This is a genomic window from Aurantiacibacter sp. KMU-128, from assembly GCF_056933515.1.
The window spans coordinates 1,523,716-1,637,746 of sequence record NZ_JBXORT010000001.1; the positions used below are offsets into that span (position 1 = coordinate 1,523,716).

The following is a 114,031-nucleotide window of genomic DNA, read 5'->3' on the forward strand; positions in this document are numbered from 1 at the left end:
AGCGAGTCGATACGGCGGCGCACCACTTCGGTGGCGCTTTCCATCGCATTGTCGATCGCTTCGTTCAGCCCTTGCTCGGTCTGGGTCAGGATGACGCGATTGCCGTCTTCAACCTCCAACCGCCATTCCGCCACCACGCCGGTGCCGTTGATGATCGTCGCCAGTTCTTCCCGCACCCGGTCGATATCGCCGGGGTTTTCCACCATGAACGACAGTTCCCCGTTCAGCGTCGACACATCGCTGAAGCGGATATCGGGCTCGGCATCGGTGAGGAGCTGGATGACCGATTCCTCGGTCGAGACCAGCCGCTGCTCCGCCACTTGCGCGGGATCGGCTTCGAGCAGGATGTGGCTGCCACCGGCAAGGTCGAGGCCGAGATTGATCTCGGGCAGATCGAACTGCTCGTGCCACTTGTCGCCCGAAAGGCCCATGATGGAGGGGATCGCCAGCGCGGCGAGCACCAGCGTTATCCCCCAGAGAAATACACGTCGCCAAAGCGGAAAATCGAGCATGGCCGCGGCCCTAGCCTTCTGTCAGTCTGTCAATCAGTCGTTCGCGGGCGTGCCGCCGGGCGGGATGATGTCGCCGATGGTGGCCTTCACCACTTTGACGCGGGTGCCCTGCGCGATTTCGATTTCGGCATAGTCATCGTCCACCTTGGTCACCTTGCCGACGATGCCGCCGGCGGTCACCACCTTGTCATTCTTCTTCACGCTGGCGATTTTCGCCTGGTGTTCCTTGTGCCGCTTCATCTGCGGGCGGAACAGCAGGAACCAGAAAATCAGGATCATGCCGACAATGGGCAGCAACTGCACCCAGCCCGGAGGCGCTTCGGCACCGGCTGCGGCGGAAAGAATATCAAGCATTGGGTCGGTCCATCCCGATCGAGTTCAAGATACAAAATGCTGGGAACCGGTCGGGGCGAAACGATCTCGCCACGTCCCCTCCCGAGGTGTGGTTGCCGCGCCTAGCAGCATTGCCGACAGGTGGCAATTGGAGTGCGTGCGATCAAGAGCTGTGCCGCATAATCGCAGCGCTTGCCATTGCGCAGCACCCTTTCTATAGGCGCGGTTCCACTGGTATCGGGACGTGGCGCAGTCTGGTAGCGCACTATACTGGGGGTGTAGGGGTCGCAGGTTCGAATCCTGTCGTCCCGACCAGTGGTTTTCTCCCCAAATCGGCAATCTTCACCGCATGATGGTGGCGGATGCATAGCTGCACCCGCCGCATTCATCGAATGCTGTCACCCGATCAGATACGGATCGAGCCACGGCGGCAGCAGTGCGTTGACGTCCTCATAGTCGGGCAGCACCTCGTATTCACGCGGTCCGCGCGGATCGTCCCACATGGTCAGCCCATGCCGCTCCACTTCGGCCATGAACGCCGCAAGATCGGCCTCGGCTGACAGCAGCGCCGGGTCTGCTTCCTGCAGTACGCTCTCGCCGGTGGCGGTCGGCTGCACCAGCGCAGCAGCGAGCGCCTCCAGCGGCAGATCCTGCGTCCACACCGCATTATCGGCTGCCACCCGCTCCAGCGGCAAGTCCTGCGTACCCAGCACCACATCGGCGAACACGGCCTGGAGTGGCAAGTCCTGCGATTCAAGCACACCGGCGCTGCGCCAATGCGCGGGCGCAAGCTCTTGCATTTCCAGCACCTCGCCTGCCCGCATCCGCACGAACGGCAGATCCTGCGTGCCCCCGCCAAAGGCCTGTCCCGTTGGCGCGAGCGCAAAGCCCGCCACTTCGTTGTAGAATTCCGCGCCGGTCTGCGCCGCCGCCGCGCTGGCGAACAAAGCGGTAGACGACGGCTGGATAACAGCGCTGGAAGGCGGCACGATCAGAGTGGCGATATCGACAGTCGTGCCATCGCCAAAGACGATGAATTCCATATTGAACAACAGATCGGTGCCTTCGTCGCCGGCGTGCTCCGGATCGAGATCGCGCACCTCGATAATGCCGTTAGCAAGCACGGTGATCCGGAAATCGGCGTAGCGGCCGTAATAATGCACGGCATCCGAGCCCCAACTTCCGTCTATCCGGTCGTCACCCGCACCGCCCCAGAACAGGTCGTCCCCGCCGCGACCGCGCAGCCTGTCCGCACCAAGGCCGCCAGCAATCATGTCTGCCCGTTCGCTGCCGGTAACGACATCATCTCCATCCGCTCCGAAGAGGGCATTTTCAGTGCCGGGATCGCCAACCAAGGTGTCACCCTGCGCGGTGCCCTGGACATAATCGGCAAAGTCCGATCCGACCGTCACCTGTGCCCATGCCACATCGATATAGGTGCCGTCCGAAACGGTGTAGTCGAAGATCAACGTTCCGCTCCATTCTCCGAGATAATTGATCACGATATTGCCGTCAGCATCCAGCGCGATTTCCCCGTTACTGGTGGACCCCACGGCCGTGATCGTCAGCACATCATTGTTCACGTCGGTATCGTTGGCCAGCAGATCGGCAGCGAGGATCACGAAGCGCGAACCGCGTGCAGTCAATTCGTCATTGACAGCATCGGGCGCGTCGACCGACTGTACGGTCACCCGCACCCTCGCGGTATCGGTCAGAACGCCGTCGGTGATGGTGTAATCGAACGTCATCTCGCCAGCGAACGTGCCGAGATCGTCCACCCGCACATTGCCATCGGCATCGATTGACACCGTGCCCACACTGGCATTGCCAACCGAAAGCAGCGCCACCGCGTCTCCGTCCATATCGCTGTCGTTGAACAGGATATCGGCGGCTTGGACAACAAAGCCCGACGCTTGCCCGAACAAGGCGTCATCGGCGGCTGTCGGCGCGTCATTGGTCGGCAAGACATTGAAGGTCACGATCGTGCTCACCTCTGCCTTGCCATCGCTCGCAAGCACGCGGACATCGATATTGCCGTTGAAATCGGGCGCGAATGTGCCGGTGAAGGTTCTGCCATCGAAGCTCAAGGTTGCAGGCAATGGCGAGCCATCAGCCATTTCGGCACGCAAGGTGAGCTGATCGCGGTCATAATCGCGGAAAGTCGCCGCAGGCACGGCGAAGGTGAGCGGCACATCCTCGTATACCTCAACCGGCGCAATCGGCACCGCGACAATCGGCGCGTCCTCTTCCGATTGCCAGTCGATCGTGAAGACCTCGGCCACCTCCAGCTCGCCATCGCTGGCGATGACATACAGCTCCACCGCGCCATCGTAATTGGGTGCCGGAGCTGCAGTGATCGTGGTGCCATTGAACGACATGAAGCTGGGCAGCGGACGGCCGCCTGCGCGCTCGACACGAATGACCAGATCATCGCCATCGGGATCGCTGAACATTCCCGCGGGCAGTGTGATCGAGATGTGCTGGCCTTCGAGCGGGGCGAGATCGGGCAGCGGCAATTCGACCTGCGGCGGATCGTTGAGCACGATGAAGGTGGTGACGATATCGAACGTGTCACTCGCCGTCAGCGCGCCATCGCTGGCGGTGACGGTGACCGACAGCACATCATCCGCATTGGGAACCGTGCCGGTAAAGCGCGTACCGTCAAAGCTCAGCCAATCGGGCAGCGCGTCGCCATTGGCGAGCGTTGCGGAGAGCGCCAACGCATCGCCGTCAACATCGCTGAACATGGCATCGGGCAGCGCGATATCGAGCTCGCTAAAGCCGTCCGCCGCTGCATCGGCAATCGCATTGTCGAGCACCGGCGCATCGTTCACCGCAGCAAAGCCGAGCGTGACCTGCTTGACGCTCTCGACTTCGCCATCGAAACCCGCGAATTCGAGCACAACATCACCGTTGAAGTTCAGCGGCGGCGTGCCGGTGATCCTTCCGGTAAGCGCATCATAGCTGATCCAGTCGGGTAGCGGCTGGCCATCGGGGCTGCGCAGTTCCACCACCAGCGCATCGCCATCGGCATCGCTCGCAAGGCTGCGCGGCAGGATGAAGGTGAACGGCGTATCCTCCGTCCCCGCAAATACCGGGATAACCCCGATTGCGGGCGCATCATTCACCGCAGCAATGGTGAGATTGACGCGTGCCGTGTCGGTGCGACCCGTGCTGTCGACCAGCTCGTAATCGAACCACGCATTACCGTTGAAATTGGCATTGGGGGTAATGACCAACTGGCCAATCCCGTTATCCTCCACGCTAACGCCCTGGCTGCCCAGCAGACGGCTGATGACCACCGCCTGACGATCTACGTCAAAGTCGTTCGCCAGCACCTGCGTCACAAAAATCGTCAGCGGCTGGTCTTCGGTCAGGGTGAAGGTATCGTCGTTCGCCACCGGATTGTCCGGCGCGGGCAGCACCTCGATGGTGACCGTGGTCGGCACCGCGAAGCCACTTTCATTGGTGATCGCATAGGTCAGCGTCAGCGTGCCGAAGAAGTTCGCCTGCGGGGTGACGCGGTAGAGTCCGTTATCGAGCAATTCGACACCGGGGCCCACGAGGCCAAGGAAGGTCGGGATCGTGTCTTCGGGAATGAAATCATTCGCCATCAGGAATTCGGGATCGATATCGATGAACGTATCTTCGAGCATCTCGAAGCCGGCATCCGAAACCGCAATCGGCAGCTCGAATTGTGGCAGAACGATCAGCTCGACCACGCCCACGCTGGTGGCGCCCAATTCGTCGGTGACGCGGTAATGGAACTGCGCGTCGCCGAAATAGCCCTCGCGGCCGATGAACACGGCGGTGTCGCCCTCGCGGCGCACGGTGCCGTTATCGCCGTCGAAGACTTCGACGATGGAGAAGGAATGGCCTTCCACATCGCGGTCATTGGCGATCAGATCGGCGAAATTGATGACAATTTCGGTGTCCTGATCGACGAAGAAAGTGCCATCGGTATTGGCAATCGGCCCGTCATTGACCGGCGCGACATCGAATTCGATCACCCCATTGCGGGTCGCCCGGCCATCGCTGATCGTGTAGCGGAAGGTCTGCACGCCGAAGACGTTTTCTTCCGGCACGAACTGGTAGCGGCCATCGGGCAGCTCCTGAATCCGGCCTTGTGCCCCATCCTTGTTCAGCGAGACGAACCGGAAAGTGTCACCATCGGGATCGAAATCATTCCCCAGCAGATCGGCGATGGTGAATTCGAACGGCGTATCCTCCACCGTGTCGAAATGGTCGAGCACCGCCACCGGCGCCTGGTTGGTGCTGGCGACATTGACCCGCACCAGCCCCACGCTGTCACCATGGGTGTTGTCGGTGATGAGATATTCGAAGGTGGCGATGCCATTGGTGTTCGGTGTTGGCGTGAACAGGATGTTCGTGCCGTCGAACGACACCGTACCGCCGGTGGCGTTGCGCACACCGAGGAAGGTGATCGGATCGCCATCATAATCGAAATCATTCGCCAGCAGTGTCGCCGGATCGATCAGCAGCGGCGTATCTTCGACACCGGCGATATTGTCCGTGACCGCGACCGGCGGATCGAACAGCGGCTGGACGTTGAGCGTAATCACCGCATTCGCCGTGCCCTCGCTATCGTCGGTGATGGTGTAGATCAGGCTATCGATGCCGGAGAACTCGCTGTCCGGCGTGTAGGTAACAGTGGCTTCATTGCCGTCGAACAGCCGCGACACATCGCCCTGTGCGCTCTCGCTGCCATTGCTGGCGGTGAAGCGGATGTCCAAACTTGCCAGCACATTGAGCGGCACCAAAGCGGTGAGCGTGCCGGTGGCGGCATCAAGGCTCATCCACGCGGGCAAGGCCGAGCCATCGGCGAGCGTCGCGCTCCATGTCGCGCCCGCAGGTACCAGCGCCACCGCATCGCTGCCTTCGAGCGTCACTTCCGCAAGGTTGAGCACAATCGCACCATTTCCCGGCGTGCCGATCGCGATCACGCGCATGGAATCGCCATCATCGTCACGGTCATTGGCGAGCAGATCGGTGATGGCGAAAGTGACTTCGCCTTCCTCGAACAGGTCAAAGCCATCGCCGCGTGGATCGGGTGCTTCGGCGGCGGGGCGGACGTTGAAGATGATGAAGGCATCGTCGGTGGACACGCCGCCCTTCTCGTCTTCCGCACCGTAGCGGATGACGAGCGGACCGTTGTAATCCTCCGGCAGTGTCAGATCGATACGCTCGCCATCATCGCGGATGCGCAGCGCGTCATTCTCGACGATGTCAAAGGTCGGATCAACCACCACTTCGGTGATGATCGACATCGTCGGTAGCGTGCTGCCATTGCCGTCAAAATCGATCCGGATCGGCACTGCGCCGACATATTCGCTGGCCGGAATGCCGGTGTAGCTCAGATCCTCCGCATCGAAGCTGAGCCAGCTGTTGAGCGGCGCACGGCTCTCGCGCGTCGATTCCACATTGCTCGCATTGCCCATATCGATGGCGAACAGGCCTTGGGCAGCGAAGAAATCGATATTGGCGAGCAGCGCGTTGATCGCAGGATCAATGCCGACCGCGGGATCGATCACGAATTCGAGCGTGAAACCACGATTGGTCGAAAGCCAGGTGTCCTCGTCCACCTGCTGGTCGATATCGGGCACCCAAGTCACATGGACACGCGCGACCGGCGCGTCGGCATCCGGCTCGAAGCCCGAAAGCTCGAAGCTGAACGTGTCGAAATTGAAAGTCAGCCAGTCGGGCAGCGGACGGCTGCTGGCGCGCGAGACCGTCCACGCGCCCTCGCCCATTTCGAACAGCGCGATATCGCTATTGTAAGCGATTCCCGCCTCGACCGTCACCGGATCGATGGTGAGCGTCTCTTCGAGCGTTACCGGCACGCCTTCATTGTCGACGCTGAAGGTGATCGTCACGTCAAAGGCATCGGTCACTTCAACCGGCGGCGTGCCGGTAAAGGTCAGCGTTGCGGCATCGAAAGTGAGCCACGCAGGCAAATCCGAACCATCGGCCAAAGTGGCGGTAGCGGTAACCGCCCCGTCCATCGTCTCGGCAGAGAATTCAAAGCTCTTCGCAAACGGTTCGCGCAGAGTGAACTCGCCCATCACATCGGCTTCGACCGAGATGCCGGCTGCCAGATCGGCGATACTCGTCGCATCCTCGACATCGAAGCTGAAGCGGAAGGGATAGGTGCCGCCATTGGCCGGATCGCGCACGAACACGACCACATCAGCCCTGCCCGTCAAACCGTCCGGCACATCGCCGATGAAGGTCAGCGTCGCTTCGTCGAATGTCAGCCAATCGGGCAGCGCAGTGTTGTTGTCGCTCCGCGCCTCGACCGTGAAGTCCGGTGACAGGAAGCGCGTGCCCAGATCGCCGAGAATCTCGGTGAAGCTGTAGAAGATGACATCGCCATCCTGATCGAGATCATTGCCAAAGGTCTCGCCCGGAATGACATACAGCGTCAGATCCTCGATCCCCGCCACCACATCATCGCGGATGATCGGCCCGGAATTGTCGGGCAGGATGGTGATGTGCACGGTCGCCGTATCGGTGACACCGAAGGCGTCGGAAATCGTATATTCGAAGGTTGCCGAACCATTGAAATTGTCGCGCGGGACAAATTCGATCATGCCGTCTTCATTGACGCGGATTTTGCCGTTCTCGGCAAATCGGTAAACGCCTTCGAAGGTCAGTTCGTCGCCATTCTCGTCGGTATCGTTGAGCAGCAACTCGGCCGGATCGATCAGCAGCACTGTGTCTTCCAGCGTGCGGTAGCCGTAATCGTCCTTCGCCTTGGGCGGATCGTTCAGCGGACGCACCTGGATGTTGTATTGCAGCACCGAGGACAGGCCGCGCGCGTCGATCACTTCGAACTCGATGAACGAAGCGCCCAGCCGCGCCGGAGTGTAATCGATCAGTCCGGTGTCAGGATCGAAAGTCAGCGTGCCGTTGCTGGTCGGGTTTTCGTCCGCACCACCGACCAGGCCAACGAAGGTAACATCATCGCCTTCTACGTCATACACATGGCGCATCAGATCGGTGATCGAGATCTCGGTCGTCTGCTCCAGCCGCACCCGCTTCAAGTGCCGCCCGATGCGCGGCGCATCGTTGACCGGCGCGAAGTAGATTTCGACATCAGCCGTCGATTGCGCGCCCGAGCTGTCCTCCAGCACGTAACGGAATCCGGCAAACCCGAAATAGTCGGGACGCGGCTTGAACTCGATATACTGGCCGGTGATCTTCGCCGACACGTGGGTGCTGGTGAAATCGTAATCGCGGTCCTTGTACGGGTCGATCGGGTCGCCGTTAAGGTTGGTCAGCGGCAGTATCTCGACAATCCGCAGACCTTCCTGCTCTGCATCGCCATCGACATCGTAATCATTGGCCAGCAAGTTCTCGATGCGGATACGCAGCGGAATGTCCTCGACGCCGTATTGCAGCGGATCGTCCACCGCCACCGGCGCATCATTGACCGGCGAGATATTGACCTCGACCCGGGCAGAGGACTGGCGGCCGAACGCGTCTTCCACCGTGTAGTTGAAGAAGGCATCGCCATTGTGATCCTGCGATCCCTGGAAAACGATCATGCCGTTTTCATCGACGAAGACCGTGCCGTCGACCGGCGAGCTGACGCCGACAAAGAAAATGCCGGTCAGATCGTCCGCATCGTTTTCGATCAGATCCGCCGGATTGATGACAATCGGCTCGTCCTCCACCGCAAAGCGCACGATATCATTCTGCGCGTTGAAACGGCCCGGGCGCAGGTTCGCCGCGATGAAGTCCACATCCCAAACCGTGCCATCGGCAAAGACGATTTCTTCGATCCCGTTGGCTGTACCGAGGAAGTGGTTGGTGACCGTGACGCTGTCGATCAGGAAGCCGTCATCGCGCTCCAGCTCGATAAACAGATCATCGCCAAAGCGGATGAGCGAAACGTGGCGCGTTTCGACATCGGCATCCAGCACGATGCGATCGATATCGCCCGCACCGCCCAGTTCGGTGATCGTGTCTTCGCTGCTGTCGTAACCGAAAAGATAGGTGTCGCCGCCAAGACCGCCCATCAGCAAATCGTCGCCGAAATTCCCTTCGAAGGTATCGGCATTGTCGCTGCCGACAAAGGTATCGATCCAGTCCGAACCGATCAGCATTTCGATGCCGAACAAAGTATCGCCCAGCGCTTCACCCGCAGAGCCTGTGCCGGTGCTCAGATCAACGACAACGCCATTGTCCGCGCCCGAATAATCGGCGGCGTCAAAGCCTTCGCGTCCGTCGATGATGTCCGCGCCCAGATTGCCGCGAATGATATTGTCATTCGCGTCGCCACGGATTTCGTCATCATGGTTGGAGCCGATGACGATTTCGATGCTGTCGAAAGTATCGCCTTCGGCATCGCCGCTGCTGGCGGTGCCATCGACCATGTCGATGATGATGCCGGTGGCGCTGATCGAATAGTCGGCAGTGTCTATGCCCGCGCCGCCGATGAGCTGGTCAGCGCCGCGCTCGCCGATCAGGATGTCATCACCGTCATGGCCGATGAGGATATCATCGCCGCGCCCGCCATTGAGGACGTTGTTACCGTTATCGCCGGTTAGCTGGTCGGCAAAGATGCTGCCGATCAGGTTCTCGATGCTGGTCAGCACATCGCCCTCGGCCCAGCCACCGCTGGCTGTGCCGTCGATCAGCGAGATGATGACCGCACCGTCGGAGAAGAAATAGGTGGCGGTGTCGGCACCCTCGCCGCCTTGCAGGTCGTCACCGCCCGTGCCGCCGTCGAGCGTATCGTCGCCCAGCCCGCCGATCAGCAGGTCAACCCCGCCGCGCCCTTCGAGCAAATCATCGCCACCAAGCCCGCTCAGCGTGTTGGCGTTGCCGTCGCCGCCGAGAATATCGGCAAAGCGCGTGCCCGAAAGCGCTTCCACGCGGGTATAAACGTCGCCCTGCGCAAAGCCGCCCTGGCCCACGCGCGATTCCAGATCGGCGCGCACACCGATGTTCGAACCTTCGAAGGACACGGTGTCAAAGCCCGCGCCGCCGTCAATCTCGTCGCCGCCATCGCCGCCGTCGATCCAGTCGTCACCTTCGCCTGCATCGATGTCGTCATCGCCATCGGCGGCGTAGATGATGTCGTTGCCACCCTTGCCCAGGATCAGATCGTCGCGGCGATAGCCCCAGATCGTCTCGTCAAGATCATTGCCTTCGAGATAGTCGATAAACGGCGTGCCAGTCAGCTCGCCGGTATAGACTTCGGCGACGTGCGCGCTGGCGAAGCCGACATCGAGCAGGCCCTCGACGTCGCGGATGATGTATTCGATCACCACTTCGCCGGTGAAGCCCGGATCGAAGCGCGCGACGAGGAATTGCTCGCCGCGGAAGCTGACAATTTCGAACGTGCCGACCTGCACCCGCTGGCCCTGTGCCAGCGCCACCGGATCGAGAATGGCGTTGACCGCAACGAATTCCGGACGCGGACGGTCAGGATCGTCGAGATCGACATCGATCTTGCCGTCGCCGTCAGTATCCGCCTGCTCGATATCGAAATCGTTGAACAGCAGATCGGCGACATTGATCGCCAGCGGAATGTCGAACGGCGTGACAAAGCCGGTGTCTTCGACAACGGTCGGATCATCATTCGACGGGATGATGATGATATCGACAAAGCCTTCCGAAGACCCTTCGATATTGTCGGTTACTCCATAGACAAAGCCCGAGCTGAAGGTTGCATCCTGATCGGGCGTGAACAGCAGATCGCCGTTCACATCATATTCGAGCTTGCCGTTGAGCGGCCCCGCTGCCTTACCGCCAAACTTGAACGCATCGCCAATTCCGTTGAGCGGACGCCAGCCGAGGAAAACCAGCGGATCGCGGTCCACATCCACATCATTGCCCAGCAAAGCGTCGATTGGAATCGTGGTGGGAATGTCTTCAAAGACATAGACCTCGTCCGACACCGCTTCGGGCGGCGCGTCGCTGACATTGTCGAAATACAGCGTCACCACCCCGCCGGCGACAAGGCCTTCGGGATCGGTGATGGTGTAGGCAAAGCTCGCCTCGCCCCAGAAATTCTCGTCGGGCGTGAAAATGATCGAAGTGGCCGTGACGACGATATCGCCTTCCACCGCTTGCCCGGCATTTTCGAACGTGACCGCGAAGCCTTCGATATCGAAATCATTCTTGAGCAGTTCGATGATCGGAATTTCGATCGGCACGTCTTCCGGCCCGCGCAGCAGGAACGCGAAGTCATCATCACGGTAGGAGTCGTTGCGCGCCACCGGATTGTCGTTCACCGCCTGATAGACAACGGTGGCCTTGGCCCAGGTGAAGCCGCCCTGCCCGTCGCTGGCGAGATATTCAAAGCTGGCATCGCCGTTGAAATTCGCCCGCGGCGTGAACAACACCGTCTGGTTGTCGAGCAGGCGCGCAGTGCCGCCCACCGAATTGCGCACACCCGCAATTGTCAGCGCATCCCCATCGATATCGCTGTCATTGGCGAACAGCCGGTCGGCATTGATGACAATCGGATTGTCTTCACGGATCGGATCGCCCGCCTGCGTCGTATCGAAACGGTCATCCTGCGTGTCGGGCGCCTGGTTGACAGGCTCGACATAGACATTGGCGCGCGCGGTCGATTGCTCGCCGCTGGGGTCCTGAATCGTATAGTCGAAGAAGGCATTGCCCCAGAAATACGGGTCAACCGGGCGCACCAGCACATTGCCATTGGCACCGATGCTGACCTGCAAATTGGCCGAAGACGCAACCGAAACGAGCGCCAGGCGGTCACCATCGATATCGGTATCGTTGGCCAGCAGGGACGCAGGCGCGATCTCGAAAGACTGGCCTTCCAGCGTGCGGTATCCGCTATCAGTGCGGGCGACCGGCGCGTCATTGGCGGGGGTGACGGTGATGAACACCGTCGCCTCTGCCCGTCCGCCTTCGGGCGTGTTGGCGACGTAGTTGAACTGCGCGGGGCCGTTGTAATTGGCGTTTGGCGTGAAGCTGATCGTGCCATCGCTGGCGAGCGAGACTGTGCCGCCAACAGCACCCAGCACCTGGCCGATAATCATCCGGTCACCGTCGATATCGTTCGACAGCAAGCGGTTGGCGGCGATGGTGAGGAACTGGTCTTCCACCACGCTGAAGCCGGTATCATCCAGCGCCTGCGCTATGGGCCGGACATTGATGTTCACCTCGGCCTCGGCAAAGGCATTGTTGCCATCGCCGATGCGGTAGGTGATCGTGGTCGGGCCGGTGAAGCCATCGGCGGGGGTGAAGAGCACATTGCCGAGCCCGTCGAGGCTGGCCGTGCCACTCGCGCCGCCATCCACGCTCACCAACGTCAGCGGGTCTTCATCGGCATCAAAGTCATTGCTGAGCAGTGCGGCGATGGAAATCGTCAGCACATCGCCGGTGATGACTGTGTAATAGCCGTCCTCGGTCGCCACCGGCGTGTTGTTGGCAAGCAGCGTGCGGATGATCTCGCGATCCCACACCACGCCATCGGCAAAGACGTAGCTTTCGATCCCGCGCCCGTCATCAGCCAGCGCATCGATGAAGGTAAGGCTGTTGTCCTCGTCCCCGACAAAGCTCATCCGCACGCTGTCGCTGCCACGGAACAGCCGCGCCAGCGCGACATCGGTCGAATTGATATCGAGCAGATAGAGCGTGTCGGTTTCGCTGGTGGACGTGCCCGAATCTTCGATCGTATCGTGGCCGTCGCCTGTCTCGTAGCGATAGGTATCCGAACCCGTCTTGCCGAAGACGAAGTCGTCGCCTGCCTGCAGTTCGAAGAGGTCGTTGCCGTCGAAGCCTTCAATATTCTCGTCGAGCGCGGTGTCGATATCCTGCAGCGCGCGGGCGCGCATTTCGGTGCGCGTCCAGATCGTGCCATCCGCAAAGCGGATCGTCACCGTATTGCCGCCGCTGTTGAGCGGCCCCAGCGCATCGGTAAGCACGATGCGGTCGCCATCGTTCAGGAAAGTGATGACAAAATCATTATTGCCCGGCCCGCCGCGAATGGCGAAATCGATATCGTCCGGATTGTAATCCGCGAGTTCGAGCACTTTGTTGCCCGTCCCGAAGGCATCGATCCGGTCATCCCCGTCGCCTTCGCGGTAGATGAAGCGGTCATTGCCGCCGAGTCCGTCGATCAGGTCATCACCCTTGCTGGCTTCGATAATCTCGCTGCCATTGGTGCCGACAATGATCTCGCTGCGATCGGACGACTGGATTTCGAGGATTTTCTGCGTGATTGCAGCGAGATTGAAAGTCGTCCCGTCATCCAGCACGATTGTCTCGATACCGCGATTGGCCGGATCGAGCAGGTCGACAATGATGATCTCGTCATCGGTGCTCGTGAAGCGGATCGCGACGTTCTCGCTGGCGCTGCCCAGCCGCACAAATCGCAACTCGTCCGCCGTGTAGCCATTGATCTCCAGCCGGTCGCCGGTCGATTGCGCCTGATCGTTGATAAGGTCGCGCCCGTCGCCGCGGGTGAAGATGTAGGTATCGTCACCATCGCCGCCGAAGGCGCGGTCATCGCCCAGCCCGGCTTCGATCACATTGGCATTGGCGTCGCCGAAGATGCGATCATCGAGCACGGTCGGCAGCATCGCCAGCATATCGGCGACGCTCCATTCGGTGCCGTCGTCGAAACGCACAGTCTCGATCCGGCCAGTGGTGAGCGCATTGTCGATCCGCACGCGGTCATCGGTGCCGTCCACCTTCAGGATCAGCGCGCTGCCATCGCCCGATTGCTCGACGGTGATATCGGCAGGCGCAATGCCCGCACCGAAGACGAGCGTATCAGCCGTGCCGCCTTCGTCCGAAATCCGGTCATGCCCGTCGCCAAGGTTGAAGCGATAGGTATCGTCGCCCAGCCCGCCTTCAAGCAGGTCGGCACCCGTGCCACCCGCCAGATCATCATCGCCGCCGCGCGTGATGATGCGGTCGTCTCCGGCAAGGCCGTCGATAGTCTCTGCCTGATCGTCGGTACCCCAGATCAGATCATCGCCTGCGGTGGCGGTGCGCGCCATGCTTTCCAGCATCGCGCCATCCCATATGGTGCCGTCATTAAAGACGATGCGGAATGCCGAGGTCGCATCCGCGCCGACCACCAGATCAACGCGGCTGGCGAAATCATCGAACAACAGCGAAAGCGTATCCTCGCCGCGAATAATGCGGACATTGGCCGGGTCTTGACCAGCACCGACAAGAATGTCGTTAAGGCCTTCGCTATCCTCGATCCGGTCTTGGCCCGAGCCTGCGCCAGCGATCACGTAAACATCTTCACCCCCGCCGCCGCGCAGCAGATCATCGCCCGCGCCGCCGGTCAGCGTGTCATTGGTGAAGCTGCCGGTAAGGGTATCATTGCCCGCACCGCCGGTCAGATCGAAATCGGTTCCGGCTGGCTGTGGGAGGATCGCCTGCAACCGCACATCGTCAAGCGAGGGGCCATCGCTGCCTGTCCGGACAACACCGGTCGAGACAAAGCGGACGGTGTTGTCGCCATCCTGCGCGGTAACGATTAGCTCGATGTCGCGCATCACCGTCGTCCGCTCGTCCGAGGTGAAGATCAGCGCGCCATTCCAGTAGACTTCGATCGGCCCGTCGCCATCCTGATTGGCACGGTTGGCGAGCGCGAAGCTTAGCTTGAACTGGTCGCCAGCGGTCAGGCCCGAAACGGTCTGCGAGATATCCGCATTGCCCGCCGTGCCTTCCATGTCGAGCCAGCGGACGCCCTCATCGGCAACCACGCCCTCGACTCCGGTGTCGGCCAGCTGCAGTTCCCGCCCCGAGGCCTCGATCCAGCCCGGAATCGTGTCGGCATAGACCGAGGAATCGGCGAAGCGCTGTCCTGCCGCATCCCATTCCTCAAAGCTGCCATTGACGATCAGATTCTCGCCGAGCAGCGTCTGCGCCATCACCACGCGAAGATCGTCGTCACCATCCGTCGCGCCTTGCGAGGCGAGCAGCAGCGTTGCGAAATCCCAAGTGGTGCCATCGTCGAAGCTGATCGTCTCGATCATACCGCGCGGATCGGCCACAAGCGCATTCACCAGCGTGATGCGGGTGGTGCCGCCGATAACGCGCAATTCCAGATCGCGCCCGCTTTGCAGCACTTCGATATCCGCCGGATCGACGCTGGCCTCGAAAATGATCGTATCGAGCCCGTCAGGGTCGATCAGCGTATCGCGGTCATCATTGGCGCCGAAATGATAGGTGTCATTCTGGATGCCGCCGCGCAGGCGGTCATCACCCGTGCCGCCCTTGAACACGTCATTGCCCGACAGCGTGATGCCGTCGCCGCCGCCCAGCAGATCATCGTCACCGCTGCCGCCGCCCAGTACATCATCGCCGAGGCCGCCGATCAGCGTATCATTGCCCTGCCCGCCGGAAATCTGGTCGCTACCCGCGCCGCCGTCGATGGTGTCGCCGCCACTGCCACCGGCCAGCCGGTCATTCCCGCCAAGGCCGCTGATCGTGTCCGCCCCGCCATTGCCGAGGATGCTGTCATCGAGCGAGCTGCCCGACAGCGCATTGCCATCATCGGTGTCGGAAATGTTGATCGCATTGTCGAGGCCGAAGGGCTGGCCGCCGAAGTTGAACGGCGTCAGCAGGCTGGCGTCGACATTCTGCAAGCGCAGGATCGCGCGGTCGAAGCCGCTCGGATCTGAGAGCAGCACAATCGCATCATCGCCCGCCTGCACCACTTTGAGCGCTGCCGCGTCGAACGGGTTCGGATTGTTGCTGGCAAGACGGATGATATCGCCGCCATCGCCGGCGGTGAAATCGGTGATGATGTCGGTCGCAATCGCTGCTGCCGTTGGGGCTGCGGGGAGATAGCGGAACGTGTCCTGCCCGGCGCCGCCGGTATAGGTGTCCACCGCATCATCATTCGACACATCGCCGAAAATGTCGTCACCCAGCCCGCCGTCGAGCGTGTCGATACCGCCGCCACCGAAGAGGAAGTCGTCTTCGTCACTGCCGGTGAGTGTGTTGTCGGTATCGTCGCCGACAAGGAAATCGCCCGTCAGCGGTGCATCCTGCACCAGAGCGGCAAGCACATCGGCGTGGGTGAGCGTTACGCCGTCATCGACAATCACGACCTGCTCGATCGCGCCCGTGCCGGCAGCGTCAAAGCCGCCACGCAGGACGATCACGTCTTCACTATTGGCAAAGCGGATGGTGATATCCGCGCCGCCCACACCGGTGCGGCTGAAGCGCACTTCGCTTGCCGCATAGCCGGAGATACGCAGCGTATCGGGCGGTGCAGCGCCAGCATCGCCCTTGTCGTCGATCACATCACGACCATCGCCCTTGGCGTAGTGATAGATATCACCGCCGGTGCCGCCGCTCAGATAGTCCGCATCGACGCCGCCGGTCAGCTCGTCGGTGCCGCCGCCTGCGGTGATCGAATCCTTGCCCGCCTTGCCGCCGAAGACTTCGTCCGCCGCCGTGCCGGTGAAGACATCATCGCCCGGCGTGCCCGAACGGCTGATATCGATCAGATCGTCGCGGGTAAGAACCGTCCCGTCATCGAAGACGATTTCCTCGATCCAATAGGTGGAGGACGTGCCCGCGCCGCGTTCAATCCGGATACCGTCCTGCCCGTCACCGAACAGGATAACAAAATCCTGGCCAGCATTGGCATAAGTGACGGATGCAATGTCCGCTACGGTCAAACCGGGTCCGATCAGGATGCGGTCTACACCTGCGGTGTCATAAACCGTGTCGCGGCCATCGCCCGGATTGAAGCGATAGGTGTCATCACCACGGAAGCCTTCGAGCCGGTCGTTGCCGGTCCCGCCCGAGAGATCGTCATTGCCGTCCTCACCATCGACGAAGTCGTCTCCGGCACCACCATGGAGAATGTCGTCGCCATTGTCGCCGTCAATGCGGTCATTGCCGTCACCGCCTTGGAGGTTGTCGCTGACAGTGGAATCGATGGAACCCCAAAGGTAGTCATCGCCCGGTGTGCCCGTGGTCGCCATCGCCAGCAGGTCGGCATCGGTCCACACTGTGCCATCTTCAAAACGGATTTCGGCAATCGGGCCGGGCAAGCCGTTGAACCACGAGGTGACGGTAACGCGCTGCTCGGCGGTTCCTCCGCCGATACGGATGACCAGATCGTTGTTCGCATCGGTGTAGACAGTCAGATTGGCGGGATCGATGCCTGCGCCGAATTCGATGATGTTCGCGCCGCTGCTGTCAGCAATCCGGTCATCGCCGTCGCCCATTGCAATGCGATAAATATCAGCACCGCCATAGCCATTGAGGAGATCATTGCCCTTGTCGCCGCTGATGGTGTCGGCGCCGTTGCCGCCGTAGATTTCGTCATCACCGTCGCCGCCGAACATGACGTTCGCGGCAGCGCTGAATGTGCGATCCTCGATAATGTCGTTTCCGGCCCCGCCGTAAACCGTGTCTTCGCCGCCGCGCACGTCGATGCGGTCATTCCCGGCGAGCCCGTCAATCGTTTCTGCCGCGTCGGTGCCGAAGATCACATCATCGCCGCTGGTGGGCGTTTGCGGCACGAGCGCGAACAGGTCGGCCATCGTCCACACGGTGCCGTCATCGAAGCGGATTTCGTCGATAATGCCCTGGTCGCGAAGGAAGGTATCGCTGCGGATTGCGCCCTGTATCGTCAGCCGGTCGCCCACGACGCCGGTGGTGATGATGATATCGGTTCCGCTCCGCCGCACACCGATATCGCCCGTTGCGATGCCTGCGCCAAATTGCAGGATATTGTTGGTGAAGGTGCTTTCGACGATGATGTCCTGCCCGTCGCCGGGATTGAAGACATAGGTGTCGATCCCGGCACCGCCTTCAAGTTGGTCGGCCCCCGTGCCGCCACGCAGCGTGTCCGCCCCCTCGCCGCCGCGCAGCGTGTCGCTGCCGCTGCCGCCACTGATGTCATCATCGCCCCGGCCACCGTCGACCAGATCATCGCCGCTGCCTGCGTCGATGACGTCTCCGCCTGCCGTGCCGATCAACGTCTCGCTCTTCGCGGTGCCCGCCAGCGCCGCAATGACCAGATCGCCCGCACTCCATACCGTGCCGTCATCGAAGCGCACTTCTTCGATCGCGTAGGTGCTTTGCGCGAAGGCATTGGTGATGGTGATCCGGTCGCCATTGCTGCCGATGCGCAGGATGATGCTGAGCCCGTCCGCGCTCTGGCGGACCGTCACATCGCCGGGCAGAATTCCCGCAGCAAACACGATGGCATCGGTGCCGTCGCTATCGGTAATGGTCAGGCGGCCATCGCCGGCGGCAAACAGATAGGTTTCGTTCCCGCGCAGATCGATTGCGGTATCGGTGCCCGGGCCGGCATTGATGATGTCATTGCCACTGCCGCCATCAAGCGTGTCATCACCGGCGAGGCCGATCAGCTCGTCATCGCCCTGCTCGCCGTTCAATGTGTCATCATTGGCGGTGCCGGTCAGCAAATCGTCACTGGCAGGGCCGGTGACGGTTTCGGAATAGGGGAGCACCGACCGCGCGATGATCTCCGCCTGCGTCCATTCGGTGCCGTCGGCGAAGCGGATGAAGCCCAAGGCCTCGAAATCCGCACCGTTCAGATAGGTGATCCGGTCTCCGGTACCGATTACGCGGATAACGATATCGCTGGAAACCGCCGGATCATATTCGATCCGCACATCGTCAGGCAGAATCGTCGCATCGAATTCGATGACATTGCCCGCAATCGCCCAGCCGGAATCGTCGATGACGTCCTGACCAAAGCCGATGCTGAAGCGGTAGACATCGTCATTATCATCGCCGACCAGCAGATCGTCACCCGTTCCGCCGGTGATCGTGTCGGCATCCCAGCCGCCGGTGATAATGTCATTACCGGCATTGCCCAGCAGCGTGTTGTTCCCGCCCGCCGAAACGGTGATCACATCATCACCCGCGCCGCCTTCATAGGTGTATTCGGGATAGATATCGACGTAATCGTAGAAGGTTGCCGCGTTGAGAATTTGCTCTGCGGTCCACACCGTGCCGTCGCTGAAGCGCACTTCGTCGACGCCGTCGGTGGTGCTGAATTCGTCCGCCATGTTCCAGATGACAATCGTGTCGCCGGTGCTGGTGACGGTCAGCGTGACGTAGTCGTAGCCATCCTTTTCCACGAGCACATCGGCAGGGGTAATCGTCGCATCGAAGACAATCGCATTGATCGCCGTGCCGCCGCGCGAGGAATAGAGCCAGTCGGTGCCGAAACCGGCAGAGAAGCGGAATTCCGCGCCGCCTTCGTAATCCTCCAGCTCGTCCGAACCGGCACCGCCGATAATGATATCGAAGCCGTTGCCGCCAATCAGATAATCGATCCCCGCCCCGCCGATCAGCGTGTTGTCGCCGGTGATGGCGGTAATCCGGTCGTCGCCATCGGTGCCGGTGAGTGTTTCGCCGGAAGTGACGTCTGCGCCGGTGACCTCGGTGCTGAAAGTCTGCGTAATCGCCGCAAGCGCATCGGCCCATTCGATGGGCGCATGGCCGTCTTCGAAAGTGATGCGGGTGAACGATGGCACACCGTCAGGGATGATCTCTCCGGTGACCAGATCGACCGTGGCAAAGAAGCGCGTGTAAAGCGCATCATTGTCACCGACCTTGATGATCAGATTGTTGCTGTAGCCGCCATCCTGCTTCCACTCGAACACGATATCGCCCGGCGCGATGCCGGTACCCATGTGGATGACATATTCCGATCCGCCGCTTTCGACGTCGCCATAGGCTTCATCGAAATAGTCCAGCCCGTCGCCAAGATTGAAGATGATCGTATCGACGCCGCCCCAACCATACAGATAGTCAAAGCCCGGCCCGCCGCTGAGGATATCATTGCCCTCGTTGCCGTAGAGGTAGTCCTCACCCCGCAGGCCATAGAGTTCATTATCGAATTCATCTCCGTTCAGCCCATCCGGCCCCGGTGTGCCGGTGAGCACGAAATCCGTATTGGTGGGCTGCGTAATGGTGAGGCCATCGGCATTGAACGGTGTCGCCTGTGCGATAAGCGCAGCCTTGTCGATGATGGTTCCGTCGCTGAAATGCAGCGCCACCGGAACGCCCAGCTCTTCGCCGGTCTCCGCCCCGTTGACAATCCGCAAGCGGTCACCCGATCCGGCGAATTCGATGATGAAATCGGTTCCGTCGGTTTCGACCTGCAAATCCGCAGCCAGAATGCTGGCGTCAAACTCGATCGTAATGGCGCCCACATCGTCGGTAATGGTGTCCTGGCCGAAGCCGGCGGCAAAGCGATAGATATCGTTGCCCGCGCCGCCTTGCAGATCGTCATTGCCGGTGCCGCCCGTCAGGATATCGTCACCGTCCTGCCCGATCAGCGTGTCATTGCCGGCAAGCCCGTTGATTTCGGAGGCAGTGGCAAGGCCGGTGATCGTATCATCTCCGTCCGAGCCGGAAAGGACATTGGAAGCGCCCGCCCCGCCCGACAGCGTCACTCCGGTGGGTTCGGGAATAGCCAGAGCCAGCAAATTGGCGGGCGTCAGGATCAGGCCGGATTCGTTGAAGACGACCTGCTCGATTTGCCAGTTGGCGCTTGTGCGCCAGTTGAGCACGCGGATCTCGTCATCCGTGCCCGCGATGCTCAGGATCAGATCGGTGCCATTCGCTGCGAGATAGACGACCAGATCGGTCGAACGGAACGCGGCATCGAATTCGATCCGGTCGGCATTGCTCGAATGCGACCAGCCATTATCGCTGATGATATCCTGCCCGAATCCCGGCGCGAACCGGTAGATATCGATATCGCTGCCGCCTTCGAGGAAGTCGTTCCCCGCGCCGCCGGTGATGATATTGCCATCGCTGCCGATCGAGTCGATTCTGTCGTCGCCCGGTCCGCCATTCAGGATATCGGCCTGGAAGCCGCCGATCAGGATATCATCGCCGCTATTGTCGATCAGCGAGAGATAGCCCGCGCGGTTGAGGGTCGAACCATCGGAGAAACGGATGTTTTCGATAATGTAGCTGCTGCTGTCCTGATTGCGCAGCAGAATGCGGTCTTCGGTGCCGTTGATGCGGATGACAAGCGCATCGTCCGGCAGACGCTCGATAATCAGATCGGCCTGCGTGATGCCCGCGCCGAATTCGATAGTGTCACCCAGCGTGTTGGTGCCAGATGCATCGAAAATCTCGTCCTGACCAAAACCGGGGGCGAAGAAATAGGTGTCGTCGCCAGCGTCGCCCTGCAGGTAATCGTTACCGGCGCCACCGGTAATAATGTCGTTGCCTTCGCGGCCAAAAATCCGGTCATTGCCAGCAAGCCCGTCCAGCGTATCGCCTGCCATGGTGCCATACAGCAGATCATCAGCAGCGGTCGCGGAAATGAGTGTCGTCACGAGCGCTGCCAGATCGATGGTTGTGCCGTCAAAAAGCCGGACGGTTTCGATCTGGTAGCTCGCATTGACGCGCTGGTCGCGAATGGTGATCGTATCCTCGCTGCCCGCAAGGCGGATGATCAGATCATCGGTGCCTGACAGTTCGAACAGCAGATCCCCCGCAGCGATCCCTTCACCGAATTCGATAACATCGGTGCCGCTGCCGACATCCCAGATCAGGTCGCTGCCAAAGCCGGTTTCGAAGACATAGACATCATTGCCTTCGCCGCCCCGCAATTCGTCATTGCCGGTGCCGCCCATCAGCGTGTCATCGCCGGCAAAGGCCTGCAGGAAGTCATTGCCGCCCGCGCCCGCGAGCGTCTCGGCGTCGAAACCGCCCTGAAGGGAATCGTCGCCATCAGTCGGCAACTGCCCCAGCGCCATGATATCGGCGTGGGTGAGAATTGTTCCGTCGGCGAATTCGTAGAACTCGATGCGGTTGTAATCGGCGGTGATCGTGTCCTCGATCGTCAACCGGTCGCTGGAACCGGCGAAGGAGAGGATGATGTCCGATCCCTCGATCCGCACCCGCAAATCCGCGCGGTTCAGTGTCGCATCGAAATAGACCGTGTCGGCGGTGCCGCTCCAACCCTGATCGGCCAGCAAATCGACGCCAAAGCCCGCGCTGAATTCGTACCGGTCGCCACCATTGCCGCCGGACAGGGAATCATCACCTACGCCGCCGATAACCACATCGTCGCCATTATTGGCGTCAATATCGTCATTACCGAAGCCACCGTCGATGGTTTCGCCAGCGCTCGTGCCGTCAAAATCATCGTCGCCAAAATTGTTGGCGAACAGATTGGCAAGCGCCATCTGTTGCATCTGCGCACTGGTCCACACGGTGCCATCGGAGAAGCGCACTTCCTCGATAAGGTCGGCCGAACCGTTCAGCGTGTTACGCAGTGTAAGGGTATCGCCCGTCTCGACAATGGTCAGAACCAGCGTGAAAGAACCGCTCAGGGTAACGCGGACATCGCCGGGCGCGACATCCGGCTGCATCTGCACAATGTCCACGGCCTCGCCGCGCCAACCGGCATTGTCCTCGATAATGTCCTGCCCGAAACCGCGCCCGAAGATGTAGGTATCGGCGTTGCTTTGGCCCTGCAGGAAGTCATTGCCGGGGCCGCCGTTGAGAATATCGTTGCCGTTATTGCCGCTGATCGTTTCGTTGTCCCAGTCGCCCGTCAGCGTATCCGCGCCCGTCGTACCGTTTATCGTCACGGCACCCGGCACAGTGAAGGGATCGCCGTTCAGGTTGAGCGCCGTCAGCGCGGAAGGCGCAACGCCTTGCAACTTCACGATAGGCCGCGCACCGGGCAGCCCGACCGGATCGTCCGCTGCGAAATAGATTATCGTGTCCGAACCGCTTGCCAGCGCGACCAGTTGGCCGGAAAGCCCGGTGCCGATGCGGATATCGAGCACGTCACCCAGATCGCCCGCTTCGAAATCGGTGATGAGCGGCACGCCCGCCGCATCGTCGATAACGGGAACAAACAGGCGATAGATATCACTGCTGCCAGCGGTGCCCGTCACCGTCTCCGCGCCGAGATCGGCGGGGCCCGAAGGCGTGGGCGAAGGCGTTGGCGTCGGGGTACCGCCGCCGGTGAAGATCGGGTCGGCAAAGGGATTGGCCTCGCTGCCTGACGGATCAAGCAATGCCTGCGCAGCCTCTTCGCTCACCACTTGCGTGGCGAGGAAGGCCGCGCTCCAGCTTGTGCCGCCAAAGAACAGCACGGAATCGACGCGCGGGCTGCCGCTCGCCAGCTGGTCCACGATGCGCAGCTGCGCGTCGCTGCCGATCAGGCGGAGGATCATGTCGTTGCCCTGGCGCGTCACCACCAGATCGGTCGGAGTTATCCCTGCGGCAATTTCCAGCCGGTCAACCGAGCCCGACCAATTGCCTTCGATAATCGTATCGCGTCCGCTGTCAGTGCCGAAAGTGTAGACCGTGTCGCCACGGCCGCCCGCCAGCACATCATCGCCCGCAGTAGACGCAAAGGTGGCGCCGACATCAACCGAAGTGCCGAAGTCGATGGCATCATCGCCCGCCGTGCCCGCCGCGATGGCGGCGAGAATGGCAGCCATGTCCCATGTGGTGCCGTTGGCAAAGACGAATTGCTCCACCCCGCGATCAAGCGAGCCGGTGACGAAGAAATCGACAATCCGCACACGATCATGCGTGCCTGCAATGCCGACAACCAGATCGGCGGGGCCCGTTTCGAGGAAGACCAGATCGGCTGGCGCAATCCCCGCCTCAAAACGTAGCGTATCGATATCCGCGCCGCTATCGGTGTCGATGTCGATGATCGTGTCCTGACCATCGCCGCGCGCGAAGAAATAGGTGTCCGCACCGTCAAAGCCGAACTGGGTATCATTGCCCGTGCCGCCATCGAACACATCATCGCCGCGACCGCCCTCGAGCCGGTCATCCCCGCCTGCGCCAAACAGGTTCTGGCCCGAACCGCCGCTGGCATTGAGCTGCGGCGTGGGTACCTTGATCGTGTCGTCACTATCGGTTGGCAGAATCCCGGCCGCCAGCACATCGAGTGCCAGCGTCGTGCCATCAGCAAAGGCCAGCGTGCCGACGGGAGATTCGGGATCGATCGCGGAATCGAGCAGGATCGCGATCCGGTCACCATTGGCGCCCACCAGCAGCACGATGTTGCCATCGACATCCCGCTTTGCTGTCACATCGCCCGGGACAATGCCGACGTCAAAAGTGATCGTGCCCAGCCCGTCCGCGCCGGCACGCATGGCGATCCGGTCATGCCCGTCGCCCAGCGCAAAGAAATAACTGTCCGCGCCCTCGCCATCGAGGATCAGGTCATCCCCCGGTCCGCCATCGATTACCGAGGCGCCCGCATCGCCGATCACCAGATCGTCAGCATCGGTGGTGACGCGCGTCGCACGGGCCAGCAGTTCGGCCTTCGTGATGACACTGCCATCACCAAATTCAATGGTTTCGACCGCATTGTTCAGAATGATAATGCTGTCATCGGCATCTGCGAAAGTGATGCGCAGATCGGTACTGCCTGCGGCCAGCAATTCCACCAGCAGATCGGGCGCGCGGTAACCGGTAATGACGAGGCGATCAGTGCCGCTCGTATCCTCGATCACGTCATTGCCGTCACCAGCGGTGAAGAAATAGGAATCATTGCCGCCCGCGCCGCGCAGCAGGTCATCACCGCGCCCGCCTGCGATATCGTCCGCAAGGTCGCTGCCGCGCACATTGTCGTCGACCGCGCTGACCTGGCTCGCGATCGAAGCCTGCACCAGATCGGCCTGATCCCACACCGCGCCATCGCCGAACTGGAATGTCGGCAGCTTGCCGGTTCCCGCTGCTCCGCGGATGAGCAACTGGTCACCATTGGCGAAGAACATGATCAGGTCGTTGGTGTCGATGGCGGACTGGCGCACCCGCACGCCCGAAGAGAAGACATCGGCGAACATGACCAGCGCCTGCGTAACTCCGCTGCCCATTTCAACGATGTCGAGCCCGTCTCCGGCGCGCAGCAGGATGATGCGATCCTGCCCCATGATGACGCGGTCGTACCCCGTGCCCGGTTCCAGCGCGATGCCTTCCTCGAAATCGCGCGTGTCGAGCAGATCCTGCCCGGCATTGGATAGCTCCGACCGGATGATCGTGCGCACCTGCTCGATGTCGAGCACGGTGCCGTCGGCAAACTGGAAATTCTCCACCGGCGTCGTGCGGTATCCGCCTTTGACGACCAGCCGGTCTTCCGTCCCGTTGATCCGGATAAGCAGATCACCGGCAATATTCAGGAACGTCACATTCTCAGGGGTTACGGCCGTCCCGAAGACGATGGTATCCACCCCTCCCCGGTCATCGATCAGATCGTCGCCATCGCCAATGCCGAAATGGTAGGTATCATTGCCCAGCCCGCCGATCATCGCATCCGAACCTGCCGAAGACAGGAAGGTGTCGTTGCGAATGTCCAACCCGACGAGATTGTCGTCGCCATCGGTGCCCGCGAGCATAAGGTCGATAATGTCGTCGAAGGTCAGCACGGTGCCGTCGGCGAAGTTGAACTCCTCCACGCTGGTGCCGCTAAAAGCGCCCAGAATGGTCAGCACATCGCTGCCATTGCCAAGATCAATCAGCAGGTCATTCCCGTTACGGGTGATTATCAGTGTGTCGCGGGTAACCGAGGCACCGAATATGATCCGGTCGATCACCCCAGCCTGGTCGGGCCGTTCCTGCACCGTGTCGAAATCATAATCCGCGGTGAAAGCGTAATCATCCGCGCGATTGCCGCCGATCAGCAGATCATTGCCCTGCCGCCCGTCGAGCGTGTTTTCGGCATCGATCACACCGGTGATGATGTTATCGCCACGGTTACCACCGGCAATCTGCAGCAATTCCTCGACATCGGCGATGGTCAGGAAATCCCCGCCGACAAATTCGAAGCGTTCGATCCCGTTATCGATATTGAGGAACTGGTTGCGGATGCGCAGCGTATCCGACCGCCCTTGCACCGAGATCAGCAGATCGTTGCCATCCTTCGTGAAGACGACATTGTCGAGGGTGATGTCATCGCCGAATTTGACGATATCGTCCTTCGGCACAATAACGCCGCGGCGATCAAGCCAGTGCGCGCGCTCGCGCACATCGGTGATGGTGTCGTTGCCGTAACCGACATCGAACAGATAGATGTCGCCGCCATCGCCGCCGATCATCGTGTCATTACCGGCGCGGCTGTCGAACGTTTCGGCGAAGTTGGAGCCGGTTATCGTCTCGTCACCATTGGTGCCGACCAGATCGATATCTTCCGGATTGAAATCGCGGAAATCCAGCGCCCGGTCGCTAAACACAAAGGTTTCGATGGCGTATTGTTGCACCCCGGCGCGGACATACTGGTTTTCCAGAATGATCCGCTCGCCCGTCGCAGTAACGGTGATAATCAGATCGAGCGCCGTGCGGCTGAATTCGACATCGGTGGAGGCGAAAGCGAGGAATTCAATGCGGTCATCACCGCCCTCGTCGAACGCCGTGTCGGTGCCGTAATTGGCGCCCAGCACATAGACGTCATTGCCGGAGAGACCTTCCAGCCGGTCATTGCCCAGCCCGCCATCCATGCGGTCGGACACCCGCTCGAACCCGTAGATCAGGTCATCGCCATCGGTCTTCGCAATCGCGACATAATGTTCGAGCAGATCGAGCCACGTCCACTGCGTGCCGTCGCCATAGGTGATGAATTCGATGAGGTTGGTGTAGCCGATCAGGAAAACGTATTCGAGATAATCGGTCAGGATCACCTGATCGGTCGTGCCCTTGACCTGCAAGCGCAACGTGTCCTCGCGTCCGGCGCGCAGGAAATCGAAATCGGTCCAACGCAGATCGTCCTGGAAGACGAGGAAATCGTCCTTCGGCGGCGCGAAAATGGCGGCGGAAAAATCGTTATCCCAGATAACGTCCTGCCCGTAATTGCGGCCGTAGATATAGGTGTCGTAACCCTCTTTCCCGGTCAGGAAGTCGTCGCCCGCACCGCCATCCAGCGAATTGTCGTTCAGCAGCCCGTAGATCGCATCGTCGAATTCGGTCTTGGCATTGTCGATCACGCGCTGCGCTATCGTTGCGAAATCGAGTGTCGCGCCCTTTTCGAAAACGATCTTCTCGATCAGGTTCGGAGCGATGTAATCGAGCCCGTCATCGCCGCCCAGCAATTCGCTGAACAGGCCGAGATTGAGCCGCACACCGCCAAACTGGCCGACCAGCGTCACGCTGTCTTCGGTTTCGTTGCCGTTTTCGTCGAGGATCTTGATGATAAGATCTTCGCTCTCGCCATCGCGGATCAGCTTCAGCCGGTCTTCGGTAATGTCCCCGCGGAACATCAGGAAGTCGAGCCCGGCCTTCACCGGCCCGAAGGAGAAATTGCCAAGATCGTCAATGACATCATGGCCATCGCCGATGCGGTAGATATAGGTATCCCCGCCCGCGCCGCCGCTCATGTAATCATTGCCGAGCCCGCCGAACAGGATATCGCCCGAACCCGAACCGATTAGCGGATCGGCTTCGTCGAGAGCGGCGCGTTCAAAATCGACCACGGCAAAGGACATCCGGTAGCGGTCCCACACCGTACCGTCAGCGAAGATGATGGCATCGACGCCCGACTGCAATTGCTGCCCGTTGCCAAGCACCGGATTGCGCTCGCCAAGGAACTGGTCTTCCAGCCGGATCCAGTTCGCACCATTATTGTAGAAGAGGATCATGTCCTCCCCGTCGCGCACCGCCTTGATATCGTCGGGTGTCAGATGCGCAAAACGGAGCTGGTCTTCATCGCCCAAATCGGAATCGTAGATGATATCATTGCCGGGATTTGCGCCGACGAAGTAGAAATCCGATTGCTGCTCGCCCGGATTATATGCATCGGCATCACGCTCGTAGCTGCCGACGATGCGCTGGTTGCCTTCGCCGAGGATAAAGAAATTGACGCCCGCCTGTCCTTGCGTCTCCGTCGACAATGCAGCCTGTTCGATAATGCGTGTTTCATCGACAGCCAGCGCGTTGGCCGCCGCGTAGATATCAAGGTCGATCTCGACGTTCTGGTATGCTGCCAGCAGCATCTGGAACACGAAGGCCTGATCGAGCGCAATGCCCGGATCGAAGAAGTACTGCTTGTCCGCCGGCTCGTAATCCGGATACATCTGGCTGAGGACGTCCTGCCAGTTGATCAGATAATCGTAGACCGCGTCATTTTCGTTCGAAGCCGGCGCACCCGCCAGGATCGCCTCGAACATAGGCGCCAGTTCGCGGTCTGTTGTCGGGCGGTATTTGTCGTCTTCGATACTGTATTCGACACCGTCGAAGAAGTCCGCAAGGCCGCCCTGCATGGCGATGCGCACGCTCATGCGCATGGAGGTCAACACATATTGCGCAACCGATGCGCTGACCAATTCGATCATCGGGTAGATGACGGAATCATATTCGGTTTCGGACAGGGTATAACTGCCGCCCTCGGCCACCTTGTAATCGATAATGCCGGTGGAATTATCCAGTGTCGCTGTCAGCATTTCCTGCTGGAAATTGTAACCGGCAAGCGCGGTCGCGAACTGGAACTGGCCCGGCGTGAGCAGTTCGACGCGATAGGTGCTGCCCTCGCGCGAATTGACTTCGTCCAGCGTGGCGAAGTCGACTTCGAAATTGCGCAGGTTGAATTCGCGTGAATCGCCGGTCTTGAATTGCAGCTCCAGCGCGCGGTCGAGATTGCGCGCCCAGACGTAGAAATCGCCATCCTGATCGGTGACACGAACGGTGTAATCGACAACGATCCCGTCGGTAAAACGCACGCCGATATGTTCGACATCGACATTGGCAATGGGATTGAAACCGATCGTTTCGACGCGCCATTCCTGCGCCGGTTCCTTGGCCTGAAGCAGCAAGTCTTCGCGCGTGGGCGCGGCGATTATGGCGCCGAATTCGTCGACAATCGGGTTGCCGCTGGCGAGCCGCCAGCTGCCATCGGGGTTCTGGATGCCATAGTCGGCCACGACAAAGCGGCCATTGATCACTTCGCCGAGATAGGGTGCTTCCTCGCGGAACTGCACTTCCTCGCCGCGTGTCGCAGGCGACCAAGACTGCTCGACCTGCCACGACTGCCCGGGGCCGGTAGCCATGGCGGTGATATCTTCCAGCGTGGGCCGGTCGATCACCGCGCCGCCTGAATCGGTTACCGGATTGCCGCTTGCCAGAATCCAGTATCCGCCGCTCGCGTCCTCTTGATAAATGCCGCGATCCAGCAGCGTGAAGCCGCCTGCGCCATCCTCCTGCAACAGAACGGGTATCAGCTCCTTGGTAAGGTTCTGCGTCTGCCCCCAATAGCTGAGAATGTCGCCGACCTGCTCGCGCAGCAGCAGCAAATCGGGCGTGGTCATTGCCGCAGCGGTGTCGTTGACGATCTGCAGCAGGTTGATGTCATTCGAAGCGGCAACGCCGAGTGTGGTCAACGAGCCAATGGCACGGCTGTCAATTTCGTTTCCGGTTTGCCACGGCGCCAGCCCGTCTTCGCCCGCGTAGACCGTGCGCATATCGAAATATTCGAAGATCGCCTCGAACATCTTGCCGACCGAGCCGTCAGCATATTCAATGTCTCCGAAGGCCAGCAGTTCGGTATTTTGCGGCGTGGTGATATCGATCGGAGTGAAGTCGAGATCGAAAGCGACAATGCCAAGCGCGTCAAGCGACAGCAGCTCGCCAGCATCAGTAATGGTATCGCTATCGCGGTCCCGCCAGACTTTCAGTTCGGCCCAGATGGCGTCATTCGCGGTGATCCTGCCATCACCGTCACCGCCATTTTCGATGAGATCGTAGATCGCCAGATCGGCAAAACCGCTCGTCTCGGTGCTCCCGAACATCTCGCTGATGTCTTCGATCCGGCCATTGTTGTTCCGGTCGAACACCAGAAAACCATCGTCGCGGCCCAGCCAAGCGGTGGATTCCGCGAACTGGTCTCCATCCCAGTCGAAATAGCGGTTGTCGGCAAAAGCGGAAATGGACTCGAGACCATCGCCGTCCAGGTCGATCACCAAGGGATCGCCGCCCGCTGCCCAGGTGAGGTTCTTCGCTTGGCGTACCGCCGCGCTAGCCAACCAGTAGGCTTGATCGGCCAGACTGTAGGCTTCAAGAGCCCGCATCCAGATACCCAGTGCGGGTGTAGCCTCGACAATCTTGGTGGCGAAAGCGCCAATCCCGCCTAGGATCAGCGCGAGCAGATTGGGAAAATTGAACAGCGTTCCAAAATCGCCGGTGTCGTTGGCAAGCGAGGCAACAAAAGAATCCGCGCCGGCGTTGAAACCGAACAACTGGTTGAGGAGGCCGCTGCCGAAGAGGTTGTTTCCGGCGAACTTGACCTCCATCCCGACAATGCCTTGATAGCCGGTAAAATCGGCGTCTCCGTCGCCGATTTGCAGGACATCGTTGACGATAACACCGGTCGCGATCTGGAACAGGACATCGGTGAGGTTGACCAGAATGACGTTTGCAGCTTCGTCCTGATCGGAAATGGCGAAGTTCGATTTGGACGGGGCGTGCCAAGCGAGGAACGGCAAATAGGTTTCAAAGAAAGTTCGACCGAAGCCGATTTCGTTTGTTGTCCACGCCGTGAAGGCAAAAGCATTCCCGACCGCACCGAGCACATCCAGGCTTCCGGTATAGGCACCCACTGCCCATGCAACCGAAGTGGCACCAGCATCACCACCGCTCAGCGGCAGCCCGTAGAAGCTGATGATATCGTCCTTCTGCGGATCGTGGATCGTCGTATTGGGAGAGAACCAGAAATGGTCGGCATTGTCGGGGTCGCTGCCGGGGTTTTGCACCGAGCCGACACCACCGTCGCCGGTCTGCTGCTGGTTGGTCTGGCTATCACCGTATAGATGACCGCCAACGGTCAGATTAATGATCAGGTCACGACCCGGGCCGCCAACCGTCGTAATCGGATTGAGGCCCGCCACCACGATGATGTCGTCACCTTCGCCGCCATCAATCGTCAGGTCGTCCTCTGTCACCCCATTGAGCGGCGTGATGTAGAACACATCGTCTCCGCCAAGGCCCTTGATTTCCCCACTGCCGGAGAACGCGCTGCCGCCAAGATTGTTGAAAATATCGATGACAAAGCGGTCATCCAGATCGGTCAGCGTGACATTGTCGATACCTTTGAAACGGACATTGTCGCTCGGCCAGGTCAGATCTTCGGCCAGCAGCAGCCCGTACAGGACGGCAGGCTGCGCGACGAAAAGGAAGTTCGTCGCGTGATAGACTTCGGCCGCGAAAGTCGCTTGCTGCGCATAGCCGTTGCGGAAATAGACCCCCGCTTCGCTGAAAATCCCGTCGCGCGTTTCGAAGGTCAGCAAATCGCCGTCGCTGCCCGACCCGCTCGGATCGCCCAGATCGATCACCAGCTCTTCGCGGAAGAAATCGAACACCTGATCGGCGCTGACGGTCACCTCGTCGCGCTTGTCGGTAAGGATCAGGTCTTCGATGCCGAACAGGATATCGTCAACCGCCTCGCCCGCACCATCGGTGCCGGTGATCTTGAGCTGGACTTTCAGCTTGTCGACGCCTTCGATACCCGGCTCGTTTTCGGGCGCTATCACCAGCTGGAATTTGACGCCCGCATCGCCCTCGGTGTCCGAATACTTGACGGTATCGTCACCTTCGCCGCCGACGAGCCGGTTCTTGCCGCCGCCGCCGTCCAGCTCGTCATCATCGTCGCCGCCGAACAGCAGATCGTCGCCGTCTCCGCCGCGGATGATATCATTCCCTGCCGCACCGATAATCAGATCGTCGCCGTCAGTGCCGGTGATGGTCTCGTTCCCGCTCCCGCCAAGGAAGACGTCCACCTCATTGGGGCGCGTGCCATAGCCCCGCGTATCGAGGACAAAGGTCGCATCGTCCGTGGTTGTCGCCATGTGGAAGCGGTTGAAGATTTCCTGATCGGGATTGGCCCAGCCGACATTGGCGACGTCATTGGCATCGGTAATCCCGAGGAAACGCGCCAGCTTCTGCAACAAGCCGTCATCGCCTTCGCCGAACACCGCGTCGCGGAAATTCTGCAGGTCGATCGGATCGACATTGTTGCCACCCAGCTGGTCTACCCACAGCTCGTCCGAAGCATCGAAAATCAGCGTCTTGCCGTCATTGCTGATCGCGAGCACGCCGTTGCGGGCGTCGGTGTTCACAATCTTGTAGCCCGCCAATGCCGCCGCATATTGCGTGGCAATGCGCGTTAGCGTGGTCTTCACATCCTGCTGAAAACCCTGCAGCGGCGCAAGCAGGTCCCACTGAACGAACTTGCTGAAGAACGGATTGGCGTTGGAGGCGCTGACCACTGCGCCAAGGTCCGACCAGTCATCGAACAGGGCCCGGATGCCGGAATCGCCAAACGGCGTGTTGCCGCCTTCGAGCAGCGAATAGGCAATCGCGCTGCTCATCCGCTCGTTCAGGGCGGTGCCGATCTCGCTGTTGACGGTATCATCGATGTTCGCCGCCCCGGCGATGTCATCATTCACCAGCGCCCAAAGCCCCGCATTGGCGATGCCGCCGCTCTTCCATGACGCGATATCTGGGTTGAGCGTTTCTTCTCGCTCTGCCCAAAGCAGCATCGTGAGAATGGCCATCGAATGCCGGGTTATCGGATTGACATTCGTCCAGCCCTGCGCCGATTTGACTTCCTGATCGATTTGGTTCTCTGCCGCGATCTGTTCGCCGCCGATCACCGCACCAACGGTGCCGATCAATGCGCCCAGCGGCCCGCCGATGACGGCATTGGCCAAGGCGCCCAGAGCGATCGCATAACCGCCATTGCGCAGTCCCGCATTGACTTCGAGCGCCAGCGAAACGCCGCGGAAATCATCGAAACTGGGCTGGTGCATTTCCAGACGAAGAAGCAGATCCTCGGTAATCTCGACATCTTCGGGAATCTGGTTCTCGGCGTTTTCCGGTCGCGCATTGTATTCGAGGATTTCCTGCCGCACCGCGCCAAGGAAGACAGCGAGCGCTGCGGAACCGAAGGGCATATGGTCGAAACCGACACCCGTCCCGCCGGAGAGATAGGAGGCAAAGCCGGCAAGGCCGCCGCCAAGGCTGTGTCCGGTGGTGATGACCTTGTCACCGCCGAGATCATAGTAGTTCTCGTTGCCCGAAATCTGCTGGAGAAACAGCGCAGCCGCTTCGGCCTGGCTCGCTCCGGCAATCAGGCCCGCCAGCTTTTCGGCATAACCGCCCGCGCCGACAAACCAGCCGGTCAGGATATCGATCGCACCATCGGTGCCGCGATAGGAAATGACCTTTTTCCCGTCGAGCAGATAACTTTGCGCGAAAAAGCCGATATCCTGATTGAGCGCGCTGCCGAGGCTCAGGCTATCCTCTTCGACGGTGATGGTATCGCCCAGCGCATTGCCGTCGACCTGGATCTTCGCGTCGTAACCGCGATTGTAGGCATCGAGCGCAAGCAGCGCGAGAAGCACCTCGTCGAGCGAGCCCTTCTCGATTTCCGGTGCAGGCGGGTCGGGTTCGGGCAGCGGTTCGACATTGATCGTCTCTTCCAGATCGTCGTCCGCCGTTTCGGGATCGTTCTGGTCAATGGTCGGCTGGGGCAGATCATAGGTGATCTCTTGCCCGTCATAGCCTTCCTCGACCTGCGCCGTGATTTCCAGCGTAATGGTCTGTCCGGGATCGATCTGGTCTATCGTCCATTGCTCGGCAAATTCGTTGAACGATCCGTCGCTGGTGCTGAAAGACAAAAGCTCGAGGCCAAAGGGCAGCGTGGTGTTGAGCGTGAAGTTTTCTACCCTCGCGGTCTTCCTGCCGGGCACTTCCCCGCCATTGCCATCCGAAGTCGGGCCGAAATCCTGATTGGTGACCTCGATCTTGAACGTAACGGTATCGAGGATTTTGGGCGTAGAGGTATCGCTTATCAGCGTCAGCTTGGTGACCAGATTGGCATCATTGCTGATGGCGACTTCTTCTTCCAGATCATCGCCCGAAGAATCCGGATCCTCCTGATCTGCGGTTGGCGGATCAATGGTCAGGGCAATCGTCTCACCGGCATAACCGGGCTCTACCTCGGCGGTGATCTGAAGGGTGACAAAACCTTCCGAAGGAATTTCCTCGACCGCCCATTCGCCCGTCGCCTCATCATACACCCCGCTGCTGGCATTGGCCGACACAAACAGGAGACCTTCGGGAAGCAAATGCAAAAGCGACACCGCGCTCGCCAATGCGGGGCCGATATTCTCGATCCGGATTTCGAATGTTACCTGATCGCCTTCGGAGGGCACGGGATTGTGCTGACTGACCAGAGATAAAGTGGTGACAAGATCGGTTTCGTTCTCGACGGTCACCGAATCCGACAGCGTGTCATTATCGATTGCGTCCGACTGGTTGGCGGTTGCGGCGGACGTTGCGAAAACCAGCGTGTCGGCCGATGTCCCCTCCCCCACCTTCGCCGTGATTTCCAGCGTTACGCCGCGTCCGGCAGCGAGCGAGCCAATCGACCAAATCTCTGCCCCCGAATTGTACACTCCGCCCGCAACGCTGGCAGAAACAAGCTCCAGTCCTTCGGGCAAGAAAGTATCAAGACTGACGCCGGTCGCATCAACATTGCCGGTGTTGAGTACGGTGACACGGAAGGTCACCTCGTCCCCTTCGGCAGGGGTGTCGTTGCCGCTAACGAGCGTCACATAGGTGTCGAGATTGAAGACAGAGGGTGTCGTACCCCCGCCACCGCTGCCGCCCGAACCACCGCCGCCGCCGCCGCCGCCCAGACCGCCACCGATCCCAACCTGCACATCGACCGATTCGGTTAGGTCGTCGCCGCTGGCATCGGGATCGGTCAGGTCGGAAGTAGCGACACTGGTCTCCAGCGTCAGCGTTTGCCCGGCATAGCCTGCCTCGACAAACGCGGTAATCACGAGGGTGGTCGACGCCCCGCTCGCCAACGCGGCAATCTGCCACAGGCCGGAGATGACGTTATACGTACCCGTCGCCGCGTCATAGGCGATCAGCATGAGGCCTTCGGGGAGCAGGCCGGTCAGGCGGATATTGGTGGCGGTATCGGGGCCGTCATTGGTGATGCGGATCGTGAAGGTGACGATTTCACCCACGAACGGCTCGGGGTTGCCGCTCGACAGGCTGACATCGGTTACGAGATCGGCTTCTTCATCCATCAGATCGCGCTCCTTTCACAGGATTGCGCGCCAGCCAGACGCTCTTCACGCTGCAAGGCGAGACAAAGGTGATGCAGTTTTTTGGCAGTCTTCACGAGACCGATCCCCCATTTGTCGATCAAGCGGGTATCGAAGCCTTCGTGGCGTCCGGGTGCAGGCCCGGATGGTGGAGGATGTCATTACGGATATCAGGCCGAGTGCATTTGGGGCCTGAAACCACTTCCCCCGTCGATCTCCCCCGCAGGATCACGTAGGAAAATAGAAACCAGTTTTTTGGCGAGTTCAAGACTCCCGCGGTATAAAAGCAGCAAGCCATGCAGATTCCTGACAGATTCTTTGCGAATCTTGTCGCGTTGCGTATGAAACGTCTAACAAGCCTCGCCAGGCACGGTCGCTAATATGCGGAAATGTGTCGCTTTTATACAAATTGGGGGATTTCATGGCGGACAAGAAAGACGACAAGAAACCGATTCGCAAAGTGGCCGCGAAAGGCGAAAAGGCTGCGGCCAAGCCGTCCGCAAAAGCCGCTGGAACGGGTGCCGAAGGCGATCTGAAAATCCCGCCCGAATTTGTCGAGCAGGTCGAGAAACTGCGTGCCAGCGTCCGCGAGAATTTCGGCAAGGCAGCGATGGCGATGATGATGCTACCGCGCTATCGCAACCAGACTATCGGCGATCTCCAGCACTTGGTGCTCGAACCGCTGATGCGTGACCGGCTGGCGATGGCCTATCCGCGCAACAAGGACGATAACGAACAGAAACTGCCGCGCGAAATGATTGGCTTCGCGCTGTGGGCGAATGTCTCCGAAGACGTCGATGCGCGCATTACCGAGCAGATCAAGACGGGAACCTTCCCTGTCCGACTGAAGGCCGACGAATGGACATCGGGCGACATAAAATGGTTGTTCGATATCGTTGCGCCGACGCAGGAATCGACCGTCGCCGTGCTCGCCAATTTCCGCCAGGTAGCAGGTGAGGGCCAACTCAAGATGCATCCGCTGATCGGACGTCTGCTTCCGCAAGAGACGCTGGAAAAACTCGGCGCTTCGAGACTGGGAGACGCCAAGCCGGCAAGCGACGCGACGATCAATTAGGCGGTGACGGACGCGGCAGCGTCTACGATTGCGCAATGCTGCGCGATATAGTCCTGATGCAGCGGCAGGCCCTCTGCCTCCGCCGCCGCATCGCGGGCGTTTGATGCAATGTAGCGGGCAAGGCTATCCTTTGGCACGCAATCGGCCATGGGATGATGCGCTGCGGGATAGAGCCCCTGCCCCAGCATGACCTGTAGCCAGCTTGGCACATCGAACAGTTCGGTGTTGAAGCGGTTGATCGCGCCGGTTTGCGCAAACAGCGCCATTTTCTGTTGCAGACTGTCGGGCAATGCCATGTCGCGCAAGTAAGCCCAGAATGGCCCTTCGCGCCGATTGAGCCGGTAATGCAGCACCAGAAAATCGCGGATGCTCTCATACTCGAAATCGGTTTGCGCGTTGTATTCGGCAATGGTCGCGGGCGAAAAATCGCTGCGCGGGAAGCAGTCGATCAACCGTGACACCGCGGACTGCACCATGTGGATCGAGGTGGATTCGAGCGGTTCCATAAACCCGCCCGCCAGTCCCATGGCCACGCAATTCCCCACCCAGCCGCGTTGCCGCTTACCGGTGGTGAAGCGCAGCAGCTTTGGCTCGGCCAAGGGCTCCCCGCCAAGATTGGCGAGGAGGGCCGCGCGGGCATCCTCCTCGGCCCAGTATTCGGCGCAAAACACCAGTCCGTTGCCGCTGCGGTGTTGCAAGGGGATATGCCATTGCCACCCGGCCTCGCGCGCGGTGGAGCGGGTCAGTGGTTCTGGCGGGGTGTCACGCCGTGTCGGCACCGCCCAGGCACGGTTGCACGGGAGGTAACGCGACCAGTCCTCGTATCGGCATTGCATCGCCTCACCGATCAGCAGACCGCGAAAGCCGGTGCAGTCGATAAACAGCTCGCCCGCCAGCCTTCGTCCGCCGTCTAGATGCAGCTCGCGGATATGCCCGCTGGCGCTGTCCTGTTTTACCGCAAGGATCTTGCCCTCGATCCGCCGCACCCCGCGCGCCTCGCAAAAGCGGCGCAGGAATGTCGCGTAGAGCGAGGCGTCAAAGTGGAAAGCGTGCGGCAGGCTGCGGCGGATAGCGGGCTGCCCGCGCTTCGTGCCGCCCAGCGCGACCTTGCCGAAGCGCCCTTCGCGCGCGGCGATCGCATTGCCGCTGAAATCGTCGAGCGGACGCGTCCCGCCCTCGGCGCGGTAGCGCAGCCAATACTGGTGGAACGGCAGCTTGCCGATCTTCTGCCCGACCGTGCCAAAGCCGTGGAAATAGGCGTTTCCCGGCTCATCCCAGTCGACAAATTCGATACCCAGTTTGAAGGTCGCCGCAGTCGCGCGGACGAATTCATTCTCGTCGAGGCCGAGCATCCGGTTGAACAGATGGATTTGCGGGATGGTCGCTTCGCCCACGCCGACCGTGCCGATCTCTTCGCTTTCGACAAGCGTGATGCGCAGCTGAGCCTCGAAATAGGACGATAGAGCCGCAGCCGCCATCCATCCCGCCGTGCCGCCCCCGGCGATCACCACTTCGCGTATCGGTTGTGCCCCGCTCATGCCCGCGAACCTAACACACGGCGCTGGACCGGCAAGCCCGCTTGCGCCAAGCTTACACACATGGAACGCTTCGCCCTCGCCGATGCGGTGACGCCGCAAATCGTGCCCATCGGGCGCAGTGCGGAGCCGGTAATCGTGATCGACGGAGTGATGGCGGACTGGACGCAATTGCGCGGTTTTGCCGCTACGCAGGATTACCGCGATGTCGGCAAGAATGGCGGCTTTCCGGGCCTGCGCGCGCCTTTGCCCGGCGACTATGTGCGCGGCCTGCTGCGCCGGCTCGATCCGCTTATCCGTTCGACCTTCTTTGCTAACCGGGCGCTGAAACTGGGCAGTTTCGACTGCAACCTATCGCTCGTCACTTACGCGCCCGCGGCGCTGCATCCGGCACAGAAACTTCCCCATGTCGATTTCGCCGCCGAAAACCGCGTTGCCGTATTGCATTACCTGTGTGCGGAGCATTTCGGTGGCACCGCCTTCTACCGCCATCTTGCTCTTGATGCCGAACAGATCGGGCCCGAATTGCGTGAAAGCTGGCTGGCAGCGCGGCAGGCGGAGAAGACGGCGCTCCCGCCGGACGCAGGCTATCCCGATGAAAACACGCTCGGCTATCACCGCATTGCCGCCTTCGATGCCCGGCCTGACCGCCTGCTGGTCTATCGCAGCAACACGCTGCACAGCGGGATGATCGAGCGGCCCGAACTGTTGAGCTTCGACCCGCAAACGGGACGGCTGACGGCGAATTTCTTTCTCGATTACGTGCCGGAATAGGGCGCAGCTTCGGGGCTTTCCTACAGGTGCAATTGCGGTTCACCGGCGTTCTCCCTTCCAACCGAACGGAGAACACCCATGGCCATACTCGAATCCCTGATCGGCCCCATTGCCTCGCTCATCGACAAGATCATTCCCGACCCCGAAGCGCGCGAACGCGCCAAGATCGAACTGATCCGGCTCGAAGGATCGCAGGAAATGGAAGCAATCACCGCACGCCTTTCCGCCATTGTTGCTGAAGCGAACAGCCACGATCCCTGGACAAGCCGCGCGCGGCCCAGCTTCCTCTATGTGATGTATACGATGATCCTGTTCGCCGTGCCGATGGGCGTACTTGCCGCCTTCAGCCCGGGGATGGCGCAGGATATCGGCGCGGGCATGAACGCCTATCTCGCCGGGTTGCCCGAACCGCTCTACGCGCTCTTCGGCACCGGCTATCTCGGCTACACCGCCGCCCGCCAATGGGGCAAGGTGAAGGGCGTGGAACGCTAGGGCGACATTAACCACGTCGTGCTAAGCCCCCTCTTGCGCACAAGAGGGGGCCATCATGTCCATCAGTTCCGCTTTCAGCAGCCTGTTTGGCCTCGCGATGCTGGTGGGCTGTTTCTGGTTCATTATCACCTTGCAGCAAAAGCGCTGGCACTGGTTTTCCGACCGGTTTGGCAAACCCAGCCTGCCCGCCGCAATCGCCACCAGGCCAGTCGGCCCCGTCGTGTTCAGCAGCGCGCCCCATCGCGAACTGATGGCGAGCGATTACACGACCTATCATGCGCTGACGCTCGGCGTGCACCGCGAAGGCCTGTCTTTCGCCTGGCGCGGCGCTAATCTCTATCGCAACCCGCCCTTCCTGATCCCGTATGACCGGATTTCCGCCGCCCCTTCGCGCTGGCCCGATCTGCTCTTTGACACTGTCGCAGTGAGGCACGAGCGGTTGCCCGGCTGCTATCTCATCATGGCCAAGAGCGATATCGAATGGGCAATCCGGCAATGTGCTCCGATGAAAATCGGCAAATACGTCTGACCAAGCGCGCGGTGGTTGCGCTGGTTGCTTCCGGTCTTCTATGACGCACGCATGACCGATACAGTGATGATCCTCAACGGCCCGAACCTTAACCTGCTCGGCGTGCGCGAACCTGAAATCTACGGCTCCGAAACGCTCGACGACTTGGCGGAGCGTGTGGAAGCGAAGGCCAGCGCACTGGACCTCAAAGTCGATATGCGGCAATCGAACCACGAAGGCCACCTCACCGACTGGCTGCACGAAGCGCAGGCCGATGGCGTGAAGGCGGTGATCCTCAATGCCGGCGCGCTCACCCATACCAGCCTCGCGCTGTATGATGCGATCAAGTCGATCCGCACGCCGGTGATCGAAGTGCATATCTCCAATCCTGCCGCGCGCGAGGCCTATCGCCACAAGAGCTATGTCGGGATGGCGGCGCTTGGCTCCATCGCGGGCTTCGGCACCTATGGTTACGAGATGGCGCTGGAAGCGGCTGCGCGGCTGTAAGCTGGCAGTAAAGCGCGCCATCACCCTTGCTAAGCAGCGATTGCGGGTCTAGCCCGCTCGCATTCTTTTGACATCCTGATGGGGAACCCATGCCCGAGAAGAAGGCTTCCGCCGCCAGCACAGGCGGCATGACGGTCGATCCGAAACTGGTTCGCGAGCTGGCAGATATGCTGAGCGAGACCGGCCTCACCGAAATCGAAGTGGAAGAAGGCGACAAGCGCATTCGCGTGGCGCGCAGCCTGACTGCCGCTCCGGCGCAGTTTGCCGCGATGGCCGCGCCTGTGGCGGCGGCTCCGGCAGCCCCTGCTGCAGCGGCCCCTGCCGAAGCTCCGGCGGATGCGGCAGCCGCCCATGAAGGCGCGATCAAATCACCGATGGTCGGCACCGCCTATCTCACGCCCGAACCCGGCGCGGCCAACTTCGTGTCGGTGGGCGACAGCGTGAAGAAGGGCGACACCCTGCTGATCGTGGAAGCGATGAAAGTGATGAACCCGATTGCCGCCGACAAGGATGGCACGGTGAAAGCAGTGTTGATCGGCAATGGCGAGCCGGTGGAATTTGGCCAGCCGCTCGTCGTGCTCGGCTAAGGGGCGGATATGGGCATTTCGCGTATCCTGATCGCCAATCGCGGCGAAATCGCGCTGCGTATCCACCGCGCCGCGCATGAAATGGGGATCGAGACGGTAGCGGTGCACTCCACCGCCGATGCCGATGCGATGCACGTGCGGCTGGCCGATCACGCCGTTTGCATCGGCCCGCCTGCGGCCAAGGACAGCTATCTCAACATCGCCGCGATTATCTCGGCGGCAGAGATTACCCGGGCCGACGCCATTCACCCCGGCTACGGCTTCCTGTCCGAAAACGCGCAATTTGCCGATATTGTCGAAGCGCACGGGATCAAGTGGATCGGCCCCAAGCCCGAACATATCCGCACCATGGGCGACAAGGTGCAGGCAAAGCAGACCGCGGGCGCGCTTGGCTTGCCGCTGGTACCGGGTTCCGACGGAGCGATTTCCGATTTCGACGAAATGCGCCGCATCGCCGACGCAATCGGCTATCCGGTGATCGCCAAGGCCGCAGCCGGCGGCGGCGGTCGTGGGATGCAGGTGATTCCCGATGCCGAATCGATGGAGCCGCTGGTCAAGCGCGCGATGAGCGAGGCCAAGGCCGCGTTCGGTGATGACACCATGTATCTTGAGAAATATCTCGGCAATCCGCGGCATATCGAATTCCAGATTTTCGGCGATGGCGAAGGCAACGCTATCCATCTGGGCGAGCGCGACTGCTCGCTTCAGCGCCGCCACCAGAAGGTGCTCGAAGAAGCCCCCTCCCCCGTCATCACGCCCGAAGAGCGTGACCGGATGGGCGGCATTGTTGCCAAGGCGATGGCCGATATGGGCTATCGCGGCGCGGGCACGATCGAATTCCTGTGGGAAGACGGCGAATTCTACTTCATCGAAATGAACACCCGCCTGCAGGTGGAACATCCCGTCACCGAGGCGATCACCGGTGTCGATCTGGTGCGCGAACAGATCCGCATCGCCGACGGCAAGAAGCTGTCGGTGGCGCAGGAAGACCTCCGCTTCACCGGCCACGCCATCGAATGCCGGATCAACGCCGAAGACCCCTTCACCTTCGCCCCCTCACCCGGCAAGATCAGCTATTACCACCCCGCTGGCGGAATGCACGTGCGCGTCGATAGCGGGCTCTATGCCGGCTATTCGATTCCGCCCTATTACGACAGCATGATCGCAAAGCTGATCGTCTACGGCCGTAACCGCGAAGGCTGCCTGATGCGCCTACGCCGCGCGCTGGAGGAAATGGTCGTTGAAGGCGTGAAGACCAACATCCCGCTGCACCAGGAACTGATCCGGCAGGATGACGTGATAAGCGGCGATTATACGATCAAATGGCTGGAAGACTGGCTGGCGGAGCGCGAGGGGTAAGGCCGGGCGCCCGCCGCAATCCGCTACTCTCCGCCCAACTCAAGCAAAGCGATGGAACGCGGGGTAGCGAACTGCACGCCGCCGCCAACAACGCTGACCTCTTCACCTGAATACGCCTCGCGCAGTCGCGTGCCGTCGGCGAACACGCCGTGTACATCAAGCGCACCAAACGGCTGATCGGCGAGGCCGACAACAATCCTGTCCTCACCAAGCGTGCGCGAGAACACGTATGGAGACCACGAATGCTCGATATGCGCACCGGCGCCAACCGCCACGTGTCGCTGCCGGAAGCGGGCGAGCCGCTGCCAGTGCTGCAGGATTGACCGCCCCGCTTCGGTTTCCAATGCGTCCCAATTCATGAACGAACGCAAAGTCGCATCGCCAACCGCACCTTCAACCACCAGGCTACGGCTCAATTCGTCGCCATAATAGATTTGTGCAGAGCCCGGAGCGAGCATTAGCTTGATCGCGTTTTCATACGGGTTCTCGCGACGCGGATCGAGCGGCGACTGGTCATCATGCGAAGAGATATAGTTCACCAAGCCTACCCCACGCAGTGGCCCGCTGGTCTCGTCGGCGTAAAGCTGGAACAAGTCGGGTATGGGAAGGCGCGCATGGGTGGCAAAGCCCATATTGATCAGGCCGTCAAAACCGAAGTCGAAGAAATCGACGTGCATGTCGCCGTAATCATAGTCACGCGTTCCAGCGACCGCGTGCTGGAAACCGGCGGCACCGAAATTGAACACCTCGCCGAACATATAGAAGTCGCGGTCGTCCAGAACGCTTTCCGGATTGTTCGCCTTCCACTCGGCAAAGGCCAGTTCAGCCTCTGCTTTCAGCGCAGCCCACACCTCCGGATCGACGTGCTTTGCGGTATCGATCCGGAATGCATCAACGCCGTATTCGCGCACCCAGTCTGTGTTCCATTTGATCAGATAATAAGCGGGCGTGCGAGGATAGCCCGTGCGTTCGAAAAAGGCGTCGAGCTCTGCAAGCTCCTGCTCCAGCCGGCCTTCCTCGCGCCATTTGGCAATCAGGTGTTCCGGCACCGCGACAGGGGTATCGGATTCGGTGCGAATATCCTGCAGCGCCGGCACGATCTGGCAGGTCGCGACCCCGGCAAACGACCGCCAATCGCAATCAGGCCCGCTGCGCACCCAGTCCGAAGGCCACGCGGGATCGCCCGTTTCGAAAGGTGGCCCGGCATGGTTCACCACTACGTCTACGACCACGCGGATACCCTGCTCATGCGCCAGTTCCACCATGCGGGCAAATTCTGCTTCAGTGCCATAGGCTTCGTCCACCTTGGTCCAATCGCGTGCCCAATAGCCGTGAAAGGCGTAGGATCGTCCGAACTCCGAGAATGGCTGGCGCACCTGCTCGATCACCGGCGTCGTCCAGATGGCGGTCACGCCCAGATCGCGAAAGTACCCCTCCTCCAGCTTTTGGATGATTCCTGCAATGTCGCCGCCCATAAAAGAGCGCAATGTATCGCCATCGGGTTGGCGGCCATAGGCGCGATCATTCGACGGATCGCCGTTGGCGAAGCGGTCGGTCATAAGGAAATAGATCGTCGCGTTGCGCCAGAACGCATCGGTTTCGACCTCCTCGGCAGCAACCTCCTCGGTCTGCGCGAAGGCTCCCACCGGAACGGTCAGCAATGCGGCACAGGCCAGCAACAGGCGGTGACGAAGGTTCAGCATTTCAGCAATCTCCCGGCGACCAGGGGTTAGTGGCCATCGCCCAAAGCGAAGTCCCCTGTGTTCACAAGTGATTGGTAATGCAGCAAATGCGAAACGAACAGTCTCACGCATTCGTATACTATGCCGAAATACTGCGCTCCAGAGATTTAGAACGCATTCGCTATATGCGGTTGACCGATCAGATCGGCACGCCCGGTTCGTGCTTCGCGGTGCGGATGGTCAGCGAGGTCTTGACGCTCACCACATTGGGGGCGGGCGTTAGTTTGCTGGTCAGGAATTCCTGGAAGCTTTGCAGGTCGCGGCTCACCACTTTCAGGATGAAGTCGATTTCGCCATTGAGCATATGGCATTCGCGCACTTCGGGCAGCGCCTTGATATGGTCTTCGAAGGCCTTGAGGTCTTCCTCGGCCTGGCTGCGCAGGCTCACCATGGCGAACACGGTGATCGCAAAGCCCAGTTTCGACGGATCAAGATCGGCGTGATAGCCGCGGATTACGCCTTCTTCCTCCAGCGCGCGCACCCGGCGCAGGCATGGCGGCGCGGTCAGGCCGACACGGCTGGCGAGGTCGACATTGGTCACCCGGCCTTCTGCCTGCAATTCCGCCAGCAGTTTGCGATCAATCGAATCGAGAGTAGCCATTTGCCCCTCTGCTCCCATTGCATTTTCCCCGGCACAACCCTTGTGACAGGAAATATCCGGCACGCTTTATGACAATTGACGGACCGATTGTTGTTTATGCACGCAACTGTCCCCTTTTGCAACGCGGCTGGCAAGACGAATGTTTGCGCGCGGCAAGCGGTCTATGCGGATAGTGGACGCCCTTCGCCCCCTATCCGCCGGAGCCCTGATGCAATTCGACGATCGCCTTGCCACTGTGCTGCGAATGCGCGCAGATAGCGAAGGTGGATTGCGCACGCAATTCAGGCAGTTGCTGGACTTGCTGGGCACATCGCCCGAAGGTGCGGACGCGGATTTGCTCGACCGCGCCTATGCCCGCTTGGGCGAGCTGAGCGACGCGATTCCGCAAGAGGAGCAATCGCGCATCCTGCGCGAAGGCAGTTTGCGGCTGCGCGATGTGCGGCTGGTCAATTTTCTCGCTACGCAGGATGCCAAGCCCTCCGCTTCCGCCATGGCGACCGCGCGGCTGACCGAGGACGAATGGCTCGCCATCATTCCCGGTCTGCCGGTCAATTCGCGCGGATTCCTGCGGCACCGGCGCGATCTGTCACCCAAGGTGCGCGATCTGCTCGCGCGGCTGGGCGTGCGCGATCTGGTCTTGCCCGATCCCTCGGGCGGAACCCGCATTCCGGCCGAGGAGAATGCGCCGCGTGAAACTCCGCCGCTCGAATTGGCACAGGAGGTCGAAGCGGAGACCGCCCCTGCAACCGGCGCGCAGGAAGAAATTGGTGCGCTGCTGCGTCGGATTGCCGCGTTCCGCGAAACGCGCGGCGCGCGCCCGGTCGCTCCGCGACTGCCACTCGACGACGAAGAGCCGCAAGCGCCCGTCACTAACGTGGAATTCCGCACCGATGCCACCGGCGAAGTGGTGTGGGCCGAAGATCCGCTCGCGCCCCTGCTCGTCGGCCTCCGCCTTACCGGAGCGCGCGAAGCCGCCACCGCGCGCACGTCGCCGCAAACGCGCAAGGCCTTTGCCGAACGCCAACCGGTGTGGACAGCACCTGTCACGCTACAACTGCTGACCGACATCGGGGGCGATTGGCGGATCGATGCCGCCCCGCTGTTCGATGAGCAAACCCGCGCCTTCGCCGGCTATCGCGGATGCCTGCGCCGCCCGGTTATTGCCGAGCCTGCGCAAACAGACAGCCATGGCGACCGGATGCGGCAGGTGCTGCACGAATTGCGCACGCCGGTGAATGCCATCCAGGGCTTTGCCGAGATCATCCAGCAGCAATTGTTCGGCCCCGCCCCGCACGAGTACCGCGCCCACGCCGCCGCGATTGCGGTCGATGCCGCCAAGCTGCTCGCCGGTTTTGACGAAGTTGACCGGCTGGTGAAACTGGAAAGCGGCGCGCTGGATCTTGCCCCGGGCGAGGCCGATATGCGGCTGTGCGTCGCCGAAACGGTCCAACGCCTGCAAGGGGTGCTGCGCCCGCGCAATGCCGGGTTCTCGCTCAATGTCAGCGGCGACGCTTTCATAGTCGGGATCGAGCGCGGCGAAGTGATGGCGCTGTGCTGGCGCTTGCTGGCGAGTGCGGCGGCAGCGCTGGCTCCGGGCGAGGATGCCGATCTTGTGCTCACCAGCAGCGGCACAACGATCACGCTGGAAATGGACGCGCCGCAATCGTTGCGCGATGCAACCGCTACGGAACCGCCTGACACGGGCAGGCCGCGCGCCGTCAGCGCGGGCGCGTTTGGCCCGGCCTTCGCTTTCAAGCTGGCGCAGGCGGAAGCGGAAAATGCGGGCGGCACACTAATTTGTAAAACAAATCGGATTACACTCTCGCTCCCCGCCTTGACCGCCGCCACCGGCGATTCTAGCGCGGTTTCGGGACGTGCGAGCGGGTAACAGCCCGCCGTAATTGATGGAGTGCCGCAAAGGCGATGCGCAGGCTTATTGACAGGCCCCAGGCGGAACACCGTGCCCGGTTCAGAGATCGCATCCCGCGTTTTCTGCTGACCGTCGATACCGAAGAGGAATTCGACTGGGACAAACCGCTCTCGCGCGAAAGCCAGGGCACGCAGCACGTCGGCAGATTGCAGAAGTTCCAGGAATTTTGCGAACGCAGCCGGGTGGTGCCGATCTATCTGGTCGACTGGCCCATCGCCAATTCGCCGCTGGCAGCGGAGATCCTGCGCACGCCGCTGGCCGAAGGTCGTGCGGAGATCGGGGTGCAGCTACACCCGTGGGTCAACCCTCCGCACGAGGAGGAGGTGACGCAGGCCAATTCCTTCGCGGGCAATCTGCCGCGCGATCTGGAAGCCGCCAAACTGCGCCAGTTGCGCGACCGGATCGAACAGAATTTCGGCACCGTGCCGCTGATTTACCGTGCAGGCCGTTATGGCCTCGGGCCGAACACTGCCGAATTGCTCGCCGAAAACGGGATTGCCATCGATAGCTCGGTGCGCCCGAAATTCGACTATTCGGAAGCGGGCGGGCCCGATTACCGCGAATTTCCGATCCATCCCTACTGGCTCGACGATGCGAAGACGCTGCTCGAACTGCCGCTTACGACGTCGTTCTGGGGATTGCTGCGGCGGCAGGGGGAGGCGATTTATCCGCGCCTTTGGCGCGCACCCGCGATGCGCGGACTGCTTTCCCGCACGGGCCTTCTGGAGCGGGTTCCGCTAACGCCGGAGGGCACGAGCGCGGAAGAGGCCATTCGCGGGATCGACATCGCGCTGGATGATGGCGCGCCGCTGCTCGTCTTTTCGTTCCACAGCCCGTCGCTGGTGCCCGGCAACACCCCCTATGTGCGGACCGAGGAGGATCTCGACCAGCTCTACGACTGGTGGCGGCGCATCTTCGCCTATTGCGAACAGCGCGGGGTCAAACCTTCGAGCGTGGCCGACGTGATGATGACGGTGATCCGCTGACTTTTCCCCGGGGTGCCAGTGGCGGGTGGATTTTGTGTCCAACCGCGTTAAAACCGCGCGCGAGAGAGGATTGAGCGGACATCCCATGCACAGGGTAACTTCCTTCGAAGTGGCGGAACGCGCTGGCGTCAACCAATCGACGGTGTCGCGGGCGCTATCGGGCGATCCTTCGATCACCGAACAGACGCGGGCGCGCGTGCGCGAGGCGGCGGATGCGCTGGGATACCGCGTCGATGCCCGCGCCGCACGACTGCGCAGCGGCAAGACGCGCACGATCGCGATCATCGTCATCACCCGCCCCGGCAAGGGCGCGACCGAGATCAATCCGTTCCATTACAATCTGCTCGGCAGCACCTGCGCGGCGGCATCGGAACTGGGGTATCAGGCGCTCGTCAGCTTCCAGTCCGAAGAATGCCATTTCGACAGCGATTATATCGAAACGCGGCAGGCGGACGGGATTGTGCTGCTGGGTACCAGCACCAATGACGCGGCATGGGAATATCACCGCCCGATCCTCGCCCGGCCCGAGGTCGCTTGCTGGGGATCACCCTACACCGATCACGACCGCGTGGATTCGGACAATCATGCGGGCGCAAAGCTCGCGGTAGAACGGCTGCTGGCTGGCGGACACCGGCAGATCGCCTTTATCGGCGACACCTCGGAAACGCAGAACCAGTTCCGCGAACGCTATGACGGCTACTGCGCGGTGATGGCCGAGAACGGGCTGGAAGCCGCCGCGCCCGTCTGGGTCGAGGCTCCTTTGCGCGCCGAACAGGGGCGGCTGTCCGTCGCCAAGCTGCTGGAGAGCGGCATGGCGTTTGACGGCATCTTCTGCTCCTGCGACGCAATGGCCTTCGGCGTGCTGGAAGCGCTGGCGACGCATGGTCGCAGCGTGCCGCAGGATGTCGGGGTGATTGGCTTTGACGGGCTGGGTTCAGGCGCACATAGCAATCCGCCGCTCACCACTGTCGAACCCGATTTCCGCGAGGCGGGGATGTTGCTCGCCAAGGCGGCGCTGGGGCTGGCGGAAGGCGACGGCACCGCGCGGCAGATGCGCGCACCGGTCAAGCTGGTCGAGCGGGAGAGTGTGTGGAGGGCGAGGTAGGCAAGGCAAGTCTCCCCTCCCCTTGGGCAGGGGTCGGGGGTGGGGGTTCCACGCCAGTGAGGTCGTACCCCCATCCCAACCGTAGGCGCTACGCGCCGTCTGCGACTCCCCCAAGGGGAAGGGCTTATCATCAACGCCAATATACAAGAAAAAACTGGTCGGGGAGACAAGATTCGAACTTGCGACCCCCTGTACCCAAAACAGGTGCGCTACCAGGCTGCGCCACTCCCCGACCGATGTTCCGCATGAAGGCTGGTGGGCCCGGCAGGACTCGAACCCGCGACCTAGCCGTTATGAGCGGCCAGCTCTAACCAACTGAGCTACAGGCCCCAAAGCCAGAAACCGTGCGCAAACGCCCGGCCTTCAATGCGAGCGGTGCCTCTAGAGCCTCCCTGCCCGCGCTGCAAGCCATTCGATGCGCGTTTTGCGGTCTATTCGCCCGCGACAATCCCCGGTCCGGCAATATCACCCGGCTCGTTTGCGAGGACCTGCACAACGGCCGTCCACACCGCGACATTCTGTGCCAGCTCCATCGGATCGACCTTGTCGAGCGTATCGTTGGGCGTGTGGTGCAGATCGAAATAGCGGCTGCCATCCTGTTGCAGATCGATAATCGGCCCGCCCTGGTCGCGCATGATGTTGAGATCGGCCCCGCCGGTCGCGACAATCTGCGGTGCGGGCACGACACCGTAAGGCGTCACCGCCTCGCTCAGCCGCTGGAACAGCAGCGGGTTCGATTGCGAGAAATTGGTCTCCAGCCGCCAGATCAGGCCTGCGCCGAAATCGCTTTCCAGCCCCACGCCCATTTCCTCGTCCGCATGGGCGGCGGAGTAAGCGGCACTGCCCCACAGGCCGGTTTCCTCCGCGCCTGCAAACAGCACACGGATGGTGCGCAGCGGCTGGCCTTGTTCGGCCACGCGCAAGGCGGCAGTGGCAGCAATCGCGCAGCCCGACGCATCGTCAATCGCGCCGGTCGAATTGTCCCAGCTGTCCAGATGGCACGCGAGCAGCACTGGCGGCAGCGAAGGATCGGTGCCGACGATCTCGGCAGTAACATTGCCGCTCATTGTCTCGCCCAGATGGCGCGGGGTGAGCAGCAGTTCCATCCTCACCGGGCCGTCAGTGCGCTCGAAAATCCGCTCCAGCTGGTCGGCATCGGGATTGCTGAGCGCGGCGGCGGGGATTGGAGCAACGCCAGCAGGCCAGCTCGTCGCGCCGGTATGCGGCAGGCGGTCATTGTCGCTGCCGATGGAGCGGATGATGATCGCTGCGGCGCCCTTCTGCGCGGCCACACCCGGCCCCTGCCGGCGCGGCTGGCCGAAATAGCCGTAGTGAGAGCCGTCCTGCGTCGCCCGCATGGCATGGCCGAGATAGACGATGCGGCCTTCCAAACTGCCATCGGGCACCGCGCGCAAATCGTCAAGGCTTTCGAAGTAGACGATTTCGCCGGTCAGCCCTTCCGGCCCGGTCGAGCCGGAGAAGCCCAAGGCGGTCAGCACCACATCCTGCGCAAAAGGCGCGGTGATGCGTCCGCGCTCTTCCCCGCGCACCCAGGTCTGGATCGGGAACGGCTCATTGACGACATTCGCGAAACCGCGCGCGCGCAGCCAGTCCATTGCCCAAGCCCGCGCCCGCGCCTCGTCCGGCGTGCCGGCCAGACGCGGGCCGATTTCGGTGGTCAGTCCTTCGAGGAAATCCCACGCGATTTCATCATGCGCGCCCGGTTCCAGCCCATAACGGCTGTCATAACGCTGGGCATAGGCATTGGCAGGTAGGGCGAACGAAAGTGCGGCGAGCGCGAGGAGTGCTTTTTTCATAGGCGCGATTGCTAGGCCGCCTGCCCGCGCCTGTCCAGCGGCTGCAAAAGCACGCGGGCCGATGTGCAGGCCTTTGCGTCGATCAATCGCGAAGCATCGCCTGCAAGCGCGGGCGGATGCGGAGGAAGACCTTGTAGAACGCCTCGAACAAAAGGTTGAGCCCCGGCAGCCGCGCCAGATGGCCGAAGGGCTTAAGAACCGGGATCGCGCGCCACATCGCGGCAAAACCTGCTGCTCCTGACAGGATCACGCCGTTCTCGCGCACATGGAAGCGGGCGAGCAATTCCTCCTGTGAGACAGGGCAGCTTTCGGGCTGGCCTTCGCTCGCATCGACGAAGGTGATCGCACCGCGCCTGTCCAACCGCTGCATCAGCGCGATTTCCCGGCGACACAGCGGGCACGCGCCGTCATACCAGACGGTGACGTCACCCATGCCCAAGCACCTTGTCCGCCAAACCAAAGCCGGAAAGGAACGCGCTCTCGACGCGCGGGCCGAGCAGCCAGTCGCCGCACGCGCCGATGCCTTGCTCCGCATCCCAGAACGCACCCTGCCCCGCGCCGCCGCTCATGGCGTAGCGCCAGCGATGCGCAGCGATGTGGCCCGCGGGCGGCAGCGGCAGGACAAGCGCTTCGGCGAAGGCTTCGAGCAGCATGGTGGTCACAGCTTCCGCGTCCTCTTCCAGATGCACGCGGCTCCATTGGGGCGAGCCTTGGATAACCCAGCATTCTTCGCCACTGCGCCCCGGCTTGGCCGAATTACGCGCTGCCCAGCCGATGGCACCGGCGTGGCGCAGCGTGTCGGGCGCGTCGAGCGGGCCATCGAATGCCGCCATCAGCGTCCAGCACGGGTCGGAAACGCTGTTTGCGGCGAGCTGCGTCAGAGGCGCGCAATGCGGCAAGGCAAGCGCACCCACCTGTTCCGCCGGAACCGCGATCAGCACGGTGTCGAACAGCGTGTCCGGCGCGCCCTCGCCAAGCAATTGCCAACCCTCGCCCACGCGGGAAATGGCCTCGATCCGCACACCAAAGCGCGCGTCCACCGTCGCGGCCATGGCCCGGATCGGCGCGTTCATTCCCGGCGTGCCGACCCATGCGCATTCGCCCGCCGCTGGCCATCGTGCGACTACGCCCGAACCTTCCCAATCCCGCACCTGCGCAGCGAAGCGATCATCGCGGACGGTGAAGTATTGCGCACCATGGTCGAAATGCAGCGTCTCGCCATCAACCTCCGCCCGCCGTGTCGCCATCCGCCCGCCCGGCCCGCGTCCTTTGTCGAACAGCACCACGGCTTGGCCAGCTGCTGTGAGCCGCGTCGCGCAGGCAAGGCCCGCCATCCCGGCACCAATTATCGCTATGGTCATAAAGGCCCAATCGGCCAGAACGGCGCGGGTTCCAATACGGGATAAAAGCTCTTCGCGCGGAAATGCCTTCAGGCAGCGGCACGGTTCGCGTCAGATGTCCCGGAATCGCCTGCGCGGCGGCCGGCAAGCGGTGTCAGGCGATCAGCCTGCTCCACGCGGTTGCGCCCGTTTTCCTTGGCGCGATACAAGGCGGCATCGGCGTGCGAGAACGTATGGCGATAGCTATCGCCTTGCTTCCACTGCGCCACCCCGAAGCTGGCGCTGAGCCTGATATCGTCGTTCAGCCCTTCATGCGTGACTTGCGCAAAGGCGACCCGAATGCGCTCGGCCAGCTTGTGCGCGTCGTTGCCGGAGCAGTCCCATGCCAGCACACAGAATTCCTCGCCGCCGATACGCCCGCACAGATCGTCTTCGCGCACCATGTCGGCGAGCATCCGTCCGAAAGTCGTGATTGCCGCATCGCCGGCCTGATGGCCCCAAATGTCATTGACCTGTTTGAAATGGTCGATGTCGGCAACCACCACGCTGACGGGCACATTCGTTTGTGCCGCGCGGACGAGTTTCTGCTCCACCGCTTCTTCGAAGGCGCGACGGTTGCGCAGGCCGGTCAGCGCGTCGCACTGCGATTCTTCCTTCACCGCCGCCAGCTTGTCGCTGATGCAGGCCGCGATCAGCACCAGCGCGGTCGACAGCGATTTGATCGTCATCGCCAGGTTGATGACCGAATAGTAGATCGTGTCCCGATAATCGATCACGCTGAAAGCCTCCTGGCTGAGCGCGATGATCGACGGGCGAATGAGAAAATCGGCAGCGTTGAGCGCGAGGACGAGGATGACCAGCTTATCCATCAGCTGGCGGCGCGTGCTGGCAAGCAGCGCGGTGACGCCCACCACCACCATCGTGCCGTAACCGATATTGGTGATGACCAGTCGCGGTGCGGGATATTGCGTCAGCAAAACGGTCGGGAACAGCGCCAATGCGAAGGTCGCGTAAATGGTCAGCATGACGGGGATCGAAATCGTCACCCCCACACGTTTGCCCGCCCCCCACAAGAGTCCGAACGCCGCGGCGGAATAGATCGCCTGCGTGATGTGGAAACTGATCGCGGTGGACAGCATATCCATGTGGACGATGAGCAGTCCGACCGTCAGCAGCGCGTAGCTGATTGCCCAGGCGAGCACGTGCGGGCCCATCCGCCCGCTCCGCCACAGCAGCAGGAACGCGGCCGCGAAGACCAACGTCAATGTCGGCGTGATAAGGCCGAAAATGATTTGCTGCATGGTTCCGTCCAATTCCGTGGCCCGTGGATAGCCAGAAGTGGTTAACACCGGGCTAAGGGGCGCACCTTGGCGGCCCCGGCGCAGGCAGCGGGTTCAACGCCGCCAACCCGCTTGCCCGAAAGCGCCGCAGCCCCTATCTGCGCCCTCAACAGATTCCCACCCGATTACCGATACGAAGGACCCGCCCGATGGCCGCTCAATACGCCTATGTCATGAAAGACATGACGAAGACTTTCCCCGGCGCGCAAAAACCGGTGCTGTCGAACATCAACCTGCAATTTTATCGCGGTGCGAAGATCGGCATTGTCGGCCCCAACGGCGCAGGTAAATCCACGCTGATCAAGATCATGGCGGGGATCGACACCGATATCTCCGGCGAGGCATGGCCGGGCGAGAACATCACCGTCGGCTATCTGGAGCAGGAGCCAGAGCTGGACAACAGCAAGACCGTGCTCGAAAACGTGAAAGACGGCGCGCGTGAAGTCGCCGACATGGTGGACCGTTTCAACGCGATCAGCGCCGAAATGTGCGAGCCCGATGCCGATTTCGATGCGCTGGGCGCGGAAATGTCCGAATTGCAGGACAAGATCGACGCGGTCGATGGGTGGACGCTCGACAACCAGCTCGAAGTGGCGATGGAAGCGCTGCGCTGCCCGCCGTCGGACAGCGGCGTGGAAAGCCTTTCGGGCGGTGAGAAGCGCCGCGTCGCGCTTACCCGCCTGCTGATCCAGAAGCCCGACATCCTGCTGCTGGACGAACCGACCAACCACCTCGACGCCGAAAGCGTCCAGTGGCTTGAAAACCACCTCAAGGAATATGCCGGCGCGGTGCTGATGATCACCCACGACCGCTACTTCCTCGACAATGTGGTGGGCTGGATCCTCGAACTCGATCGCGGTTCCTACTATCCGTATGAAGGCAACTACAGCACCTACCTGGAAAAGAAGGCCAAGCGCCTCGAGCAGGAAAGCCGCGAGGAATCGGGCAAGCAGAAGGCGCTGCAACGCGAGCTGGAATGGATGCGGCAGACCCCCGCCGCCCGCCAGACCAAATCGAAAGCGCGTATCCGCAAGTTTGACCAGCTGCAGGAGGAAATGGGCAACCGCAAGCCGGGCAAGGCGCAGATCGTCATCCAGGTGCCCGAACGCCTCGGCGGCAAGGTGATCGAAGCCAAGGGCATCTCCAAGGCCTATGGCGACAAGCTATTGTTCGAAGACCTGTCCTTCATGCTGCCGCCCGGCGGCATCGTCGGCGTGATCGGTCCCAACGGTGCGGGTAAATCGACGCTGTTCAAGATCCTCACCGGCAAGGAACAACCCGACAGTGGCACCGTGGAAATCGGTGAAACCGTGCGCCTCGGCTATGTCGACCAGAGCCGCGACCACCTCGACCCGAAGAACAACGTGTGGGAAGAAATCTCCGACGGTTTGGACTACATGAAGGTCAACGGCCACGACACCAGCACCCGCGCTTACGTGGGCGCGTTCAACTTCAAGGGCCCGGACCAGCAGAAGAACGTCGGCAAACTGTCAGGAGGCGAACGCAACCGCGTCCACATGGCCAAGATGCTGAAGCAGGGCGGCAACGTGCTGCTGCTGGACGAGCCGACCAACGATCTGGACGTGGAAACGCTGTCGGCGCTGGAGGATGCGATCGAGAACTTCGCAGGCTGCGCCGTGGTGATCTCGCACGACCGCTTCTTCCTCGACCGTCTCGCGACGCATATTCTGGCGTTTGAGGGCGACAGCCACGTGGAATGGTTCGAGGGGAACTTCGAGGCTTATGAAGAGGACAAGCGGCGTCGTCTGGGCGATGCGGCGGATCGGCCGAGCCGGGTGCAGTATAAGAAGTTGAGTCGGTAATTCTCTAACTCCACTCCACTCCACCCCTCGTCGCCCCGTGCTTGACACGGGGATAGACAATACCCTTTTCGTCATTCCCGCGAAGGCGGGATTCCAGGGGCGCCCTTGTTGCTTCACTCATCTGGACCCCCGCCTGCGCGGGGATGACGAGTTGGCGGGCGTTGGCGTCCGCGTTGGGGTGAAGCTGGGAGGTTCCTTATCTTCTCTCGTCGCGCGGATTTGATCCGGGCATCAACAATAACCCTTCGTCATTCCCGCGAAGGCGGGAATCCAGTTTGGCTTCGGCGCTTTGTTGCTCTGGATCCCCGCCTTCGCGGGGATGACGATTGGGTGCGCGGGGATGACGAAAGGGTGGGCGGGGATGACGAGTGGATAGTGGATGGCCTGCGTGACTAGGAGCGAACGTCACCTCAATCCAACGGCTCAAATCCAAAATCCCCCGCCAGATCGCGCCATTGCGGATTGCTTTCCTCGATGAGCCGCAGCTTCCATGCGCGGTTCCACTTCTTCAGCCGCCTTTCGCGCTGAATAGCGTTCTCCATCTTTGCGTGTTGCTCGGACCATACGAGGCGGTGGACGCCGTACTGGCGCGAGAACCCCTCCACTAGTCCTTCGCGGTGCTGGTGGAGGCGAGCTACCAAATCGGATGTCACGCCGATATACAGCGTGCCATTTCGCTTCGACGCGATGATGTAGACGCAGGGCTGAAATTCGCGAAGCATACCAACACGCTACTGGATTCCCGCCTTCGCCGGATTGACGAAACGCGGCTAAGGCAACCTGAAGCGTAATCTAACACACCTCGCCCCTTCCAACGGCAAACAATGCGCGCTTTCCTACACGCCCCCACCCCGCGCACAGACGGGCCATGACTTCCGCCCGAGCCACACCGCGAGCCACACGGCAAACCATCCAGCCAGCGCGCGAAGCACGGCCTGCGTTTCTTGCTCTAGGACTGTGTAACAGGTGTAACAGGTTCCCCGAAATCAGAGGCTTACGGCGTCACCCAGCGCCCCCTGTCAGTCTCATCAGGCCCGCTCGCCATGTCGATCACCGCGCGGCGGTGGCCGTCATTGCTGAGGAACAGCCAGTCGACGCTTGCGAGCTCCACCAGCAGCACGGCGAAGTTGGCACGCGCGGGGGCGACCTGCTCTTCGGTGGGTTGTTGGCCCTCTATCCAGTCGGGCAGGCCGCTGGTGGGCGCGTCGGAGAGCACTCCCGGCCCCTCCCCCATATAGCAGCGGCGGGCGAACTCGGTGCTTGCTGCCCATGCGGCATCCGCCACAGGGCCGCTCGTCTCGATCCGCCCCTTGCCCTTGCAGCGCAGCTGGATGCGCGCGGCCTGATCGTAGAACAGCACGCCCACCGGCGCGCCCCCGCTTTCTCCGGCGCCGATCAGCGCGGCCTTGGGCGAGCGGGCATCGGTGTGGAAGCGCAGCGTGCGGCTGGCCGGATCATAGGCGCGCAGCACCATCACCCGCGCATCGGCATCACTGGTGGCAATCACCGCCTGATGACAGGGCGAATGGCGGCTCGTCGCGCCTTCGACAAGGCGGCGTTCGATATCGGCGTGAATGTCGGCAAAGCTATCCATGACAGCGCTCTCCATGCCGCCCGGGCGCTGACGGGGCAAGCGCGATCTGGTTCAGGCAGAAGGTCTCCAACCTTAACGAATGGCTACGCAAGCGGTTCAGAGACCGGTCAGGCAGCGCCCGATAGGTGTTAACCGTATCAGCGCCGCAGCACTCGGGCGGAATTGGTCACTTTGGGGAGAAGTTGCGATGCAACTCGAACACCTGTTGAAATCGAGCGCGATGGCCGCGCTCGCCGCCGTGATGCTGGCTCCCGCCACACCGGCTGCCGCTGCCGAGACCAGCTCTGCGGCAAATGCCAGCGAAAGCGTGATGCAAGACCGGCAAGACCGCCGGGATGCCCGCCAAGAGCGCCGAGGCGGTAACCGTGACGCACGGCAGGAACGCCGTGGCGGCAACCGCGAGGCGCGGCAGGAGCGTCGCTCCGATGCCACAGGCGGCGAGCGGATGCGTGCGCCGCGCGAGACGCCTACAGTCGAACGCCGTGCGGTCGAACGCACGGTGGAGCGGCGGCAGGAACGCCGCGCCGACACCCGTCAGGAACGGCGCGCGGACAACCGGCAGGAACGGCGTGCGGACCGGCGGGATGATCGGGCCGAGCGGCGCGATGACCGCCGCGACAATCGCTGGGAACGTCGCGATGATCGGGCCGACCGGCGCGACGATCGGCGCGATGATCGACGGGCAGAGCGCCGACAGGATCGCGCCGAGGAGCGTGCCGTAGGCCGTGTTCTCGAACGCAATGACCGGCGCTGGGATCGCCGCGAAGAACGCCGCTATGACCGCCGCGTCGACCGCCGCGAGTCCTATCGCGACGGTTACCGCGAAGGCCGCCGCGATGCGCGCCGCGACTATCGCCGGTGGGATCGCCACGATTGGCGGCGCAACAACCGCTATGACTGGAATTCGTATCGCTACCGCAACCAGAACACCTACCGCATCGGCCGGTACTACGCGCCATATCGCGATTACCGCTATCGCCGCCTGAGCATCGGCTTCTTCCTCGATAGCCTGTTCTTCGGTGACCGGTACTGGATCAACGATCCGTGGCAGTATCGCCTGCCCGAAGTCTACGGCCCCTATCGCTGGGTGCGTTACTACGACGATGTGCTGCTGGTGGACATCTACACCGGCGAAGTGGTCGACGTGGTCTACGACTTCTTCTGGTAAGCCGCTCTCCCGACATTGTCGGTGCGAGTGGCCGGCAATGGCCCTCCGGCTCGCAGCGCAGAGCCGGAGGGTTTCGCGCATCTATTGGGGCTTGCCTACAGCCCGAGAGTTTGGAACATGCCCGTCCGATGACCAGCGAAGCAAAAAGCAAATATCCAGCCAATTACGGCCAGTCGCGGCTGAAGCGGGTGGGCGATGCCGTGCGCCAGCGGCTCGAGGCCAATCCCGAAGCCTACAAGGTGCCGGTGGACGGGGTGGAATTGTTCGCGGTCGGGGATTTCATGTCGCCCGCCGAATGCGCCAAGATGTGCGAGTTGATCGACGCGACCGCGCGCCCCAGCCAGGTCTTCGATCTCGATTATTCGGACGGCTATCGCACCAGCTATTCGGGCGATGTCGATCCGTACGATCCCTTCGTGAAGAAGATCAACCGGCGGATCGACGATCTGATGGATATCGATTCCGCATTCGGCGAGAATATCCAGGGCCAGCGGTATATGCCGGGGCAAGAGTTCAAACCGCACCACGACTGGTTCCATCCCAACACCAGCTATTGGGACAGCGAAATCGGTCGCGGCGGTCAGCGCAGCTACACGACGATGGTGTTCCTCAACGAGGTCGAGGCAGGCGGCACGACCGATTTTGTCGATCTCGGCATTTCGCTCGCGCCCAAACCCGGCGTGCTGCTGGCGTGGAACAACACCGATGCGAACGGGCTGGTGAACCACAAAACGCTGCACGCGGGCCGCCCGGTGATCGCGGGGGCGAAATACATCATCACCAAGTGGTACCGCGCGGAATCGTGGGTTTAGGCCTTAACGCGCCAAGGCCTCGGCGATCAGCTTGCGGCTGTTCTCCACGCCATACAGCGCGATGAAGCTGCCCATACGCGGGCCCTGGGCGGAGCCGAGCAGCGTTTCGTATTGCGCCTTGAACCAGTCGCGCAGGGATTCGAAACCGAAGGCTTCGTCCTTGCCGATTTCGTAGACGATGGTCTGCAAATCCTCCGCCGACATATCCGCGGGCACCTCGGCCAGCCGCGCATCGAGCGCACGCAAAGCCGCCGCCTCGTTCGCCGCCGGAGCACGCTTTACCAGCGTCGGCGCGACGAAATCGCGGTTATAGGCGAGCGCCTTGCCCACCAGCACATCGAGATCGGGATGCGCTTCGGGCCGCGCATCGTCGACGTAATTGCCAAGGTATGACCACACCTGATCGCGGTCCGCCTCTGCCCCCAGCACGCCCACCAGATTGAGCAGCAGGCCGTAAGTGACGGGCAGCGTTTCGCCCGCGCCAACAGGCGGCTGCGCGCCGCTTTCGTCCTTCACGCGAAGCAGGTTCCACGCCGGATTTCCCAACTGCTTGTCAACGGGTTGATCGGGAATGCTCGCACGGAATTGCCAGTATTCGTCCACCGCGCGGGGGATCACGCCGACATGGAGCTGCTTCGCGCTTTTGGGGTTGGCGTAGATGTAATGGCCAAGGCTTTCCTCGCTGCCATAGGTCAGCCATTCCTCGATCGTCAGGCCATTGCCCTTGGACTTCGAAATCTTCTCGCCATTGGCGTCGAGGAACAGCTCGTAGATCAGGCCTTCGGGCTTGTTCCCTCCGAGCACGCGGGCAATCTTGCCCGATTGCACGCCGGTGTCGGTCAGATCCTTGCCATACATCTCGTAATCGACACCCAGCGCGACCCAGCGCATGGCGAAATCGACCTTCCATTGCAGCTTGGACATACCGCCCAACGCGCTTTGCTCGATCACTGCGCCATCTTCGTCGGTAAAGCGCACGATACCGGCATCGGCATCGACGACTTCCACCGGCACTTGCAGCACATGGCCCGTTGTCGGGCTGATCGGCATGATCGGCGAGTAGGTCGCCGCGCGCTCGGCCCGCAAGGTCGGCAGCATGATGTCGAGGATCGCCTGGTTGTTGCGCAGCACATTGCGCAGCGCATCATCGAACGCGCCCGAATTGTACTGACTGGAACTGGCGACGAATTCGTAATCGAAACCGAAGCGGTCGAGGAAATCGCGCAGCATCGCATTGTTGTGCGCGGCGAAGCTCTCATACTTTTCGAACGGATCGGGAATGCGGCTGAGCGGCTTGTGGAGGTTTTCCTCCAGCAGCGCCTTATTGGGCACATTGTCGGGCACTTTGCGCAGCCCGTCCATATCGTCGGAGAAAGCAACCAGCCGCGTGGGTGCGGGGTTGCCGTGTTCATCCGCCGCGACGATTTCATAGGCCTTGCGCACCAAAGTCGTGCGCAGCACTTCCTGAAAGGTGCCGATATGCGGCAGGCCGCTGGGGCCATAGCCGGTTTCGAACAGCACCGGCGCGTTGCCGGGTTTGCCATTCGGATAGCGTTTGGCGAGCCGCTGCGCCTCCTGGAAGGGCCAGGCTTTGGATGTACGGGCGGCGTTGATCAGGTCTGCGTCAAACATAGGGCCAAGCCCTTCGCGCAAAGCGCGGCGTGCTGCAAGAGCGAAGGCGCGGCTAACTCCAGTCGAAGGTGATGCTGCCCTTCACGACGGGGCGCTGGCGCGCGGCCTCGCGCTCTGCCGCAATGCGGCGCGCTTCGGCTTCGGCGCGCAGTTTCGCGGCAAGATTGGTGGTGACGAGCCCCCCGTTGGTTGGCGGAGCGACTGGCGCAGGCGGCGCGGGGCGGGCACTACGCGGGCGGATCGAGACGAGGCTGGCGGGGTCAAAGCTCGGCTGCGGCAGATCGCGGATCGGTTCGGGCGCGGGTTCGGCGGGTGCGCGTTCCGGTTCGGAATGCGGCAGCACTTGCGCAACCGGCTCGGCCTGCGGCGCAGCGCGGCGGCGCAGCAGCAGCCACCCGAATGCCGCCGCCAGCAGCGCGCCAAACAGCGCGAGCCAAGGCCAGCCGATACCGTCGCCGCTCGCTCCGGCATCGGCCACAGCAGCGGTCGGGACTTCGGGCGCGGATACGGCCTCGCCCGATTCCACCGGCACCGACTCTTCCGCCGGCACAAACCCGCCGACTTCCGCCGAAACGGCAGGCTCTGCCGCCTCGACCACAGGCTCGGGCGATGCAGTGAGCGTGGGTGCAGCGGTCGGGCGCGACGACGGTTGCGTGCGGGGCGGCGAGGCAGCCTCGACCGGCGCGGCGGCGCGGGTCGGGGTCTGGGCTGGCGCAGTCCTTGGCGAAGCCGTCGGTGTCGGGGTAGGCGTCGCCGCGCGCACCGGCTGCGAACCGAGCGTCGGCCCCTCTGGGGCAGGCTGCGTGCCCTCCCCCGGCGGCAAGCGGAAATCGCTCGGCGCGATCGGCGGCGGCTGCGATGTCTCTTGCGCCCACGCAGGCGCGCAGGGCAGCAGCGCCGCAGCTAGTGCAGTCAGGACAAGGGTAATACGCATGACGATGACAACTATAGTCGCGGCCTGTTGCACTTTGCATGAACGACCGTTCAGATTGCGCCCCGCCGCGCCGAAACGTCCCGAAGGTGCGGCGAAAGCGCAAAGGGCTTGCAAATCGGGCATGGTCGCAAAGCCGATGTTTACTTTCCGTTCTCTTGCGCAATAGTGGGCTGCGATGCCCGCCCAACCCCTTCCCCTCCCCGCGCTTCACGCCAGCCACGCCGGAAGCTGGGTGCGCGCCGCCAATGGCGTGACGCAGGGTCTGTCCAAGGGGCAGGCGGTGATGGCGGCGGCGGATACGCCGCACCTGCTGCTCAATGCTCCGCTGGTAGCGACGCGATTGGGCTATCCCGACCTTTCAGGGCTCGACCTGCTGGAGCTGTTCGCTTTCGTCCACCCTGCGCGCTTCTGCGTGCCTACGCCCAAGGGGCTGGCCCACGCGCTGGAATTGGACGAGCCCGAAGACGGCGCGGATGTGCCGGAGTTTCTCCAAAAAGCAGCGGGCGTGTTGCTCGAACATTGTGAGGCGGCGGATTGGCCCGAACGCATGGGCGCGTGGAGCAGTCTGGACTCGCTCGCCCGCCTGCGCTGGCCGTGGGCTCCCGTTCTGAAACCGCACGTCGCCAAGCCCGCCACTGCCGAGAAATGGCTGTTCTCGCGCCTGCCCGAATGGGAAGAAACCGCCGAGCGCCCGCAGCCTGCGCAGGTCACCCTCGGCGAGGCGGAAGTGCTGAACCAGCTCGAAACGCTCACCGGCCAAGGCGCGGAATATCGCGAAGGACAGCGCGACTATGCCGCTGCGGTCGGCAGTATCTTCACCCCGCGTGACAAACATACCCGCCCGCACGTGCTGCTCGCCGAAGCGGGCACCGGGATTGGCAAAACGCTAGGTTATCTCGCGCCGTCCTCGCTGTGGGCAGAGAAGTCGAAAGGTACCGTCTGGGTCAGCACCTACACCAAGAATTTGCAACGCCAGCTGCGCGCCGAAAGCCGCCGCGCGTGGCCGGAGCAGCGCAGCGACGGCAGCCAGCCGGTCGTGGTGCGCAAGGGACGGGAGAACTACCTGTGCCTGCTTAATCTCGAAGACGCGATGCAGGGCGGGTTTGGCGGGCGCGCGGCGGTGCTGGCGCAATTGGTGGCGCGCTGGGCCGCCTATTCGCAGGACGGCGACATGATCGGCGGCGATTTGCCCGGCTGGCTCGGGACGCTGTTCCGCAGCCGCGCGATCCGCAGCCTGACCGACCAGCGCGGCGAATGCATCTATGCAGGCTGCCCGCATTACCGGAAATGCTTTATCGAACGCGCTGCCCGCGCAAGCGCGCAGGCCGATCTCGTCATCGCCAATCACGCGCTGGTGATGGTCAACGCCGCGCGCGGCCGCGACCATGCGCAGCGCCCGACGCGCATTATCTTTGACGAAGGCCACCACGTTTTCGATGCCGCCGACAGCACTTTCTCCGCCGCGCTGAGCGGACAGGAAGCCATCGAAATGCGGCGCTGGATTGTCGGGCCGGAAAAAGGCTCCAAAGGACGCAGACGCGGCCTTTCCGCGCGCCTCGCCGATGTCGCTAGCTATGACGAAGCAGGCGGCGAAGCCATCGCGGCGGCGAGCGATGCCGCGTTGGCGCTACCGGGCGATGGCTGGCTTGGCCGGATCAACGAAAACGCCGCCTCGGGCGAAGTCGAGGAACTGCTCGCCGCCGTGCGCGCGGTCACTTACGCCCGCGACGAAAGCGGCGCGGCGGATGCGGGCTACGGGATCGAGACCGAGGCCGCCGGGCTCGACGGACGGCTGATCGAGAAGGCACAGGCGGCAGCGGAGGCGTTGGGCAAAATCCGCGTGCCGCTGATCAAGCTCGGACTGCGGCTCGAAACGATGCTGGAAGACGCGCCCGACTGGCTCGACGGGCAAGGCAGGGCACGGATCGAAGGCGCGCGTTTCTCATTGAGCTGGCGGATCGACACGCTGGCGGCGTGGGAGGCGCTGCTGGGGCGGCTGGGCGGCCCTGCCGATCCCGAATTCGTCGACTGGCTGGCGGTGGATCGCAATGATGCGCGCGAGTTCGATATCGGTGTCTACCGCCATTTCCTCGACCCGATGAAGCCGTTTGCGGGCACCGTGCTGGAAGGCGCGCATGGGGTTATGCTGACCAGTGCCACGCTGACCGACCGGCGCGCGGAAGGGCGTGACTGGGCCACCGCTATCGCCCGCTCCGGCGCGCCGCATATCGAAGTGCAGCCCAAACTGGCCGAGGCGGAGAGCCCGTTCGACTATGCCAGCAATGCCGAAGTGCTGATCGTCACCGATGTGCAGAAGGGCGATATGGCGGGGCTCGCGGGCGCCTATGCGCGGATTATCGAGGCGAGCGGCGGCGGCGTGCTCGGCCTGTTCACCGCGATCCGGCGGCTGCGCGCGGTGCATGGCCGCATTGCCGACCGGCTGGCGCGCGCGGGCCTGCCGCTCTACGCGCAGCACGTCGATCCGATCGACACCGGCACGCTGGTGGATATTTTCCGCGACGATCCGCTCGCCAGCCTGCTCGGCACCGATGCCTTGCGCGACGGGGTGGATGTTCCGGGCGAGAGCCTGCGCTGCGTCGTGATGGAGCAAGTCCCCTGGCCCAAGCCGAGCATACTCCACCGCGCCCGCCGCGCAGCTAATGGCGGGAGCGCCTATGACGATGCGATCATTCGCGGGCGGTTGGCACAGGCCTTCGGACGGCTGATCCGCAGCCGCGAGGATCGCGGGCATTTCATCGTCCTCTCCCCCGCTTTCCCCAGCCGCCTGCTGTCCGCCTTCCCGAAAGGCGTGCCGATAACGCGGTTATCGCTGGACGAGGCTTTACAACGCGTCGCCAGCGGTGTTTCAGGAGTATCCGCCCCTAGCGAAGAGGATCTGCCCACTTGAAACGCCTCGGCCTGCTGCGCCACGCCAAGTCCGACTGGGACGATATGAGCAAGCGCGATTTCGACCGCGGTCTGAATGACCGTGGCCGCAAAGGTGCCGCGCTTATGGGTGGGCATATCAAGGCGAGCGGGGCGAAGTGGGATCACATCCTCGCCAGCCCTGCCGAGCGGGTGAAACGCACGCTGGAAGCCGCCGATCTGGGACTGGAAATAACCTTCCGCGAACGCGCCTATCTCGCCGATTCGCCCACGCTGATGGCACTGCTGCGCGAAATGCCCGACGAGCATGACGCGATCCTCCTCGCCAGCCACAATCCGGGGATGCAGGAACTCGCGCTCGATCTGGTGCCGGTGGAAGGCGAGAACGACCTCTACAATGAAATCATGCTGAAATACCCGACCGCGTCCTACGCCGTTCTGGAGCTCGACATTGACAGCTGGGCCGAGCTGGACGCGGGATGCGGCAAGCTGACCCACTTCGCCCGCCCGCGCGATCTCGATCCCGAATTGGGGCCGGACAGCTAATCACAGGTTCTGCTCCGCGCCGCAGGCAAGGGGAAACCGGAAGCACAGAGAATGTGCGTCTAGGCCTGTGAGCCGCTGTGAGCGCACAAAAGAGTAGAGTTCACACAAAGACACGAAGATCACGAAGAGGGTATTCCATTGCCTCAAGCGGGACAGCTTTGTGTCCTTTGTGTCTTCGTGTGAAAACTTGTCTGCGGCGCCGCGACTAGCTGCGCCCCGTCAGCATATCCAGCTGGCGTTCCACACTGGCGAGGATGCGGTGTGTCCATTCTTCCGGCGCTGCTGGCGGGCCGTAGCCTTGGGCGCGCAGGGCGACATGGCCGTGCACCAGCGCGAACAGGTCAGCCGCCACCCGCCGTTCCTCGCCCGCTGGCAAATCCAGCCGCGCGACCAGCGCGACGAAATTGGCGTAATTGTCGAGCATATGCACCCGCGCCTCACCGTCGGGCGTAAAGCCTGCGCTGTCGGGGGCAAACATCAAGCGGTAATGCTGCGGCTGACGCGTGGCGAGCGCGAGATATTCGGCAACCGTCGCGAGCACGGCAGCGCGCGGGGACTCTTCACGCTCGCCCGCCGCCCGCGCCGCTTCGCCCAATTGCGCAAATCCGCGCCGGAACAGCGCATCAAGCAGGCCGTCCTTGCCCGAGAAATGGCGGTAAATGCCAATGGTCGATTGCCGCGCACGGCGCGCGACATCGCGCACGGTCAGGCCTTCCACCGCCTGCTCTTCCAGCGCGTCTGCGGCGGCGCCAATCAGGATATCCCGCTTCTCCATGGTGAACGCGCTCTTGACCTTGTCCCTCTCCATGCGCAAATGATAACGACGTTATCACCAAGGAGGCAAGCGTGGAGCGCATCCAACGCCTGTTCAGATTGCTCGAATCAGCCAACCCGCAGATCGCGGGCAAGGCCGCGCTCACCCTGTTCACCTATCCCATGGCACCCGTGGTCCGCACCAATGCGGAACGGCGATTGGTGCGTAAAGCTTACGCCAAGCTGGCGGAGGCCGAGCGCGTGGATTTGCGGGTGCGTGGCTTCCGCATCGCCACCTACCGCTTCGCCCACACGGCGGCGCAGCGCCAGGGCACCGCGCTGCTCGTGCATGGCTGGACAAGCACCGCCGCCTTTATGACGGCCACGGTAGATCAATTGCGCGCGCGCGGTTTTGACGTGGTGGCTTTCGATATGCCCGCGCATGGCAATTCCACTGGCCGCCGCGCGCTGCTGATGGATTGTGTGCTCACCATGCTGGCGGTCGCCAACCGCTACGGCCCGATAGACCGCGTGATCGCTCACAGTTTCGGGGGACCGGTTTCGACGCTGGCGCTGGTGAGTGAACTCAGCCCCGCATTGTCGGAAACCACGCATTTGCTCTTCATCGCCTCACCCAACCGGTTGGCCGATGTGACCGAGGACTATGCGCGCGCGATTGGCATTTCGCGTGAGGTGCAGCGCGTGTTCGAGGATATGCTGGTGGAGCCGTTTGGCGGCGACCTGGAGGCGATGGACGCCAATGTTTTGCTCGCGGGCCTGCCGAACCCGCTCGCTATTATCCATTCTACCGACGATCACGAAGTGCGCTTTGACGCGGCGGAACGCTTTGCGCAATTGGGCGAGAACGTCGCCTTGCAGCCGCTCGAAGGCCTCGGCCACCGGCGCATTTTGCACGCGCGGCCGGGCGTAGAAGCGGTGCTGGCTGCGGTTTAGGCATGCTCCCCTCCCCTTGGGGAGGGGTTGGGGGCGGGGGTTCCACGCCAATTTGATCCCGTACCCCCATCCCAACCCTTCCCCAAGGGGAGGGGCTTTTGGGAAGTTTGCATTCTTCCGAGGTTAAGCACTCAATGCAGCCGACAAACGATCCCTAATTGACCGCAATTGTCGCGCAACGGCATCCATATCGGCATCAGGTTGCGCGCTCACCGACGCGGCAATCGCCGAACGAGCCGGCGCCGCGCTCGCCCCGCCCTGCAGCGCCTTCTTCGCGCCACTGAGCGTATAACCTTCGCGGTTTACCAGCCGGTCGATCCGCTCCACCAAGGCTACATCTTCGGGACGGTAGAGCCGCCGCCCTCCGCTGCGTTTCAGCGGAGTGAGCATCGGAAACTTGCTTTCCCAATATCGCAGCACGTGCGGCTTGATATTGAAGGCGGCCGAAACCTCGCCGATGGTGCGCATCGCGCCTTCGGCCTTACCGTCATGGAAGCGCGGCCCGCCGGAAGAGGCCGCCCCGTTCATCCGGCGCTGGCAATCCGCTCTTTGAGCTTCTGGCTGGCGCGGAACGTCATCACGCGGCGCGGCGTGATCGGCACTTCGACGCCGGTCTTGGGATTGCGGCCTATCCGTTCCCGCTTGTCGCGCAGGATAAAGCTGCCGAAGCCCGAGATTTTCACATTCTCGCCATCGGCCATGGCTTCGCACATCTTGGCCAGAATAGCCTCAACCATGTCCAGACTTTCAGCACGCGAAAAGCCCATCTTGCGATTGATCAGGTCTGCCAGATCGGCGCGTGTCAACGTCCCTACCGAGCGCATTGATTCCATTGCGTTTGAACTCCCTCTGCCGCGACCCATTATGGCGCCTTATGAACATGGAGGTACACAAAGGCAAGTCGCCCGCCGATGCGGATTTGGGAAAATTCCTACACCCGAAGCAGGCTCGCACCCCAGGTAAAGCCGCCGCCCATCGCTTCCAGCATCACCAGATCGCCGGGCTTGATCCGCCCGTCGCGCTTGGCAACATCGAAGGCGAGCGGCACCGATGCGGCGGAGGTGTTGGCGTGCTGATCGACCGTCACCACCAGCTTGTCGCCCGACAGGCCGAGCTTTTTGGCGGTGGCGTCAAGGATGCGCTGGTTCGCCTGATGCGGCACAACCCAGTCGATATCGGCAGGCACAAAGCCTGCCTCGCTGAGCACTTCACCCAGAACTTCGGCAAGATTTACAACAGCATGGCGGAAGACCTCGCGGCCCTTCATGCGCAGCTTGCCAACCTCGCCCGTGGTCGATGGCCCGCCATCGACATACAGCAAATCGCCATGTTCGCCCTCTGCATGGAGGCGCGTCGCGAGGATGCCGGGGCCGCCTTCGGCCACATCCTGCGCCTCGATCACGAAGGCCCCTGCCCCGTCCCCGAACAGCACGCAGGTGGTGCGGTCTTCCCAGTCGAGGATACGGCTGAAGGTTTCCGCGCCGATCACGATGGCGCGTTTGGCCATACCGGCGCGCAGCATCGCATCCGCGGTGCCCAGAGCGTAGAGGAAGCCCGAGCACACCGCCGCCACGTCAAACGCCGGAAAACCCTTGCCGCCCAAAGCGTGCTGCACGCGAGTCGCAGTGGCGGGGAAAGTGTTGTCGGGCGTCGCCGTGGCGAGCACAATCAGATCGATATCGGCGATGGTCAGCCCCGCATCGTCCAGCGCTGCCTGCGCCGCCGCAGTACCAAGCGTGGCGGTCGTCTCGCCCTCACCCGCAATGTAGCGTTGGGTGATGCCGGTGCGTTCGCGGATCCACTCGTCGCTCGTGTCGACGCGTTCGGCCAGTTCGGCATTGCTGACGCAATTGGCAGGCAAGGCGCTGCCACAGCCTTTGAACACCGAACGGATCATTCGGCGGCTTCGTCGGTCTTGGCAGCGGTGCCGTTGCCGGTGTCGCGCAAGGCATCTTCGCCAAGCTCGGCCAGATCGGCGGCGATACGCGTGGTGATATCGTCCTCCAGCAGGCGCGCGGTCACGTGCACCGCATTTGCGACGCCCTTCGCATTGGCGCTGCCATGCGATTTCACTATCACCCCGCCGAGGCCAAGGAAAACCCCGCCATTGTGGTTGTTTGGATCGAGATGGTGGCGCAGCAATTCGGTCGCCGGACGGCTGACGAGAAAGCCCACTTTCGAACGGAACGAGCTGGTGAAGGCGGTCTTGAGCAGATCGGTGACGAAACGCGCCGATCCCTCGATCGCCTTCAGCGCGATGTTGCCCGAAAACCCGTCGGTCACCACCACATCGACTTCGCCGCGATTGATCTTGTCGGCTTCGATAAAGCCGTCGAACTGCATGGCGAGGCCCGTCGCATCGCGCAGCCGCTGGCTGGCAACGCGCAGGTTCTCTGTGCCCTTGATGCTTTCGGTGCCGATATTGAGCAGGCGCACGCGCGGTGCCGCCTTGCCGGTCACGATCCGCGCATAAGCCGCGCCCATGATCGCAAACTGGATCAGATTGCGCGCATCGCAATCGGTGTTGGCGCCCAGATCGAGCATCACCACGTCATTATCGCCGAGCGTCGGCATCAGGCCCGCGAGCGCCGGACGGTCGATCCCAGGCATGGTGCGCAGGGCAAGCTTGCTCATCGCCATCAGTGCGCCGGTATTGCCCGCGCTGACTGCAGCCGCGCAATCGCCTTCCTTTACCGCGTTGATGGCGAGGCCCATGCTCGTGGTCTTGGCACGTCGAATGGCGCGGCTGGGCTTCTCGTCGCCCGCCACTACCTCTTCGCAATGCAGGATTTCGCTGGCAGCGGCCATGCCGGGGTGTTCGTCGAGCACCGGCTTGATCCGCGCCTCGTCACCCACCAGCAGGAAGCGGAAGGAATCATGCTGGCGGCGGGCAAGCGCCGCGCCGCTGACCATGACGCGCACACCTTCATCACCGCCCATCGCATCAATCGCGATACGCGGTAGGCTCATGCGCTCAATCCTTTTCCAGACCGGAAGGGTCTTAGAGACCCTTGGGTTCGATGACCTGACGGCCGTTATAGTGGCCGCAGGCATTGCACAGCATATGCGGGCGCTTCAGCTCGCCGCAGTTCGAACATTCGTGGAAGGCTTCCACCTTCAGCGAATCATGCGCCCGGCGATTGCCCCGGCGATGCGGCGATACTTTTCTTTTAGGGACAGCCATAGCGGCACCTGTTCCAATACATCTGTTCGTTTCGGATGCCGCCCTAGGCGATGCCCAGCCAGCGCGCAAGCGCGGCTGATGCGTCCCTTTGGATGCGGCGAAGGCGCGCGCTATAGCGGAGTTTTGCAGCTTTGCAAGCATTGCGCGCCCGCTTATGCTGCCTAAAGCAGGAATGGGGAGCACGCATCACAATGCCCGAATTGAACGCCATCGATATGCATATCACGCTGCTAAGCGCAGGGATCGCCGCTTTCATCAATGTCTGGCTGGCCATCCGCTGCGGCAGAGCGCGCATCAAGGGCAAGGTCGCGCATGGCGATGGCGGCGATGCGGTGCTGGGCCGCGCCATGCGTGCGCACGCCAATTTCACCGAGTACACGCCGCTTTTCCTGATTCTGGTCTTCGCGCTGGAAGCGACCGGCCATTCAGGCTGGCCACTGGGCGTAGCCGCCGGCCTGTTCCTCGCCGGACGCATCTTCCACGGCATCGGTATGGATGCCGAAATTCCCGGCTATGCGCGAACGGTGGGCGTGCTGTGCACGATCCCGATTTTGCTGGCACTGGGCATAGCAGCGGTGCTGGCAGGCGTGCGGGTGATCTAAACCCCTACTGCCTACTGCCTACTGCCTTCCCATCACCGCATCACCCACAAACGGGTTGCTCTGACGCTCGCGCCCGAAGGTGCTGGTGGGGCCATGGCCCGGCACAAAAGTAATGTCATCGCCCAGCGGCCAGAGCTTTTGCGTGATCGCGTCGAGCAGGCTCTGGTGGTCGCTCATCGGGAAATCGGTGCGGCCGATGCTCCCCTGGAACAGCACATCGCCCACCCAGGCAAAATTCTGCCCCTTGTGCACGAACACCACGTGGCCCGGCGTGTGGCCGGGGCAGTGGATGACATCCAATGTCACCTCGCCAAAGCTCACCGTGTCGCCATCCTCCAGCCAGCGCGTCGGTTCGAACACTTCGCAGGTCATGCCGAAACGCGGCCCGTCCTCGTCCAGCCGTGAAATCCAGAAACGGTCGGCTTCATGCGGCCCCTCGATTGGCAGGCCGAGATCCTGCGCCAGCATCCCCGCCTGCCCGCAATGATCGGCATGGCCGTGGGTGAGAAGGATTTTCTCCAGCGTAACACCTGCCTTTGCGACCGCCGCCTTCAGCTTCTCCAGCTCGCCGCCGGGATCGACCAGAACCCCGCGCATCGTCTTGGTGCACCACACCAGCGAGCAATTCTGCTGGAACGGCGTGACGGGAAGGATGGCGGCGCGAATGGGGGAAGCACTGGTCATAGGGCGCACAAATGGCGGTGACGCGGGCGCCTTGCAAGCCTATTGCGAGCGCATGGAACTGACCTTCCGCCACGCCACCGAAGCCGACCTGCCCTTCCTTGACCGGTTGGCAGACGAGGACGATATCGGCGCCGCGCGCGATACTCTCCGCGCCGATCACGCGGAGCAGGCGCGCGAAGGCCTGCGCGCCATCACCGCCGACCCGAACCACGCGCTCTACATCATTGAGCATGGCGGCGAACCCGTCGGCAGTTTCCAGCTGAGCTTCCTCCCCGGCATCTCCCGCCGCGGCGCATGGCGCGGGCAGATCGAAAGCGTGCGCGTGCTGGCAGAGCGGCGCGGACATGGCATTGGCGAGGCGATGATGCGCTGGGCGGTGGAACGCTGCAAGGAACGCGGCTGCGGCATCGTGCAGCTGACCAGCGACCGCCAGCGCGACGGCGCGCACCGGTTTTATGAGCGGTTGGGATTTGTCGCGAGCCATTCGGGGTTTAAGCTGCGGATATGAAACAGCTTGCTGCCACCATCATCCTGCTTGCGCTTCCACTCGCCGCGTGCTCGCGACCGGCAAGCGAGCCCCAAGCAGGCGAAAACATTGACCCCGATGATCCGGAGTATTGGGTGCAGGCCTTTGAGAGCAATCGAGCCGAACGCTCTTACGAGTACCTTCTGACCTGTTGGGGGGAGCAATGGCCCGATGACGTGAAGGCCGCCTACAATGCGCCACCGGAACAACTCGCCACGCAGGAAGAGATTGCAGCCGCGATTGCTGCCACGCACGAAAACTGCAATTTGGAGAAAATGGTTCGAACCGACCAGATCAAGATTGATTTGGCGCGTGAGGGTGTGCCCATTCGGGAGATCGAGGCTGCCGCTGCTGCCCAGTTGGAAACCGAAATAGCGGAAATGTTTCAAGATTATTGGGCGAGGTAGCCCCCTACTCCCCGCCAATCCGGTTCACCACAAACGCCTGCACCGGCCCTTGCGTCTCGCAAGCCGCGTCGGCGCAGCTGTAGTCGAACCACATTTCGCCATTGCCAATCATCCCGCCCTCGCTCGGCGCGAAGATATCGGCGGGGTCTTGGCCCATGATCGCGGTGCGTAATGTGTCATCGAACAGCCAGTCGAAACGGTCGGACAGTTCTTCGTGCGTGGCGATGGTTTCGGTCACCACCGGCCCGCTGGAAGTGTGGTTCACCCGAAACGGCAGCCGCATCATGTCGAGCACCGCCTCGCGGTCATCATTCGCCAGCGCCGTCTGCAATGCAACGACAAACGCCGAATAATCGCGCGCGCGCTCGTCATCGACCTTCATTTGCGCGGAGGCGGTGACGGGCATCGCGGCGAGCGCCAGTGGAGCGGCGATTGCGAGGGCGATGGCGGCGGGGAAAGATCGAACGGTCATAATGCAAAGACTTATCACACAAGCCTGCTCTTCCAAACCACATGATCTTGGGGATAGTCCGGCTGCAATTTTCAACTCGGACAGCGTCTACACCCGCCCGCTCTTCCAAACCACGCGGCCGATGATCTGCAGCTCCTCTGCGGCGACCTGGATCGGCGGGTAGGAGAGGTTTTGGCTGAGCAGGCTGAAGCGCCCTGCCCCCTGGCTTGCCACGCGTTTGACCAGCAGGCTGTCATCCAACCGCACCACATGGACGCCGTCGCGAAAAGGCTGGTCGCGGCGGTCGACCAGAACTTCGTCGCCTTCCCGCAGCAGTGGTTCCATCGAATCGCCCACGACGCGGATGGCGGAGAGCTTGGTGCCGTCGAGCCCCTGCTCTTGCAGCCAGCGTTTGGAGAAGCGGAAAGCGTCGAACGGGATTTCCTGCGCGGTTGCTGCTCCGGGGCCGGCAGAAGCGTCGATATCGAGCCGTGGCACATCCACCCACTCGCTATCCTTGCCGCTGGCGTAGGATTTTTCCTTCGGCGCACCGAGCGATGATTCGTCCACACCGAGAAACGCCGCGAGCATCCGGCGATCTTCCTCTTCCAGCTTTCGCGGGCTGCCCTTGGTGATATATTGCTGCAAATACGTGTTATTACGCCCGATCATGCGCGACAGGGCGGCAAGGCTGGCGCCCTTTTCGCGTGCTGCCTCTGCCAGAATTTCCCGCGCGCCCATGTTGTTTCCTACTCGTAGTGAACAAAACCTTCCTACACGATGTATTTTTCCTAGACAAGTAGGATTTCGCGCGCTGTTTTACCTCCATCGAGTCGCCGCCGAGTCGATCACACTGTAGCGCGACAAAAATTCGCGACATTAATTCAGCGCCAAAAAGTGACATAAAATGGCGCTGAAAGTCACCTTCCAGCGCCATTAAGCCCATCTTCAACTGTGCTGCGAGACCACCTCTTCGAGCGCCTCGTTGGCGGCGGCAGCGTCGCCCAATGCGTCCCGATATGCCGCCTTCAAGGTCTCCTGATCGGCTGGGTTCGTAAGCAACGAAATCAGCTCCTCGACCAGCGCCTTGAACTCCGGCGCGGCGGCAATAATCGGGCCGACTTTGGGCAGCAAGCGGAGGATGGTTTCGAGGTTCATGACGGATCTCCCTGGGCGGCTGAAAGCAGATCGAAAATCGCTGAGCGTGCCTCGATCAAAGCGGTCGCATAATCGGTGGAATTTCCGGCGTTGTAGGCACGCTCAACGGCCAGCACGGCAGCGTAGGCCACACGGTTCAATTCACCGATTGTCGCGATGGTTTCGGGGTCGCTGACAAAGCCCGTCTCGATGGCCAAGGTGGCCGCTCGGGCAGCGCCGGTATAGGCCAGCGTCAGCGTCAGCGCAGCCTGCTCGTCGAGCACCGTTTGGTCGGCGATCTCGGCTGGCGCAGAAGGTGCATTTTGCAGCGTCGCGCAGCCAGTAAGGGGGATGAAAAGAACACAGGCCAGAAGCACCGGCAAACCGCGTGATCCCATGCCGGAGCCGCCGTCGCCAGCGGTGATCGGCGGGGCATATTTCTGCATCACGCGAGAACCGATGGCGACAAGGTCGCCAATCGCACCGACAGCGATCAGCAGCAGGTCGGTGATCTGCACCGTGTCAGCCGGGCTGATCTCGCCGGTGAGGCCGGAGAAAACGAGGAGCTTGGTGATGATCGACACCAGCGCGCCGACGATCACTTTGCTCTTATACCAGGGCAGTGTGGCTGGGGGATATGGGGCAGTCATGATCGGCCTTTCAGGATTGGGGGAAAGAGAAGCCTCACGCCTCGTTGGTGGAGACGATGCCTCCTCGCATTACGGGCAGCGGAGTGTTGGAAATCTTGGCACCTGCGGGCCAGCGAATGCCCAGCAAACGGCTCTTGGCAATCGGCATGATATTGACCGCGTTCGCCTGATTGCCGCCGAGCACGTAGTAGTTGTCACGGCTCTCGCCGACGAGGAAGCCGACGTGCCCGCCACCTTTCCGGCCGAACACGGCCACCGCGCCGACAACTGGCTTGCAAGCCACGCCCCACGGCTCCCAGGCACGGGCGCGATACCAGTGCTGCGGCACCGGCTGACCGGCATCCTTCATGCAGATCGCAGCGAAGGTGCCGCACCAGGGCGTCTCGTCGTCAGTAAACCACCCGCCAAGGCGCTTGATCCAGTTAAGGATTTTCGAGTTGTGGCGAGGCCCGGCGATCTCTCGCAAGCCCATATGGGTGCGCGCCTCACGAAGCCATTCCGGCTCTTCCGAACGCACAAGTGTCGCGGGGATCGTCTTGCCGCGCAGGCCCGCCTCGATGGCAGGCATCAGCGCGACGTAAAGCTCTGCAGGCACCGAGCCGAGCCGCTCGCGCAGCTCCCGCATAAATGCCCCGTGATTAAAGTGCGTCATCGCTTCGCTCCACAGGTTTCGCTGCGAGCGTGATAGAGGCCGATCAGACCGGCAGGGGCGGTAAGCCTGCTCACACCCAATCCGTCATCGAAAGCGACCAGCGCGTGTCCTGCGGATCTTCGCGCTCATAGGCCTCGAAGGCGTTGAAAACGCCGTAATGGACTTGGCGCTGGGTGATGTCCCCTTCGCCGCCTTCCACCACCAGCACGGGGTGCTGGATGCCCACCGCCTCGACCGTGTCGAGGAGCGCGTCGAGCTGGGTATCGTCAAGGCCGGAAAAGGTAAAGCGGTAGCTGCTCTTGATCGCCCCGCGCCCGAAACCGAAGCCGCCGCCGACCAGCTCGGCGCGGTCGGAAAGGTCAATCGGCCGTCGCCCCGATTTCAGCTCGTAGGGATGCTCGAAGCGCGTGCCGATCATCAACACGCCCGCCTGCAGAACGACGCTACTCCCGCCCGCGTTCAACCGGATGCGCAGATAGCGGCTGGTGACGGGCTGCGAGAGCAAGGCAAGGCCGTGTGGCCGCGCCCGATTGCCCAGCAGCGCGAAAGAGCCGACGGGCTGCACAATCACTTCACCCGCACCGGCCATGCTCGTCGTTGTGGCGACATACCAGGTCACCGGAGCATCCGCGTTCGTGAAGCCGAGAAACACCGTGTCGAAGGTGCGCGCCTCGCCCAGATCGATGTCGATGTTCACGCCGCCCGACGCGGTGCGATCCCAAATCTCTTTGGGGTCGGGCGTCAGCAGGAACGCATCCCCTTCGCCGACATCGGCATCGACCGCCGCCACCGGCAGCCCCTTCAAGATCGTCAGTCCCCGGCTCATCCTTCCACCTTTCGCAAAACCGTCAGCAGCGTCGTGCCATCGCTGCGCTCCTGCACCCCGATGACGAAGACCGCTGGCTGCCCCGAATAGCCCGGCGCATCGGCCTCAATCCGCCGCGAACGGCCCAGCAACCCCGCGTGAAATCCCGGCAGCTCGAGGGTTTCGACCGCCAGCGCCTTGCCGAAGAAAACGAGCTGCCGCGTCCCTTCCGCCACAGCGTCGGCACGCAAAGCCAGCGGCGAGCTGGTGAGCACTTCCTGCGCCCGGTCGCCCCACAGCGCCTCGACACCGGCGTCGGCCACCGGCTCGACAAGCTGCGGCGCGCGCAGCCAGTCAGCGAGGGTTTGGGGGACGAGCGTCATCGATCAATCCGCTGCAGCTTCGACCGGCGCGCCTTCGGGATAGCGCCAATCCACCGCGCCCTCGCGCAAAGCGACGTCCGGAGCGGGCCACAGTTCGGCCGGAGCAGAGCCGCTATCCGCCAGCTCGGCAGCCGCGCGCTCGACGATTTCGGCGCTGCGGCCGTCGCGGTTGAAGCCGCTCCAGCCCTGCCGGTCGGCATAGTTGAACAGCTCTGCCGTCACTCGCAGGCCGCGCTCGTCCAGCAGGTCGCAGTGCGCGTAAAGCAGCTCTGCCGCGCCGCAGATCACGTCCGCCTCGACGCCAGGCAAAGTCTGTAGCCGATCGGCAAGAACCTCGGGCGCGCCGCCGTCAAAGGCATAGGCCCGCACCCGCCATACCAACTGGCTCGCATCGCTAATGTAGTCGACCATTGTCTTCTTCCTTTCCTCTTTCCTCACGAGGCGACGACCGTGCAGTCGAGCCCGTTATTCATCTGGCTGATTGTCCCGGTGCCAGACGCCCGCTCCATTTCGACAGTTACGGTCACTGTCCCCGCCGACACGTCGGCAGACACACCCTGGAAGAGCGCGCTGAAATCGGCGAAATCGACCGAGCCGCCCGAAATCGTCTGCAGGGCGAGTGTTTCTTTGAGCGTGGTGGTGGTGCCGCCGGTCGTGATCCTGATCCGCGCCCGGTGCGAGCAGGTGCCGGTGCCGCTGATGACGTTCAAATAGCTGCCGCCGTTCAAGGTGAGGCCGCTCGCCACCGTCAACCTGCCTGCGGGGCAATTGGTGAGCGTCAAGGAAATCACCGCGCTCCAACCGGAAATGCCCGGAGCGGTGGTGGACGTGGTGTAGCCAGTCTTGGCACTTGCCGCGCCGCTCACTGCAGCAGGAACAAAGGTGACGTTGACCGGCAGCTCGGTGATCGCGCCATCGGTGTGAACATAGCGCACCGTGTAGGCTCCCGATGCCGTGATGCCTGAAAGCGTCACCGTGCCCGTGCTCGATCCGATTGTGGCCGTGCCGGGCGCGACATTGGTTGAGGGCAGTGACCAGGTGCCGCCGCTGATCGTGCCCGATCCCTTGCGCGCGGTATGGGTGATCGTCCGGCTTCCCACATTGCCCGCTTCGCCTTCCTTGATCTCGATGACGGGAAATTGCGGAACGATGCTCCTCTGCGCTGTGGCAGTAACATCGGCATTCGTCTCGATGCCGGTCAGCTTCGTATTCGCCGCCGCGTCAACGGCCAGCAGGCTCTTGCCGGTGATCCGCGCGTCCGAAAGCGCAATCGTGTCGAGCAGGCCGAGCGCCTTCACTCCGATGCCCGCAGCGGTCACCTGCCCGCCACCGCCACCCGACAGCGCGCCATTCGCCCCAAGCGAAACCAGCGAATTGCGGATCGTCTCCGACCCTGCCAGCGCGGAGAGGTTAGCAGGCCGCCCGGTAAGGCTTCCTCCCCAGCTCGCGCCGATCGTCGCGCCCCGCTCGACCAGCCCGACATAAACCCCGTCGAGCACGCTCACCCAGCCCGTGCCGATGAGCTGGAAATTGATCGTGAAGCCAACGCTGTTCGCAGGCGCAACCAGCGAGCCGCGCACCACCGCGTAATCCAGGCCATTTGTCCGCGAAAGAAGGTTCTGCGTCGAGATCGTGCTGCCGTTCTTGTCGCGAAAGCGGATTGTCAGCGTCGTCGATCCGCCAGCGGCATTCTGGGTGCCGATCTCCGCCGTCCCAAAGATGGTATCGCCCGCGCTGCAAGGGAAGGTCGCGGTGCCAGCTCCGTCGCGGGCATAGGGCGCAGCGTTGTTGCTGAACCCTGTGCCAAAGCGCATTCCGTAGCGCCCGTCATAGCCAGCCTGCGTCTCGATAAAGGCAGTCGGATTGCTGCCCCAATAGGCCGCCGAAAGCGCGCCGGTGCGGTCGCGGAAATTGTCATTGGCGATGAAATTGGCGGGCAGCCGCGACTTGCCGTCGATGTCGGTGAAGAAGTCGACCGCGTCCTTCGTCGCCAGCGCCTTCGCTCCAAGGCCTGTGAGCGTGACCTGTCCGCCGCCGCCGCCAGCCAGCGCGCCATTGGCAGCGATTGAGAGCAGCGAATTGCGGATCGTCTCCGACCCGGTCAGCGCGCTCAAATTCGCGGGCCGTCCAAGCACGTTCTGCAGCCAGTCCGCGCCGAAAGTTGCATTGAGCGCGCCGGTGTAGCCGAGGCCCGTAATCGTCACCTGGCCGCCGCCGCCGCCCGACAAGGCACCGTTCGCGCCGAGCGTCACCCCGCTGTTGCGCAGGCCGGAATTGGCGCGATTGACCGGCAGCTCGCCAGTGGTGCGCGCCGGATCATCGAGCGGCACCGCATCGAGGTCGGCCAGCGCGCCGTCATTGCGCGTCGCGTCATCCTCCGGCCTGCCAGCACCGCCGACATCGGCCCATTGCTGCTCGCTGTTGAGAAGGTCTCCCGAAGTCAGCGGCGTCCCGTCATCGATCAGCTCATCCAGAAGGATGCCCGCAATCTCGCTGTCCGAGTGCTGCCGCTCGTTGCGCTGGAAACCGATCCGCCTTTCGGAGTGCGGCGGATAGGTGCGCGCACGGCCTCTGAAATCGGCTTTCAACACCGGTGCAGCGGCATCGAAAGCCCAGGGCAGGATCGCCAGCGTCCCGTCCGCCTGCGGCAGCCAGAGGAGCGAGCTGCCCAGCAGCAGCCGGTCAATCGCCTGCGCAAAGGTCTCGCGGTCATTGCCAATATGGACGCCGGTCACGCCCGGCCGCAGCGCATTCGCCGCCGCCAGTCCCGCCACCGCAGGCCCGCCGCCCGCCACCGATAGCGCGTCGGCAATCGCCGCAGCCTGCATTGATCCGCCCGTGCCGGTGCTCCCGATCACGTCCGCTGTCAGCGGCCCGCCCGGATCTGTCCACCATTTGGCACAAGCGATCGAGGGCGCGACAACCGCGCCGCCTCTTGCCGGAGAACTGGCCTGCAAAGCCGCAAAGGTCGCCGCGATCGATCCCTGCCAGGCTAGCACCGCGAACAGCCCCTCGCGCCCCTTGTCGCGGATCTTGGCCCAGCTGCTGAACGGAAACGCCGGATCGCCGAATTCATAGATCGAGTTGGCGACATCGATCAGCTTGCCCTCGACATTGAAGACGTAGCCGAAGCTGCGCCGCTTAGGCCGATCCTTCGCCTCGACCGGCCCTTCGATCCCGCCCGTCCCGGCAAAGCGGCTGCTCACCACTTCGCGCTCCAGCCCGTCGGTCAGATCGACGACGGTCAGCGTCACGCCGTCGCGGGTAAAGCTCGCATCCTTCACCGTGCCGACCACCAGCGGCACAGGCAGCGCGCCTTCCTCGCCAATCTCGATGGTCACCGGCGCGCTGTCCCAGACGAGGCCTGCCAACTCGTCCTTCAGCGCGTCATCGGCCGGAGCAAAGCCGACCGCGCTGGTTTGCGGCTGGGTGCGCCCCGTCCAGCCTTCCGGCCCGAAACCGAGCTGCGCCGAGAACAGCGGGCGCGCCACGATCCCGGCGCGGTATTGGCGATTGTCGGCGGGGTGGCGGTAGGGCGCGTCTTGCCCGCCGCCTGCCAGCAGGACTTCCACCGGCTGGGCCGTGGCGGGATCTCGCGGCGAGGCGCGCAGCCAGATCACTTCGGGCATCAGAGGATATCCCGTGTCGTGTCGATCGGGCTGCTGCCGCCGCCCGGATAGGAGCGCGAAGGCGCAAGGCCGAGGCGCTCGAAGGCCGCAAGCTGGCGGGCGAGCATCTGGTTCTGCTCTTCCAGCAGCCGGTTGCTCTCATCGATGCGTGTGGTGACCGCGTCCGTCTGGCCTTTGATCCGCTCCTCTTCCAGCGCGATGATCCGCTCGGCCGAAGCGACCGCCTGGTCGCGATCCGCGCCATATTCGCCGCCTGCCGTGCCATAGGCATCGCGGGAGAGATCAAGGAGCTGGCGCTGCAGGCTGGCAAGCCGGTCAGCCGCGCCGTCCTCGCCCGCCGCAGCGTCGGCTTCGGCTTGCGCGATCTCGCTGCGCAGCCGCTCGCGGCGCTCGGCCAGCGTCCCTTCGGCCAGATCGCCAAAGGCCAAATCCTCCAGCAGATCGCGCAAGCTGCCCACCCGATCGGCAAGGATCGCTTCGACCAAATCGGCGCGCTCTTCGGCATTGATCCGCTCGACCTCAAGGACATCGAGGCCATATTTGCGGGCAATGTCGAGCCGCTCTTCAGCCAGCCTGTCGAATTCGCGCAGCTCTTCCGAATAGCCGCCCGCAAGGCCCGAAATCAGCTCCTCCAGGCTCTTGACCTTGAGCGCTTCCTGCACCGCCTTGTCGAGATCGTCTGTCGAGGTCAGCGCCTTCTGCATCGCCGCGCTGATGCCTTTGACGCCACCATCGGCAATCGCATCGACAATCGCGAAGGCCAGCGCGTCCGCCTCATTGTCGAACGAATAAAGCCCCTTGGCGCTCTCGCCCGCGAAGTTGAGGCGGCTGCCGGTAAAGCCTGTGGTCGAGACGCGGAAGGTGTCCTTGTAAGTGCCGATCGAGACCTTGAAGTTCCCGATCTCCGCGTCCAGTTCCTCGATGATCCGGTTGAGACCGTCGAGCACCGATCCGCCAAGGCCGCTGGCGATATCGCCCTGCTTGCCCGAAACGCTGCCCACGCCGCTGCCGGTGACCTGCGCGGTGCCGTAGGGACGGCTCTTGACGAGGTTCTCCAGCAGCCCGCCCGCAACCGCACCGATAATGTCGCCACCGGGGATCGGCAGAAAGCTGCCCGCCGCCGCGCCGAGCGAAGCGCCCGTGCCACCCAGCTCCAGCCCGACAAGCCCCGCCAACTGGCTGACGAATTGCCCCGTCTGCGCGCCGCCGAGCGCCTGCCCGAACAACTCGTCCAGCTGGCCAGCGGTGCCCGCGCCGAAAATGTCCTTACCGAAGTCCGAATTGAAGCCCTGCAGCGCGCCGATCACGCCGCCAACTTCGCCTGCCCTGGCATAGCCCGCCAACGCGCCAGAGAAGGTGCCTTCGAGCTGGGTGAAGAAATCGACCCCGAAAGTGTCGTCCAGCCCTTCAAGGAAGGGCGCGACGATATCGGCGGACATCCGGCCGAAGAAGGCCTCCGGCGAAAGCGCCAGTGCGCTGCGCTCCAGCCTCCGCCCGATCACGCGGATTTCGTCGGTATTCTCCTCGGTCGCTTCGACCGCCGACTGCGATCCGGGCGCGCTGTCCTGGGCGAAGAAGGCCGCGTAGCTCTCCTCGAATGTTGATGGCCCGCCAACGGTAACACCCGTGGTACTGGAACGGCCCTGGAACAGCCCCGCCACGCGCGCATCGGCACCAGCGAGCGTCGTGGCAAAATCGGTCGCAGCTTCGCCAGCCTCTTCGGTGCCCGCCCGCATGATATCGACCGAGCTTTCGATCCCGGTGTTCTCACGGACGTAGTCGTCCAGCTCGCGTAGCGCAGGCCCGAAAATCTGCTCGGTGAGCACCCTCCCGCGCAGCTCCTGGAAGCTGTCGCGGAAGTTCTGCAGGATATCGCCGTCGGCAAAGCCGCCCAGCAGCGCCTCCAGATCGCCGCGCACATTGCCGATCGCGTCCTGATAGGCGCCAATCAGATTGGCGCGCTCCTCCAGCTGGTCGTTGAGCAGCCGCTCGGCCTCGACATTGGCGAGGATCGCGTCGCGCTGCTCTTCGGTGGCAAAGCCTGCGCGGTCGATCAGATACTGGATGCGCTGCAGCGCTTCGGCCTCGTCCTCGCGGCCTGCCAGGATAAGCTCCTGGACATCGACCTGCTGCCAATGCGCGGCGAGCATTTCCTCGAATGGCCGGGTCAGCGATTGCGCGATCACGCCCTGCGCTTCGCGGGCGCTGGCGATGGTGGCTTCGAAATCGGGCGGCTGGCGCGCCTGCAGATCGAGGATGATCGCGTCCAGCTCGGCAGAGGCGAGCGCGGCGCTCTCGATCAGGCTGGGCTGGTCGGAAAAGCGGCTGTTGATCTGCTCGATCGTCTGGTCGATCTGCCGCGCCTGCTGCTCGATCGCGCGAAGCTCGTCCGCGCTGGGGCCGGTGTTCGATCCGGGGCGATTGGTGCCGGGAGTGTTGCCGCGAGGCCGTAAGAAGCCCTCCAGCGCATCTTGGTCGCCACCAAGCGCCGCACGCGCCTCCTCAAGGATCTGAAGGTTTGCATTCGACTGCTCGAAATTGGCGATCGCACTGTAGGCGCGTTCATAGGCCTCGAGACCAATGCTCTCGTTTGCAAGCCGGTTGTCGAGCTGCGCAAATGCCTGCGCAGCCGTGTTTCGCCCATCGGTGTATTGGGTGACAATATCTTCGGTGCCATCGCCCCGCCGCTCAAAGCGGAGCCCCCCGCCAAATCCGCCCTCCAAGCGGACTTCGCCGCGTCGGATATCGGTGAAGGTAGCCTGCGCCTCTTGCTGTGCCCGGATGGCCTCGACGCGGGCAAGCGCAAGCTGGGCCTGCGCCAGCGCCATCGTGGCACCGGTTTGCTGGCGCAGCTTGCCCGTGGTGAGATCGATCTGCGAGCCGAGGATCGACTGCGCCTCGGAAAAGGCGCTGGTCGAAAGCGTCACTTCCTCGGTCGCCTCATCCGCCTGCAGCAGGCTCTGCACAAGGAAGCCGACAATCGTCACCGCGCCAAACAGCGCCGCGCCCCAGGGGCCGGAAAGGAAGGTGGCAAAGCGGACGAACTTGTTCTGGCTCTTCTCCGCACCGTCGCCCATCAAGGCAATGGCGCTCGCCGTCTGCCCGCCCTGCTGGGCAAGGATCACCAGCGGATTGATGCCCAGAGCGACCTGCTGGAACACGTCCTGCATCTGGAAACCGAGCTGCTGATAGCCTGCCCGCTGCCGCGCAGCCGCGCCCGCTGCCGCATTTGTCGCGCCGGTCAGCGTGTTCGTCGCCGCTGCCGCACCGCGAGAGGATCGGGCGGTGTCTTCGAGCGCGTCGTCGAGCTGGCGGTTCTTGCTCGCGGCACCCGCCGCCGCATTGCCCGCGCCGTCCAACGCCGCGTCAAATTGCCGCGCCCCCTGGCCCGCTTGCTCCAGCGAGTTCTCCAGCTCCCGCGCCTGCGTCTCGGCGCGATTTAGCTGGCCGACAAGGCCATTCGCATTGGCGTCTAGGCGTGCGCCGAGAACAAGGTCGCTCATCGCTTAGCCCTCCGCTTCTCGGCTTCCGCGAATTCGGCCAGCGCAGCGGCTTCCATCGTCCGAATATCGGCCATCATTTCTGGCGTAGGCGTGATCTGGTAGAGCGCGGCGGTTGGCTGGATTGCCGAATAGTCGATCCCGGTGCGGTGCCCGGTCATCGCGTGCCGCCGCCACTGGGTATCGAGCGCAAAGAACAGCGTGACGACGTCGGCATCGGCGAGCGGGATTTCGATCTCTTGCGCGCTCGCCTGTGCGCGCTGTTGCAGCCAGGGCGGCAGGATCGCCCGCTGCGTCGCCGGATCGTCGCTGACGGCGCGCCCGCCCGTCCGGCCGGAAGCCCAGCGGCGGGCGAGCGCTTTCAGTTTCCCGTCCGCGCATCCTTTCCTCCGGCCATCGCCTGCCGGTAGGCAGTCATCGTGGCCTCGAGCGACCCGAAGGCGCAATTGAACAGCCGGGCGAGGTTCTCCTCGGAGAACTTGATCGGATCGCCATTGGCCTCGGCGACGCCTCTCCAGTCGACCACCATCTTGGCATCGCTGACAAGGAATTCGGCGGCAGCAGCGGTGGCCGTCTTGACCTGCTCGTCACCTTCGGCCTCGCGCTCGCCATTGGCCAGGCCGATGCCCTTCTGGATCAGTTCCTGGAAGTCGTCGGTCGGCAGCAGCCGGAACTGCATCTCGATCTTGTTCCGCACGCGCTTGCCGTCTTCGGCGTAGCCGTGCCAGATCACCGGCTGCCAGGTGCGGCGGTCCTCGACGAGTTTGAACATGGTCTGATCCTTCGTTGAAACGGGGTGGAAAGCGCTGTGCCGGACTGACACTTTCCGGGGTGATGGAGACCTGCCTCTCGGCCCGACGCCTCTCGGGTATTACTTCGCGGTGATGACGAGATCGTCCGAGCCGCCATCGACAGTCAGCAGCAGCTGGATGTCGAACATCAGCGTGTCGTCTTCCTCGCTCTCGCTGATCGCGGTGATCTGCGCCTTCGCGCCTTCGACCTCGATAATGTTGCCCGCTGCCGTGCCGTGGGTGAACTTCCAGGCAACCATGTCGCCGGTGTCCAGCTTGGCGAGATAGTCCTTCGCGGCGATCGAAGGCGCTTCGATCACGGCTCGCGCGGTGGCGTTATGGTTGCCGCTCTTGATGTAGCGGGCACCCACCAGACTGCGCAGATTGACATTCACCCCGGCATCGATCCGAAGCGAGCGGGTGACCGCGCCGAAGCCGTCGAGCGTGAACAGCGAGTTTTCGTTATTGACCTCGAGCGGCTCGATCCAACCGGTGAAATCCGCTGCGGCCGGAACCTGCACCGCGCGCGGTGCGACAGTCGGCACCATGCCGGTCATCGCCAGTGCCGCGAAGGGCAGCGCGCCTGCCGTGAAATCGAGCGTGAAACTGCCACGCTGGCCCAGCATCTTGCGCAGCTGGTTATCGACCCAGGCATATTCGGTGAGCGAGCCCTTGGCATCGGTCGGCTGGGCGAACTTCTGCACCGCGCTGACGCCCGCCGAGATCACCGGAGCCTTCATCCCCGCCGCTGCGAGCAGCGTCATGAACTTGGGTGCAGTGCCCGCCGCCCCGCCGCCCGCCAGCTCGACCTCGTAATTCGAGCGCATCCGGCGATTGGACGGCTTCTGCCGCGTCGCGCCATACCGCGCGCTGTCGAGGTTGCGGTCGATCTGGTCGACCTCCAGCGGCGTGGTGCCGTAATTGCGGGTGAGAATGGCGTTGGCGGCCAGCGTCGGGACGGCATCGGTGCCGTAGGTCACTTCGGGCTTGGCCGCGATCACGCGAAAGGTGTCAACCATAGAGCTTCTCCGTCAGTTTTGCCGCTTTGGCAGCCGTTTCCTCGTCCCAGCCATCGGGCGAATTGAGCGGGTCGAGCTTTTCCAGCTTGACCAGAACCTCGCGCCGCGCCGGGCCATTGACAGGCAGGCCAAAGCCGTCGATCTGGAGACCGCTCTGCCGCACCGCAGGCGACTGCGTGGGGGTGGCCTCGCTCACCGGCGCTTTCTTTTCCGGAGCGGCGTTTTCAGTGGTTTCGCTGCTGGTTTCAGAGGCGGGTTTCGTTTCAGACTTCTTCGCGGCCATCAGACCTTCCTTTCGCGATAGTGGCAGCCAAATTCGGTCGCCCATGTGAGCGAGCTGGCGTCGAGATCGAGCAGCCGCCCGCCAAGCCGAAGACAGCCCGAAGCCGCCTCCGGATGCTTCCACCCGAACAGGGCGCGATGGATGCGTTTGAGTTCGGTCGACAGCTGCTCGTTCACCCCGCTCGCCACCCGGCCGGGCGCGGGCAGGACAAGGGCAACGGTAAAGCGGGTCAGGATCTTCTGGTCATAGGCACCGACCTTTAGCGGGCCTTCCGCAGCTTCGGTTTCGGGGATGACAAAGGCCGAAGGCCCGCCGCGCGGCGGAGCTTTGAGCTGCGCGAATTCGAGAATGCCCTCGACCGTCCCGTAATCGGTCTCGGCCTTGAGCTGGTCGACGATGGGCTGGAGGGAGATCATCGGCCAGCACTCCGGGCCTTCGCGATCTCGATGCGCGTCAACACCGCCGCCATTGTCGATATCAGCTCACCAAGATCTCCAGCCTTGGCATCAATCTGCTTTGCGCGTTTCATGGCAATGTCGAGAGCGGACTTGACCACGATCGCTTCGGCCTGGTCGAGCACTATGAAAGGCTTGCCCCTGCTCACGCCGCTTCTCCGAAGGCCCGCCGCAGGTGATCGGTAAGGATCTCTTTGATGTCGCTGCGGTCCTGCTCGCTAAAGCCGAGATAGGGGCGCGCAGGCATATTCATCTTGCGCGAATAACTGTCGATGTTGACCACCACTGCCTTCGCCAGCTTCTGCCCGAAGGCCTGGGTGATTGTCCTGGTGTGTGCTTTGACCGGTACTGCCTTGCTGGAGCCAAACTGGTGGACCGCCGCGTAGGTGACCTGCGGCCCGTTCGGCTTGACGCCAACTTCCGCGAATGTCGCGCCGGAGCGGCGATCAAGCGAGCGGCGCAGCCAGCCATCCTTGTAGAGCGTCTTTCCGCCCCGATCCTCTGCGCCCTTGCTCTTCTTCCACGGCACGCCGAGCGGCGAGACTTCAGCGTCGAAGCGCGTCAGCGTGTTCGCCAGCATCGCTTCGGAGATCTCGGCCATCGCCTGCGACAAATCGACCGCCTCGCGCACGGCGCGCTCCAGCTGCTCGGACAGGCGCTTTTCCAGCACAATCGAGATGAACGCGCCGCTCATCGCCAGCCGTAGTCCTTCAGCCCGTCGGGATAGGCGCGGGTGCCGGGATCGAACTTCACCGGATCGGCAGGCACGGCGCTTGGAGAGCTGGCTTCAACGCCAAGCTGCAGCTTGCCATCGCGCAGCGCCTCGAGATTGCGCTGCGCGGTGCGGCGCTTCGCCTCGACATTGTCGGGCAGCTCGCCTTCGTAAAGGCCCGCCCGCGCCAGATCGGTGATGATGCCGACCACCAGCGTCGGGACGCTGTCGAAAGGCAGGCTGTAGCGCCCGGCAAGATGCGCCTCGGCCTGCGCCTGCGCGTCAACCAGGGCAGAGACGATCAGGCCGCGATCGATCCGGCCGTCGCCCAGATCGGTGAGCCGCAAGGCCTGGTCGCGCCCGATCCGGCTGACGAATTCCGACACCGAAAGCATCGGCGTGCCGCCATCGGGCATCGTCCAGTCGCCCTCGATCACCATCAGCTCGATCTGGACTTCGCGCTCCTCGCCGTTCTCCAGCGTGGTGGAAAGCTGGACGAGATAGGTCTCGCCATCGGTGCCGCCCGAAATGCGCAGCTCCAGATTGCCGCCCACCACCGTTGGCTGTGCGAGAAGCGGCGTCACTTCCGCCACGATCCCGCGAGAAGCGGTCTCGGCAACAAACGCCGCGAGCGCCTGCCCACCCAGATCGACCGGATGGACTAGCGTCTCCGCAGGCGTCTTGATGAGCGAGATGACGCGCATCGGGTCAGTCTTCTTCGCTTCCGAAGATATCGAGCATATTCGCCTCTCCGGCGAAAATGCGCGCATCTCGGAGTTTCTGCGCCGCGACAGTCAAGTAAGCAGAGCGTGAGTGCGCAGCGCGCTCTCCGATTGCCGAGCGGATAGCCGCAATGGCACTCTCGCGCGCCTGTTGCTCGGCAAAACGGAACTCATCGGGGTGAGGAGGTTCGACCTTTTCGCGGTCAGCCATCACTCGCCACCCTGCTTGGCGACCGCTGCGCGCAGCGCCGCATTGATGGCGATGGCATCGGCGTCATCGTCGAGATCCAGCGCCGCAAGGTCGGCAAAGCCCGAATTCACAGCGATGGCGATCAGCTCGTCCCGGTCGAAGACGCTAAGCAGCTTCTCAGAACGCCGGTCGATGATGACAGCGACCTTCTCTGCGATAGTCGGCTTGGCACCGGTCGCAGCAACTTCGCCGACAGCTTCGGCCTTGATGATGGCATCGAGCTTCTTGTGTGTCAGCTTGGACAGCTGCTCGCGCATTTCCTGCGCCGCAGAGACAAAGTCGAAACTCTCGGCGACGATCTCACCGATCGATCGCGCAGGCGCAGCCTTGGCCGCATTGCCGCCAGCCACCGGTCGCAGCGCCTTGATCGCCACCAGCTCGGCAGCGGCATCAGGTTCCATCGAGACGACGGAGCCGGGCGCGTGGGGCTTCTTGCCACGGCCTCGGGAAAGCGGGGTGATTACTTCATAACCGGCCATCAGAATGTCTCCAGGCTAAGAGGAAGAGTTGGCGGGCGGCTCCCACCCATGAAAGGAGCCGCCACGCCGCCAGTCGCGTGGATCAGACCGCGCCCTGGATCAGGAAGCCCGCGTCGGAACCGACGATTTCGGGCGAGCTTTCATCGATGACATTGTTCACCCAGCTGCGGGTGTCGTCGTGCCACTTGACCCCTTCAACGAAGGGGTGGCCGCGCAGACGATAGGTGTAGCCGTAACTGGGGAGGCGCATATTGCGCTGACCTTCCGGCGCGACATAGGCGAGGATCGCGTCATTGCCCCAAACGTCGACGGTGGTGTTTTCATCGAGATCGTAAATGGCGTCACCGATCACGACGTTCTCGACATCGAAATAATCGGCGAGCATCGCATCGGAGATCGCCGCCGAGGTCGTATACTTGAAGTGATCGCGAACCTTGGCGTGGTTCTTGAGCGCGGAACGCACGGTGGCCGACAGCTCCAGCGTGTTGGGGCGACGCCCGGTGCGCTTGCGGATGGCCTCCTTCGCAGCCTCGACAACATCGGCAGGGTCGCTCGCATTGTCAGTCCACTTGTCGGCACCTGCGAGCGCCAACTTGTTCGCGGCGTCGTAATTGTCGGCGTCGCGCGCCAGCTCGGCCTGCTGGATCTCCAGCGAGAGCGCGATCACGGCGAGCACGACGTCGACGCTTTCCTGCTGCAGGTCGATGCCCGGCACTTCGCCAGCCTCTTCCTGGAACTCCACCGGCGTCACCGCCTGCAGGGCGTCCTGGGTGAGGTTCACCGGAATGCCCTTGTAGCTCATGGTGTAGCGGCCGATGTTGGTGCCGGGTGCGCGGGCAGTCAGGACGCGGCGCAGCGCCTCGCGGTTGAATTCGATGCGCTTGGCGGCCCGCGTCGGCATATTGACGATCGGGAAAAGGCGGCTGCCGATCAGCGTCGCGTTGGAATAGCCACGCGCGTGTTCGGTCAGGATCGGGTCGACGACGCGGGCTTGTGCGCCGTTCATCTGCTGGCCCGTGATGGCGTTCATTTTCAGTGCTCCTTAAAGGGGATTGCAAGTCGGGTGCGGCGCGCTTGAAAGTGGGCCAGCGGGGCACGGGCGCGCCACGCGCCCCGCACGGCAAAAGGTTAGGGGGTGAGCAGGACGGTGACGAAATCGCCGTCGCCCGCAGCATCCTGCAGCGCGACCGCGACCTTCGCGCCTGCGGCGAGGACGACGGCCTTGCCGTTCGCGCCCACCTGCAGGCTGTCGCCCGCGTCGAACGCGCTTCCTGCTTCGACGCGCTGGGTGCCCAGCACAGTGACGGCAACAGCAGCGCCAGCTTCGGCGGCATAATCGGAAATGCCCAAGGCGGGGCCTGCGGCAGTGGCGTGCTGGCTGTCATGGCCGACGAAGCGGTTTGCAGCGATCGCAGCAGCGGCGCTGGCAACGGTCAGCGTGAGAACGGGGGTGTGGGGATAACGCATCTCGGTTTACTCCAATGAGTGAAATTCAGCGGGTTGGCCGCGCCGCAACAGGGGGGAGCGGCGCGGCCAAAAGCGGGATCAGGCCTGCGCCTGGCGGACGGCGTCCATCCAGGAGAGGTTCGGGTTCTTCGCCTGCAGCGCCTTCGCATCGGCGTGGAGCTGCGCTTGCGCGGGGTCGACCTCGTAACCGGCAGGCGCGGCGAAGCTGGCGGTGCCAGTGCCTTTGCCCTTGGCTTCCGGCTTCGCCGCTTCGCCCAGCGAGACGAGAGGCTGCGCACCTTCGAACAACTTCTTCAGCGCGGCATCGGGACGGATCGTCTCGCCTTCGCCTTCGCCAAAGCTGATCGTGGCATCCGCCTTGGCGGTGCCGAGCTGGTCGAGCACGCCGACGAGCAGCTGCTTGCCAGCGGGCGCGAGCTTCGCTTCTTTCACCAACCCCTCGGCAAAGCTGACATTGGCTTCGTGCCGGGCGTCGAAAGCGGCGCGGGCAGCGGCCTTGTCGCGTTCGTCAGCGGCGCGCTCGCGCTCCTTGAGGGCCGCCTCGCGCTCGGCGAAGCTGGCTTCCTTGTTGGCGGTGTCGTCGGCAGGTTCGGTAGTCTTCTTCTCGGGCACGCGTGCCTCCTCTTCTTCGGTGAAACTGGCAAACTGGATGGTGACGGGAGGCGCATCCTCCTCGCCCTCGGCGAACTGGACAGTGCCCAAGCCTTTCACGCCCGGCGCGTGCGCACCGAGGAAGCCGATGTGCTTCAGGTAGAACTGGCCAGGCTTGGGATTGTGCGGATTGTCGGGCTGGTAGAATTGTGCCGAGACCTTGCGGAAATCGCCCTTGCGGACGCGCTCGGCAAAGCCAGCCTCGATCAAAGAGGGGCGAGCGACCAGCTGGCCGTCCTCGACCGCGAGCGCGCCAACCCAGCCAAAGGCAGGATCGTCCATCTTCGGGTGACCGATCACCAGCGGCGCGGGATCGCTCTCCGGATCATAGCCATCGGCAATCGCCTGCAGATCGGCAGCGGCGAACGTCACATTCGCGCCCTCGACACTCGCAAAGGTGCCGGGCTTCATGATGCGGATGGTTGGCTTCGTCTGATCCATGACCGCTTCGATAAGCGGCGATGGAAATGCGGCCTGCGGTGAGTGGTCTTACCCCCCCCGCTAGTGGCGCTGCCCTATCCTGCTGGCACACCGGACGCTTCGCGGCAAGCGCGGAATTCCCGGTGCCATTTGGATCAGGAGCAAAAACAATGGCATTTGAAGTAATCGAGAACTGCGCAGCGCCCGCGCCGTCGAGCGTCCCCGCCGAAGGCATCAAGGTCAGCGCCCGCGTGGTCGGCAAACCCAATCGCCAGGGCAAATCGCGCTACATCCGGATCGAGGTCGGCCCGGCGCTGGCAAAGAAGCTGGCGCTGATTGGGGAAAGCACTGCATTCGCCATCGCCTTCGGCACCGGATCGGACGCGGGCAAGCTGCGCCTCTCTGTCGACGTGTCGCAGGGCGACTTCCCAGCCAAACGCTCCAAAAGCGGCAGCTATGGTCTCACCATTAACGAGCTGACCGCTTCCGGCCTGCTCGCGCTCGAATTCCCGGCCTTCATCATCGAAGAGGTCGAGCCGGTTTACACCCAGGGTAAACCGCCCGCCGCGATCATCGAATTGCCCGAGACCCTGCTCGCGGTCGACGATTAAGGGCAAACCGGCGCTCGGCTAGCCGCTCGATTATGCCGCAGAGGCCCTGTGGGCCGCCACACACGCGAAAAATAGATTTCCAGCCCCGTCCGCGAGGGGGGGGGCTGGAAAATCAATTCTGGGGCAAATTTCGGGCGTCCGAAGAATGGTTGGCAGCCTCAACTCCCCAGCCAGAATCGCTATCACATATTCTTTTCGAGATAGACCAGCAGCCACTCGCGCCAGAAGGCTTCATCGATTTGGTAAACTGCCACCCCAGTCTCCGCAACCGGCATCTGACTGGCTTTGCCTACCCTTACCGCGACGTGCCCCTCGAGTGAAACAAAGATCTGCATCCGATCAAGCCGCCCCTCGTCGATCCGGATTTGATCTAGCCCGACCGCAAGTTGGGCGAGCCTTTTGGGGTCGTTTTTGTAGAACGGGTCACCTCTCTGGAGCGTGTAGCCAGTCGGCTCCAGCTCCTCATTCAGTTGAGCGATAACCGAGTCGAGCATTTCGAGCTTTTCAGGCCATAAAACCTTGGTGCGTTCACGCTGTTGCGCCTCGTGGGCATCTGCTAACGACTTCGCTTCGGCAGCAGCATCCCGCTGTTCGGCCTTTTTCTCGTATCCGGCGAGAATTGCCTTCATACGCTCATCACTCATCCGTCATCTCTCCTTCTGCGCAATAGCCTCCATCCACCGATCGATCACCTCAAGCAGATCAACCGCTAACTCCTCCACCACGCGATCAACGTCACCAGCGGCACCCCAATGAGCAAGGCCCAGTAAAAGAGGCTGAAGCCGAAGCCAGCGAGTTCATTGATCCAGCTGCGAAACATCACTGGCTGCTGCCCTTCTTTCGGCCCAGCACGGCATCAAAATGCCTCTCGACACTCCGCCGCGCCAGCGCCCTCACAAAATCGTCGAGCGCCTCATGCACGGACTGCTGGCCCTTGCTGTCAGCCATCTCTTGGCCACCTGACCGCGTGACCACTGGCGAGCATCGCCTCGCCGAGATCGATCCCGCCAGCCCGGCACCGCGCCACCGGGCGGCCGAAGCGCCCGCGAGGCTGGAAGCCCGGCTCGCGGGGATCGGCATCGACCAGCTCGCAGGTGACTTCGCGGCCCGCGATTAGCTGCTCCAGCGCCGCGCTCGCCTCGGCAAATCCCGGCTCGCCACGCTCCGGCGTGTCGATCCGCGCCAGCCGCACTCTCCCGTTCGCGTCCTCGATATTGGCGCAACGCAGGGTGTCGCCGTCCACGACGCTGGCGGAAAGGCAGAGAAAGGTGATGAATTCGAGCAAACTGTGCAGCTCCTGGCCAACTCGCGAAGCGATCTAGCGCAAAGCGCCGCGCTCGGCTAGACCGACGGAATGCGCAAACACCTTGCTCTCATTGCACTTTGTAGCCTGCTGACCTCCTGCGGCAAGACGCTGCCCGCCGATCCTGCTGCGGTCGCAGAAGCGCACCGTCTGGTGAATGAGGAGTTCGCGCTCAAAGGCCCGCGCACTTTTGGCGAGACCTGGGCTGTGCTCGGGACCGAAAGCGATATGATCTGCGGCACGTTCGAACCCGATCCGCTGGCTAGAGAATATGTCGACGAACACCGGTTCGTCTACAACGCTGGCAGCGACACGGTGCAAATCACACCAGTTCCCGAGTTGATCATCGGCGGCACCCCGTTTTCTCGAAGCATTATGCTAGAAACCCACGCAGTACTGACCCAAGTCTGGGAAGAGGGATGCGAGCCTTTCCGCCCGCGCTGGTATCACGCTTTCTAGTTATCCAAACTACAGCGGCGCTATCACCCATCGCACGCGGCCAATCAAGCGCAGCTCGTTCATTTCCTCGCCGCTTAGCATCTGCGGCGGATAGGCCGGATTATCCGAGAGGATTGCCAGCGAGGCCTCCGCGCCTTGCCCGCCTAGTGCCTTTAGCCGCTTGACCGAGACAGATCCCTCGCGGCTGAAAACGTAAATCCCTTCGCCGATCATCTCGCTCGTGCGGTGCAGCAACGCGGTTGACCGGTCGGGCACGGTCGGGGCCATGCTGTCCCCCTTGACCTGGATCAGCGCCGCCTTGCTGACGGGGACGTTGACCTGCGCCAACCAGGAGCGGGGGAAGGCCATGCTGTCGCTTGCCTCAGAGGTCGGGAGCAAGCCGCCACCCGCCGACGCCACCACGTCATAGCGCCGCACGAGGACAAGATCGGGTGAGCTCTCCTCTTCTTCATCGATTTCCGGCGCGGCGAGGTGCTCCAGCGGGTGCCGCGCCTCCATTTCGGGGCCGTAGAGATACTCTTCCACAACATCGGACAGCGAGCTGGGCGGGCGCAGGATTTCTTCAGGCTCGACCCCGATGGCTTCGCAGATTGCGAGAAAGGTGCCTTCTCGCGGGGTCCTCGCCCCGTTGAGGATCAGATTGAGCGAGGAGCGGGAGACACCGGCCTTCTCGGCCAAGACGCCTTGCTGGATCTTCGCTGCTGCCTGCGCCCGCTTCAGCCGCGCTGCAGCCGCGCTTCCCCAGCCTTTTTGCTCGAGAGCCTCAATTCGATGTTGACCTGTTTTATGTTTCGACATACTAAAACCGAACACAAAGCGAAACAGGACTGCAAATGCCCGCCGATATGCACCCCGAAGACATCAAGGCCTCGCTTCGCAAGAAGGGCCTGAACTTCTCGATCCTCGCTGACGAGAATGACGTCTCGAAGCAGACCATCGCAGCGGCCGTGCGGTCGCGCGCTTCGGGTCGGGCAGAGCAGATCATCGCCGAAGCTCTGGGCATGAAGCCGCGCGAAATCTGGCCATCCCGATACCGCCGCGACGGCAGCCGGATCATGCTCCGGCGCACGTCCCGCGACACCGGCAAGGCTCGCGAAAACGCGGGAGCCGCCGCATGACACGGCGCGATGGGGTCCCTCATTCTGAACATCGTGGGAACGCCTATCACGCCGAAGCGCGTGAGTCTTGCTCCTATTTTGTTCGCCTCATTTCGGGAGGCTTGCTGTGAGCAAACGCGCCCCGAAATTCCTGACCGCGCAAGAACTGGCAGACCTCGATCTGACCGGCCTTCCTTCGACCAAGCGGAACGTCAACCGCAGGGCGTCGCGGGACAACTGGCGCTGGGTTGAGCGCAAGGGCAATGGCGGCGGAAGGCTCTACGCTGTCTCCTCGCTGCCCGAAGAGGCGCAGGCCGATCTTGCGGCCCGCTTTGCTGCCAACGAGAACCGGCGCAAGAACAGCCGCCAGCGCGGCAGGCCCGCAGGCTCCGACTGGTTTACTGCCAATCCCGACATCGCCCAGGCCGTCACTGCCTGGCTCGCGCAGCGCAAGGTCGCCGCCACCGTGATCCTCGATATGATCGAGGCGCAATTTGACCGCGCACCCAATCTGCGCACCCTGCAACGCTTCATCGCCAAGACAGAGCGCGAGGCAGCGATCGTGTTGCAGAGCCTGCGCGATCCCAACGCCTTCAAGGGCACTCGCCGCCTTGCCCTGGGCAGCGCCGATGCCGGTGTCACCTATGCCAACCAGCGCTGGGAACTGGACACCACGCCTGGCGACGTGATGCTGGTCGAAGGGCGGCGTGCCATTCTCGGCGTGATCGATGTCTTCTCTCGCCGCACCCGCTTCCTCGTGATGCCATCGGAAAGCGCGCAATCGGTGCGCCGACTGCTCGCCACGACAATGGAAGCCTGGGGTGCCCGCCCGAGTGAAGTGGCGACCGACCAGGGCTCCGGCTACCTCAACGCTGCGATAACCAGCGCGCTCGAGCTGCTGGGCATCGAGCACCGGCTCTGCCCGCCTGGCGCGCCCGAAAAGAAACCGCACATCGAACGCGTCTTTGGCACTTTCCAGCGTGCCCGCGCCGAAGTCCTCGCGGGCTATTGCGGCCACAATGTCGCCGAGGCGCAGCGTCTGCGAGAGCGCGCCCGCAAGGAAACCGGCAAGCCGCTGATCGTGCCGGAAATGACGGCGGCTGAATTGCAGACCGTCCTCGATAACTGGGCGGACGGGCCTTATCTGCAAAGCCGCCATTCCTCGCTCGGCTGCAGCCCGCTCGCCAAATGGCAATCCTCTCCGCCCGATGCCGCCCGCGCACCCAGCGCAGACGAGCTGCGCATCGTCCTCTCCGCCTATGTCGGCACCCGAAAGGTCGGCAAGCGCGGGATCGAGTGGAAGCGCGGCCGCTACTGGTCACCCGCCTTGGTCGATTATCTTGACCAGGACGTGATGGTTCGCCGCGACGAGGACGAGCTGGGCGAGCTGATGATCTTCGATGCCGAAGGCCGCTTCATCGATTTCGCCATCAACCACCAGCGCAGCGGGATGAGCGAAGAGCAATTTGCGCTGCAGGCCCGCCGTGAACAGGATGCCCACATGAAGGCAGCGCGCGGCGAAATGCGCGACAAAATGCGCCGCTACAAGATCGAGGACGCCGCCGCTGCCCTGCTGCGCGCCGATGCCGAGAAGGCCGGAAAGCTCGCCACGCTCCCCGTGGGCCTCAAGGATGCACCTTCGGAAACCGTCCGCTCGATCCGCGAGCGGCCCGAGCCTGCGCCCCTCACACCCGCACAGATCGCAGCGATCGAGGCGGAAGCGAACGCACCCGCTGCGCCCACCACCCCGCGCCGCAGCGTCGAGGACAAGATCGCCGAGGCAGACGGCCTCATCGCCGCCGCCCGCCGAGGAGAGGCTGTCGATCCCGAACGCCTGCGCTGGGCCGAAGCCTACGCCGGTGGCTCCGAATACCGCACCGCCAAGGTGATGGCCGCGCATTTCGGCTCGCCCGAAGAGCGCAAAGCACACCGCCAGACTTCCCTCCCTCCAGCCAACCAAAATCGCGGCTGAAAGCCGCTTTCACACGAAAGGAATTTCCCATGAAACACGGTAACGCAGCGCAGGCGGACGCGGGCGCAAAGCCGCCTCCAGTCAGCGCGCCGGTCACCGGCCACGCGCAACTGACGAACATGGCGCTCGCCTATCAGACGATGGCCGATTGCGCCGCCGCCAGCGAGAATATGCCGCGCCTCGGCGTGTTCTACGGCCCCTCCGGCTACGGCAAGAGCGTCGGCGCGGCCTTCACCGCTGCGCGCTTTGACGCGGGCTATGTCGAGGCCAAGTCGATCTGGACGCAGCGCAGCCTGCTTACCGCGCTGGCAGAGGCTGTCGGGATCGTCCGCGTCGAGAAGACCGGCCCGCGCATCCTCGAGCAGCTGATCGAGCATTTGAACGCGCACCCGCGCCCGATCATCATCGATGAAATGGACTATCTGGTGAAGAAGCAGATGGTCGATATCATCCGCGACATTCACGACGCGACCTCGGTAGCGATCCTGATGATCGGCGAGGAGGCGCTGCCTTCCAAGCTCAAAGAATGGGAGCGGTTCGACAACCGCATTCTCGCCCACACTCCGGCGCAGCCTGCCAGCGAAGAGGACGCGCTCAAGCTGCGCAACCACTATTGCCGCCGCGTCAGCGTTGCCGACGATCTCGTCCTCGAAATCGCCCGCACCTGCCAAGGTGTAACACGACGGATCGTCACCAATCTGGAGCGCGCGCAAAACCTCGCAGTGGATGACGGGACGCTGGCCATCGATCTCGCCTGGTGGGGCCAGCGCCGGATCGAGAACGGCGCGCTGCCGGTGCGCCGCTCGACCAGCTCGGCTGCGAGGGCGCGCTGATGGCTTCGCTCCCCAAAGACATCCCAGCAGAGCAGCTCGCCGCCGACCTCTCGATGTCACCGGCGCGGCGGCTCTGGTCGATCTTCCGCCACGCCAAGGGCGCGGTCAGCCAGGGCGAGGCCTTCACACTCGCCGAGATCGAGCCGGAGCTGTTCTTCTCCCTTGTCGACAACTGGTCGCGGCGCGGCCTGCTGCTCGCCCAGCTTAACCCGATCCGCTTCATCATGACCGAACACGCAAAGGAAAAAGCCGTGCCGCCATCGCTTCCCCGCCGCCCAGGCCGCACCGTGCCCAAACTGTCCGGCAGGCAGCGCCTCTGGGCAGTAATGCGGGTGCTCAAGGAATTCGATCTCAAGACGATCTGCCTTGCCGCCGAAGCAGGCGAGAAAGGCGCGGTCGAGTTTGTCGGCGCGCTGGTTCGCACCGGCTACCTCCTCGAACTCCCCCGCGAGCCGAGGGAAACAGCGCGCTTCAAGCTCGTCCGCAACACGGGGCCGAAGCATCCGGTGATCCGCCGCCGCAACGAGGGGAATTGCTCGATCGTCGAAGCCGATGACCGCAATGACGGCCAGCTTCACACCCACAAGGTGATCTACGCGCTGCCTGGAATGGCGGGAAAGCGCCCCTCTAAGGTCGGGGGGGTAAGTTAACCATGATTGTTAGGGTTAACAATTCGCACCCCGCCCTCGCGCGCGGCAACCAGATCAAGGCAGCCGCTGCCTGGGGCGAGGAGATGCCCGAGTGGATCGCAACGCTGGCGCAGGCTTGCGATGCAACCAGCCAGGAGAAGGTCGGCGAGCAGTTGGAGAAATCCTCTGGCTACATCAGCCGGATCATCAATCGCCGCTACACCGGAAGCTATGAAGAGGCCGAGCAGCTCGTCCGCTCCGTGCTGGGCGGGGACGAGGTGATCTGTCCGATCTGGGGCGAGACGATCCCGCTTTCCGCCTGCATCCGCAACCGCCGCCGCAAGGGCACGCCGCGCACGCAAATGCACCACGGCTACGCCCGCGCTTGCCCGACCTGCCCGAACAATTCGGACATCGAAGACACTGCGGGAGCAGACCGGTGAGTGCCGCTCCTGTCTCGTCGGCGATCCCCTCGCAGGCTGCGCTCGATCTGAAAGCGCAGCGCGGCCTGCGGGTGCTCTTCCGGCGCTCGGAAGGGGCGGTTTGCCCAGGCTGCGGCAGCCGCAGCTGGCACGTCGGCCGGACAACCGCCGAATGCGCCCGCTGCGGAACCGCCCTCCCGCTCGCCGAGCCGAGCCACCCCGACACACCCCTCGCATCCTCCACAGAAGGGAAACGATCATGAGCAGCACTGACAAACACCCGATTGGCGAGGCATCCGACCTGATAACGCTCGCTGGCATCTACCTACAGGACGGCGCGCCGCGCACCGCTGCAAAACGGCTTCGCCAGGCGGCAGACCTCTTTGATCGCTTCGCTGACGAATGCGACGCCGAACTTAACGGGAAAGCGTCATGAGCAGCCAGACGGTCATTGCGAAGACGCAGGTCAGATTTATGGCCGCTCGCGTCGCAGCCGGTAGAGCGGCGCAATCAGAAGTGATGCCCCGCAACAAGGCCGGATTTCAGAGCGCGCTCGGCATCGCTCCGATGATTGTCGATGGCGAGCCAAGCGCCGTCATTACCCTGGTTCTTGATCGGAAACAGACGACGGTGGTTCTCTCGCCCGAAGAAGTCGAAACCGTCGGCAAGGCGCTGGCCGCGCTTGCCGATTGGCAGGACGGTGTAAAGGCGCAGCTTTCCGAAAAGGCAGTCCACTGATGGATCGCCTTTCCGCCTCCGAGCTGATCCCTCCGGTCACCGCCGTCCTGCTCGACCTTGCGGTGCTGGAAAAGGTGCGCGTGCCCGATATCGTCGCGGCGCGAATGGGCGGCTTCCGCCTGCGCGCTGCTGTTGCCTGGGCCGCGCACAAAAGCGGCGCTGGCTCGCTCCCCGAAATCGGCCGCGCTCTGGGCGGACGCCACCACACCACGATCCTGCACGCGGTCTGCCGCGCCGAAGAAATGCGGGATCAAGACCCGACCTTCCTTGCCCTGACCGACCGGCTCGCCGCCCGTTCGCGCCAGCGGCTCGCCTCCCTGGAGACCACACCATGACACCGAAACAACGCCAGGTTCTGGATTACGTGCGCAGCTTCTATGCGCAGCACGGCTATTCGCCCACCCAGCGCACGATCGCCAAGGAAGTCGGCGGCGGCGTGAGCCATGTCCACGAGCGGCTGCAGGCCCTTGTCAGCTACGGTTTCCTGCGCCGCACCGAAACAGGCCGCTATCTGCCGATCAACGCCACCCAACCCGATCTCGCCTGGGCGAGCACAGAGGCTTTGCGGGCCGAGCTCGCGCGGAGGGAAGCGCGATGATGACCGCCTTTTATGTCGGCCTTGCCGCCTTCTTCGGCACCATCGCCGCGATGGCGCTGGTGACCATCGCCGTCTCGCTTTGGCGGGCAACCCAGCTCTTCCGCGAAATCCGCCGCGAGTTTCGGGCGATGGACGCCGTCGAACAGGAGCTGGAGCGATGAGCGACCGCATCCACGGCATGACACCCAAGCAGTTCGAAGGGAAGGTCTACCGCCTACCTGGTCAGATCGCCCGCGCGCGTGCCCGCCTCAAAGCCCTCCAGAACGAGGCCCGCCGCTTCGGCCTCTACAACCTCATCGAGGAGCCTTCCGATGCTGAAAACAGCCACTGAATTCCCCTTCGCCGGATCGATCGGCTATCTGCGGCGCACCGCCAAGCCGGTGCGGATCGTCCAGCATCTTGACGGCGGTCGCTGCCTTGTCGGCCTTGCGCCTGGCGAGCGCCGCTCCCGTGATGCGAGCGACAATTACACCATCGACTTTGCCGAGCTGGCAGCAACGCCCGAAGAGGCCTGCAACCCCGCCGCCGATCAGCGCCCGCGCCGCATCCAGCTGCGCAGGACGAAAGGTGCGCGCCTGCCAGAAAACACGATGAGCGTGGCGCGGCCGACCAGCTTCGGCAATCCGTGGAAGGGATCGGACTTCACCCAGATCATCGGCAAGCCGAGCGCAGAAGCGGCCATCGAAATCTTCCGCTGCTGGATCAAGGGAGAGCCCCACTGGGGCATCCCGCACGCTTTCCCCGCGCCGCCCCTCGACCTGTCCGAGCTGCGCGGCAAGAACCTCGCCTGCTGGTGCAAGCTCTGCGACGCCCACGCGCTGGGCAAGCCGCTCGGCGTGGACTGCCCCGACTGCGAACCCTGCCACGCCGACGTCCTGCTGGAGGTGGCTAATGGGTAAGCGATACGGAAAATTCGAGGTCGAAGCCGGAGAGGAATGCACCAACACTGTTGGCGTGACCTATTTCACCACGCCCTGCTGCTATTCCGATCAGGAGGAAGGCGACACCGAGTGCGCCGAATGCGGCGCGCCGATCGAATGCAAATTCGAGCTGGTTGAACAGGCCGTCTGCAAGATCCGCGACATTGAGGACGAGGACAGCAAGCCGGAGCTGGATGACGACTGGTTTGACGAAGCAGATGCCTTCGAAGGCGACCAACTCGTCCGGCGCGGCAAAGCCTCGTCTGCGGGCGAAGGGGAGGACGGCTGATGCCTCACCACTGGTGCAGACTGGACGAGGCAGCGCGGGGCCGATCCCGCCTGGTGCGCGATCATCGGGGCCACCGCTTCGCCGCGAGTTGGTCGCCCGAAGGCTGGCGCTGCGGCAACACGATCCTCGATCCCCAGCCCATCGCTTACATCCGGCGCACAACCTCGGATGATCCCGCGATCATGACGGAGCGGGATTTCGGATGACTGGACTTTCCCCCCGCCAAGCACAGGACCTCAAAGAGGCCTTCGATCTGGCCCGCGATTTGCGCAGCGCCTTCCCGCAGGATGCTCTTCACGTCCTCGAAGAGCTGTTCGGGATCTATGGCGACAAGAAGTGGACTGTCGGGCCTAGGTTGCTCGGTTATCCTATTCGGACCCACTTCGTGATCGCCAACGTCGCCACGTGGATGGACGATCAAAAGGAAGAGGCCGCCCCTGCTGCACTCCGTCGATGGATCGAGAACGCCCGCCAAGCACTCCACCGTTATCGGGAGCTTCAGAATGCCTAACGCCAAGCTGCCCACGCGCACCGATCGTGTCGAGGCGGACGCTGTCCGTCGCCAAGTTCGTCGCGCGCCAACCGATGCCCGCACCCGCAAAATGCGCGCCGTCCTGGCCGCCTGCCGCCGCAAAGGGATCGATGACGATGCCCGCAAGGATCTGCAGGAGAATATCACCGGCGTCGCCTCGATGGCAGAAATGGACGAGAGCCAGCTCGGCCAGCTGCTCGACCATCTCAACCGCGACTGGAAAGGCCCCCACCCCGACCGCGCCCATATCGGCAAGATCAAGGCGCTCTGGTGGAGCCTCTACTGGCTCGGCGCAATCAATGATCCTGGCGACAACGCCCTGTCTGCCTTCGTGAAGCGCCAGACGAAGATCGATAGCCTCCGCTTCCTCGATCACCGCAAGGCACCTGCCGTCATCGAAGCGCTGAAAGGCTGGCTGGAGCGTGAAGGCGTCGTCTGGCCCGAGGACACCGGTGATCGCGCCAATCCCGAACGGCGGGCCGTCATCGCCGCGCTCAAGGCCAAGCTGCGCAAAGCGGGTGTGACAGTAGCGGTCGAGATCGGCCATCCGTCGCAGCTCGACGAGGTGATCCAGAAGCTCGGCAGGCGCTGGCGCGAGGTGCGCAAGTGACAGACGAGCGTGACCTATTCGGCGATCCGATCATGAAGCGAACAGCATTCTTCCCTTCGCCCGATATTCGAAGGATCCTCTCTCGGTCTTGGGGAGAAGGGCCTCGCGCGCTGGTTATCGGCTGTAATCCATCTGACGCAGGTGCCGAGCGCGAGGATAATACCACTCGCTGGCTCAATGCGTGGTTCAAGCTGTTCGGCTTCGGCGGCTATGACATCATGAACCTCTACGCGAAGGTTTCGCCGCACCCCTCGGTTTGCCGCAAATGGGCGGACTGGGAGAGTAACGGCCCCAATTGGTACGTGCGCGACGAAATCCATTTCCGCAATCTGCCAGCCCTCGTGAGTGCTGCTAAGCAGGCTGATAAGGTATTCGTTTGCTGGGGCGTGATCGCGTGGGACGAAGATTGGATCGAGCACGTCGTGGAGGAAATCCAGTCGGGCGTGGCACCCTATCCTGACCTTTGGTGCTGGGGCAAGACGAAGAGCGGCGCTCCCAAGCATCCAATGGCGCGCGGTCAGCATCGCATTGCTAGCGATCAGCAGCCGATCCTCTGGAGGGCAGCGTGACCGCCACCTATCACCCTGGCATCACGCTTGCCGATCTGCCGATCCCCGAGGACGCAAAGGTCACTAGCAAGTGGCCCGCGCAAATGGTCGAGATGGCAGATCACATCGGTGCCTGGTCGACCCTGCAGCTCATCGACCGTCTTGGTGGGCAGCAGGTGCGCGTCCCGATGGACCCAGAGCGCAGCCCCTTCCGCGAAGTTCTCGATGCGCGCCGCGTCAAGATCATGGCGCAGATCTATGGCGGCAACGAACTCGAATTGCCCGTCGGTCGCGCAGCTCTCGACGAGGCCCGCCGAGCGCCTGTCCTTGCGTCCGTGCGAAACGGCGATATGACGGTGCGCGAAGCCGCCCGCATTCTGGGCACGGCCCGCACCTACGTCTCGCAGCTCGTCAACCGCACGAACGAGGCGGCAGGTGCCGTCCCGCTCCAGCGCCCGTCCAGGGGCGACGACCGCCAGATCGATCTCTTCGAAGCATCCTAGGCTCAAAAGCCCCAAGGTGAGGCCGCTCACCCCCTGCCTGCAAACCCGATTGCATTAGCCCCAAACGCGACCTGAAACCGCGTTTCAAGAGGGCGCTTCAATGACCGTCGATAATCAGCAATCGGAAGGGCTTCACGGATGAGCCTGCTCGACATCATCCGCACCATTTGGCCGATTGCCGCCTTTATCACACCCTTTGTCCTCGCTGGCGGCTTCGCCTGGCTGAAGACCCAATTCCCGACCAAGGCTGACATCGAAAAGCTCCGCACCGATCGCGAGCTGGCGCTCGAGAAGCTTCGGCAAGAGGTCAATAGCGAGATTGACGCCGTAATGCTGTTGGCGCGCAACACGGCGGACCGTCAGATCGCCAGCGAAGAGCGCATCACGCAACTGATGGCCGAGAATTCGCGCAGCCCGAACAAGACCGACCTTTCCAAGGATATCGGAAAAATCGCTGAGCGCGTCGGCCGCGTCGAAGTCGGCATTGAGGGCTTGAGAGACCAGCTCAACACCCAGAGCACCTATCTCCACGCTATGCTCGAAAAGAAGGGTGCCTGATGACAATTCCGGCTGCCATCCTTCCCGTCATTCGCCGCGCCATTCTCGATCTGCTCCACGATATCGGCGGCCAGCAGAACGATGACGTTATCGCCCGACTGCTCATCGCGCTCGGCCACCGCGTCGCGCGCCGGGATGTCGCAGAACAGCTACGCTGGCTCGCCGAGCAGCAGCTGGTAACGCTCGAGGAGATCGGCCCGTTCGTCGTGGCCGAGATCGAGCCGGACGGCTCCGACGTGTCGGAGGGCAGGCTGCGCATCGATGGCATCCACCGCCACCGCACGGGGCGCTGAACATGGGTGCCCGCTCCAAAATTCTCACCCTGCCGGAGGAGATCAAGGCCGCCATTGACCGTGCGGTCAGCCGAGGGAAGACGATTGATGAGATCGTCGAGCTCATCGAGGATGAAGGCGAGCAGCGTTCTCGCTCATCGGTAGCCCGTTATGTCCGCAACTTGCGCGAGCTCGCGTCCGAACAGAGGCAAGTGCGCATCGTCGCAAAGGCAATCGGTGAGGATCTTGCTGAAGGCGATAGCGATCAGGCCAAACTCAACACCCAGATCCTGACCAGCCTTATTACCAGGGCGATTGTGCCAATGGCTGGCGGAGAAGAAGAACTCGATCTCGGTAAGCTCGACGCCATCTCTCTGATCAAAAACCGCAATACCAAGGACGGCAGTTTGTTGGTGGCCACCGATGCGATGAAGGCACGCGAGGAGGACCGCAAGAGGGACCGTGAACGAGCGGCCGACGCGGCCGAGAATGCGGCGCGCAAGACCGGAGCATCGCCTGCAACGATCGAAGCAATCCGCCGCGACATTTTGGGTCTCGAGTGATGGTCGACGAGATTTCAACCGTCCGCCGCGTCGTTGGCAAATCCGGTGACGGCCCCGGCGATCTCGCATTTCTGGCTCTGACCTTGGTGGAGGCTGCCCGTGCGTTCGGACTGCGTGCTGAAATGCCGAAATGCTCGCGCTCGCGCAGTTTCACCACGTCGCGCTACATCGATGTCAAAGACCGCTTGGGCCGCATCTGGAATATCCGGGTCTCCGATCACTATCGCCCGCGCCGCTCGCCGTTCGCGCCGCCGCATTTCGACCTTGTGGCGCTCGATGGCCAGTCCGGCCTGCCAGAGGCGCGCCGCTTTTTCCGCGATGTCGCGGAAGGCAGGCGCACCTGGACCGATCATTCCCACGCCGGGCATCGTCCTCGGCGGAGCAAGCGCCCGAACTTCAAGCGACACAAGAAGGCGGAGGGCCGTTCGTGAGCGATCACCCGCCAGTTCTCCTTCCATACCAGTCGGAGTCTCTCAAACTTAGCGCGGAACATCAGCTTCTCGCTATTGAGAAGAGCCGACGCACCGGTATCACCTATGGCTTTGCCGCCGATGCCGTCCTCACCGCCGCGCAGGCGGGCGCGGCTGGCATGGACGTCTTCTACATCGCGTATAATCTGGAAATGACGCGCGAATTCGTCGACTATTGCTCGACCTTCGCCAAGGCCTTTGATCGTGCCGCAACAAAGGCATCGGAGATCCTTTACAACGACGGATCGGAGGAAGGCATCAAGGCCTTCCGTATCGATTTCCCGTCGGGCTACTCCATCGTCGCGCTGTCCTCCAAGCCGCGATCGCTGCGCGGCAAACAGGGCAAGGTCATCATCGATGAGGCTGCCTTCCACGATCAGTTGGACGAGCTGCTCAAGGCTGCCCTCGCGCTGCTTATGTGGGGCGGCCGCGTCGTGCTCATTTCCACCCATGACGGCGCTGATAATCCGTTCAACGAGCTCATCGAGGATATCCGGGCAGGCAAGAAGCGTGGGCACGTCCAGCGCGTCACACTGCGCCGTGCGCTCGATGAAGGTCTCTACAAGCGCATCTGCCTTGTAACCGGCAAGGAGTGGTCGGAAGAGGCCGAGATCGAATGGGAGGCCAATCTCCGCAAGACCTATGGCGAGGCGGCTGCGGAGGAGCTGGACGTGATCCCCGCGCGCGGCAGCGGCGTCTACATCGCCCGCGCTACGATCGAGGCAGCGATGTCGGCGGAGCTACCCGTTATCCGCCTCAACTGCCCCGAAGGCTTCGAGCGCGAGAGCGACGAATACCGCACCGACTACGTCCGCGAATTCTGCGAGGACGAGATCGCACCCTGGATTGCAGATTTCGACCGCCGCTATCCCTCATTTTTCGGCCAGGACTTCGCGCGCAGCGGCGACGTCTCTCCGCTCGCCTTCGGCCAACGCGACGAGTTGATGCGCCTGGTCAACCGCTTCATCCTCGAAATGCGCAATGTGCCGTTCAAGGAACAGGAATTCGTCCTCAACTGGATCATCGCCCGCCTGCCGCTCTTCGCTGCAGGCAAGATGGATGCTCGCGGCAACGGGTCAGCGCTGGCCGAGGCCATGCAGCAACGCTGGGGCTTCGACCGCGTAGAAGCCGTGCAAACCTCCGACAAAACTTATCTCGCCTTCATGCCGAAGCTGCGCGCCTCGATCGAGGATCGCACCATCATCATCCCGAAGGACGAAGGCACCCTCGAAGATCTACGCATGGTCAAGCTCGTGCGCGGCGTGCCGAAGATCCCCGACCGCTCGATCATCTCCAAGGCCGATGGAGCCAAAGGTCAGCGACACGGGGACAATGCCATCGCGCTCATGCACCTGCGCGCCGCCGCCGACGAGGAAACCGGCGTGATCGATTTCCGCTCGGTGGGCTCTCGCAGCACGGTCGGCAATTCGCGCGCCCGCCAAATCGGGGATCAGGGCTTTGGCACGACGGGTGCCCGCTCGAATGTGATGGGATACTGATATGGCCGTTTCACCCAGTTTGAAGAAAAACATTCGGGCGCGCAGCGGCGCGAAGGGTGCGCAGATCGAAGGTCTCGGCAATGAAATCGCCACCACTGCCGATGGCCGCGATATTACCCGCCCTTATATTCGCGGACTGCAACAACCGCGAGACCCGCGCCTGCTCCGCTCGGTCGATTGGGGCGTCTACGATAAGATCCTCGAAGACGATCAGGTGTTTTCGACCCTGCAGCAGCGGCGCGGTGCCGTCGTCTCCCGCGACTGGAACGTCGTGCCCGGCGATGAGGACGATCCGCGATCTGTGGCCGCTGCCGACGCCTTGCGCGCCAATCTTCTGCGCATTGGCTGGGATCGCATTACGGACAAGATGCTGTTCGCCACCTTTTACGGCTATTCCGTTGCCGAGCTGATCTGGGAGCCGAAGGACGGGCTGCTCCAGTTTCGGGTGAAGGTGCGCCACGCTCGCCGATTCCGCTACGATGATGAGGGCGCACTCCGCCTTCTCACCCGCGATGATCTGGTGCGCGGCGAAGAGCTTCCGGCACGCAAATTCTGGGTGGCGACAGCAGGCGCATCCGACGATGACGAACCTTACGGACGCGGCCTTGCCGAATGGCTCTACTGGCCCACTCTGTTCAAGCGCAATGGCGTCCGCTTCTGGAACAATTTCACTGACCGCTATTCGACGCCGACCGCTGTCGGCAAGTATCGACAGGGCACACCGGATGCCCAGATCACTAAGCTCCTGGCAGCGCTCCAGGCCTTCGCCACCGACAGCGGCATAGCCATCCCCGAAGGCATGGCAATCGAGCTGATGCAGGTCGCCCAGTCCGGATCGATCACCAATTTCGAGACGCTGTGCAAATACATGGACGCAGCGATCAGCAAGGTCGTGCTCTCGCAGACAATGACCACCGATGACGGTGCGTCATTGAGCCAAGCGCAGGTGCACCAAGGGGTAAAGCTCGATGTAGTGAAATCTGACGCGGACATCCTCTCCGACAGCTTCAACGATGATGATGGCCCGGCGCGTTGGTTTACCGACCTGAACTTTGGACCCGATGTAGCGGCACCCAAAGTGATGCGCGATGTCGAGGAGGAGCTCGACACCAAATTGCAGGCCGAAACCGACGTAATCCTCCAGCGCACCGGATGGGTTCGCACCGAAGAGAGCTTCCGCTCGATCTACGGCGATGGCTTTGAGCGTAAGCCGCCCGAGGCGAAGACGGCGGACTTCTTTGCACAAAATGCACAAAAGTCCGCTCCAGGTGGAAAGGCCAGCTTTGCGGCTGACGATCCGCGGCCGCTCTATGTCTATCGCAAGCTGCTCAACGCACCCGAGATCATCGCTTGGGCGCGGGAGCAGGGCTTTGCAAAGACCCTGCGCCCCGACGATATGCACGTCACCGTCGCTTACTCGCGCCGCCCGGTGAACTGGTTCGGCGTCGGAACGCCCTGGGGCGGAACCGATGATCGGGAAACCCTGCGTGTCAGCGGCGGGCCGCGTCTGGTCGAACAGCTCGGCGACAAGGGTGTAATCGTCCTGCATTTTGCCGATGATCGCCTGTCGAGCCGACATCTCGAGATCCGGCGCGGCGGCGCGAGCTGGGACTATCCTTCCTACCTTCCGCACGTCACGATCACCTATGCGGGCGGCGATATCGATCTCGCTGCGATCAAACCCTATCGCGGTGATCTCGTCCTCGGCCCCGAAATCTTCGAACCGTTGAACGGGGATTGGGATGCCAATGTGCAGGAAGTGAGCTTCGCCGAAAGCGGAGAGGAGCTTCTGCCCGACGATCTCGACGAGCTGGTCGACGACGTCCTTGCCGCCGAAGGCGAGCGGGTCGCCCACACGATGACCGGCTCGCTGCTCGACCGGATTGCCAATGCCTCGAGCGAGGCAGACATTCTCGCGCTTCTCGATAGCTCCGACATTGCCGACGAAGGCCCGCTTTACGAAGCGCTCCATCGGGCAAGCTATGCTATTCGCCTGCGCGCTGCCGCTGGTGATGGTGAAGAATGAGCCAGCCAGACATCCGGCTTTCGATCTTCCTACCTCCCGATGACACCTTGCGCATCTGGGAACTGCGCGGCGCTCTGCGCCCCTCGATGCGCTGGCACGAGATGATGCACGAAGATCACGCCACCGCCTTTACGGTGGCGAAGGTGGCGAGGCTCGATCTCTTGCGCACCATCCGCCAGTCGCTCGACGAGGCGCTGCGTGAGGGCCGCACCTTCGAGGCATGGCAGCGCGATCTCGCGCCCGAACTGCAAAAGGCTGGGTGGTGGGGCACCGTCACCGATCCCGAACTCACTGGTTCAACCGATCCTGTCATCGTCAATGAAAGGCGTCTGAAGACCATATTCAGAACCAATGTCAGGATGTCGCAGGCGGCTGCCGCCTGGCTCAAAATCCAGCGTGAAAAGGCGCTGTTTCCCTATCTGCGCTACCTCTCCGATCACTGGCGCGAAAAGCCGCGTCAGGATCACCAGAGCTGGCACGGCATCATCCTGCCAGTCGATCACCCTTGGTGGCAAACGCATTTCCCTCCCAATGGCTGGGGCTGCGGTTGCCATTATGAGCAGGTCAGCGAAAAACGGATGCGCCGTGAAGGCTGGACCGTATCGGAGCCCCCCGACGATGGCCCGCCGCGCCCCTTCCTCGCCGCAGGCAGGAAAAGCCCCGTAATGGTGCCAAGAGGCATCCATCCTGGCTTCGGCTACAACCCCGGCATCGCGCACTTGCGAGCCGTCGCAGACAAGGCGCTGGCCTCGATTGATCGTGCAGCCGATGCAGGCCTCGTCGCACAGGCCCGCGCAACCGTTCGCGCTATAGTCGATGATCCTGCTTTCGAGCAGTTTCTTGCCATACCCGAAGGCGCGTTTCCGGTTGCCGTGCTCGATGCCGCGCAGAGAAGTCGCATCTCGGCTGCGAGCCACACCGTGGTCTTGCCGACGAATGTCTATCGCAAGCAGCTCGGCCTGATGCCGGAAGTCTCGCGCGGGCATCCGGAGCTGACCATTGACGACTATCGCTCGCTTCCTGACCTCATCGCCCGCGCGTTGGTTATCGCCCAGGACGGCGACAACAAGCTCATCTTCTTCGCTTCGCAAGGAAGGTTCTACAAGGCTGTCGTTCGACAGGATGAAGGCAGGGCGATGCCCGCGATTGTGAGCTTCCATCGCAGCCGCGAGCGCAACATCGACGGCGAGACGCGCAACCTCGATATCATCTTCGATGGGCGGAGTATCTGACGATGCGCGGCAAGGACTTCCTGTCCCCTGCGGAAGCGGTCCAAGGCCTTGGCCTCGCGCTACGGTGGGAAGATTTACCGCGTCGCGCGCATCGCCCATTCGGCATAGCGGAACAATCCTGCGAATTCAATAATTCCGCCGCGAGGCGGGAGCTGCGGCGTTACCGCGCCACAAGCCGACGGATCGGACCCGTCATGACCGGGCGAATGCACACGTTACGCACCGCCCGACTCACCCCGCCACTCGCTAGCGAGCCAGTGGAACATACTGGGAACGAAATGACAGAGTCGAGTCCGAATTCATATTGCCTCCAGCCGGTCAATCCGGTCCGTCCTGCTGCCGCCTACATTGGCGGTAAGCGCAACCTTGCAAAGCGCGTCTGCGCGCTCATCGAAACCCTGCCGCACGCGGCCTATGCAGAACCTTTTGTCGGCATGGGCGGCATCTTCCTGCGCCGCGAACACGCGCCACGCACGGAGATCATCAATGACTGGTCTGCCGACGTGGCGACTTTCTTCCGCATCTGCCAGCGCCACTACGTCGCCTTCATGGATATGCTGCGCTTTCAGCTGACCACCCGCGAAGGCTTCGAACGGCTAATGCGCGTCGATCCTTCGACCCTCACTGATTTGGAGCGCGCAGCGCGCTTTCTCTACCTCCAGCGCACAGCCTTCGGCGGCAAGGTTTCCGGCCGCCATTTTGGCGTCAATCGACACGGTCCGGCGCGCTTCGATGTCACCAAGCTCGCACCCATTCTCGAAGCCATCCACGAGCGCCTTTCATCGGTCGTAATTGAGCGCCTTCCCTGGGCCGATTTCATGGCCCGCTGGGATCGCGCCGGAATGCTCTTTTACTGCGATCCGCCATACTTCGGATCGGAGCACGACTACGGCTCCGATGACGATGGCCAGCCGCTCTTCGGCCGCGAGCAGTTCGAGCAGATGGCAGCCCTCGCAAAGCAGCTCCAGGGCACCGTGTTGATCTCGCTCAACGACTGCTCCGAAGTCCGCGAAATCTTCGCAGGCTTCGAGCTGATAGAGGTCGAAACTACCTACACTGTCGGCGGCGCAGGCAAGGCCAAAAAGGCCCGCGAGCTGCTCATCCTGAAACGGGGGAAATAGCCAGCCGCGAGGCGCACAGATTAGCGTCCCGGTTCTCACTGCTGAATTGCAGGCAAAGTCGAATTATTGTCGCGGAAAATCCCGCAGAATTCCGCCACTTTTTGGGATCTGGGACGCACTTTGTCGGGAACTGGGACGCACCCACGGATTTCTGCGGGTTTCAGAGCAATTGAAGGCCCGTTTTAGGCACCCCGACGACAGAAAATGCCAATTTTGAGATCGTCACTGCAAAGCGGCGAAAACCCCTGATTTCTGCGGCTCTCGATGCCGCTATGTGCCACAAAATGCCATGAAATGCCGCCTCCCAATTAATGTCGCGTCACACACACAATTGGTTCAACGCGTACTGAAAGGGGTTCACACTGTGCTTATCCGCAAGATCGAGGTCTTCCTGCGCCACACCAGAATGCCGCCGACCAAGTTCGGCCGCCTCGCCACCAGCGATCCGCGCTTTGTGCTCGATCTGCGCAATGGCCGCTCACCCCGTCCTGCCACGGAAAGACGGGTGGAACATTTCATGAACAACTTTATGGAGACTCCGGATGTATTTTGATAACGAGCCTGCACCCGCTCCCGCCCGCTCGGGCCACAAGGGTGCGCGCGAGAAGCTGGCAGAGGCGCTGCTGGCGCTCGCCGGAGCGCATGGCCGCATCACCGCGCATTCGGAAAAAGCCTGGGCGAGCATCACCTTCGCCGGAGCGCGGCACCGCTTGGAACTGGAGTTCGACGGTGCCGAAGCGGTGGAAGCAGGCGAGTCCTTTATCGCCTTCCTGCCCGAACACGAATTCGCGATCCCCGGCCAGCTGGTCGCCGATGCGGCGGTGGTGGAGGTGGCGTCGCTGGTCGAGCCGGAGCGGCTGACGGTGGTGTGTGAGTTGCTGCTGCTGGAGGAGGGATAATCCTCCCTTTACCGGGACAGGCATCGGGATCGAGGGGTGGTTGCGCGACCGCAATGTCGCGCCAGTACCAAACACCACCCCACTGCGACTAGGCATTGCTGCGCAACGCCAAGTCTCGTTGCCCCTCCTCTGAAGAGTAGGGGGTGCCCTCAGCCCAGCTTCCACTCCCAGCCGAGCGGGTCGCCGTCCATCACGTCCACGCCCTTGGCGGCAAGCTCGTCGCGGATGGCGTCGGAGGTGGCGAAGTCCTTCGCCGCGCGCGCTTCCTTGCGACGGGTTAGTGCGTCTTCGATTTCGGCCTCGGTGATGGTCGCGGCTTTGGGGCGGATGCGGAGGTCTCTGCGGGTGAGAGTTTCAACTCCCAGTCCCAGAACCTTGTCCATTTCAAGCGCACACATAAGCGTCTCAATTGTCCATCCCGACGAAAGGCCTTTTTTGGCACCGATGGACTTTTCAAATGCAACGAGGGCTGCTGGCGTATTGAGGTCATCACCAATGGCGGCGTCGAATTCTTCGAAAGCCTCTTTTTGACCTTTGGCAAGCCCTGGTCGATTGATCCCATTTTCCGAAAGCAACCTACGCGCTTCAAGCAAGTTGTTTGGATCAGAACGATGGTGCGACATGGTAACCATTATCCGCTTCAACCGCACCAGCGCCGCCTCAAGCCCCTCCCACGAGAACTCCAGCTCGCTGCGGTAATGCACCTGCAGGCACATCATGCGGTAGGCGAGCGGGTGGAAGCCCTTGTCGATCAGCAATTGCAGCCGGAGGAACTCGCCGCTCGACTTGCTCATCTTCCCCGACCGCTCGACGAGGAAGTTGTTGTGCATCCAAATCTTCGCGCCGCTATTGGTCGCTTCGGACAGGCCGCCGCAGCCGCAAAAGGCCTGGTTCTGCGCGATTTCGTTCGGGTGGTGGATTTCGCGGTGGTCGATCCCGCCAGTGTGGATGTCGAAGGGGAAGCCGAGCAGCTTCTCGCCCATCACCGAGCACTCAAGATGCCAGCCCGGCGCGCCCTTGCCCCAGGGCGAGTCCCATTCCATCTGCCGCGTCTCGCCCGGCGGAGTCTTGCGCCAGATCGCAAAGTCGGCAGCATTGCGCTTGCCTTCAACCGTCTCGATCCGGCCCTCGCCTTCCTCGGTAACCGCGCGCGCCAGCCGCCCGTAATCCTCCACCGTCGAGACATCGAAATAGAGGCCGCTATCGAGCTCGTAGCAATGCTTGTCCGCGATGCTTTCCGCAAAGGCCAGCATCTCCTCGATATAGTCCGTCGCCACCGACCATTTCGCCGGCTGGCGGATATTGAGCGCCTTGACGTCCGCCCAATAGGCCTCGGTATAGTGCTTGGCGATGTCCCAGATCGACTGCGCCTTCTCCGCAGCCATCTTCTCCATCTTGTCCTCGCCCGCATCGCCATCATCGGTCAGGTGCCCGACATCGGTGATGTTGATGATGTGGGTGAGCTTGTAGCCCTTCCAGCTCAGCGTGCGCCCCAGCACATCGGCGAAGACATAGGCGCGCATATTGCCGATATGCGGGTAATTGTAGACCGTCGGCCCGCACGTATACACCCGCGCCTCGCCTGCATGAACGGGAGTAAACGGCTCGATCTGCCGCGTGAGCGAGTTGAAGAGTTTGAGGTCGGTCATTGCGAGGATGCGCTTAGAGCGGAGCGCGGTGGTGGGCAACTATTCGCGTGGTTCATCCGGATCATTCAGCCGGAACCCCGTTAGCTTCCAGCCGAGCCGCTCGCGCGCGAAGATCAGGTCTGGCCCGGTCGAGCCGTCCTCGAACGTCCCCTCGGCGGTGAAGTGGTCGAACCCGTCGCGCTCCACATCCCAGTTCAGCTCCTGCCCGCGCAGCCGTTCGGGGAGCAGACCCGCCGCGAAGCCGCCGACCAGCACGACATTGCCCATGCTTTCGGGCGTGAGCAGGCGGTCGGTCATTTCCGGCCCGACGCGCTCGATAATCTCGCCGCCGATGCGGCCAAGAATGCCGCCCTGATCCTGCCGCCGCCGCGCCGCCTCGGTAATCTGCTCCGCCGCCGAAGCACGCAAAGCGGGAAAGTCCACCTGCTCCTCCAGCGCCGCGACATCCCCCGCCTGCGCCGCATCGGCGAGCGATTTCATGGCGAGCCATGGCGAGGCAATGTACCAGCCGAGGAATGTGAGACCGACGACGGCGATAAGGAGGAGGAGTTTTTTCATTAGTAACGCCAAGCCTGTTTGAGTTCCTTAGCCCAAACTAGTTCTAAGTCTTCATAGGCCCCCATCGTTGATTGGAACGCAAGTAGATCGGGTTTTCTAACTTTTGCCCAGTCCAGAAACTCATTGAAGGAAGGGTCTTCCGGACGGCCAGCTTCGTTAAACCACGATTGAGCATAACTTCGAACAAATTGCACTGATTCTGGTTTTGCCATCACTCCACCTCGAACAAATCTGCCAGCTGCTCGATGATCGTCCCGCCGAGCTGTTCCGCGTCCATAATCGTCACGGCGCGCTTGTAATAGCGCGTCACGTCATGGCCGATGCCGATCGCCACCAGCTGCACAGGTGACTTGGTCTCGATCCACTCGATCACCTTGCGCAAATGCCCTTCGAGATAGCCCGCATTGTTCACGCTCAGCGTGCTGTCATCGACCGGCGCACCGTCCGAAATCACCATCATGATGCGGCGGTCTTCGGGGCGGGCGAGCAGGCGGTCATGCGCCCAGAGCAGCGCCTCGCCGTCGATATTCTCTTTCAGCAGACCTTCGCGCATCATCAGGCCGAGATTGCGGCGCGCGCGGCGCATCGGTTCATCGGCCTTTTTGTAGATGATGTGGCGCAAATCGTTGAGGCGGCCGGGATTGGGCGGGCGGCCATCCTTCAGCCATTGCTCGCGTCCCTGCCCGCCTTTCCATGCGCGGGTGGTGAAGCCGAGAATCTCCACCTTCACCCCGCAGCGTTCCAGCGTGCGGGCGAGAATGTCCGCGCTGATCGCGGCGATACTGATCGGGCGGCCGCGCATAGAACCCGAATTGTCGATCAGCAGGGTGACGACGGTGTCCTTGAAATCCTGCTCCTGCTCGACCTTGTAGCTCAATGAGTGGCCGGGGCTGACAATCACGCGCGCGAGACGCGCCGCATCGATCAGGCCTTCTTCCTGGTCGAAATCCCAGCTGCGGTTCTGCTGCGCCATCAGGCGGCGCTGGAGGCGATTGGCAAGCCGCGTCACCACCGATTGCAGGCCCGCCAGCTGGCTGTCGAGATAGGCCCGCAGCCGAGTCAGCTCCTCGGCATCGCACAGGTCGCTGGCTTCAACCACTTCGTCAAATTCGGTGGTGAAGGCCTTGTATTCAAAGCCATCGGGCAAATCCTGCCACGGCGCGTTGCGGCGCTGGGGGAGCATGAACTCCTCGCCATCATCGCCCGGATCGCCTTCGGCAAGGTTTTCATCGCCCGTTGCCTCGTCCTGCTCCTCGCCCTCGCCTTCTTCGCCATCGGCTCCTTCGGCGCGGACTTCGGGCTGGTCTGCCCCCGCATCCTCGCCCTGATCGTCCTCTTCGGGGCCGTCATCCTCGCCCTGGTCTTCGTCGGAGTCCTGATCGAGATCCATGCCTTCCTCGGGCTCGGCATCGGTCTGGATCATATCGAGATGGCGTAACATATCGAGGCCGAGTTTCTGGAACGCCGATTGGTCTTCGATCAATTCGCCCAGCCGCTCGAAATCGTCGCCCGTGCGGCTTTCGATATGTTCGCGCACCAGATCGACGCC

General features: G+C 62.6%; 100 protein-coding genes, 3 tRNA genes and 1 pseudogene (2 of these 104 running past the window's edge). 50 read left to right on the forward strand and 54 right to left on the reverse strand.

The features are described from left to right. Positions 1-512: the 5' portion of a protein translocase subunit SecD gene (secD, locus tag ACS0VV_RS07655; RefSeq protein ID WP_483532124.1), read on the reverse strand. It extends 1,087 nt beyond the left edge of the window; 512 of the gene's 1,599 nt are visible here — the first part of the coding sequence; the start codon lies at positions 510-512; its stop codon lies beyond the left edge, outside the window. 33 nt (positions 513-545) lie between these two features. Further along, positions 546-866: a preprotein translocase subunit YajC gene (yajC, locus tag ACS0VV_RS07660; RefSeq protein WP_483532125.1), complete on the reverse strand. Its 321-nt coding sequence runs from the start codon at positions 864-866 to the stop codon at positions 546-548. 217 nt (positions 867-1,083) lie between these two features. Between yajC and ACS0VV_RS07665 the strand changes: the two genes are divergently transcribed. After that, positions 1,084-1,160: transfer RNA gene (locus tag ACS0VV_RS07665), tRNA-Pro, on the forward strand. Between the two features lie 83 nt (positions 1,161-1,243). Here ACS0VV_RS07665 and ACS0VV_RS07670 read toward each other — a convergent pair. Next, the gene (locus ACS0VV_RS07670; RefSeq protein ID WP_483532126.1) at positions 1,244-34,894 is read right to left on the reverse strand and encodes a tandem-95 repeat protein; all 33,651 of its coding nucleotides are present in this window, start codon (positions 34,892-34,894) and stop codon (positions 1,244-1,246) included. A gap of 439 nt (positions 34,895-35,333) precedes the next feature. Here ACS0VV_RS07670 and ACS0VV_RS07675 point away from each other — a divergent pair, with 439 nt between their 5' ends. After that, positions 35,334-35,987, forward strand: coding sequence for a toxin-activating lysine-acyltransferase (locus ACS0VV_RS07675; RefSeq protein ID WP_483532127.1), 654 nt, complete (start codon positions 35,334-35,336; stop codon positions 35,985-35,987). Here ACS0VV_RS07675 and ACS0VV_RS07680 read toward each other — a convergent pair. Next, a complete protein-coding gene (locus ACS0VV_RS07680) occupies positions 35,984-37,525 on the reverse strand; it encodes a tryptophan halogenase family protein (RefSeq protein WP_483532128.1) in 1,542 nt (513 codons plus the stop codon). The genes ACS0VV_RS07675 and ACS0VV_RS07680 overlap by 4 nt on opposite strands. Before the next feature lie 60 nt (positions 37,526-37,585). Here ACS0VV_RS07680 and ACS0VV_RS07685 point away from each other — a divergent pair, with 60 nt between their 5' ends. The 6 genes from ACS0VV_RS07685 to accC all read left to right on the forward strand — a co-directional run bounded on the left by ACS0VV_RS07685 (position 37,586) and on the right by accC (position 41,749). Then, positions 37,586-38,296 (forward strand): DUF6445 family protein, encoded by a 711-nt coding sequence (locus ACS0VV_RS07685; protein ID WP_483532129.1) that lies wholly within the window; start codon positions 37,586-37,588, stop codon positions 38,294-38,296. Positions 38,297-38,374: 78 nt separating this feature from the next. Next, entirely contained in the window at positions 38,375-38,788 is a 414-nt protein-coding gene (locus ACS0VV_RS07690) for a holin family protein (protein WP_483532130.1), read from the forward strand. A 55-nt stretch (positions 38,789-38,843) separates the two neighbouring features. Next, positions 38,844-39,317: a hypothetical protein gene (locus ACS0VV_RS07695; protein WP_483532131.1), complete on the forward strand. Its 474-nt coding sequence runs from the start codon at positions 38,844-38,846 to the stop codon at positions 39,315-39,317. 51 nt (positions 39,318-39,368) lie between these two features. Beyond that, complete coding sequence (aroQ, locus tag ACS0VV_RS07700; protein ID WP_483532132.1) at positions 39,369-39,803, forward strand: type II 3-dehydroquinate dehydratase; 435 nt, start codon at positions 39,369-39,371, stop codon at positions 39,801-39,803. An 89-nt stretch (positions 39,804-39,892) separates the two neighbouring features. After that, the gene (gene accB / locus ACS0VV_RS07705) at positions 39,893-40,390 is read left to right on the forward strand and encodes an acetyl-CoA carboxylase biotin carboxyl carrier protein (RefSeq protein ID WP_483532133.1); all 498 of its coding nucleotides are present in this window, start codon (positions 39,893-39,895) and stop codon (positions 40,388-40,390) included. Between the two features lie 9 nt (positions 40,391-40,399). After that, on the forward strand, positions 40,400-41,749 hold the full coding sequence (gene accC / locus ACS0VV_RS07710) for an acetyl-CoA carboxylase biotin carboxylase subunit (protein ID WP_483532134.1): 1,350 nt from the start codon (positions 40,400-40,402) through the stop codon (positions 41,747-41,749). A 317-nt stretch (positions 41,750-42,066) separates the two neighbouring features. On the opposite strand, the pseudogene ACS0VV_RS07715 reads toward accC, so the two are convergent. Both ACS0VV_RS07715 and ACS0VV_RS07720 read right to left on the reverse strand, forming a co-directional pair. Beyond that, positions 42,067-43,563: pseudogene (locus ACS0VV_RS07715) on the reverse strand (alpha-amylase family glycosyl hydrolase); the annotation flags it as partial. A 67-nt stretch (positions 43,564-43,630) separates the two neighbouring features. Beyond that, positions 43,631-44,092 (reverse strand): Lrp/AsnC family transcriptional regulator, encoded by a 462-nt coding sequence (locus ACS0VV_RS07720; protein ID WP_151975219.1) that lies wholly within the window; start codon positions 44,090-44,092, stop codon positions 43,631-43,633. A 208-nt stretch (positions 44,093-44,300) separates the two neighbouring features. Here ACS0VV_RS07720 and ACS0VV_RS07725 point away from each other — a divergent pair, with 208 nt between their 5' ends. The 3 genes from ACS0VV_RS07725 to ACS0VV_RS07735 all read left to right on the forward strand — a co-directional run bounded on the left by ACS0VV_RS07725 (position 44,301) and on the right by ACS0VV_RS07735 (position 48,113). Then, complete coding sequence (locus ACS0VV_RS07725) at positions 44,301-45,980, forward strand: histidine kinase dimerization/phospho-acceptor domain-containing protein (protein ID WP_483532135.1); 1,680 nt, start codon at positions 44,301-44,303, stop codon at positions 45,978-45,980. A gap of 35 nt (positions 45,981-46,015) precedes the next feature. Next, positions 46,016-47,008, forward strand: coding sequence for a polysaccharide deacetylase family protein (locus ACS0VV_RS07730; RefSeq protein WP_483532136.1), 993 nt, complete (start codon positions 46,016-46,018; stop codon positions 47,006-47,008). Between the two features lie 85 nt (positions 47,009-47,093). Further along, a complete protein-coding gene (locus ACS0VV_RS07735) occupies positions 47,094-48,113 on the forward strand; it encodes a LacI family DNA-binding transcriptional regulator (protein WP_483532137.1) in 1,020 nt (339 codons plus the stop codon). A 155-nt stretch (positions 48,114-48,268) separates the two neighbouring features. Here ACS0VV_RS07735 and ACS0VV_RS07740 read toward each other — a convergent pair. The 6 genes from ACS0VV_RS07740 to ACS0VV_RS07765 all read right to left on the reverse strand — a co-directional run bounded on the left by ACS0VV_RS07740 (position 48,269) and on the right by ACS0VV_RS07765 (position 52,571). After that, a tRNA-Pro gene (locus ACS0VV_RS07740) sits at positions 48,269-48,345 on the reverse strand. A gap of 21 nt (positions 48,346-48,366) precedes the next feature. Continuing rightward, positions 48,367-48,443: transfer RNA gene (locus ACS0VV_RS07745), tRNA-Ile, on the reverse strand. 101 nt (positions 48,444-48,544) lie between these two features. Beyond that, positions 48,545-49,930, reverse strand: a complete 1,386-nt coding sequence (locus tag ACS0VV_RS07750; RefSeq protein ID WP_483532138.1) for a M20/M25/M40 family metallo-hydrolase — start codon at positions 49,928-49,930, stop codon at positions 48,545-48,547. A gap of 82 nt (positions 49,931-50,012) precedes the next feature. After that, positions 50,013-50,363, reverse strand: a complete 351-nt coding sequence (locus ACS0VV_RS07755; RefSeq protein WP_483532139.1) for a thiol-disulfide oxidoreductase DCC family protein — start codon at positions 50,361-50,363, stop codon at positions 50,013-50,015. After that, the gene (locus ACS0VV_RS07760; RefSeq protein WP_483532140.1) at positions 50,356-51,291 is read right to left on the reverse strand and encodes an NAD(P)/FAD-dependent oxidoreductase; all 936 of its coding nucleotides are present in this window, start codon (positions 51,289-51,291) and stop codon (positions 50,356-50,358) included. The genes ACS0VV_RS07755 and ACS0VV_RS07760 overlap by 8 nt, the downstream gene beginning before the upstream one ends. A 68-nt stretch (positions 51,292-51,359) precedes the next feature. Beyond that, the gene (locus tag ACS0VV_RS07765; RefSeq protein WP_483532141.1) at positions 51,360-52,571 is read right to left on the reverse strand and encodes a GGDEF domain-containing protein; all 1,212 of its coding nucleotides are present in this window, start codon (positions 52,569-52,571) and stop codon (positions 51,360-51,362) included. Positions 52,572-52,759: 188 nt separating this feature from the next. Between ACS0VV_RS07765 and ettA the strand changes: the two genes are divergently transcribed. Then, positions 52,760-54,433, forward strand: a complete 1,674-nt coding sequence (ettA, locus tag ACS0VV_RS07770; protein ID WP_483532142.1) for an energy-dependent translational throttle protein EttA — start codon at positions 52,760-52,762, stop codon at positions 54,431-54,433. Positions 54,434-54,843: 410 nt separating this feature from the next. On the opposite strand, the gene ACS0VV_RS07775 is transcribed toward ettA, so the two are convergent. Next, positions 54,844-55,155 (reverse strand): GIY-YIG nuclease family protein, encoded by a 312-nt coding sequence (locus tag ACS0VV_RS07775; protein WP_483532143.1) that lies wholly within the window; start codon positions 55,153-55,155, stop codon positions 54,844-54,846. 272 nt (positions 55,156-55,427) lie between these two features. Further along, positions 55,428-56,027, reverse strand: coding sequence for a flavin-binding protein (locus ACS0VV_RS07780; protein ID WP_483532144.1), 600 nt, complete (start codon positions 56,025-56,027; stop codon positions 55,428-55,430). Between the two features lie 187 nt (positions 56,028-56,214). On the opposite strand from ACS0VV_RS07780, the gene ACS0VV_RS07785 reads away from it, so the two are divergent. Beyond that, the gene (locus tag ACS0VV_RS07785) at positions 56,215-57,195 is read left to right on the forward strand and encodes an RcnB family protein (RefSeq protein ID WP_483532145.1); all 981 of its coding nucleotides are present in this window, start codon (positions 56,215-56,217) and stop codon (positions 57,193-57,195) included. A gap of 128 nt (positions 57,196-57,323) precedes the next feature. Further along, positions 57,324-58,007: a prolyl hydroxylase family protein gene (locus ACS0VV_RS07790; protein ID WP_483532146.1), complete on the forward strand. Its 684-nt coding sequence runs from the start codon at positions 57,324-57,326 to the stop codon at positions 58,005-58,007. 3 nt (positions 58,008-58,010) lie between these two features. Here ACS0VV_RS07790 and ACS0VV_RS07795 read toward each other — a convergent pair whose 3' ends face one another. Together ACS0VV_RS07795 and ACS0VV_RS07800 are read right to left on the reverse strand one after the other, a co-directional pair. After that, positions 58,011-59,639 (reverse strand): lysine--tRNA ligase, encoded by a 1,629-nt coding sequence (locus ACS0VV_RS07795; RefSeq protein ID WP_483532147.1) that lies wholly within the window; start codon positions 59,637-59,639, stop codon positions 58,011-58,013. A 52-nt stretch (positions 59,640-59,691) separates the two neighbouring features. Beyond that, complete coding sequence (locus ACS0VV_RS07800) at positions 59,692-60,573, reverse strand: LPXTG cell wall anchor domain-containing protein (RefSeq protein WP_483532148.1); 882 nt, start codon at positions 60,571-60,573, stop codon at positions 59,692-59,694. Positions 60,574-60,748: 175 nt separating this feature from the next. On the opposite strand from ACS0VV_RS07800, the gene ACS0VV_RS07805 reads away from it, so the two are divergent. After that, positions 60,749-63,481, forward strand: coding sequence for an ATP-dependent DNA helicase (locus ACS0VV_RS07805; protein WP_483532149.1), 2,733 nt, complete (start codon positions 60,749-60,751; stop codon positions 63,479-63,481). Beyond that, on the forward strand, positions 63,478-64,005 hold the full coding sequence (locus ACS0VV_RS07810; RefSeq protein ID WP_483532150.1) for a SixA phosphatase family protein: 528 nt from the start codon (positions 63,478-63,480) through the stop codon (positions 64,003-64,005). The genes ACS0VV_RS07805 and ACS0VV_RS07810 overlap by 4 nt, the downstream gene beginning before the upstream one ends. Positions 64,006-64,210: 205 nt before the next feature. On the opposite strand, the gene ACS0VV_RS07815 is transcribed toward ACS0VV_RS07810, so the two are convergent. Beyond that, positions 64,211-64,813, reverse strand: a complete 603-nt coding sequence (locus ACS0VV_RS07815) for a TetR/AcrR family transcriptional regulator (RefSeq protein WP_483532151.1) — start codon at positions 64,811-64,813, stop codon at positions 64,211-64,213. A gap of 38 nt (positions 64,814-64,851) precedes the next feature. Here ACS0VV_RS07815 and ACS0VV_RS07820 point away from each other — a divergent pair, with 38 nt between their 5' ends. Further along, on the forward strand, positions 64,852-65,712 hold the full coding sequence (locus ACS0VV_RS07820; RefSeq protein ID WP_483532152.1) for an alpha/beta hydrolase: 861 nt from the start codon (positions 64,852-64,854) through the stop codon (positions 65,710-65,712). 123 nt (positions 65,713-65,835) lie between these two features. On the opposite strand, the gene ACS0VV_RS07825 is transcribed toward ACS0VV_RS07820, so the two are convergent. The 5 genes from ACS0VV_RS07825 to rpmF all read right to left on the reverse strand — a co-directional run bounded on the left by ACS0VV_RS07825 (position 65,836) and on the right by rpmF (position 68,896). Next, on the reverse strand, positions 65,836-66,180 hold the full coding sequence (locus tag ACS0VV_RS07825) for a MerR family transcriptional regulator (RefSeq protein WP_483532153.1): 345 nt from the start codon (positions 66,178-66,180) through the stop codon (positions 65,836-65,838). 56 nt (positions 66,181-66,236) lie between these two features. Then, complete coding sequence (locus ACS0VV_RS07830; protein ID WP_483533514.1) at positions 66,237-66,536, reverse strand: integration host factor subunit alpha; 300 nt, start codon at positions 66,534-66,536, stop codon at positions 66,237-66,239. A gap of 107 nt (positions 66,537-66,643) precedes the next feature. Next, positions 66,644-67,609, reverse strand: a complete 966-nt coding sequence (locus ACS0VV_RS07835; protein ID WP_483532154.1) for a beta-ketoacyl-ACP synthase III — start codon at positions 67,607-67,609, stop codon at positions 66,644-66,646. After that, positions 67,606-68,682, reverse strand: a complete 1,077-nt coding sequence (gene plsX, locus ACS0VV_RS07840; RefSeq protein WP_483532155.1) for a phosphate acyltransferase PlsX — start codon at positions 68,680-68,682, stop codon at positions 67,606-67,608. Before plsX ends, ACS0VV_RS07835 begins: the two co-directional genes overlap by 4 nt. A 31-nt stretch (positions 68,683-68,713) precedes the next feature. Then, positions 68,714-68,896, reverse strand: a complete 183-nt coding sequence (gene rpmF / locus ACS0VV_RS07845) for a 50S ribosomal protein L32 (RefSeq protein WP_197921703.1) — start codon at positions 68,894-68,896, stop codon at positions 68,714-68,716. Positions 68,897-69,087: 191 nt separating this feature from the next. On the opposite strand from rpmF, the gene ACS0VV_RS07850 reads away from it, so the two are divergent. After that, on the forward strand, positions 69,088-69,498 hold the full coding sequence (locus ACS0VV_RS07850; protein WP_483532156.1) for an MAPEG family protein: 411 nt from the start codon (positions 69,088-69,090) through the stop codon (positions 69,496-69,498). 18 nt (positions 69,499-69,516) lie between these two features. Here ACS0VV_RS07850 and ACS0VV_RS07855 read toward each other — a convergent pair whose 3' ends face one another. After that, the gene (locus tag ACS0VV_RS07855) at positions 69,517-70,182 is read right to left on the reverse strand and encodes an MBL fold metallo-hydrolase (RefSeq protein ID WP_483532157.1); all 666 of its coding nucleotides are present in this window, start codon (positions 70,180-70,182) and stop codon (positions 69,517-69,519) included. On the opposite strand from ACS0VV_RS07855, the gene ACS0VV_RS07860 reads away from it, so the two are divergent. Beyond that, positions 70,163-70,690 carry a GNAT family N-acetyltransferase gene (locus tag ACS0VV_RS07860; protein ID WP_483532158.1) on the forward strand — a complete coding sequence of 176 codons (528 nt, stop codon included), beginning with the start codon at positions 70,163-70,165 and terminating at the stop codon, positions 70,688-70,690. The genes ACS0VV_RS07855 and ACS0VV_RS07860 overlap by 20 nt on opposite strands. Beyond that, entirely contained in the window at positions 70,687-71,115 is a 429-nt protein-coding gene (locus ACS0VV_RS07865) for a hypothetical protein (RefSeq protein ID WP_483532159.1), read from the forward strand. Before ACS0VV_RS07860 ends, ACS0VV_RS07865 begins: the two co-directional genes overlap by 4 nt. Before the next feature lie 4 nt (positions 71,116-71,119). Here the strand turns inward: ACS0VV_RS07865 and ACS0VV_RS07870 are convergent, their stop codons facing one another. The 23 genes from ACS0VV_RS07870 to ACS0VV_RS07980 form a co-directional block, all read right to left on the reverse strand. Continuing rightward, the gene (locus ACS0VV_RS07870; RefSeq protein ID WP_483532160.1) at positions 71,120-71,587 is read right to left on the reverse strand and encodes a hypothetical protein; all 468 of its coding nucleotides are present in this window, start codon (positions 71,585-71,587) and stop codon (positions 71,120-71,122) included. A gap of 87 nt (positions 71,588-71,674) precedes the next feature. Next, the gene (locus tag ACS0VV_RS07875) at positions 71,675-72,307 is read right to left on the reverse strand and encodes a S24 family peptidase (RefSeq protein WP_483532161.1); all 633 of its coding nucleotides are present in this window, start codon (positions 72,305-72,307) and stop codon (positions 71,675-71,677) included. A gap of 207 nt (positions 72,308-72,514) precedes the next feature. Beyond that, complete coding sequence (locus ACS0VV_RS07880; protein WP_483532162.1) at positions 72,515-72,724, reverse strand: hypothetical protein; 210 nt, start codon at positions 72,722-72,724, stop codon at positions 72,515-72,517. After that, positions 72,721-73,353, reverse strand: a complete 633-nt coding sequence (locus tag ACS0VV_RS07885) for a hypothetical protein (protein ID WP_483532163.1) — start codon at positions 73,351-73,353, stop codon at positions 72,721-72,723. The genes ACS0VV_RS07880 and ACS0VV_RS07885 overlap by 4 nt, the downstream gene beginning before the upstream one ends. Positions 73,354-73,387: 34 nt before the next feature. Further along, positions 73,388-74,005 (reverse strand): TIGR02594 family protein, encoded by a 618-nt coding sequence (locus ACS0VV_RS07890; RefSeq protein ID WP_483532164.1) that lies wholly within the window; start codon positions 74,003-74,005, stop codon positions 73,388-73,390. Positions 74,006-74,075: 70 nt separating this feature from the next. Further along, positions 74,076-74,831 carry a hypothetical protein gene (locus ACS0VV_RS07895; RefSeq protein WP_483532165.1) on the reverse strand — a complete coding sequence of 252 codons (756 nt, stop codon included), beginning with the start codon at positions 74,829-74,831 and terminating at the stop codon, positions 74,076-74,078. Beyond that, complete coding sequence (locus tag ACS0VV_RS07900) at positions 74,828-75,193, reverse strand: hypothetical protein (protein WP_483532166.1); 366 nt, start codon at positions 75,191-75,193, stop codon at positions 74,828-74,830. Before ACS0VV_RS07900 ends, ACS0VV_RS07895 begins: the two co-directional genes overlap by 4 nt. Before the next feature lie 3 nt (positions 75,194-75,196). Then, positions 75,197-75,604 (reverse strand): hypothetical protein, encoded by a 408-nt coding sequence (locus ACS0VV_RS07905; RefSeq protein ID WP_483532167.1) that lies wholly within the window; start codon positions 75,602-75,604, stop codon positions 75,197-75,199. A gap of 23 nt (positions 75,605-75,627) precedes the next feature. Then, complete coding sequence (locus ACS0VV_RS07910) at positions 75,628-78,822, reverse strand: autotransporter outer membrane beta-barrel domain-containing protein (RefSeq protein ID WP_483532168.1); 3,195 nt, start codon at positions 78,820-78,822, stop codon at positions 75,628-75,630. Further along, entirely contained in the window at positions 78,822-82,325 is a 3,504-nt protein-coding gene (locus ACS0VV_RS07915; RefSeq protein ID WP_483532169.1) for a hypothetical protein, read from the reverse strand. The genes ACS0VV_RS07910 and ACS0VV_RS07915 overlap by 1 nt, the downstream gene beginning before the upstream one ends. Further along, the gene (locus tag ACS0VV_RS07920) at positions 82,322-82,768 is read right to left on the reverse strand and encodes a DUF1799 domain-containing protein (protein ID WP_483532170.1); all 447 of its coding nucleotides are present in this window, start codon (positions 82,766-82,768) and stop codon (positions 82,322-82,324) included. Before ACS0VV_RS07920 ends, ACS0VV_RS07915 begins: the two co-directional genes overlap by 4 nt. After that, entirely contained in the window at positions 82,684-83,094 is a 411-nt protein-coding gene (locus ACS0VV_RS07925) for a phage tail assembly chaperone (RefSeq protein ID WP_483532171.1), read from the reverse strand. The genes ACS0VV_RS07920 and ACS0VV_RS07925 overlap by 85 nt, the downstream gene beginning before the upstream one ends. Positions 83,095-83,193: 99 nt before the next feature. After that, positions 83,194-84,132 carry a phage tail tube protein gene (locus tag ACS0VV_RS07930; protein WP_483532172.1) on the reverse strand — a complete coding sequence of 313 codons (939 nt, stop codon included), beginning with the start codon at positions 84,130-84,132 and terminating at the stop codon, positions 83,194-83,196. Next, the gene (locus ACS0VV_RS07935; protein WP_483532173.1) at positions 84,125-84,415 is read right to left on the reverse strand and encodes a hypothetical protein; all 291 of its coding nucleotides are present in this window, start codon (positions 84,413-84,415) and stop codon (positions 84,125-84,127) included. The genes ACS0VV_RS07930 and ACS0VV_RS07935 overlap by 8 nt, the downstream gene beginning before the upstream one ends. Then, complete coding sequence (locus ACS0VV_RS07940) at positions 84,415-84,831, reverse strand: phage tail terminator protein (RefSeq protein ID WP_483532174.1); 417 nt, start codon at positions 84,829-84,831, stop codon at positions 84,415-84,417. Before ACS0VV_RS07940 ends, ACS0VV_RS07935 begins: the two co-directional genes overlap by 1 nt. Then, positions 84,828-85,019 carry a hypothetical protein gene (locus tag ACS0VV_RS07945; protein ID WP_483532175.1) on the reverse strand — a complete coding sequence of 64 codons (192 nt, stop codon included), beginning with the start codon at positions 85,017-85,019 and terminating at the stop codon, positions 84,828-84,830. Before ACS0VV_RS07945 ends, ACS0VV_RS07940 begins: the two co-directional genes overlap by 4 nt. Continuing rightward, a complete protein-coding gene (locus ACS0VV_RS07950; protein ID WP_483532176.1) occupies positions 85,016-85,564 on the reverse strand; it encodes a phage virion morphogenesis protein in 549 nt (182 codons plus the stop codon). The genes ACS0VV_RS07945 and ACS0VV_RS07950 overlap by 4 nt, the downstream gene beginning before the upstream one ends. Further along, a complete protein-coding gene (locus ACS0VV_RS07955; RefSeq protein WP_483532177.1) occupies positions 85,561-86,286 on the reverse strand; it encodes a phage protein Gp36 family protein in 726 nt (241 codons plus the stop codon). The genes ACS0VV_RS07950 and ACS0VV_RS07955 overlap by 4 nt, the downstream gene beginning before the upstream one ends. A gap of 4 nt (positions 86,287-86,290) precedes the next feature. Then, the gene (locus tag ACS0VV_RS07960) at positions 86,291-86,515 is read right to left on the reverse strand and encodes a hypothetical protein (protein WP_483532178.1); all 225 of its coding nucleotides are present in this window, start codon (positions 86,513-86,515) and stop codon (positions 86,291-86,293) included. Beyond that, entirely contained in the window at positions 86,515-87,033 is a 519-nt protein-coding gene (locus tag ACS0VV_RS07965) for a hypothetical protein (protein WP_483532179.1), read from the reverse strand. Before ACS0VV_RS07965 ends, ACS0VV_RS07960 begins: the two co-directional genes overlap by 1 nt. Before the next feature lie 82 nt (positions 87,034-87,115). Then, on the reverse strand, positions 87,116-88,063 hold the full coding sequence (locus ACS0VV_RS07970; protein ID WP_483532180.1) for a major capsid protein: 948 nt from the start codon (positions 88,061-88,063) through the stop codon (positions 87,116-87,118). Between the two features lie 98 nt (positions 88,064-88,161). Beyond that, positions 88,162-88,500, reverse strand: a complete 339-nt coding sequence (locus tag ACS0VV_RS07975; protein WP_483532181.1) for a capsid cement protein — start codon at positions 88,498-88,500, stop codon at positions 88,162-88,164. A 78-nt stretch (positions 88,501-88,578) separates the two neighbouring features. Beyond that, positions 88,579-89,592 carry a hypothetical protein gene (locus ACS0VV_RS07980; protein ID WP_483532182.1) on the reverse strand — a complete coding sequence of 338 codons (1,014 nt, stop codon included), beginning with the start codon at positions 89,590-89,592 and terminating at the stop codon, positions 88,579-88,581. A gap of 149 nt (positions 89,593-89,741) precedes the next feature. On the opposite strand from ACS0VV_RS07980, the gene ACS0VV_RS07985 reads away from it, so the two are divergent. Then, positions 89,742-90,182 (forward strand): hypothetical protein, encoded by a 441-nt coding sequence (locus ACS0VV_RS07985; protein ID WP_483532183.1) that lies wholly within the window; start codon positions 89,742-89,744, stop codon positions 90,180-90,182. Positions 90,183-90,364: 182 nt separating this feature from the next. On the opposite strand, the gene ACS0VV_RS07990 is transcribed toward ACS0VV_RS07985, so the two are convergent. The 3 genes from ACS0VV_RS07990 to ACS0VV_RS08000 all read right to left on the reverse strand — a co-directional run bounded on the left by ACS0VV_RS07990 (position 90,365) and on the right by ACS0VV_RS08000 (position 91,467). Next, positions 90,365-90,826 (reverse strand): hypothetical protein, encoded by a 462-nt coding sequence (locus ACS0VV_RS07990; protein WP_483532184.1) that lies wholly within the window; start codon positions 90,824-90,826, stop codon positions 90,365-90,367. 175 nt (positions 90,827-91,001) lie between these two features. After that, positions 91,002-91,130 (reverse strand): hypothetical protein, encoded by a 129-nt coding sequence (locus ACS0VV_RS07995; RefSeq protein WP_483532185.1) that lies wholly within the window; start codon positions 91,128-91,130, stop codon positions 91,002-91,004. Further along, entirely contained in the window at positions 91,123-91,467 is a 345-nt protein-coding gene (locus ACS0VV_RS08000; RefSeq protein ID WP_483532186.1) for a thermonuclease family protein, read from the reverse strand. The genes ACS0VV_RS07995 and ACS0VV_RS08000 overlap by 8 nt, the downstream gene beginning before the upstream one ends. Before the next feature lie 69 nt (positions 91,468-91,536). Between ACS0VV_RS08000 and ACS0VV_RS08005 the strand changes: the two genes are divergently transcribed. Then, complete coding sequence (locus ACS0VV_RS08005; protein ID WP_483532187.1) at positions 91,537-91,944, forward strand: hypothetical protein; 408 nt, start codon at positions 91,537-91,539, stop codon at positions 91,942-91,944. A gap of 9 nt (positions 91,945-91,953) precedes the next feature. On the opposite strand, the gene ACS0VV_RS08010 is transcribed toward ACS0VV_RS08005, so the two are convergent. Next, positions 91,954-92,742 (reverse strand): S24 family peptidase, encoded by a 789-nt coding sequence (locus ACS0VV_RS08010; RefSeq protein ID WP_483532188.1) that lies wholly within the window; start codon positions 92,740-92,742, stop codon positions 91,954-91,956. A gap of 35 nt (positions 92,743-92,777) precedes the next feature. Here ACS0VV_RS08010 and ACS0VV_RS08015 point away from each other — a divergent pair, with 35 nt between their 5' ends. From ACS0VV_RS08015 to ACS0VV_RS08150, 28 genes are all read left to right on the forward strand, one after another. Further along, on the forward strand, positions 92,778-93,062 hold the full coding sequence (locus ACS0VV_RS08015) for a helix-turn-helix domain-containing protein (RefSeq protein ID WP_483532189.1): 285 nt from the start codon (positions 92,778-92,780) through the stop codon (positions 93,060-93,062). 106 nt (positions 93,063-93,168) lie between these two features. After that, entirely contained in the window at positions 93,169-95,013 is a 1,845-nt protein-coding gene (locus ACS0VV_RS08020) for a transposase (RefSeq protein ID WP_483532190.1), read from the forward strand. 29 nt (positions 95,014-95,042) lie between these two features. After that, positions 95,043-95,846, forward strand: a complete 804-nt coding sequence (locus tag ACS0VV_RS08025) for an AAA family ATPase (protein ID WP_483532191.1) — start codon at positions 95,043-95,045, stop codon at positions 95,844-95,846. Next, positions 95,846-96,496, forward strand: coding sequence for a hypothetical protein (locus tag ACS0VV_RS08030; RefSeq protein ID WP_483532192.1), 651 nt, complete (start codon positions 95,846-95,848; stop codon positions 96,494-96,496). Before ACS0VV_RS08025 ends, ACS0VV_RS08030 begins: the two co-directional genes overlap by 1 nt. A 2-nt stretch (positions 96,497-96,498) precedes the next feature. Next, on the forward strand, positions 96,499-96,918 hold the full coding sequence (locus tag ACS0VV_RS08035; protein WP_483532193.1) for a hypothetical protein: 420 nt from the start codon (positions 96,499-96,501) through the stop codon (positions 96,916-96,918). A 238-nt stretch (positions 96,919-97,156) separates the two neighbouring features. After that, positions 97,157-97,333 (forward strand): hypothetical protein, encoded by a 177-nt coding sequence (locus ACS0VV_RS08040; protein WP_483532194.1) that lies wholly within the window; start codon positions 97,157-97,159, stop codon positions 97,331-97,333. A gap of 83 nt (positions 97,334-97,416) precedes the next feature. Beyond that, positions 97,417-97,635, forward strand: coding sequence for a hypothetical protein (locus ACS0VV_RS08045; protein WP_483532195.1), 219 nt, complete (start codon positions 97,417-97,419; stop codon positions 97,633-97,635). Beyond that, positions 97,635-97,970 (forward strand): helix-turn-helix domain-containing protein, encoded by a 336-nt coding sequence (locus tag ACS0VV_RS08050; RefSeq protein ID WP_483532196.1) that lies wholly within the window; start codon positions 97,635-97,637, stop codon positions 97,968-97,970. The genes ACS0VV_RS08045 and ACS0VV_RS08050 overlap by 1 nt, the downstream gene beginning before the upstream one ends. Beyond that, positions 97,967-98,233, forward strand: coding sequence for a LexA family protein (locus tag ACS0VV_RS08055; protein WP_483532197.1), 267 nt, complete (start codon positions 97,967-97,969; stop codon positions 98,231-98,233). Before ACS0VV_RS08050 ends, ACS0VV_RS08055 begins: the two co-directional genes overlap by 4 nt. Beyond that, on the forward strand, positions 98,230-98,394 hold the full coding sequence (locus tag ACS0VV_RS08060; RefSeq protein ID WP_483532198.1) for a hypothetical protein: 165 nt from the start codon (positions 98,230-98,232) through the stop codon (positions 98,392-98,394). Before ACS0VV_RS08055 ends, ACS0VV_RS08060 begins: the two co-directional genes overlap by 4 nt. Beyond that, positions 98,391-98,564, forward strand: a complete 174-nt coding sequence (locus ACS0VV_RS08065; RefSeq protein ID WP_483532199.1) for a hypothetical protein — start codon at positions 98,391-98,393, stop codon at positions 98,562-98,564. The genes ACS0VV_RS08060 and ACS0VV_RS08065 overlap by 4 nt, the downstream gene beginning before the upstream one ends. Further along, complete coding sequence (locus ACS0VV_RS08070) at positions 98,545-99,132, forward strand: DUF4326 domain-containing protein (protein ID WP_483532200.1); 588 nt, start codon at positions 98,545-98,547, stop codon at positions 99,130-99,132. Before ACS0VV_RS08065 ends, ACS0VV_RS08070 begins: the two co-directional genes overlap by 20 nt. Further along, a complete protein-coding gene (locus ACS0VV_RS08075; RefSeq protein WP_483532201.1) occupies positions 99,125-99,442 on the forward strand; it encodes a hypothetical protein in 318 nt (105 codons plus the stop codon). The genes ACS0VV_RS08070 and ACS0VV_RS08075 overlap by 8 nt, the downstream gene beginning before the upstream one ends. A 53-nt stretch (positions 99,443-99,495) precedes the next feature. Then, a complete protein-coding gene (locus ACS0VV_RS08080; RefSeq protein ID WP_483532202.1) occupies positions 99,496-99,648 on the forward strand; it encodes a hypothetical protein in 153 nt (50 codons plus the stop codon). Further along, the gene (locus tag ACS0VV_RS08085) at positions 99,645-99,953 is read left to right on the forward strand and encodes a hypothetical protein (protein ID WP_483532203.1); all 309 of its coding nucleotides are present in this window, start codon (positions 99,645-99,647) and stop codon (positions 99,951-99,953) included. The genes ACS0VV_RS08080 and ACS0VV_RS08085 overlap by 4 nt, the downstream gene beginning before the upstream one ends. Continuing rightward, complete coding sequence (locus ACS0VV_RS08090; RefSeq protein ID WP_483532204.1) at positions 99,946-100,584, forward strand: regulatory protein GemA; 639 nt, start codon at positions 99,946-99,948, stop codon at positions 100,582-100,584. The genes ACS0VV_RS08085 and ACS0VV_RS08090 overlap by 8 nt, the downstream gene beginning before the upstream one ends. Continuing rightward, positions 100,581-101,153, forward strand: a complete 573-nt coding sequence (locus tag ACS0VV_RS08095) for a DUF1643 domain-containing protein (RefSeq protein ID WP_483532205.1) — start codon at positions 100,581-100,583, stop codon at positions 101,151-101,153. The genes ACS0VV_RS08090 and ACS0VV_RS08095 overlap by 4 nt, the downstream gene beginning before the upstream one ends. Then, positions 101,150-101,635: a hypothetical protein gene (locus tag ACS0VV_RS08100; RefSeq protein ID WP_483532206.1), complete on the forward strand. Its 486-nt coding sequence runs from the start codon at positions 101,150-101,152 to the stop codon at positions 101,633-101,635. The genes ACS0VV_RS08095 and ACS0VV_RS08100 overlap by 4 nt, the downstream gene beginning before the upstream one ends. A 138-nt stretch (positions 101,636-101,773) precedes the next feature. After that, positions 101,774-102,193 carry a hypothetical protein gene (locus tag ACS0VV_RS08105; protein ID WP_483532207.1) on the forward strand — a complete coding sequence of 140 codons (420 nt, stop codon included), beginning with the start codon at positions 101,774-101,776 and terminating at the stop codon, positions 102,191-102,193. After that, positions 102,193-102,486: a VpaChn25_0724 family phage protein gene (locus tag ACS0VV_RS08110; RefSeq protein WP_483532208.1), complete on the forward strand. Its 294-nt coding sequence runs from the start codon at positions 102,193-102,195 to the stop codon at positions 102,484-102,486. Before ACS0VV_RS08105 ends, ACS0VV_RS08110 begins: the two co-directional genes overlap by 1 nt. 2 nt (positions 102,487-102,488) lie before the next feature. After that, positions 102,489-103,028 carry a phage protein Gp27 family protein gene (locus ACS0VV_RS08115; protein WP_483532209.1) on the forward strand — a complete coding sequence of 180 codons (540 nt, stop codon included), beginning with the start codon at positions 102,489-102,491 and terminating at the stop codon, positions 103,026-103,028. Next, positions 103,028-103,459, forward strand: a complete 432-nt coding sequence (locus tag ACS0VV_RS08120) for a hypothetical protein (RefSeq protein WP_483532210.1) — start codon at positions 103,028-103,030, stop codon at positions 103,457-103,459. The genes ACS0VV_RS08115 and ACS0VV_RS08120 overlap by 1 nt, the downstream gene beginning before the upstream one ends. Continuing rightward, on the forward strand, positions 103,456-104,997 hold the full coding sequence (locus ACS0VV_RS08125; RefSeq protein WP_483532211.1) for a terminase large subunit domain-containing protein: 1,542 nt from the start codon (positions 103,456-103,458) through the stop codon (positions 104,995-104,997). Before ACS0VV_RS08120 ends, ACS0VV_RS08125 begins: the two co-directional genes overlap by 4 nt. Position 104,998: 1 nt before the next feature. Next, positions 104,999-107,023 carry a phage portal protein family protein gene (locus ACS0VV_RS08130; protein WP_483532212.1) on the forward strand — a complete coding sequence of 675 codons (2,025 nt, stop codon included), beginning with the start codon at positions 104,999-105,001 and terminating at the stop codon, positions 107,021-107,023. Beyond that, a complete protein-coding gene (locus ACS0VV_RS08135) occupies positions 107,020-108,255 on the forward strand; it encodes a phage head morphogenesis protein (RefSeq protein ID WP_483532213.1) in 1,236 nt (411 codons plus the stop codon). The genes ACS0VV_RS08130 and ACS0VV_RS08135 overlap by 4 nt, the downstream gene beginning before the upstream one ends. A 2-nt stretch (positions 108,256-108,257) precedes the next feature. Next, positions 108,258-109,376: a DNA adenine methylase gene (locus ACS0VV_RS08140; RefSeq protein WP_483532214.1), complete on the forward strand. Its 1,119-nt coding sequence runs from the start codon at positions 108,258-108,260 to the stop codon at positions 109,374-109,376. Positions 109,377-109,740: 364 nt separating this feature from the next. Further along, positions 109,741-109,929: a hypothetical protein gene (locus ACS0VV_RS08145; protein WP_483532215.1), complete on the forward strand. Its 189-nt coding sequence runs from the start codon at positions 109,741-109,743 to the stop codon at positions 109,927-109,929. Further along, the gene (locus ACS0VV_RS08150) at positions 109,919-110,275 is read left to right on the forward strand and encodes a hypothetical protein (RefSeq protein WP_483532216.1); all 357 of its coding nucleotides are present in this window, start codon (positions 109,919-109,921) and stop codon (positions 110,273-110,275) included. The genes ACS0VV_RS08145 and ACS0VV_RS08150 overlap by 11 nt, the downstream gene beginning before the upstream one ends. Positions 110,276-110,424: 149 nt before the next feature. On the opposite strand, the gene cysS is transcribed toward ACS0VV_RS08150, so the two are convergent. The 4 genes in view from cysS to cobT are tightly spaced (at most 39 nt apart) and all read right to left on the reverse strand, a layout consistent with a single transcriptional unit that may run on beyond the window. Then, entirely contained in the window at positions 110,425-111,924 is a 1,500-nt protein-coding gene (gene cysS / locus ACS0VV_RS08155) for a cysteine--tRNA ligase (RefSeq protein WP_483532217.1), read from the reverse strand. Between the two features lie 39 nt (positions 111,925-111,963). After that, on the reverse strand, positions 111,964-112,482 hold the full coding sequence (locus ACS0VV_RS08160) for a DUF2939 domain-containing protein (protein WP_483532218.1): 519 nt from the start codon (positions 112,480-112,482) through the stop codon (positions 111,964-111,966). Beyond that, entirely contained in the window at positions 112,482-112,694 is a 213-nt protein-coding gene (locus tag ACS0VV_RS08165; protein ID WP_483532219.1) for a hypothetical protein, read from the reverse strand. Before ACS0VV_RS08165 ends, ACS0VV_RS08160 begins: the two co-directional genes overlap by 1 nt. After that, positions 112,694-114,031, reverse strand: partial view of a cobaltochelatase subunit CobT gene (cobT, locus tag ACS0VV_RS08170; protein WP_483532220.1) — the 3' portion only. 489 nt of this gene lie beyond the right edge of the window; 1,338 of the gene's 1,827 nt are visible here — the last part of the coding sequence; its start codon lies beyond the right edge, outside the window — the gene reads right to left on this strand; its stop codon occupies positions 112,694-112,696. Before cobT ends, ACS0VV_RS08165 begins: the two co-directional genes overlap by 1 nt.

What these genes read in the sequence shown, in the direction of transcription:
- yajC (WP_483532125.1), bottom strand. Translation starts at nt 866, where the DNA reads ATGCTTGATATTCTTTCCGCCGCAGCCGGTGCCGAAGCGCCTCCGGGC.
- ACS0VV_RS07670 (WP_483532126.1), bottom strand. Translation starts at nt 34,894, where the DNA reads ATGGATGAAGAAGCCGATCTCGTAACCGATGTCAGCCTGTCGAGCGGC.
- ACS0VV_RS07675 (WP_483532127.1), top strand. Translation starts at nt 35,334, where the DNA reads ATGGCGGACAAGAAAGACGACAAGAAACCGATTCGCAAAGTGGCCGCG.
- ACS0VV_RS07680 (WP_483532128.1), bottom strand. Translation starts at nt 37,525, where the DNA reads ATGAGCGGGGCACAACCGATACGCGAAGTGGTGATCGCCGGGGGCGGC.
- ACS0VV_RS07685 (WP_483532129.1), top strand. Translation starts at nt 37,586, where the DNA reads ATGGAACGCTTCGCCCTCGCCGATGCGGTGACGCCGCAAATCGTGCCC.
- ACS0VV_RS07690 (WP_483532130.1), top strand. Translation starts at nt 38,375, where the DNA reads ATGGCCATACTCGAATCCCTGATCGGCCCCATTGCCTCGCTCATCGAC.
- ACS0VV_RS07695 (WP_483532131.1), top strand. Translation starts at nt 38,844, where the DNA reads ATGTCCATCAGTTCCGCTTTCAGCAGCCTGTTTGGCCTCGCGATGCTG.
- aroQ (WP_483532132.1), top strand. Translation starts at nt 39,369, where the DNA reads ATGACCGATACAGTGATGATCCTCAACGGCCCGAACCTTAACCTGCTC.
- accB (WP_483532133.1), top strand. Translation starts at nt 39,893, where the DNA reads ATGCCCGAGAAGAAGGCTTCCGCCGCCAGCACAGGCGGCATGACGGTC.
- accC (WP_483532134.1), top strand. Translation starts at nt 40,400, where the DNA reads ATGGGCATTTCGCGTATCCTGATCGCCAATCGCGGCGAAATCGCGCTG.
- ACS0VV_RS07720 (WP_151975219.1), bottom strand. Translation starts at nt 44,092, where the DNA reads ATGGCTACTCTCGATTCGATTGATCGCAAACTGCTGGCGGAATTGCAG.
- ACS0VV_RS07725 (WP_483532135.1), top strand. Translation starts at nt 44,301, where the DNA reads ATGCAATTCGACGATCGCCTTGCCACTGTGCTGCGAATGCGCGCAGAT.
- ACS0VV_RS07730 (WP_483532136.1), top strand. Translation starts at nt 46,016, where the DNA reads ATGCGCAGGCTTATTGACAGGCCCCAGGCGGAACACCGTGCCCGGTTC.
- ACS0VV_RS07735 (WP_483532137.1), top strand. Translation starts at nt 47,094, where the DNA reads ATGCACAGGGTAACTTCCTTCGAAGTGGCGGAACGCGCTGGCGTCAAC.
- ACS0VV_RS07750 (WP_483532138.1), bottom strand. Translation starts at nt 49,930, where the DNA reads ATGAAAAAAGCACTCCTCGCGCTCGCCGCACTTTCGTTCGCCCTACCT.
- ACS0VV_RS07755 (WP_483532139.1), bottom strand. Translation starts at nt 50,363, where the DNA reads ATGGGTGACGTCACCGTCTGGTATGACGGCGCGTGCCCGCTGTGTCGC.
- ACS0VV_RS07760 (WP_483532140.1), bottom strand. Translation starts at nt 51,291, where the DNA reads ATGACCATAGCGATAATTGGTGCCGGGATGGCGGGCCTTGCCTGCGCG.
- ACS0VV_RS07765 (WP_483532141.1), bottom strand. Translation starts at nt 52,571, where the DNA reads ATGCAGCAAATCATTTTCGGCCTTATCACGCCGACATTGACGTTGGTC.
- ettA (WP_483532142.1), top strand. Translation starts at nt 52,760, where the DNA reads ATGGCCGCTCAATACGCCTATGTCATGAAAGACATGACGAAGACTTTC.
- ACS0VV_RS07775 (WP_483532143.1), bottom strand. Translation starts at nt 55,155, where the DNA reads ATGCTTCGCGAATTTCAGCCCTGCGTCTACATCATCGCGTCGAAGCGA.
- ACS0VV_RS07780 (WP_483532144.1), bottom strand. Translation starts at nt 56,027, where the DNA reads ATGGATAGCTTTGCCGACATTCACGCCGATATCGAACGCCGCCTTGTC.
- ACS0VV_RS07785 (WP_483532145.1), top strand. Translation starts at nt 56,215, where the DNA reads ATGCAACTCGAACACCTGTTGAAATCGAGCGCGATGGCCGCGCTCGCC.
- ACS0VV_RS07790 (WP_483532146.1), top strand. Translation starts at nt 57,324, where the DNA reads ATGACCAGCGAAGCAAAAAGCAAATATCCAGCCAATTACGGCCAGTCG.
- ACS0VV_RS07795 (WP_483532147.1), bottom strand. Translation starts at nt 59,639, where the DNA reads ATGTTTGACGCAGACCTGATCAACGCCGCCCGTACATCCAAAGCCTGG.
- ACS0VV_RS07800 (WP_483532148.1), bottom strand. Translation starts at nt 60,573, where the DNA reads ATGCGTATTACCCTTGTCCTGACTGCACTAGCTGCGGCGCTGCTGCCC.
- ACS0VV_RS07805 (WP_483532149.1), top strand. Translation starts at nt 60,749, where the DNA reads ATGCCCGCCCAACCCCTTCCCCTCCCCGCGCTTCACGCCAGCCACGCC.
- ACS0VV_RS07815 (WP_483532151.1), bottom strand. Translation starts at nt 64,813, where the DNA reads ATGGAGAGGGACAAGGTCAAGAGCGCGTTCACCATGGAGAAGCGGGAT.
- ACS0VV_RS07825 (WP_483532153.1), bottom strand. Translation starts at nt 66,180, where the DNA reads ATGCGCACCATCGGCGAGGTTTCGGCCGCCTTCAATATCAAGCCGCAC.
- ACS0VV_RS07830 (WP_483533514.1), bottom strand. Translation starts at nt 66,536, where the DNA reads ATGCGCTCGGTAGGGACGTTGACACGCGCCGATCTGGCAGACCTGATC.
- ACS0VV_RS07835 (WP_483532154.1), bottom strand. Translation starts at nt 67,609, where the DNA reads ATGATCCGTTCGGTGTTCAAAGGCTGTGGCAGCGCCTTGCCTGCCAAT.
- plsX (WP_483532155.1), bottom strand. Translation starts at nt 68,682, where the DNA reads ATGAGCCTACCGCGTATCGCGATTGATGCGATGGGCGGTGATGAAGGT.
- rpmF (WP_197921703.1), bottom strand. Translation starts at nt 68,896, where the DNA reads ATGGCTGTCCCTAAAAGAAAAGTATCGCCGCATCGCCGGGGCAATCGC.
- ACS0VV_RS07850 (WP_483532156.1), top strand. Translation starts at nt 69,088, where the DNA reads ATGCCCGAATTGAACGCCATCGATATGCATATCACGCTGCTAAGCGCA.
- ACS0VV_RS07860 (WP_483532158.1), top strand. Translation starts at nt 70,163, where the DNA reads ATGGGGGAAGCACTGGTCATAGGGCGCACAAATGGCGGTGACGCGGGC.
- ACS0VV_RS07855 (WP_483532157.1), bottom strand. Translation starts at nt 70,182, where the DNA reads ATGACCAGTGCTTCCCCCATTCGCGCCGCCATCCTTCCCGTCACGCCG.
- ACS0VV_RS07865 (WP_483532159.1), top strand. Translation starts at nt 70,687, where the DNA reads ATGAAACAGCTTGCTGCCACCATCATCCTGCTTGCGCTTCCACTCGCC.
- ACS0VV_RS07870 (WP_483532160.1), bottom strand. Translation starts at nt 71,587, where the DNA reads ATGACCGTTCGATCTTTCCCCGCCGCCATCGCCCTCGCAATCGCCGCT.
- ACS0VV_RS07875 (WP_483532161.1), bottom strand. Translation starts at nt 72,307, where the DNA reads ATGGGCGCGCGGGAAATTCTGGCAGAGGCAGCACGCGAAAAGGGCGCC.
- ACS0VV_RS07880 (WP_483532162.1), bottom strand. Translation starts at nt 72,724, where the DNA reads ATGAACCTCGAAACCATCCTCCGCTTGCTGCCCAAAGTCGGCCCGATT.
- ACS0VV_RS07885 (WP_483532163.1), bottom strand. Translation starts at nt 73,353, where the DNA reads ATGACTGCCCCATATCCCCCAGCCACACTGCCCTGGTATAAGAGCAAA.
- ACS0VV_RS07890 (WP_483532164.1), bottom strand. Translation starts at nt 74,005, where the DNA reads ATGACGCACTTTAATCACGGGGCATTTATGCGGGAGCTGCGCGAGCGG.
- ACS0VV_RS07895 (WP_483532165.1), bottom strand. Translation starts at nt 74,831, where the DNA reads ATGAGCCGGGGACTGACGATCTTGAAGGGGCTGCCGGTGGCGGCGGTC.
- ACS0VV_RS07900 (WP_483532166.1), bottom strand. Translation starts at nt 75,193, where the DNA reads ATGACGCTCGTCCCCCAAACCCTCGCTGACTGGCTGCGCGCGCCGCAG.
- ACS0VV_RS07905 (WP_483532167.1), bottom strand. Translation starts at nt 75,604, where the DNA reads ATGGTCGACTACATTAGCGATGCGAGCCAGTTGGTATGGCGGGTGCGG.
- ACS0VV_RS07910 (WP_483532168.1), bottom strand. Translation starts at nt 78,822, where the DNA reads ATGCCCGAAGTGATCTGGCTGCGCGCCTCGCCGCGAGATCCCGCCACG.
- ACS0VV_RS07915 (WP_483532169.1), bottom strand. Translation starts at nt 82,325, where the DNA reads ATGAGCGACCTTGTTCTCGGCGCACGCCTAGACGCCAATGCGAATGGC.
- ACS0VV_RS07925 (WP_483532171.1), bottom strand. Translation starts at nt 83,094, where the DNA reads ATGTTCAAACTCGTCGAGGACCGCCGCACCTGGCAGCCGGTGATCTGG.
- ACS0VV_RS07930 (WP_483532172.1), bottom strand. Translation starts at nt 84,132, where the DNA reads ATGGTTGACACCTTTCGCGTGATCGCGGCCAAGCCCGAAGTGACCTAC.
- ACS0VV_RS07935 (WP_483532173.1), bottom strand. Translation starts at nt 84,415, where the DNA reads ATGGCCGCGAAGAAGTCTGAAACGAAACCCGCCTCTGAAACCAGCAGC.
- ACS0VV_RS07940 (WP_483532174.1), bottom strand. Translation starts at nt 84,831, where the DNA reads ATGATCTCCCTCCAGCCCATCGTCGACCAGCTCAAGGCCGAGACCGAT.
- ACS0VV_RS07950 (WP_483532176.1), bottom strand. Translation starts at nt 85,564, where the DNA reads ATGAGCGGCGCGTTCATCTCGATTGTGCTGGAAAAGCGCCTGTCCGAG.
- ACS0VV_RS07955 (WP_483532177.1), bottom strand. Translation starts at nt 86,286, where the DNA reads ATGCGCGTCATCTCGCTCATCAAGACGCCTGCGGAGACGCTAGTCCAT.
- ACS0VV_RS07960 (WP_483532178.1), bottom strand. Translation starts at nt 86,515, where the DNA reads ATGGCTGACCGCGAAAAGGTCGAACCTCCTCACCCCGATGAGTTCCGT.
- ACS0VV_RS07965 (WP_483532179.1), bottom strand. Translation starts at nt 87,033, where the DNA reads ATGGCCGGTTATGAAGTAATCACCCCGCTTTCCCGAGGCCGTGGCAAG.
- ACS0VV_RS07970 (WP_483532180.1), bottom strand. Translation starts at nt 88,063, where the DNA reads ATGAACGCCATCACGGGCCAGCAGATGAACGGCGCACAAGCCCGCGTC.
- ACS0VV_RS07975 (WP_483532181.1), bottom strand. Translation starts at nt 88,500, where the DNA reads ATGCGTTATCCCCACACCCCCGTTCTCACGCTGACCGTTGCCAGCGCC.
- ACS0VV_RS07980 (WP_483532182.1), bottom strand. Translation starts at nt 89,592, where the DNA reads ATGGATCAGACGAAGCCAACCATCCGCATCATGAAGCCCGGCACCTTT.
- ACS0VV_RS07985 (WP_483532183.1), top strand. Translation starts at nt 89,742, where the DNA reads ATGGCATTTGAAGTAATCGAGAACTGCGCAGCGCCCGCGCCGTCGAGC.
- ACS0VV_RS07990 (WP_483532184.1), bottom strand. Translation starts at nt 90,826, where the DNA reads ATGAGTGATGAGCGTATGAAGGCAATTCTCGCCGGATACGAGAAAAAG.
- ACS0VV_RS07995 (WP_483532185.1), bottom strand. Translation starts at nt 91,130, where the DNA reads ATGGCTGACAGCAAGGGCCAGCAGTCCGTGCATGAGGCGCTCGACGAT.
- ACS0VV_RS08005 (WP_483532187.1), top strand. Translation starts at nt 91,537, where the DNA reads ATGCGCAAACACCTTGCTCTCATTGCACTTTGTAGCCTGCTGACCTCC.
- ACS0VV_RS08010 (WP_483532188.1), bottom strand. Translation starts at nt 92,742, where the DNA reads ATGTCGAAACATAAAACAGGTCAACATCGAATTGAGGCTCTCGAGCAA.
- ACS0VV_RS08015 (WP_483532189.1), top strand. Translation starts at nt 92,778, where the DNA reads ATGCCCGCCGATATGCACCCCGAAGACATCAAGGCCTCGCTTCGCAAG.
- ACS0VV_RS08025 (WP_483532191.1), top strand. Translation starts at nt 95,043, where the DNA reads ATGAAACACGGTAACGCAGCGCAGGCGGACGCGGGCGCAAAGCCGCCT.
- ACS0VV_RS08030 (WP_483532192.1), top strand. Translation starts at nt 95,846, where the DNA reads ATGGCTTCGCTCCCCAAAGACATCCCAGCAGAGCAGCTCGCCGCCGAC.
- ACS0VV_RS08035 (WP_483532193.1), top strand. Translation starts at nt 96,499, where the DNA reads ATGATTGTTAGGGTTAACAATTCGCACCCCGCCCTCGCGCGCGGCAAC.
- ACS0VV_RS08040 (WP_483532194.1), top strand. Translation starts at nt 97,157, where the DNA reads ATGAGCAGCACTGACAAACACCCGATTGGCGAGGCATCCGACCTGATA.
- ACS0VV_RS08045 (WP_483532195.1), top strand. Translation starts at nt 97,417, where the DNA reads ATGCCCCGCAACAAGGCCGGATTTCAGAGCGCGCTCGGCATCGCTCCG.
- ACS0VV_RS08050 (WP_483532196.1), top strand. Translation starts at nt 97,635, where the DNA reads ATGGATCGCCTTTCCGCCTCCGAGCTGATCCCTCCGGTCACCGCCGTC.
- ACS0VV_RS08055 (WP_483532197.1), top strand. Translation starts at nt 97,967, where the DNA reads ATGACACCGAAACAACGCCAGGTTCTGGATTACGTGCGCAGCTTCTAT.
- ACS0VV_RS08060 (WP_483532198.1), top strand. Translation starts at nt 98,230, where the DNA reads ATGATGACCGCCTTTTATGTCGGCCTTGCCGCCTTCTTCGGCACCATC.
- ACS0VV_RS08065 (WP_483532199.1), top strand. Translation starts at nt 98,391, where the DNA reads ATGAGCGACCGCATCCACGGCATGACACCCAAGCAGTTCGAAGGGAAG.
- ACS0VV_RS08070 (WP_483532200.1), top strand. Translation starts at nt 98,545, where the DNA reads ATGCTGAAAACAGCCACTGAATTCCCCTTCGCCGGATCGATCGGCTAT.
- ACS0VV_RS08075 (WP_483532201.1), top strand. Translation starts at nt 99,125, where the DNA reads ATGGGTAAGCGATACGGAAAATTCGAGGTCGAAGCCGGAGAGGAATGC.
- ACS0VV_RS08085 (WP_483532203.1), top strand. Translation starts at nt 99,645, where the DNA reads ATGACTGGACTTTCCCCCCGCCAAGCACAGGACCTCAAAGAGGCCTTC.
- ACS0VV_RS08090 (WP_483532204.1), top strand. Translation starts at nt 99,946, where the DNA reads ATGCCTAACGCCAAGCTGCCCACGCGCACCGATCGTGTCGAGGCGGAC.
- ACS0VV_RS08105 (WP_483532207.1), top strand. Translation starts at nt 101,774, where the DNA reads ATGAGCCTGCTCGACATCATCCGCACCATTTGGCCGATTGCCGCCTTT.
- ACS0VV_RS08110 (WP_483532208.1), top strand. Translation starts at nt 102,193, where the DNA reads ATGACAATTCCGGCTGCCATCCTTCCCGTCATTCGCCGCGCCATTCTC.
- ACS0VV_RS08115 (WP_483532209.1), top strand. Translation starts at nt 102,489, where the DNA reads ATGGGTGCCCGCTCCAAAATTCTCACCCTGCCGGAGGAGATCAAGGCC.
- ACS0VV_RS08120 (WP_483532210.1), top strand. Translation starts at nt 103,028, where the DNA reads ATGGTCGACGAGATTTCAACCGTCCGCCGCGTCGTTGGCAAATCCGGT.
- ACS0VV_RS08130 (WP_483532212.1), top strand. Translation starts at nt 104,999, where the DNA reads ATGGCCGTTTCACCCAGTTTGAAGAAAAACATTCGGGCGCGCAGCGGC.
- ACS0VV_RS08135 (WP_483532213.1), top strand. Translation starts at nt 107,020, where the DNA reads ATGAGCCAGCCAGACATCCGGCTTTCGATCTTCCTACCTCCCGATGAC.
- ACS0VV_RS08140 (WP_483532214.1), top strand. Translation starts at nt 108,258, where the DNA reads ATGCGCGGCAAGGACTTCCTGTCCCCTGCGGAAGCGGTCCAAGGCCTT.
- ACS0VV_RS08150 (WP_483532216.1), top strand. Translation starts at nt 109,919, where the DNA reads ATGTATTTTGATAACGAGCCTGCACCCGCTCCCGCCCGCTCGGGCCAC.
- cysS (WP_483532217.1), bottom strand. Translation starts at nt 111,924, where the DNA reads ATGACCGACCTCAAACTCTTCAACTCGCTCACGCGGCAGATCGAGCCG.
- ACS0VV_RS08160 (WP_483532218.1), bottom strand. Translation starts at nt 112,482, where the DNA reads ATGAAAAAACTCCTCCTCCTTATCGCCGTCGTCGGTCTCACATTCCTC.
- ACS0VV_RS08165 (WP_483532219.1), bottom strand. Translation starts at nt 112,694, where the DNA reads ATGGCAAAACCAGAATCAGTGCAATTTGTTCGAAGTTATGCTCAATCG.